Origin of the sequence: Streptomyces iakyrus (assembly GCF_000717055.1) — a bacterium.
GTDB lineage: Bacteria > Actinomycetota > Actinomycetes > Streptomycetales > Streptomycetaceae > Streptomyces > Streptomyces iakyrus.
This window is the reverse complement of sequence record NZ_JNXI01000019.1, coordinates 114,960-215,188: the sequence shown is the minus strand read 5'-3', so window position 1 is coordinate 215,188 and position 100,229 is coordinate 114,960. Positions and strand designations below refer to the sequence as shown.

General features: G+C 71.3%; 92 protein-coding genes, 2 tRNA genes and 1 pseudogene (1 of these 95 only partly in view). 50 read left to right on the top strand and 45 right to left on the bottom strand.

Annotated elements, in window-relative coordinates; all coding sequences use genetic code 11:
* Nucleotides 1-66 precede the first annotated feature (66 nt).
* Together OO68_RS29075 and OO68_RS46345 are read left to right on the top strand one after the other, a co-directional pair.
* The gene (locus OO68_RS29075) at nt 67-2,139 is read left to right on the top strand and encodes a PTS fructose transporter subunit IIABC (RefSeq protein WP_033312138.1); all 2,073 of its coding nucleotides are present in this window, start codon (nt 67-69) and stop codon (nt 2,137-2,139) included.
* A 117-nt stretch (nt 2,140-2,256) separates the two neighbouring features.
* Complete coding sequence (locus OO68_RS46345; RefSeq protein ID WP_157852758.1) at nt 2,257-2,415, top strand: hypothetical protein; 159 nt, start codon at nt 2,257-2,259, stop codon at nt 2,413-2,415.
* 31 nt (nt 2,416-2,446) lie between these two features.
* Here OO68_RS46345 and OO68_RS29070 read toward each other — a convergent pair whose 3' ends face one another.
* The 4 genes from OO68_RS29070 to OO68_RS29055 form a co-directional block, all read right to left on the bottom strand.
* Complete coding sequence (locus tag OO68_RS29070) at nt 2,447-3,193, bottom strand: DUF6227 family protein (RefSeq protein ID WP_033312137.1); 747 nt, start codon at nt 3,191-3,193, stop codon at nt 2,447-2,449.
* A 179-nt stretch (nt 3,194-3,372) separates the two neighbouring features.
* A complete protein-coding gene (locus OO68_RS29065; RefSeq protein WP_209442628.1) occupies nt 3,373-4,590 on the bottom strand; it encodes a L,D-transpeptidase in 1,218 nt (405 codons plus the stop codon).
* Nucleotides 4,591-4,755: 165 nt separating this feature from the next.
* On the bottom strand, nt 4,756-5,784 hold the full coding sequence (locus tag OO68_RS29060; RefSeq protein WP_033312135.1) for a P1 family peptidase: 1,029 nt from the start codon (nt 5,782-5,784) through the stop codon (nt 4,756-4,758).
* Between the two features lie 164 nt (nt 5,785-5,948).
* A complete protein-coding gene (locus OO68_RS29055) occupies nt 5,949-7,181 on the bottom strand; it encodes a low temperature requirement protein A (protein ID WP_033312134.1) in 1,233 nt (410 codons plus the stop codon).
* A gap of 56 nt (nt 7,182-7,237) precedes the next feature.
* Here OO68_RS29055 and OO68_RS29050 point away from each other — a divergent pair, with 56 nt between their 5' ends.
* Nucleotides 7,238-7,417 (top strand): hypothetical protein, encoded by a 180-nt coding sequence (locus OO68_RS29050; protein ID WP_030845027.1) that lies wholly within the window; start codon nt 7,238-7,240, stop codon nt 7,415-7,417.
* Nucleotides 7,418-7,427: 10 nt separating this feature from the next.
* Here OO68_RS29050 and mscL read toward each other — a convergent pair whose 3' ends face one another.
* The 6 genes from mscL to OO68_RS29025 all read right to left on the bottom strand — a co-directional run bounded on the left by mscL (nt 7,428) and on the right by OO68_RS29025 (nt 13,295).
* Nucleotides 7,428-7,886 carry a large conductance mechanosensitive channel protein MscL gene (gene mscL, locus OO68_RS29045; protein WP_209442627.1) on the bottom strand — a complete coding sequence of 153 codons (459 nt, stop codon included), beginning with the start codon at nt 7,884-7,886 and terminating at the stop codon, nt 7,428-7,430.
* Between the two features lie 135 nt (nt 7,887-8,021).
* Complete coding sequence (locus tag OO68_RS29040; RefSeq protein ID WP_078625508.1) at nt 8,022-8,537, bottom strand: hypothetical protein; 516 nt, start codon at nt 8,535-8,537, stop codon at nt 8,022-8,024.
* Nucleotides 8,538-8,883: 346 nt separating this feature from the next.
* Nucleotides 8,884-9,744 (bottom strand): S-methyl-5'-thioadenosine phosphorylase, encoded by an 861-nt coding sequence (locus OO68_RS29035; protein ID WP_051814845.1) that lies wholly within the window; start codon nt 9,742-9,744, stop codon nt 8,884-8,886.
* A 78-nt stretch (nt 9,745-9,822) separates the two neighbouring features.
* The gene (locus tag OO68_RS44460; protein WP_078625507.1) at nt 9,823-10,140 is read right to left on the bottom strand and encodes an FmdB family zinc ribbon protein; all 318 of its coding nucleotides are present in this window, start codon (nt 10,138-10,140) and stop codon (nt 9,823-9,825) included.
* Between the two features lie 67 nt (nt 10,141-10,207).
* The gene (locus tag OO68_RS29030) at nt 10,208-11,500 is read right to left on the bottom strand and encodes an MFS transporter (protein ID WP_033312132.1); all 1,293 of its coding nucleotides are present in this window, start codon (nt 11,498-11,500) and stop codon (nt 10,208-10,210) included.
* 265 nt (nt 11,501-11,765) lie between these two features.
* Entirely contained in the window at nt 11,766-13,295 is a 1,530-nt protein-coding gene (locus OO68_RS29025; protein WP_033312131.1) for a potassium/proton antiporter, read from the bottom strand.
* A 238-nt stretch (nt 13,296-13,533) separates the two neighbouring features.
* On the opposite strand from OO68_RS29025, the gene OO68_RS29020 reads away from it, so the two are divergent.
* Nucleotides 13,534-16,368, top strand: coding sequence for a penicillin acylase family protein (locus tag OO68_RS29020; RefSeq protein WP_033312130.1), 2,835 nt, complete (start codon nt 13,534-13,536; stop codon nt 16,366-16,368).
* 50 nt (nt 16,369-16,418) lie between these two features.
* Here OO68_RS29020 and OO68_RS29015 read toward each other — a convergent pair whose 3' ends face one another.
* On the bottom strand, nt 16,419-16,967 hold the full coding sequence (locus OO68_RS29015) for a 5-formyltetrahydrofolate cyclo-ligase (RefSeq protein WP_033312129.1): 549 nt from the start codon (nt 16,965-16,967) through the stop codon (nt 16,419-16,421).
* A gap of 168 nt (nt 16,968-17,135) precedes the next feature.
* Between OO68_RS29015 and galU the strand changes: the two genes are divergently transcribed.
* The 8 genes from galU (at nt 17,136) to OO68_RS28975 (ending at nt 23,196) form a co-directional block, all read left to right on the top strand.
* Complete coding sequence (galU, locus tag OO68_RS29010; protein ID WP_033312152.1) at nt 17,136-18,038, top strand: UTP--glucose-1-phosphate uridylyltransferase GalU; 903 nt, start codon at nt 17,136-17,138, stop codon at nt 18,036-18,038.
* 4 nt (nt 18,039-18,042) lie between these two features.
* The gene (gene glp / locus OO68_RS29005) at nt 18,043-19,383 is read left to right on the top strand and encodes a molybdotransferase-like divisome protein Glp (RefSeq protein ID WP_033312128.1); all 1,341 of its coding nucleotides are present in this window, start codon (nt 18,043-18,045) and stop codon (nt 19,381-19,383) included.
* Between the two features lie 82 nt (nt 19,384-19,465).
* A complete protein-coding gene (gene moaC, locus OO68_RS29000) occupies nt 19,466-19,975 on the top strand; it encodes a cyclic pyranopterin monophosphate synthase MoaC (RefSeq protein WP_051814844.1) in 510 nt (169 codons plus the stop codon).
* Nucleotides 19,972-20,472: a MogA/MoaB family molybdenum cofactor biosynthesis protein gene (locus OO68_RS28995; RefSeq protein ID WP_033312127.1), complete on the top strand. Its 501-nt coding sequence runs from the start codon at nt 19,972-19,974 to the stop codon at nt 20,470-20,472. Before moaC ends, OO68_RS28995 begins: the two co-directional genes overlap by 4 nt.
* Nucleotides 20,473-20,489: 17 nt before the next feature.
* A complete protein-coding gene (locus tag OO68_RS28990; protein ID WP_033312126.1) occupies nt 20,490-21,116 on the top strand; it encodes a GNAT family N-acetyltransferase in 627 nt (208 codons plus the stop codon).
* Nucleotides 21,117-21,288: 172 nt separating this feature from the next.
* The gene (gene sepX, locus OO68_RS28985; RefSeq protein ID WP_033312125.1) at nt 21,289-22,509 is read left to right on the top strand and encodes a divisome protein SepX/GlpR; all 1,221 of its coding nucleotides are present in this window, start codon (nt 21,289-21,291) and stop codon (nt 22,507-22,509) included.
* An 82-nt stretch (nt 22,510-22,591) separates the two neighbouring features.
* Nucleotides 22,592-22,665: transfer RNA gene (locus OO68_RS28980), tRNA-Ala, on the top strand.
* 153 nt (nt 22,666-22,818) lie between these two features.
* The gene (locus OO68_RS28975; RefSeq protein ID WP_033312124.1) at nt 22,819-23,196 is read left to right on the top strand and encodes a hypothetical protein; all 378 of its coding nucleotides are present in this window, start codon (nt 22,819-22,821) and stop codon (nt 23,194-23,196) included.
* A gap of 66 nt (nt 23,197-23,262) precedes the next feature.
* Here OO68_RS28975 and OO68_RS28970 read toward each other — a convergent pair whose 3' ends face one another.
* Nucleotides 23,263-23,751: a GNAT family N-acetyltransferase gene (locus OO68_RS28970; protein ID WP_033312123.1), complete on the bottom strand. Its 489-nt coding sequence runs from the start codon at nt 23,749-23,751 to the stop codon at nt 23,263-23,265.
* A gap of 60 nt (nt 23,752-23,811) precedes the next feature.
* On the opposite strand from OO68_RS28970, the gene OO68_RS28965 reads away from it, so the two are divergent.
* Nucleotides 23,812-24,615, top strand: coding sequence for an exodeoxyribonuclease III (locus tag OO68_RS28965; RefSeq protein WP_033312122.1), 804 nt, complete (start codon nt 23,812-23,814; stop codon nt 24,613-24,615).
* On the opposite strand, the gene OO68_RS28960 is transcribed toward OO68_RS28965, so the two are convergent.
* Nucleotides 24,612-25,229, bottom strand: coding sequence for a MerR family transcriptional regulator (locus OO68_RS28960; protein WP_051814846.1), 618 nt, complete (start codon nt 25,227-25,229; stop codon nt 24,612-24,614). The genes OO68_RS28965 and OO68_RS28960 overlap by 4 nt on opposite strands.
* Nucleotides 25,230-25,384: 155 nt before the next feature.
* Between OO68_RS28960 and OO68_RS28955 the strand changes: the two genes are divergently transcribed.
* The 4 genes from OO68_RS28955 (at nt 25,385) to OO68_RS28940 (ending at nt 29,004) form a co-directional block, all read left to right on the top strand.
* Nucleotides 25,385-26,908 carry a flavin-containing monooxygenase gene (locus OO68_RS28955; protein ID WP_033312120.1) on the top strand — a complete coding sequence of 508 codons (1,524 nt, stop codon included), beginning with the start codon at nt 25,385-25,387 and terminating at the stop codon, nt 26,906-26,908.
* Nucleotides 26,905-27,828, top strand: coding sequence for an alpha/beta fold hydrolase (locus OO68_RS28950; RefSeq protein WP_033312119.1), 924 nt, complete (start codon nt 26,905-26,907; stop codon nt 27,826-27,828). The genes OO68_RS28955 and OO68_RS28950 overlap by 4 nt, the downstream gene beginning before the upstream one ends.
* Nucleotides 27,825-28,709: an SDR family oxidoreductase gene (locus OO68_RS28945; protein ID WP_033312118.1), complete on the top strand. Its 885-nt coding sequence runs from the start codon at nt 27,825-27,827 to the stop codon at nt 28,707-28,709. The genes OO68_RS28950 and OO68_RS28945 overlap by 4 nt, the downstream gene beginning before the upstream one ends.
* Before the next feature lie 76 nt (nt 28,710-28,785).
* On the top strand, nt 28,786-29,004 hold the full coding sequence (locus OO68_RS28940) for a hypothetical protein (protein WP_031138724.1): 219 nt from the start codon (nt 28,786-28,788) through the stop codon (nt 29,002-29,004).
* 72 nt (nt 29,005-29,076) lie between these two features.
* Here OO68_RS28940 and OO68_RS28935 read toward each other — a convergent pair whose 3' ends face one another.
* On the bottom strand, nt 29,077-32,307 hold the full coding sequence (locus OO68_RS28935; RefSeq protein WP_033312117.1) for a S41 family peptidase: 3,231 nt from the start codon (nt 32,305-32,307) through the stop codon (nt 29,077-29,079).
* A 155-nt stretch (nt 32,308-32,462) separates the two neighbouring features.
* On the opposite strand from OO68_RS28935, the gene OO68_RS28930 reads away from it, so the two are divergent.
* Nucleotides 32,463-33,062, top strand: a complete 600-nt coding sequence (locus tag OO68_RS28930) for a TetR/AcrR family transcriptional regulator (RefSeq protein WP_033312116.1) — start codon at nt 32,463-32,465, stop codon at nt 33,060-33,062.
* 98 nt (nt 33,063-33,160) lie between these two features.
* Nucleotides 33,161-35,362: an MMPL family transporter gene (locus OO68_RS28925; protein ID WP_033312115.1), complete on the top strand. Its 2,202-nt coding sequence runs from the start codon at nt 33,161-33,163 to the stop codon at nt 35,360-35,362.
* A gap of 62 nt (nt 35,363-35,424) precedes the next feature.
* On the opposite strand, the gene OO68_RS28920 is transcribed toward OO68_RS28925, so the two are convergent.
* Nucleotides 35,425-35,826: an ATP-binding protein gene (locus OO68_RS28920; RefSeq protein WP_033312114.1), complete on the bottom strand. Its 402-nt coding sequence runs from the start codon at nt 35,824-35,826 to the stop codon at nt 35,425-35,427.
* Between the two features lie 137 nt (nt 35,827-35,963).
* On the opposite strand from OO68_RS28920, the gene OO68_RS28915 reads away from it, so the two are divergent.
* Together OO68_RS28915 and OO68_RS28910 are read left to right on the top strand one after the other, a co-directional pair.
* The gene (locus tag OO68_RS28915; RefSeq protein WP_033312113.1) at nt 35,964-36,809 is read left to right on the top strand and encodes a helix-turn-helix domain-containing protein; all 846 of its coding nucleotides are present in this window, start codon (nt 35,964-35,966) and stop codon (nt 36,807-36,809) included.
* Nucleotides 36,806-36,991: a DUF397 domain-containing protein gene (locus OO68_RS28910; protein ID WP_033312112.1), complete on the top strand. Its 186-nt coding sequence runs from the start codon at nt 36,806-36,808 to the stop codon at nt 36,989-36,991. The genes OO68_RS28915 and OO68_RS28910 overlap by 4 nt, the downstream gene beginning before the upstream one ends.
* Before the next feature lie 21 nt (nt 36,992-37,012).
* On the opposite strand, the gene OO68_RS28905 is transcribed toward OO68_RS28910, so the two are convergent.
* Nucleotides 37,013-38,155: a glutathione-independent formaldehyde dehydrogenase gene (locus OO68_RS28905; RefSeq protein ID WP_033312111.1), complete on the bottom strand. Its 1,143-nt coding sequence runs from the start codon at nt 38,153-38,155 to the stop codon at nt 37,013-37,015.
* Between the two features lie 90 nt (nt 38,156-38,245).
* Between OO68_RS28905 and OO68_RS28900 the strand changes: the two genes are divergently transcribed.
* A complete protein-coding gene (locus OO68_RS28900) occupies nt 38,246-38,431 on the top strand; it encodes a hypothetical protein (protein WP_033312110.1) in 186 nt (61 codons plus the stop codon).
* Nucleotides 38,432-38,560: 129 nt separating this feature from the next.
* On the opposite strand, the gene tnpA is transcribed toward OO68_RS28900, so the two are convergent.
* The gene (tnpA, locus tag OO68_RS28895; RefSeq protein ID WP_078625504.1) at nt 38,561-38,989 is read right to left on the bottom strand and encodes an IS200/IS605 family transposase; all 429 of its coding nucleotides are present in this window, start codon (nt 38,987-38,989) and stop codon (nt 38,561-38,563) included.
* A 40-nt stretch (nt 38,990-39,029) separates the two neighbouring features.
* On the opposite strand from tnpA, the gene OO68_RS48815 reads away from it, so the two are divergent.
* The 5 genes from OO68_RS48815 to OO68_RS28875 all read left to right on the top strand — a co-directional run bounded on the left by OO68_RS48815 (nt 39,030) and on the right by OO68_RS28875 (nt 41,765).
* Nucleotides 39,030-39,377, top strand: coding sequence for a hypothetical protein (locus tag OO68_RS48815; RefSeq protein ID WP_063739345.1), 348 nt, complete (start codon nt 39,030-39,032; stop codon nt 39,375-39,377).
* The gene (locus OO68_RS42490; protein WP_063739344.1) at nt 39,284-40,063 is read left to right on the top strand and encodes an RNA-guided endonuclease InsQ/TnpB family protein; all 780 of its coding nucleotides are present in this window, start codon (nt 39,284-39,286) and stop codon (nt 40,061-40,063) included. Before OO68_RS48815 ends, OO68_RS42490 begins: the two co-directional genes overlap by 94 nt.
* Complete coding sequence (locus OO68_RS28885) at nt 40,060-40,575, top strand: YbaK/EbsC family protein (protein ID WP_033312150.1); 516 nt, start codon at nt 40,060-40,062, stop codon at nt 40,573-40,575. The genes OO68_RS42490 and OO68_RS28885 overlap by 4 nt, the downstream gene beginning before the upstream one ends.
* On the top strand, nt 40,572-41,417 hold the full coding sequence (locus OO68_RS28880; protein WP_033312108.1) for an EamA family transporter: 846 nt from the start codon (nt 40,572-40,574) through the stop codon (nt 41,415-41,417). Before OO68_RS28885 ends, OO68_RS28880 begins: the two co-directional genes overlap by 4 nt.
* Nucleotides 41,418-41,489: 72 nt before the next feature.
* A complete protein-coding gene (locus OO68_RS28875; protein WP_033312149.1) occupies nt 41,490-41,765 on the top strand; it encodes a DUF1876 domain-containing protein in 276 nt (91 codons plus the stop codon).
* On the opposite strand, the gene OO68_RS28870 is transcribed toward OO68_RS28875, so the two are convergent.
* The 6 genes from OO68_RS28870 to OO68_RS28845 all read right to left on the bottom strand — a co-directional run bounded on the left by OO68_RS28870 (nt 41,762) and on the right by OO68_RS28845 (nt 46,562).
* Entirely contained in the window at nt 41,762-42,925 is a 1,164-nt protein-coding gene (locus tag OO68_RS28870; RefSeq protein WP_033312107.1) for a serine hydrolase domain-containing protein, read from the bottom strand. The two genes, OO68_RS28875 and OO68_RS28870, sit on opposite strands and share 4 nt — an antisense overlap.
* Before the next feature lie 33 nt (nt 42,926-42,958).
* The gene (locus OO68_RS28865; RefSeq protein ID WP_033312106.1) at nt 42,959-43,405 is read right to left on the bottom strand and encodes an organic hydroperoxide resistance protein; all 447 of its coding nucleotides are present in this window, start codon (nt 43,403-43,405) and stop codon (nt 42,959-42,961) included.
* A 102-nt stretch (nt 43,406-43,507) separates the two neighbouring features.
* Nucleotides 43,508-43,969 carry a MarR family winged helix-turn-helix transcriptional regulator gene (locus OO68_RS28860; RefSeq protein WP_033312105.1) on the bottom strand — a complete coding sequence of 154 codons (462 nt, stop codon included), beginning with the start codon at nt 43,967-43,969 and terminating at the stop codon, nt 43,508-43,510.
* Nucleotides 43,970-43,979: 10 nt separating this feature from the next.
* Nucleotides 43,980-44,747, bottom strand: coding sequence for an energy-coupling factor ABC transporter ATP-binding protein (locus OO68_RS28855; RefSeq protein WP_033312104.1), 768 nt, complete (start codon nt 44,745-44,747; stop codon nt 43,980-43,982).
* On the bottom strand, nt 44,735-45,496 hold the full coding sequence (cbiQ, locus tag OO68_RS28850) for a cobalt ECF transporter T component CbiQ (RefSeq protein ID WP_033312103.1): 762 nt from the start codon (nt 45,494-45,496) through the stop codon (nt 44,735-44,737). Before cbiQ ends, OO68_RS28855 begins: the two co-directional genes overlap by 13 nt.
* 1 nt (nt 45,497) lies before the next feature.
* On the bottom strand, nt 45,498-46,562 hold the full coding sequence (locus tag OO68_RS28845; RefSeq protein WP_033312102.1) for an energy-coupling factor ABC transporter permease: 1,065 nt from the start codon (nt 46,560-46,562) through the stop codon (nt 45,498-45,500).
* 168 nt (nt 46,563-46,730) lie between these two features.
* Here OO68_RS28845 and OO68_RS28840 point away from each other — a divergent pair, with 168 nt between their 5' ends.
* Complete coding sequence (locus OO68_RS28840) at nt 46,731-47,096, top strand: SsgA family sporulation/cell division regulator (RefSeq protein ID WP_033312101.1); 366 nt, start codon at nt 46,731-46,733, stop codon at nt 47,094-47,096.
* Nucleotides 47,097-47,136: 40 nt separating this feature from the next.
* Here the strand turns inward: OO68_RS28840 and OO68_RS28835 are convergent, their stop codons facing one another.
* From OO68_RS28835 to OO68_RS28825, 3 genes are all read right to left on the bottom strand, one after another.
* Complete coding sequence (locus OO68_RS28835; protein ID WP_033312100.1) at nt 47,137-48,804, bottom strand: penicillin-binding transpeptidase domain-containing protein; 1,668 nt, start codon at nt 48,802-48,804, stop codon at nt 47,137-47,139.
* 103 nt (nt 48,805-48,907) lie between these two features.
* Nucleotides 48,908-50,542 (bottom strand): penicillin-binding transpeptidase domain-containing protein, encoded by a 1,635-nt coding sequence (locus OO68_RS28830; RefSeq protein ID WP_033312099.1) that lies wholly within the window; start codon nt 50,540-50,542, stop codon nt 48,908-48,910.
* Between the two features lie 897 nt (nt 50,543-51,439).
* Nucleotides 51,440-53,188, bottom strand: coding sequence for a dolichyl-phosphate-mannose--protein mannosyltransferase (locus OO68_RS28825; protein ID WP_033312098.1), 1,749 nt, complete (start codon nt 53,186-53,188; stop codon nt 51,440-51,442).
* A 111-nt stretch (nt 53,189-53,299) separates the two neighbouring features.
* Here OO68_RS28825 and rsmI point away from each other — a divergent pair, with 111 nt between their 5' ends.
* The 11 genes and pseudogenes from rsmI to OO68_RS47830 all read left to right on the top strand — a co-directional run.
* On the top strand, nt 53,300-54,148 hold the full coding sequence (rsmI, locus tag OO68_RS28820; protein ID WP_033312097.1) for a 16S rRNA (cytidine(1402)-2'-O)-methyltransferase: 849 nt from the start codon (nt 53,300-53,302) through the stop codon (nt 54,146-54,148).
* Between the two features lie 284 nt (nt 54,149-54,432).
* Nucleotides 54,433-54,843, top strand: a complete 411-nt coding sequence (locus tag OO68_RS28815) for a hypothetical protein (protein ID WP_033312096.1) — start codon at nt 54,433-54,435, stop codon at nt 54,841-54,843.
* 79 nt (nt 54,844-54,922) lie between these two features.
* Nucleotides 54,923-55,813, top strand: coding sequence for a TatD family hydrolase (locus tag OO68_RS28810; RefSeq protein WP_033312095.1), 891 nt, complete (start codon nt 54,923-54,925; stop codon nt 55,811-55,813).
* Nucleotides 55,814-55,931: 118 nt separating this feature from the next.
* A complete protein-coding gene (locus tag OO68_RS28805; RefSeq protein ID WP_033312094.1) occupies nt 55,932-57,428 on the top strand; it encodes a resuscitation-promoting factor in 1,497 nt (498 codons plus the stop codon).
* A 55-nt stretch (nt 57,429-57,483) separates the two neighbouring features.
* Nucleotides 57,484-58,374, top strand: coding sequence for a 16S rRNA (adenine(1518)-N(6)/adenine(1519)-N(6))-dimethyltransferase RsmA (gene rsmA, locus OO68_RS28800; protein WP_033312093.1), 891 nt, complete (start codon nt 57,484-57,486; stop codon nt 58,372-58,374).
* Entirely contained in the window at nt 58,371-59,270 is a 900-nt protein-coding gene (locus tag OO68_RS28795; RefSeq protein WP_033312092.1) for a 4-(cytidine 5'-diphospho)-2-C-methyl-D-erythritol kinase, read from the top strand. The genes rsmA and OO68_RS28795 overlap by 4 nt, the downstream gene beginning before the upstream one ends.
* 64 nt (nt 59,271-59,334) lie before the next feature.
* The gene (locus OO68_RS28790) at nt 59,335-60,549 is read left to right on the top strand and encodes an ankyrin repeat domain-containing protein (RefSeq protein WP_051814843.1); all 1,215 of its coding nucleotides are present in this window, start codon (nt 59,335-59,337) and stop codon (nt 60,547-60,549) included.
* Nucleotides 60,550-60,619: 70 nt separating this feature from the next.
* Nucleotides 60,620-62,428, top strand: coding sequence for an ABC-F family ATP-binding cassette domain-containing protein (locus OO68_RS28785; protein ID WP_033312091.1), 1,809 nt, complete (start codon nt 60,620-60,622; stop codon nt 62,426-62,428).
* Between the two features lie 191 nt (nt 62,429-62,619).
* Entirely contained in the window at nt 62,620-64,392 is a 1,773-nt protein-coding gene (locus OO68_RS28780; RefSeq protein ID WP_033312090.1) for an outer membrane protein assembly factor BamB family protein, read from the top strand.
* A gap of 70 nt (nt 64,393-64,462) precedes the next feature.
* The gene (locus OO68_RS28775) at nt 64,463-66,355 is read left to right on the top strand and encodes an outer membrane protein assembly factor BamB family protein (RefSeq protein ID WP_033312089.1); all 1,893 of its coding nucleotides are present in this window, start codon (nt 64,463-64,465) and stop codon (nt 66,353-66,355) included.
* Nucleotides 66,356-66,581: 226 nt separating this feature from the next.
* Nucleotides 66,582-67,148, top strand: a pseudogene (locus OO68_RS47830) (response regulator); the annotation flags it as partial.
* A gap of 210 nt (nt 67,149-67,358) precedes the next feature.
* Here the strand turns inward: OO68_RS47830 and OO68_RS28770 are convergent.
* Both OO68_RS28770 and OO68_RS28765 read right to left on the bottom strand, forming a co-directional pair.
* The gene (locus OO68_RS28770; RefSeq protein WP_033312088.1) at nt 67,359-67,676 is read right to left on the bottom strand and encodes a hypothetical protein; all 318 of its coding nucleotides are present in this window, start codon (nt 67,674-67,676) and stop codon (nt 67,359-67,361) included.
* Nucleotides 67,677-67,694: 18 nt separating this feature from the next.
* The gene (locus OO68_RS28765; RefSeq protein ID WP_033312087.1) at nt 67,695-69,374 is read right to left on the bottom strand and encodes a sodium:solute symporter family protein; all 1,680 of its coding nucleotides are present in this window, start codon (nt 69,372-69,374) and stop codon (nt 67,695-67,697) included.
* Nucleotides 69,375-69,538: 164 nt separating this feature from the next.
* Between OO68_RS28765 and galT the strand changes: the two genes are divergently transcribed.
* Genes galT through galK form a run of 3 tightly spaced genes read left to right on the top strand, consistent with a single transcriptional unit; the run spans nt 69,539 to nt 72,749 of the window.
* Entirely contained in the window at nt 69,539-70,600 is a 1,062-nt protein-coding gene (gene galT / locus OO68_RS28760) for a galactose-1-phosphate uridylyltransferase (protein ID WP_033312086.1), read from the top strand.
* Complete coding sequence (galE, locus tag OO68_RS28755; RefSeq protein WP_033312085.1) at nt 70,597-71,559, top strand: UDP-glucose 4-epimerase GalE; 963 nt, start codon at nt 70,597-70,599, stop codon at nt 71,557-71,559. The genes galT and galE overlap by 4 nt, the downstream gene beginning before the upstream one ends.
* A 26-nt stretch (nt 71,560-71,585) precedes the next feature.
* Nucleotides 71,586-72,749 carry a galactokinase gene (gene galK, locus OO68_RS28750; RefSeq protein WP_033312084.1) on the top strand — a complete coding sequence of 388 codons (1,164 nt, stop codon included), beginning with the start codon at nt 71,586-71,588 and terminating at the stop codon, nt 72,747-72,749.
* A gap of 29 nt (nt 72,750-72,778) precedes the next feature.
* Here galK and OO68_RS28745 read toward each other — a convergent pair whose 3' ends face one another.
* Together OO68_RS28745 and OO68_RS28740 are read right to left on the bottom strand one after the other, a co-directional pair.
* A complete protein-coding gene (locus OO68_RS28745; RefSeq protein ID WP_245237199.1) occupies nt 72,779-73,099 on the bottom strand; it encodes a hypothetical protein in 321 nt (106 codons plus the stop codon).
* A gap of 64 nt (nt 73,100-73,163) precedes the next feature.
* Nucleotides 73,164-73,622, bottom strand: coding sequence for a GNAT family N-acetyltransferase (locus tag OO68_RS28740; protein WP_209442626.1), 459 nt, complete (start codon nt 73,620-73,622; stop codon nt 73,164-73,166).
* 307 nt (nt 73,623-73,929) lie between these two features.
* Between OO68_RS28740 and OO68_RS28735 the strand changes: the two genes are divergently transcribed.
* The gene (locus tag OO68_RS28735; RefSeq protein ID WP_033312082.1) at nt 73,930-74,697 is read left to right on the top strand and encodes a LuxR C-terminal-related transcriptional regulator; all 768 of its coding nucleotides are present in this window, start codon (nt 73,930-73,932) and stop codon (nt 74,695-74,697) included.
* On the opposite strand, the gene tamR is transcribed toward OO68_RS28735, so the two are convergent.
* The gene (tamR, locus tag OO68_RS28730) at nt 74,656-75,153 is read right to left on the bottom strand and encodes a MarR family transcriptional regulator TamR (RefSeq protein ID WP_004000571.1); all 498 of its coding nucleotides are present in this window, start codon (nt 75,151-75,153) and stop codon (nt 74,656-74,658) included. The two genes, OO68_RS28735 and tamR, sit on opposite strands and share 42 nt — an antisense overlap.
* 127 nt (nt 75,154-75,280) lie before the next feature.
* Here tamR and OO68_RS28725 point away from each other — a divergent pair, with 127 nt between their 5' ends.
* Complete coding sequence (locus tag OO68_RS28725; RefSeq protein ID WP_033312081.1) at nt 75,281-76,111, top strand: trans-aconitate 2-methyltransferase; 831 nt, start codon at nt 75,281-75,283, stop codon at nt 76,109-76,111.
* Between the two features lie 54 nt (nt 76,112-76,165).
* On the opposite strand, the gene OO68_RS28720 is transcribed toward OO68_RS28725, so the two are convergent.
* Nucleotides 76,166-76,843: a TetR/AcrR family transcriptional regulator gene (locus OO68_RS28720; RefSeq protein WP_033312080.1), complete on the bottom strand. Its 678-nt coding sequence runs from the start codon at nt 76,841-76,843 to the stop codon at nt 76,166-76,168.
* Nucleotides 76,840-77,853, bottom strand: coding sequence for an acyl-CoA desaturase (locus tag OO68_RS28715; protein WP_033312079.1), 1,014 nt, complete (start codon nt 77,851-77,853; stop codon nt 76,840-76,842). Before OO68_RS28715 ends, OO68_RS28720 begins: the two co-directional genes overlap by 4 nt.
* Before the next feature lie 294 nt (nt 77,854-78,147).
* Here OO68_RS28715 and ppc point away from each other — a divergent pair, with 294 nt between their 5' ends.
* Entirely contained in the window at nt 78,148-80,880 is a 2,733-nt protein-coding gene (gene ppc, locus OO68_RS28710) for a phosphoenolpyruvate carboxylase (RefSeq protein WP_033312078.1), read from the top strand.
* A 217-nt stretch (nt 80,881-81,097) separates the two neighbouring features.
* Here the strand turns inward: ppc and OO68_RS28705 are convergent, their stop codons facing one another.
* From OO68_RS28705 to OO68_RS28675, 7 genes are all read right to left on the bottom strand, one after another.
* The gene (locus tag OO68_RS28705) at nt 81,098-81,601 is read right to left on the bottom strand and encodes a hypothetical protein (RefSeq protein ID WP_106974443.1); all 504 of its coding nucleotides are present in this window, start codon (nt 81,599-81,601) and stop codon (nt 81,098-81,100) included.
* 42 nt (nt 81,602-81,643) lie between these two features.
* Nucleotides 81,644-82,246, bottom strand: a complete 603-nt coding sequence (gene pth / locus OO68_RS28700; RefSeq protein ID WP_033312077.1) for an aminoacyl-tRNA hydrolase — start codon at nt 82,244-82,246, stop codon at nt 81,644-81,646.
* A gap of 69 nt (nt 82,247-82,315) precedes the next feature.
* Entirely contained in the window at nt 82,316-82,912 is a 597-nt protein-coding gene (locus tag OO68_RS28695) for a 50S ribosomal protein L25/general stress protein Ctc (protein WP_033312076.1), read from the bottom strand.
* 187 nt (nt 82,913-83,099) lie between these two features.
* The gene (locus OO68_RS28690; RefSeq protein ID WP_033312075.1) at nt 83,100-84,080 is read right to left on the bottom strand and encodes a ribose-phosphate diphosphokinase; all 981 of its coding nucleotides are present in this window, start codon (nt 84,078-84,080) and stop codon (nt 83,100-83,102) included.
* 135 nt (nt 84,081-84,215) lie between these two features.
* Nucleotides 84,216-85,664, bottom strand: coding sequence for a bifunctional UDP-N-acetylglucosamine diphosphorylase/glucosamine-1-phosphate N-acetyltransferase GlmU (glmU, locus tag OO68_RS28685; protein ID WP_078625502.1), 1,449 nt, complete (start codon nt 85,662-85,664; stop codon nt 84,216-84,218).
* Nucleotides 85,665-85,793: 129 nt separating this feature from the next.
* Nucleotides 85,794-85,867, bottom strand: a tRNA-Gln gene (locus OO68_RS28680).
* 11 nt (nt 85,868-85,878) lie between these two features.
* Nucleotides 85,879-86,757 carry a hypothetical protein gene (locus OO68_RS28675; protein WP_033312073.1) on the bottom strand — a complete coding sequence of 293 codons (879 nt, stop codon included), beginning with the start codon at nt 86,755-86,757 and terminating at the stop codon, nt 85,879-85,881.
* A gap of 167 nt (nt 86,758-86,924) precedes the next feature.
* Here OO68_RS28675 and OO68_RS28670 point away from each other — a divergent pair, with 167 nt between their 5' ends.
* On the top strand, nt 86,925-88,223 hold the full coding sequence (locus OO68_RS28670) for a sensor histidine kinase (RefSeq protein ID WP_033312072.1): 1,299 nt from the start codon (nt 86,925-86,927) through the stop codon (nt 88,221-88,223).
* Between the two features lie 15 nt (nt 88,224-88,238).
* Here OO68_RS28670 and OO68_RS28665 read toward each other — a convergent pair whose 3' ends face one another.
* Together OO68_RS28665 and OO68_RS28660 are read right to left on the bottom strand one after the other, a co-directional pair.
* Nucleotides 88,239-88,733, bottom strand: a complete 495-nt coding sequence (locus OO68_RS28665) for an SUKH-3 domain-containing protein (protein ID WP_033312071.1) — start codon at nt 88,731-88,733, stop codon at nt 88,239-88,241.
* 79 nt (nt 88,734-88,812) lie between these two features.
* Complete coding sequence (locus OO68_RS28660) at nt 88,813-89,415, bottom strand: YwqJ-related putative deaminase (RefSeq protein WP_033312070.1); 603 nt, start codon at nt 89,413-89,415, stop codon at nt 88,813-88,815.
* A 398-nt stretch (nt 89,416-89,813) separates the two neighbouring features.
* Here OO68_RS28660 and OO68_RS28655 point away from each other — a divergent pair, with 398 nt between their 5' ends.
* The 4 genes from OO68_RS28655 to OO68_RS28640 all read left to right on the top strand — a co-directional run bounded on the left by OO68_RS28655 (nt 89,814) and on the right by OO68_RS28640 (nt 95,435).
* Complete coding sequence (locus OO68_RS28655) at nt 89,814-90,818, top strand: SMI1/KNR4 family protein (protein WP_033312069.1); 1,005 nt, start codon at nt 89,814-89,816, stop codon at nt 90,816-90,818.
* An 8-nt stretch (nt 90,819-90,826) separates the two neighbouring features.
* Nucleotides 90,827-93,766 carry an SUKH-4 family immunity protein gene (locus tag OO68_RS44450; RefSeq protein WP_078625501.1) on the top strand — a complete coding sequence of 980 codons (2,940 nt, stop codon included), beginning with the start codon at nt 90,827-90,829 and terminating at the stop codon, nt 93,764-93,766.
* A gap of 175 nt (nt 93,767-93,941) precedes the next feature.
* Entirely contained in the window at nt 93,942-94,403 is a 462-nt protein-coding gene (locus OO68_RS28645) for a carboxymuconolactone decarboxylase family protein (RefSeq protein ID WP_033312067.1), read from the top strand.
* 144 nt (nt 94,404-94,547) lie between these two features.
* Complete coding sequence (locus OO68_RS28640) at nt 94,548-95,435, top strand: coiled-coil domain-containing protein (protein WP_033312066.1); 888 nt, start codon at nt 94,548-94,550, stop codon at nt 95,433-95,435.
* 143 nt (nt 95,436-95,578) lie between these two features.
* Here the strand turns inward: OO68_RS28640 and OO68_RS28635 are convergent, their stop codons facing one another.
* From OO68_RS28635 to OO68_RS28625, 3 genes are all read right to left on the bottom strand, one after another.
* Nucleotides 95,579-97,159, bottom strand: a complete 1,581-nt coding sequence (locus OO68_RS28635) for a sodium/solute symporter (RefSeq protein WP_033312145.1) — start codon at nt 97,157-97,159, stop codon at nt 95,579-95,581.
* A gap of 29 nt (nt 97,160-97,188) precedes the next feature.
* Nucleotides 97,189-97,656, bottom strand: coding sequence for a DUF485 domain-containing protein (locus OO68_RS28630; protein ID WP_033312065.1), 468 nt, complete (start codon nt 97,654-97,656; stop codon nt 97,189-97,191).
* A 192-nt stretch (nt 97,657-97,848) separates the two neighbouring features.
* Nucleotides 97,849-100,229, bottom strand: the 3' portion of a protein-coding gene (locus OO68_RS28625; protein ID WP_157852757.1) for a hypothetical protein. Its footprint extends 4 nt past the window's final position; only the last 2,381 of its 2,385 coding nucleotides appear in the window; its start codon lies beyond the right edge, outside the window; the stop codon is at nt 97,849-97,851.

Here is a 100,229-nt window from a genome sequence, read left to right as displayed (position 1 = left end):
CCGCACCCCCGTCCCCCTCCCCGCCCACCCCTCCCACCGGGCGATACGCGTGCTAAGGAGCCCGCGATGAGCGACATGATCACGGCGGACCTGGTCGATCTCGACCTGTCCGCCGAAACCAAGGAAGCGGCGGCGCGAGCCCTCGCCGAGCGCATGGTGGCCCTGGGCCGGGTGACCGACCTGGACGGCTTCCTCGCCGACGTGGCAGCCCGCGAGGCCCAGATGCCGACCGGCCTCGACGGCGGCATCGGCATCCCGCACTGCCGCAGTGCGCACGTCACCGAGCCGACGCTTGCCTTCGGCCGCAGCGCCTCCGGCATCGACTTCGGCGCCCCCGACGGCCCCGCCGACCTGATCTTCCTGATCGCCGCGCCGGCCGGTGCGGACGACGCCCATCTGACGATCCTGTCGTCGCTGGCCCGGCAGCTGATGAACAGCGAGTTCACCGACGCCCTGCGCGCGGTGGGCGATGCGCCGGCCGCGGCGGCCCTGATCCGCGGCGACGAGCCGGACGCACCCGCACCGGCGGGTTCCGAAGACACCGTGGCGTCGGCGGGAGCGGCCTCTCCCGCCGCCGCCACGGTCACCGACGACACCGCCCCTGCCACGGTCACCGACGACACCGCCCCTGCTGAGGAGCGGCCGTTCCGCATCGTCGCCGTCACCTCCTGCCCTACCGGCATCGCCCACACCTACATGGCGGCCGAGTCCCTGGAGAACGCCGGCCGCGAGGCGGGCGTGGAACTCACCGTCGAGCCCCAGGGATCGGCCGGTTTCACCCGGCTCGACCCGCAGGTCATCGCGGCGGCCGACGCCGTGATCTTCGCCCACGACGTGCCCGTGCGGGAGAAGGAGCGGTTCGCCGGAAAGGCCACGGTCGACGTCGGGGTGAAGGCCGGCATCAACCGCCCCGCCGAACTCATCGCCGAGGTCCGCGAGAAGGCCGCGCGCGGCGAGGTCTCCTCCGGTTCCGCCCCGGCCTCCCCGGTGGACCGCGCGGGCGACTCCGGCGAGGGCTACGGCACCAAGCTGCGCAAGTGGCTGATGTCCGGCGTCAGTTACATGGTGCCGTTCGTCGCCGCGGGCGGTCTGCTCATCGCCCTCGGGTTCGCGATCGGCGGCTACAAGATCAACAAGGCTCCGTCGGTGATGGACCACTTCCTGTGGACCCAGGCCGACAGCTGGGCGGCCCTGCTCTTCCAGATCGGCGGCGTCGCTTTCGGCTTCCTCGTCCCGGTCCTGGCCGGCTACATCGCCTACGGCATGGCCGACCGGCCCGGCATCGTACCCGGCTTCGTCGGCGGCATGATCGCGTTCAACATCAACGCCGGCTTCCTCGGCGGCCTGGCGGCCGGTCTGATCGCCGGCGGCGTGGTGATGGCGATCCAGAAGGTGAACGTCCCGGCGGCATTGCGCGGCATCATGCCCGTGGTGGTGATCCCGCTGATCTCCTCGGCGATCGTCGGGTTCCTGATGTTCGTCGTCATCGGCAAGCCCATCGCCGAGGCCCAGAAGGGCATGACCGACTGGCTCAACGGCCTGTCCGGCAGCAACGCGATCCTGCTCGGCACCCTCCTCGGCCTGATGATGTGCTTCGACCTCGGCGGCCCGGTCAACAAGGTCGCCTACACCTTCGCCACGGCCGGTATCGCGGTGGCCAGCCCCAGCGACTCGGCGATGAAGATCATGGCCGCGGTGATGGCGGCTGGCATGGTCCCGCCCCTGGCCATGGCCCTGGCGACGACCGTGCGCGGCAAGCTCTTCACCCAGACCGAGCGTGAGAACGGCAAGGCCGCCTGGGTGCTCGGCGCCTCCTTCATCTCCGAGGGCGCGATCCCGTTCGCCGCGGCCGACCCGCTGCGCGTCATCCCGGCCTCCATGGCCGGCGGCGCGGTCACCGGAGCCCTGTCGATGGCCTTCGGCGCCACGCTGCGCGCCCCGCACGGCGGCATCTTCGTGGTACCGCTGATCGGCAACGCGTTCCTCTACCTGATCGCCATCGCCGCGGGCGTCTGCGTCACGACGGCCCTGGTGATCGTCCTCAAGGGCCTGCGCAAGCCGGTCGAGGGTGCCGCACCGGCCTCCGGCGAGGGCGGCACGGCCCGGACGGCGGAGACGAAGCAGCCCGTCGCGGCGTGAAACGGCCGGAGGTTCGCCCCTTTCGAGGCGTGTGAACCGTTCATGCCACCTGCGAGATAGATCACGAAAGTCACGGCCCGGGACCGAAGTCCCGGGCCGTGGTGTCTACTGGGGCGCATGCCCGAGCACATCTCCCGATGGCCCGAAGGCCACCCGCTCCCCGCCCTCCCGCAACAGCGGCAGACGGGCCCCCGGTCGGAGTCCGTGGAGCTGACCACCGAGGAGAGAGCCGCCTTCGCCGACCTGGTGCGCCGACTCGGCGACACAGGCCTCTAGCGGAAGTCGTCTGCCTTGAGGCCGGTCCGCCTCAGGAGAGTTGCGAAGCCCGCCGCTCCATCGCATCGCGCGCCGCTTCCTCACTGGCGTACACCTCGCACATGTGCCGCCCGTCCGGCGTCGCCGTGTGCTCGACCTCCCAGAGGGAGACCTCCTCGCCGTCACGCAGCAGGAACGCGTGCTCGTAGAGCGAGAAGCCCAGGCCCGCCCGGCCCGCGCGGCACGGGCGGCCGAAGGCCTGGGTGATCTGGTGCCCCGACGCGGTGGCCAGCAGGGCCGCCGTGTCCGCGCCCGGCCGGTCCGCGTTCTCCGCCCGGCGCAGTAAACGGCGAGCGTGGTCCGCGGAGTTCTCCGCGGCGTACGCGTGCCGGGGAGCGGGGACCGGTGACAGCTGGACCGTCACCGGCAGTTCGAAGTCCGGGGTGTCCGGCGGCAGCGGCAGCCGCAGGGTGGCGGCGCGCAGCTCCTCCTCGTCGGCGTACACCTCGTGATGCGGCTCGCTGCCCGGCGCGGTGTTGTGGACGAGCTCCCAGAGCGTGAGCGCCGAACCGTCGGCGAGCAGCCACGTGTGCCGGTACGTCTCCCGGTGCAGGCCCGCGCTGTGGTGCGCGGAGTGCAGCGAACCGTCGTGCACCAGCGCGCAGTCCAGGCGCCTTATCGTCTCGTCCGGTAGCTCGAAGGAGTTCAGGGCGCGGCCGAGGAGTCGCGCGAGGTGCTCCTCCGGAGTCTCGGGCGAGTCGTGGGGTTCGTACGCTGCCGTCTCGTACGGAACGCTCAAGGTTTCTCCCGGCGTTGCTGCATGTCACCTTGTGGGTGCATACGGTAGCCCCTCGGTCGGACATCATGTCCGGGAACCGAGAAAACGTACGTCCGGGAAAACGCGCGGGCCGCGCGAAAAGTTCCCGCGCGGCCCGGTCGGTCCGTCAAAAACCCCAGCTGGGGTGGTCTTTCAGGTGGTCAGGAGGCGCTGCCCGCGACCCACTGGCCCCACGCCATGTTCCAGCCGTTGAGCCCGTTGTCCGGCGCCACCGTCGTGTCGGGGGAGTTCTTCACGATCACCACGTCCCCGATGAGGGAGTTGTCGTAGAACCACTTGGCCGGCGTGCTGCCGCCCGCGCCCTGGACGTCGGCGAGACCGACGCAGCCGTGGCTGGTGCCCTGGCGGCCGAACGGCGGGTTGCCCTTGTTGTACCAGTAGTTGCCGTGGATGAACGTGCCCGACGTCGTCAGACGCATCGCGTGCGGCACGTCCGGGATGTCGTACTCCCCGCCCAGCCCGACCGTCCGGCTGTTCATCCGGGTCTGCACGAACTTCTCGGAGATCACCATCTGCCCGTTGTACGTGGTGTGCTCCGGGCTGCCCGCCGAGATCGGGATCGTCTTGACGGTCCTGCCGTCCCGGACGACCGTCATGGTCTGGGTCTTGGCGTCGACCGTCGAGACCTGCGAACGGCCCACCGTGAAGGTGACCGTCTTCTTCTGCACGCCGTAGACGCCGTTCGCGCCCTCGACCCCGTCCAGGTCGATCTTCATCGTGACCTTGGAGCCGGCCTTCCAGTACTCCTCGGGCCGGAAGTCGAGCCGCTGCCCGTTGAACCAGTGCCCGACGACCTTCTGCCCGCTGCTGGAGGAGACCGTGATGTGCGACTGCACGGCCTTCCGGTCGGTGATGGCCTTGTCGAAGGTGAACGACACCGGCATGCCCACGCCGACCGTCGTGCCGTTGTCCGGCGTGTACGTGCCGATGAAGCTGTTCGACGACGTCACCGTCGTGAAGATGGAGTTGGCCGCGGCCGTCCGCCCGTCCGCGTCCTTGGCGGTCGCGGATATCTGGTACTTCGTCCCGCGCTCCAGCTGCTCCTTCGGCTTCCACACCTTGCCGTCGGCGGAGACCGAACCCGCAACTGCCTGGCCACTGCCCGCCACCGTCATCTTCACGTCGGTCAGCTTCCCGTCGCTGACCTTGACGCCGGTGGCGTTGATGGACGCGCCGGTCGACCCGTCCTTCGCCGAGATGGCGATCTTCGCGACGGACGTCTTCGGGTCGCCCTTGCCGCCCTTCTCGTCGTCCTTGGCGTTGGCGCTGCCACCGCAGGCGGTGAGCGTCAGGGCGCCGACCATCAGGGCGGCACAGGCCCCCAGAGTGCGCCGCGCTGAAATGTTCGGCGTTGTCACGGGCTGCTCCCAGTTCGTGTGATGTCGCGTGATCCGCTCCGGTACGTGAGGGAAGAGGGGCCGGGGAGCCGGTCGGGTTCCGTCCGTTCCCCATGAAGGCCGTCACGTGACAGAACCGCGACAAATTCCGGTTCGGCTGTGGATCCGCTGTGCCCGCAGGCCTGTTCAGCCCCCCGCGTACAGCTCCCCGTACGACGGCCACGCCCCGCCCGGACCATCCACCGGGTGCGCCGCCCGCACGGCCCGGACGATCGCGCGCGTCACCATGTCCGCACCCGCCGCGAGGATCTCGTTCAGAGCGAGCGGGTCCGCCGCGTCCAGCGCCCGGCCACCCGTCGCCAGCGCGAACACCGTGTCCCCGTCGTTGAGGAGATGCACCGGACGCACCGCACGGGCGATGCCGTCGTGCGCCGTGCCGGCCAGCTTCTGGGCCTGCGCCTTGGACAGGTCCGCGTCCGTGGCGACCACCGCGAGCGTCGTGTTGAGCGGGGGCTGCGTATTCCTCGCGGCAGCCTCGGCGAGCCGCCGCCGTGCCCGAGCGTGCACCTCCTCCGCCGGGTACTCAACCCGCCCCTGGAACAACTCCCCGTACAGCACCCCCGTTTCCGGATCCACCGCCGATCCCGCCGCGTTGGCCACGACCAGCGCGGCCACCGTGATCCCCGATCCGAGCACCGTGCTCGCGCTGCCGATGCCGCCCTTCACCACCCCGGCCACCGCTCCCGTGCCCGCCCCCACGCACCCCTGGGGCACCGGCGCGCCGACCTCGCCCGCCGCGGCGGCCTCCACCGCGGCCCGGCCGGTCGCCGCGTCCGGCCGGGCCCGGAAGTCACCGCCCCGCCCCAGGTCGAAGACGCAGGCGGCGGGCACCACGGGCACGACCTCCCCCGCTTCCGGCCCGACGCGGATCCCGCGACCCCGCTCCTCCAGCCAGGCCATGACCCCCGACGCGGCGTCGAGCCCGTACGCGCTGCCGCCGGTCAGCACGACCGCCTCCACCGTCCGTACCACGTTGCGCGGATCCAGCGCGTCCGTCTCCTTGGTGCCGGGCCCGCCGCCCCGCACGTCCACGGCGGCCACGGCCCCGCCCTCCGGGGCGAGCACGACCGTGGTGCCGGTGAGCCAACCGTCGCCGGTGCGCGTCGCGTGTCCCACACGCAGGCCGGAGACATCCGTCAGTGCGTCAACTGTCATGGGGCACAGTCTCGTCCGCGGCCGGCCCCGGCGGGCGTACCGGGCCGGTGGCTGCCGCGTCAGCCGGTTGACCTGGGGCTGCCGCGTCAGCCGGCTGACCTACGCGTGGGCCCGACCGCGGGCTGGATCGTGGACCCGACCGCGAACCGGATCGTGGGGGGGCCTCACCCGGTTCGCATCGCCGGCCCGCCCTCCCGTGCGGTCAGGCGCGTGGCCAGGGTCTCTCCGGCCACCACCGACAGGGCACAGACCACTCCCGCCGAGAACACCGCCCAGTGACCCAGGAAGGTGCAGCAGATCACCAGCAGGGCCGTCGTCGGCAGCACCAGCTGCTGGGTGATGCCCCGCTTGAAGTGGCGCGAGTGCAGGGCCCACACCGTGAGCAGGTACAGGGCCGTCGGCAGTGTCACCGCGGCCGACGCCGCCAGCGTGGAGATGTGGGCCTTGCCGACCGTCTGCTCCACCGCCACCTCCAGCCCGGCCCCGATCGCCGCCGCCGAGGCGAACACGAGGTAGTGGCCGTAGCCCCACAGGAACGCCTGGCGGTTGGTCCGCAGATGGCCGTGGATGGGCACCACGAAGTAGATCCACCACGCGGCGAAGATGACCAGCAGCCCGCCCGCCGCGATGGGGAGGAGCTCGCCCAGCGCGTCGTTCTCGTCGATGCCGGACTTCACGGCGATCGTGGCCGCCGCGATCGTCTCGCCGAGCACGATGATGGTGAACAGTCCGTACCGCTCCGCGATGTGGCGGGGGTGCCAGGACGTGGAGTGGTCCCTCTCCGCGAAGGGCGGCACGCACATCTCCAGCAGCGCCATCACCAGGAACCACCAGGGCCGGGCTCCCCCGGGCAGGAAGAGCAGCCCCAGCCAGCCGACCTGGCACGCCAGCACGCCGCCGGCGTACCGCAGGGCCGTCGTGCGCTCCGGGCCCCGGGCGGCGCGGGCCGCCCGCAGCCACTGTGCCGCCATGGCCACCCGCATGATCGCGTAACCGAGCCAGACCACGAGGTACTCGTGGTCCTCGAACGCCCGCGAGACGCCCGCCGCGAGGACCAGCACACCGGCGATCTGCACCAGCGTGACCACCCGGTAGAGGACGTCGTCGTTGTCGTACGCCGAGGCGAACCAGGTGAAGTTCATCCACGCCCACCACAGGGCGAAGAACACCATCGCGTAGTCGAGGATGCCCTGGCCCGCGTGCCCCTCGGCGACGGAGTGCACCAGCTCGATGCCCGCCTGGGCGACCGCCACGACGAAGCACAGGTCGAAGAAGAGCTCCAGCGGCGAGGCCGTCCGGTGCGCCTCGTCGCGGCCACGGGCCCGGAGCCTGCGCAGCGCCCCCTGGGTGCCGGGCGGGCGCGAGGCGCCGGGCGGGGGAGTGGGGCTGGACGTCATGCGTCCCAGCAGAGCAGAAGGCACGGGGAATTTCTCCGCGACCGTACCCTGGTTGCATGAGTACCGTCCCCGGCCCCGAGCCGCGCGAGCCGAAGCCCGCGCTGGTCTTCGACGACCCGCTCGACCAGCAGTCATCCGACGACACCGACCGCGGCTGGGGCGAGCGCACCGACTCCGGCGGCAGTGCGGCGGACCTCAAGCGCTTCCTCGACGAGAAGCCGCCCCACCACCTCTGAAGCCGTCGCGCTACTCCCGGTCGTGCCCCGAGCCGCGCTGCGCGACCAGGGCGTCCCGGATCTCCTTCAGGACCTCCAGCTCGGTCACCTCGAGAATCTCCTGGGTGCCCTCCTTCGCCTTCCGGCGTGCTTCCTGCCGGGCGAGGTACTTCGCCATGGGCAGGACCATCAGGAAGTAGACGACCGCCGCGGTGATCACGAAACTCAGGGCGGCACCGAGGACGGAACCCCACAGGATCTGGATGCCCTGCTCGCCCTCGCAGGTCGAGCTCAGGCACGAGCTGTAGTGGTCGAGGTTCTTCGTCCCGATGGCGCCGACGACCGGGTTGATGATCCCCTTCACCACGGCGTTGACGATGTTGGTGAAGGCGGCACCGATCACCACCGCCACCGCCAGATCGACGACGTTCCCGCGCATCAGGAAGGCCCTGAAGCCCTCCCAGACACTCGGCTCCTTCTTCTCGCTCACCTGGGGGCCTCTCCTCATACGAGCAGCTTGTAGAGCAGCGTGTGGAACAAAACGCTCCGCAACCTACGTCACCGGTGGGCCGAACCGGGCAACCAGGTCCCTCGAACGAGGACCTTGACGAGATCATGCACGCGATCACCACAGCGTCACTGCCAGCCGCCCGCTGGCGCTCGCGCCGGCCAGCCGGGCGGCGGTGGCCCGCGGCAGCGACAGCACGACCAGCGCACCGGTGTCGCCCGCGCCCTCCAGCGGCTCCGGCACCTTCGTCACCCTGGCGCCGCGCGCGACCACCCGGGCCTCGCCGCCCGGCACCGCCCCCTCGGCGGCGATGACGTCGACCCGGTCGCCCGGCCGCAGCAGCCGTACCGTGGCCGCGTCGGCGATCCGCACCGGGGCCGTCACCGACCCGGCGGTACGGCGCGTGTGCGCGGGATGCTCTCCGGACACCGGGGCCGTCTGCGCGGGAGGCCGGGCCCGGGGATGGCCACGGGCCCCGTCGCTCCCGCGCGGGCCCGCCGCCACGAGGGCCGTGGCGGTGACGGCGAGCCCCACGGCCACGGCCCGCCGCCGGTGCCGGACGAGCCGGCCGGACCGGTGCCCGCCGCGCACCCGTACCGGATCGAACCGCGGCACCTCACGGGTCGCGGGCACCTCCGCCCCGGGCGGGCACGCGGCGAGCGACCAGGAGGGAGACGAGGGAACGACCGAGGGACGAGCGAGGGACACGGGGACCACCACCTGTGACGACGAGGGACCGGCTTGCGCTCCCCACGATGAGGCCTCTCGCCACGGCCCGCTCAGGCCTGTGGACCCACCGCCGGCCTGTGGACAACTCCCTAACCCGAATGGCGACTTCCGCCACCCTCAAGCGCCTACAGCCGACCCCGCGCCTACAGCCGACCCCCCGCCTAGGACCCGCCCCCCTGCCTACAGCCGACCCCCTGGCTAGGACCCGACCCCCCGCCTAGGACCCGACCCCCTGCCTACAGCCGACCCCCTACGGCAGTGCGAACCCCGGATCCATCCCACCCAGCGCACGCACACACAAACAGTCCCGCTCACCCTCCGCGGGCAGCCCGGCCACCGCGTCGAACAGCACCCCCCGCAGCCGGTCCACATTCGCCGCGAACACCCGCAGCACCTCGTCGTGCGAGACGCCCTCGCCCGTCTCGGCGCCCGCGTCGAGGTCGGTGACGAGGGTCAGGGACGTGTAGCAGAGCTCCAGCTCCCGGGCGAGCGCCGCCTCGGGGTGGCCGGTCATGCCGACCACCGACCAGCCCTGCGCCTGGTGCCACAACGATTCCGCACGCGTCGAGAAGCGCGGCCCCTCGACCACGACCAGCGTGCCGCCGTCCACCGGCTCCCAGTCCCGGCCGCGCGCCGCCTTCAGTGCGACGGCCCGCCCCGCGGGGCAGTAGGGGTCGGCCAGCGACACGTGCACCACGTTCGGCACGGAGCCGTCGGGCAGCGGCAGCCCGTCGAAGTAGCTGTTGGCGCGGGACTTCGTGCGGTCCACCAGCTGGTCCGGCACCAGCAGGGTGCCCGGACCGTACTCGGGGCGCAGGCCGCCCACGGCGCACGGGGCCAGGACCTGGCGCACGCCGACCGAGCGCAGCGCCCACAGGTTGGCCCGGTAGTTGATCCGGTGCGGCGGCAGGTGGTGACCGCGCCCGTGCCGCGGCAGGAAGGCGACCCGCCGGCCGGCGACGTCACCGAGGAAGAGGGAGTCGCTGGGCGGCCCGTACGGGGTGTCGACCTGGATCTCGGTCACGTCGTCGAGGAAGGAGTAGAACCCCGAGCCGCCGATGACGCCGATCCCGGCGCCTTCCTGGTCCGCCACGTTCGCCTTGTTCGCCATGCCCGCACCTTAACCGCATGCGGAAACGCCGAGGACCCCGTCGCCCGGAGGGCGACAGGGTCCCGTAAGAATCAGGCCTTACGCGGCGGTGGTGCTGCTGGAGGAGGTGCTGCCGGTGCTCGACGACGAGCTCGAAGCGGAGCTCGACGAGCCGGAGTCGGAGGACGACGAGCCCGAGGAGCTCGACGACTTCGCAGCCGGCGAGCTGCTCGACGAGGAGCCGCGGCTGTCGTTCCGGTAGAAGCCGGAGCCCTTGAAGACAATGCCGACCGCCGAGAACACCTTCTTCAGGCGGCCCTGGCAGCTGGGGCACTCGGTGAGGGCGTCGTCAGTGAACTTCTGCACCGCCTCGAGGCCCTCGCCGCACGCGGTGCACTGGTACTGGTAGGTCGGCACTGTCTTCCTCCTGGCACTCTCACTCGATGAGTGCTAACGACGATCCATAGTGACGTATTCCGGCCGCTCAGTCCACTGCCACCGGCACGCGGTGACCCACGCCACGTGCTACGGTCCGCCCGCCCGCCCGCGCCGCCAGCCGGGAGCGCAGCGCCAGGAGGGTCGCCAGGGCCAGCACCGTGCCGCCCATCGGCACCAGGAAACCGGCTCCCGACCAGAAGCGGTCCTCCAGCTGTCCGGCGACCGTGACGGCGGCTGCCTGGCCCAGCGCGACCGCCCCGGTCAGCCAGGTGAAGGCCTCGGTGCGGGCACCGGCCGGGACCAGGCTGTCGACCAGGGTGTAGCCGGTGATCAGGGCGGGCGCGATGCACATGCCGACCAGCAGACCGAGGCCGGCGAGGACCGGCACGGAGTGGGCGGCCCACAGGCCGGACGCGGCCAGGGCCAGCGCCGCGTAGCCGGTGACCAGGCGCCGCTGCGGGGCGGCCTTCCAGGCGATCGCGCCGCAGACCACGCCGGAGAGCATGTTGCCCGCGGCGAAGACGCCGTAGAGGACGCCGTTCAGGCCCGGTTCGCCGATCGACTCGGTGAACGCGGCCAGGGAGACCTGCATGCCGCCGAAGACCGTGCCGATGCCCAGGAAGGTCACGATCAGCACGCGCACCCCGGGGACGCGCAGCGCCGAAGCGTGCTCCACGCGCGCGTGCCCGCCGGTGGCGACCGAGGGCTGCGTGCTCTTCTGCGCGGCGAACAGCAGGCCGCCGATCAGGGTCAGCGAGGCTTCCGTGACGAGCCCGGCGGCCGGGTCGACGGCCGTGCACAGGGCGGTGGCCAGCAGCGGTCCGACCACGAAGGTCAGTTCGTCCGTGACGGACTCGAAGGCCGCGGCGGTGGTCATCAGCGGCGAGTCCTTGAGCTTCACGCCCCAGCGGGCCCGCACCATCGGGCCGACCTGCGGCACCGAGGCGCCGGTCGGGACGGCCGCCGCGAACACCGCCCACAGGGGCGCGTCCAGCAGCGCGAGCGCGGTCAGCGTCAGACCGGACACCGCGTGCAGCAGCACTCCGGGGACCAGCACGGCGCGCTGCCCGTAGCGATCGGCGAGACGGCCGCTGTAGGGCGCGAACAGGGCCATGGAGACGCCGGTGACGGCCGCGGCGGCGCCCGCCGCTCCGTAGGAACCGGTGGTGTGCTGCACCAGCAGCACGATGGAGATGGTCAGCATCGCGAACGGCTGGCGTGCCGCGAAGCCGGGGAGCAGGAACGTCCAGGTGCCGCGGGTGCGCAGCAGCCGGCCGTATCCCGGTCGGGCGGAAGCCGTCGGGTTCTCCGACGCCTTCGAGGTGACCGTGGACGCCACGGCCCGTGCCTTTCTGCCGCCTGGTAGCGCGGCCCCGTAGCGGGCGGCGCCGAGAGCTGTCCTCTTGCGCGGAACTGCGGTAGATGCCGGGGCCCGGTGAGGAGGGGTGTCCCGACCGCCATACGGTCGCGCCAGCTCTGCGTCAGGCAGAGTTGGTTCGATCTGGGTAACGCCTTCATCGTACAGGGATCAAGGGCTGCGCTCCTGTGAAAGTGAGCACCATGACCCTGCGCACCCTACAAATCCCAAACCGCGCAAAACGCCCTCAACGGGCCGCCCCGTCCGTGCCCAGCCAGCCGGCCAGCTTGCCGCCGTGCCCCACGGCCCGCAGCCGGCTCTCGGTCGCGTCCCGGACGGGGTCGGTGGCGACCACGAGGAGCTCGTCTCCGCGCTGCAAGATCGTCGTCGGCAGCGGGACGAACGATTCGCCCCCGCGCACGATGAGCGTCACGGCCGCACCGTGCGGCAGCCGCAGCTCGGCCACCTCCACACCGTGCATCTTCGATTCGCCGGGGATCGCCACGGACAGCAGATGGCCGCGCAGCCGCTCCAGCGGGGCGGACTCGATGCCGAGGTCGGCGGCCTCCGAGCCGTCCCCCAGGTGCAGCTTGCGGCCCAGCCAGGGCAGCGTCGGGCCCTGGATCAGGGTGTAGACGACGACCAGCACGAAGACGATGTTGAAGATCCGCCGGCTGGCGTCGACGCCCTGGACCATGGGGATGGTCGCCAGGATGATGGGCACGGCCCCGCGCAGCCCCGCCCAGGACATCAGGGCCTGCTCCTGCCACGGCACCCGGAACGGCGACAGGCAGAGCACCACGCTCAGCGGTCGCGCCACCATGGTCAGCACCAGCCCGATGACCAGTGCGGGCACGATGTCGTCGCCCAGCTCGTGCGGGGTGACCAGGAGGCCGAGCAGGACGAACATGCCGATCTGGGCCATCCAGCCGAGCCCGTCGGCGAACCCGCGGGTGGCCGGCCAGTGCGGCAGCCGCGCGTTGCCCATCACCATCGCGGCGAGGTACACCGCGAGGAAGCCGCTCCCGTGCGCGAGCGCCCCGGCCGCGTAGGCCACCACGGCGATCGCCATGACGGCGATCGGGTAGAGGCCGGAGGCGGGCAGCGCCACGTGCCTGAGCCCCCAGGCGCCCAGCCAGCCCACCGCGAGTCCGATGGCCGCGCCGATCGCCAGCTCCAGCAGGATCACGCCCAGCAGCGTGTACCAGTGCTCGACGGGCCCTGCGGTGGACAGGGACACCACGAGGATGACCACCGGCGCGTCGTTGAAGCCGGACTCCGCCTCCAGCGTGCCCGTCACGCGCGCGGGCAGGGGGATCTTGCGCAGCACGGAGAAGACGGCCGCAGCGTCGGTCGAGGAGACGACCGCCCCGATGATGAGGGCCTGCCGCCACTCCAGGCCGATCAGGTAGTGCGCGGCCGACGCCGTGACCCCGACGCTCACCGCGACACCGGCCAGCGCCAGTGCCGTGGCGGCCGGCAGGGCCGGCTTGATCTCCTTCCACTTCGTGCCCAGACCACCTTCGGCCAGGATCACGACCAGGGCCGCGTACCCGATGACCTGAGTCAGTTCGGCGTTGTCGAAGTGGATGTCGCCCACGCCGTCCTGGCCCATGGCGACGCCTATCCCCAGGTACACGAGCAGGCTGGGGAGCCCGCTGCGCGAGGAGATCCGTACCGCTGCGACGGCGACGAGCAGGACGAGCGAGCAGACGAGCAGGAGCTGGTTGAGGTGGTGAACAGTCAGCGGCCGATTCCTTCCCTGGCCCGCACGCACGCGCGCGTGGGCTCACGTACATCGCACATGAAGCTGTGGCGCACCGCGCCAACTACTTCGTTACCTTACCTAACTCTTGACGATTTCTTGACACTTCTTGAGGCAAGATCGAACGTCCGTCCGTGCCGGTTCCCGACTCCGCGTCAAGGGGCGCAAGGCCCTGCGCCTATCGTTGCTCCAGCGCTCAGTTAAAAGCACAGCCGAACCTGCCGCTCGCGTTAGGACAGCAAGGACAGCGATGCCCCCCAACACCACCGCCTCCACGGGTCAGCAGCCCGGCAAGTCCGGCAGGAGAAAGGGGCGCAAAGCCCGACTTATCGTGCTCGTCCTGGTGCTGGCCCTCATCGGGGGCGTGGCCTACGGGTCGTACTGGTCCATCAGTACCGTCCGGGCCTCCTTCCCGCAGACCAAGGGCACCCTCACACTGAAGGGCCTGTCGGGCCCCGTCGAGGTCAAGCGCGACAATTACGGCATCCCGCAGATCTACGCCTCCTCCGACGCGGACCTGTTCATGGCGCAGGGCTACGTCCAGGCGCAGGACCGGTTCTACGAGATGGACGTCCGCCGCCACATGGCCGCCGGGCGGCTGTCGGAGATGTTCGGCAAGAGCCAGGTCGACAACGACGAGTTCCTGCGCACCCTCGGCTGGGACCGGGTCGCCAAGCAGGAGTACGACACCAAGCTGTCGGCCACCACGAAGAAGTACCTCCAGGCCTATGCCGAGGGAGTCAACTCCTACCTCCAGGGCAAGGACGGCGAGGACATCTCCCTGGAGTACGCGGCGCTGGGCTTCACCAACGACTACAAGCCGCAGAAGTGGACCCCGGTCGACTCGATCTCCTGGCTGAAGGCGATGGCCTGGGACCTGCGCGGCAACATGCAGGACGAGATCGACCGCGCCCTGCTCACCAGCCGCCTCGGCCCGAAGCAGATCGCCGACCTGTACCCGCAGTACCCGTACAGCCGCAACAAGGCGATCGTCCAGGAGGGTCAGTACGACGAGCTGACGGGGGCGTTCGAGCAGGGCGGCACGTCCGGTACGAACGGCACGTCCGGCGCGAACGGCACGGCGGGAGCCTCCGCCGGAACCGGAACCGGAACCGCGGGCACCCAGGGCACCGCCCCGGGCGCGTCCGGCGCGGGCGGCACCGCCTCCGGCGCCTCGGGCACCGCGGGCCTGGACAGCCAGCTCGGCGGCCTCACCGACGTCCTGGACGACCTCCCGCCGGCCGTCGGCGTCAACGGCGACGGCATCGGCTCCAACTCCTGGGTCGTCGGCGGGAGGTACACCATCACCGGCAAGCCGCTGCTGGCCAACGACCCGCACCTGTCGCCCTCCCTGCCGTCCGTCTGGTACCAGATGGGCCTGCACTGCCGCAGCGTCTCCAGCGCGTGCCAGTACGACGTCAGCGGCTACACCTTCGCCGGCATGCCGGGCGTGATAATCGGCCACAACCAGAACATCTCCTGGGGCATGACCAACTCCGGCGTGGACGTCACCGACCTCTACCTGGAGAAGATCACCGGCAACGGCTACCTGTACGACGGCAAGGTCAAGCCCTTCACGACGCGCGAGGAGACCATCAAGGTCGCCGGGGGCGCGTCCAAGAAGATCGTCGTCCGCGAGACCAACAACGGGCCCCTGCTGTCCGACCGCGACGAGGAGCTCGTGAAGGTCGGCAGGAAGGCCACCGTCGACACCGCCGCACCCGACAGAGGCGACGGCTACGGCGTCGCGCTGCGCTGGACCGCCCTGCAGCCCGGCACCACCATGGACGCCGTCTTCGCCATGAACAAGGCGAAGAACTGGACCGACTTCCGCAAGGCCGCCGCGCAGTTCGAGGTGCCCTCGCAGAACCTGATCTACGCCGACACCGAGAACCACATCGGCTACACGCTGCCGGGGAAGATCCCGCTGCGCGAGAAGGGCGACGACGGCTCCATCCCGGCGCCCGGCTGGGACCCGAAGTACCGCTGGACCGGCTACATCCCGCAGGACGCGCTGCCCTACGAGTACGACCCGGAGCGCGGCTACATCGTCACCGCCAACCAGGCCGTGATCGACCCGGACAAGTACCCGTACACGCTCACCGCGGACTGGGGCTACGGCGCGCGCAGCCAGCGGATCACCGACCTGATCCAGTCGAAGATCAAGGACGGCGGCAAGATCTCCACGGACGACATGCGCCAGATGCAGCTGGACAACAGCAGCGAGGTCGCCCGGCTGCTGGTGCCCACGCTGCTGAAGATCGACCCCGGGAACAAGGACGTCCGCGAGGCGCAGAAGCTCCTGGAGGGCTGGGACTACACCCAGGACGCCGACTCCGCGGCGGCGGCCTACTTCAACGCGGTGTGGCGCAACATCCTCAAGCTCGCCTTCGGCAACAAGCTGCCCAAGGAGCTGCGTCCCAAGGGCCAGTGCCTGTGGGTCGAGCCGGTCAACACCACCGGTCCCGCCGACGAGGCCGGGAAGGTCCGCGAGTGCGGCCAGCGCGACCGCGACCGGGCGCAGCCGGACGGCGGCGACCGCTGGTTCGAGGTGGTCCGGCGGCTCATGAACCAGCCGGACAGCGACTGGTGGACGACCCCCGAGGTGCGCACCCGCCCCGCCGCCCACAACCGCGACGAGTTGTTCAAGCGGGCCATGATCGACGCTCGCTGGGAGCTGACCGCCAAGCTGGGCAAGGACATCGACTCCTGGAGCTGGGGCCGGCTGCACCGCCTGTTCCTGAAGAACCAGACCCTCGGCACCGCGGGCCCCGGTTTCCTCCAGTACGCCCTCAACCGCGGCCCATGGGAGCTCGGCGGCGGCGAGGCCACCGTCAACGCGTCCGGCTGGAACGCGGCCGGCGGCTACGGGGTGGTGTGGGTGCCGTCCATGCGGATGGTGGTGAACCTCGGCGACCTCGACAAGTCGAAGTGGATCAACCTCACCGGCGCCTCCGGGCACGCCTACAGCGCGCACTACGTCGACCAGACCGACAAGTGGGCCGACGGCGAACTGCTGCCGTGGTCCTTCTCCGATCAGGCGGTCGAGAAGAGCACGGCCGACAAGCTGGTGCTCAGACCATGAGCCGGTGAACGAAGGGCCCTCCACGCGCACGCGTGGGGGGCCCTTCGGCGTCAGGGCGCCGGCCGGAACCGTCGCACGCCCGCCGGCGTCACCACCGCGTCCACCGGCCGGTCGTGCGGCTCGGCGGGGACGAGCCCGACGACCTCGGAGTCGTACAGCAGCACCACCAGGGCGGGATGCGCCGCCGCCCGCTCCAGCCGCGCCAGCACCCGGTCGTAGGAGCCGCCGCCCCGGCCGAGCCGCATCCCGCGCGCGTCCACCGCCAGGCCGGGCAGCAGCACGGCGTCGGCGGTGGTCACGGCGTCGGGTCCGAGGCGCTCGCCCGCGGGTTCGAAGAGGGCCATTCTGCTGCCGTGTTGCACGCGCGCCAGGGAGCCCTCGCCCTCGTACGGGCCCCAGTCCAGGTCGTTGTCGGGCAGCAGGACCGGCAGCAGCACGCGCACGCCCCGGGCGCGCAGCGCGTCCAGGAGGGTGAGCGTCCCGGGTTCGCTCCCCACCGAGACGTACGCCGCCACCGTCCCGGCCCGCGCCAACTCGGGCAGCTCCAGCGCCCGCCCGGCCAGCGCGGCCGACGTTTCCCGCAGGTCATCCGCCGTCAACCTGCTCCTCACCGCGAGGATCTCGCGCCGCAAACTCCGCTTGTCAGGCTCGCCCGGACGTGCGATAGGCCTCAATGGTTGCTCCCGTACCGTCGCAATACGCTCATATGAGCGCCTATGAACCGGAGCCGCAGATTCCATGCCAAGGCACCGGATAGGGTGGCCGACATGACTCAGTTGCACCCTCGGATCAGCAAGGCTGTCATTCCCGCAGCAGGCCTCGGCACCCGGTTCCTGCCGGCCACCAAAGCCACTCCCAAGGAGATGCTGCCGGTCGTGGACAAGCCCGCGATCCAGTACGTGGTCGAGGAGGCCGTCGCCGCGGGTCTCGACGACGTCCTCATGGTGACGGGCCGCAACAAGCGCCCCCTGGAGGACCACTTCGACCGCAACTACGAGCTGGAGTCGGCCCTCCAGAAGAAGGGCGACGCCGGCCGCCTCGCCAAGGTGCAGGAGTCCAGCGACCTCGCGACCATGCACTACGTCCGCCAGGGCGACCCCAAGGGCCTCGGCCACGCCGTCCTGTGCGCCGCCCCGCACGTGGGTGACGAGCCCTTCGCCGTCCTCCTCGGCGACGACCTGATCGACCCCCGCGACCCGCTGCTGCAGCGCATGGTCGAGGTCCAGGAGCAGCGCGGCGGCAGCGTCATCGCGCTCATGGAGGTCGCCCCGGAGCAGATCCACCTCTACGGCTGCGCGGCCGTGGAGACCACCGAGGACAGCGACGTCGTCCAGGTCAGCGGCCTGGTCGAGAAGCCCGACCCGGCCGACGCCCCGTCCAACTACGCCATCATCGGCCGCTACGTCCTCGACCCGCACATCTTCGAGATACTGCGCCGGACGGAGCCGGGCCGCGGCGGCGAGATCCAGCTCACGGACGCCCTTCAGGAGCTCGCGGCCGACGAGAAGATCGGCGGCCCGGTGCACGGCGTGGTCTTCAAGGGCCGCCGCTATGACACCGGCGACCGCGGCGACTACCTGCGTGCCATTGTCCGACTCGCATGCGAACGTGAAGACCTGGGCCCGGACTTCCGGACCTGGCTTCGCAGTTACGTAGCCGAGGAGATGTAGTCCGTTGAGCAGCGCCGCGCCCCACGTCACCGGCCAGGACCACGTCGGCCCCGACCACCTGTGGTCGGTGGACGAACACCTGGAGGACATCCTCGCCACCGTCCGCCCCCTGGAACCCATCGAGCTGCACCTGCTCGACGCCCAGGGCTGCGTCCTCGTCGAGGACATCACGGTGCCGGTGTCCCTGCCGCCCTTCGACAACAGCTCGATGGACGGCTACGCGGTACGGGTCGCGGACATCGCGGGCGCGAGCGAGGAATTCCCGGCGGCCCTGGAGGTCGTCGGGGACGTCGCCGCGGGCCAGGCCGAACTGCTCCACGTGGGCCCCGGCCAGGCCGCCCGCATCATGACCGGCGCCCCGCTGCCGCCCGGCGCCGAGACGGTCGTGCCCGTCGAGTGGACCGACGGCGGGCTCGGCGAGGGCCCGGTGCGCGGCATGCGCGCCCGCAGCCTCGGCCCCGAGGGCGCCACCGGGCACGTACACGTGTACCGCCCGGCCGAGGCCCGCGCGCACGTGCGCGCCAAGGGCAGCGACGTGAAGGCCGGCGACCGCGCCCTGGAGGCCGGCACCGTCCTCGGCCCGCCCCAGATCGCCCTGCTCGCAGCGATCGGCCGCGGCACCGTCCGGGTCCGCCCGCGCCCGCGCGTGGTGGTGCTCTCCACCGGCAGCGAACTCGTCCAGCCGGACACGGAACTGGGCACCGGTCAGATCTACGACTCCAACAGCTTCGCCCTCACGGCCGCCGCCCGCGACGCCGGCGCCATCGCCTACCGCGTGGGCGCCGTCGCCGACGACGCCGAGACCCTGCGCTCCACCATCGAGGACCAGCTGGTCCGCGCCGACCTGATGGTCACCACGGGCGGCGTGAGCGTCGGCGCGTACGACGTGGTGAAGGAAGCCCTGTCCCATGTCGGCGACGAGGACGAGGCCGGCAGCGGCATCGACTTCCGCAAGCTCGCCATGCAGCCCGGAAAGCCCCAGGGCTTCGGCTCCATCGGCCCCGACCACACCCCGCTGCTGGCCCTGCCCGGCAACCCGGTGTCGTCGTACGTCTCCTTCGAACTCTTCGTCCGCCCCGCGATCCGCACCCTGATGGGCCTCCAGGACGTCCACCGCCCCACGACCCGGGCGACCCTGGCCGCCGGGAAGGCGCTGACCTCCCCGAAGGGCCGCCGCCAGTTCCTGCGCGCCGGATACGCCGACGGCAAGGTCACCCCGGTCGGCGGCGCCGGATCCCACCTGGTCGCCGCCCTCGCCCACGCGGACGCCCTGATCGTCGTCCCCGAGGACACCGAGTCCGTCGAGCCGGGCGCCGACGTCGAGGTGGTCCTGCTCGGCCGATAGCCGCTGGTTGGGGGTACCGTGTCGCGCACAAGCGGCCCGTGCGCCGCACCGCGACGGGCCCGGACCGGGAGCGCCACACAGCATGAGCACGCAGGACCCACCCCCGCAGGACGGCCCCACGCAGGACCGGCTGACGCACATCGACGCGGCGGGCGCCGCCCGCATGGTCGACGTGTCGGAGAAGGACGTGACCGCGCGCACCGCCCGCGCCAGCGGACGTGTCCTCGTCTCGCCCCGCGTGATCGAGCTGCTGCGCGGCGAGGGCGTCCCCAAGGGCGACGCCCTCGCGACCGCGCGGATCGCCGGGATCATGGGCGCCAAACGCACCCCCGATCTGATCCCGCTCTGTCACCCGTTGTCGGTGTCCGGTGTGAAACTGGACCTGTCGGTCGCGGACGACGCCGTGGAGATCCTGGCCACCGTGAAGACGACGGACCGCACGGGTGTCGAGATGGAGGCCCTCACCGCGGTCTCCGTCGCCGCGCTCACCGTGATCGACATGGTCAAGGCGGTCGACAAGGGAGCGGTCATCACGGACGTACGGGTGGAGGAGAAGACGGGCGGCAAGTCGGGCGACTGGAGCCGGGCATGACGTATCGCGCTCTGGTGATCACGGCTTCCAACCGGGCCGCCGCCGGGATCTACGAGGACAAGGGCGGCCCGATGGTCTCCGACGGCCTGAAGCGCTTCGGCTTCGAGGTCGACGGCCCTCAGGTCGTCCCCGACGGCGACCCCGTGGAGGCGGCCCTGCGCGCCGGTGTCGACGCCGGCTACGACGTCATCGTCACCACCGGCGGCACGGGCATCTCGCCCACCGACCGCACCCCCGAGGCGACCCGCCGCGTCATCGACCACGAGGTGCCGGGCATCGCCGAGGCCATCCGGGCGTTCGGCCGGGAGAAGGTGCCGGCCGCGGCCCTCTCCCGGGGCCTGGCCGGAGTGGCGGGCGGCACCCTGATCGTCAACCTGCCCGGCTCCAGCGGAGGCGTGAAGGACGGCCTCGCCGTCCTGGAACCGTTGCTCGTCCACGCCGTCGAGCAGCTCCGGGGCGGCGACCACCCCAGACCCGGCAGCGGGGGTGCGAGCTGAACAGCCCATCCTGGCCCGTGGAGCTGGTGGACGGCGACATCGTCCTCAGGCCGATAAAGCTGCGCGACCAGCGGGCATGGCGCGAGGTCAACCGGCGCAACCGCGACTGGCTGCGCCCCTGGGAGGCGACGATCCCGCCCCCCACGCCCGGCGGGCCGATGACGCACCGCCCGACCTTCCGCCAGATGGTCCGCCATCTGCGGTCGGAGGCGAACGCGGGCCGGATGCTGCCCTTCGTCATCGAGTACCAGGGGCGGCTGGTGGGACAGTTGACGGTCGCCGGGATCACCTGGGGCTCGATGTGCTCGGGCCACGTCGGGTACTGGGTGGACGAGGCGGTGGCCGGCCGCGGCGTGATGCCGACGGCGGTGGCGCTCGTCACCGACCACTGTTTCCGCACCGTCGGACTGCACCGCATCGAGGTCTGCATTCGCCCCGAGAACGGGCCCAGCCGCCGGGTCGTGGAGAAACTCGGATTCCGCGAGGAGGGCCTGCGGCCGCGTTATCTCCACATCGACGGGGCCTGGCGCGACCATCTCGTCTTCGCCCTCACCGCGGAAGAGGTGCCGGACGGGTTGCTGAGGCGCTGGCAGCGGGCACGATCGCAGAGTAATCCGGGAATGCGGCACCACCCCGGAAATTGAATAAGTGTTCGAAATTGATCGACCGGTGACCATCTCAGGGCAATGAATTCCCGGCCTGGGCGGTCTGCTGATCGCATCGATCACAAGAAAAGTTCGAAATATCAGCCAGATCGTGCGACACACCGGCTCAATTGGCAGATGGCCTCACGCAAACCCCTCTACGGTGTGAGGCGTGAGCAGCAGCGGCCTCATCTACGCAGTCATTGTCGGGGCCTGGGCCGCCTACTTGGTGCCGATGTGGCTCCGTAGGCAGGACGAGCTGAACGAGGCCCGTCCGACGGAACGCTTCAGCACCGCCATCCGGCTGCTGTCCGGACGGGCGGGGATGGAGCGCCGGTACGCCAAGGACCTGCGGGCGCGCTCCACCGACGAGGGGGGGCAGGACGCCGACGACCTGGACGCCGTCACCGACTCGGTGGACGTCCGGGCCTTCGCCGTGTCCAAGACCCGTCCCCAGACCCAGGCACCCGTACCCTCGCCCGGCCCCGAACAGCCCGCCCGCCCGGCGGCCCCCGAACAGCCCGCCCGTCAGTCGCCCGCACCGCACGCGGAGACGCCCGGACGCCCCCGGGAACGCGTCCCCGCCGCCCGGCGCAGCGCCTCGGCGCAGGCGAACGCGGCGGCCGCGGCACGAGCCCGGCGCTCGAAGGTGCTCGCGCGCCGACGGCGCACCACCACGATGCTGTTCCTCGCCTTCACCCTCGGCGCGATCGTCGCCGCGGTCGGAGGGCTCTCCTTCCTGTGGGCACCCGGCGTGCCCGCGGTCATGCTCAGCGTCTACATCGCTTACCTGCGCTCCCAGGAGCGCCGCCGCTTCGCCTACCAGATGGACCGCCGCATGGCCGAGGCCGCGGCACAGCGCCTGCGCGAGCGGCAGCGCCAGCCCCGCCGGCGCACCCTCGCCGACGAGGAGAGCGACGAACCGGAGGAGGGACCCGAGCAGGCGACCGACCCCGGCCTGTCGGCCCTCGCGGCGGACCGGCGCGCCCTCGTCGAGCAGACCGACCACGCGGAGTGGGTCGACCAGCAGCGCGAGCGGCAGCGGCGGCCCGGGCAGGGCGGCGACAGCTGGGAGCCGGTACCGGTGCCCCTGCCGACGTACGTGACCGCCCCGGTCGCCCCGCGCGCCACCAGTGACGTGGATCTCGGCGCCCCGGACACCTGGAGCTCGGCGCGGTCGAGCGCGGTCACCCCGAACGCGGAGAGCGGGTCCGCCGCCGCGGACCACCCGGGCGAGCCACAGCCCTCCGCCCAGGACGCGGGCGACGACGACGGCGACGGACGCACCGACGCCCGCCGCGCGGCCTCCGCCCGCCGTGCCCGCGAGCGCGGCCGCACCCCGCTCTTCGACCAGTACGAGGACGGGGAGCGCCCCCGGGCCGCCAACGAGTAGGCCGCGAAGCCGCAGGTGACCGCCCCTGGGGAACGGATTTCCAAGCAGGCCGATCGGGGTGCTAAAGTTTCACTCGTTGCAAGGGCCTGTGGCGCAGTCCGGTAGCGCACCTCGTTCGCATCGAGGGGGCCAGGGGTTCAAATCCCCTCAGGTCCACGCAGCTCAGAGCCCCGGTCGGGAAACCGACTGGGGCTCTGACGTGTGTTCAGCGCCACACCGTTGCCCAAGCTTGGCCGGGCCGTGAATCCTCTTCGCGATCTCACCGCGGACACTGGGGCGTCCAGCCGATGCGCCCACCGCGGAGGTGCCGTGGCACACCTCGTTCCCGACGTCGTCGCCGCCGTCTTCGCGGGCGGGATCAACCTGTTCCTCGTCCGGGCGGCGCGGCTGCACTGGACCCGTTCCGACCGTGCGCCCGACATCATGTACGGATACTCGTGGAACCCGTCGGTCGTCAGCGGGCACGAGCGCGGCATCGTCGCCCTCGCCGCCTGGGCGGTCTGCCTCACGGTCGGTGTCGCCGCCGGCACCGCTGCCAAGGGCGCAGCAGGGCCCGCACTGGTGCATGTCGCTGCGATCTTCACCCTCGGCTCACTCCCCTGGACGGCGCTGCATCTGACGATCGCCTATTTCAACTGGCCGAAGGCGCTGGTACCGCCGCACCGGCGGGCGAGACCGGCTCGGTGACCGAGTGGTGGCGGCAGCGCGCGGCGCGCGACAAGGACCGTGGCCCGGGCGGTGGCTGAGCCCTCGTCAGCCGTGTGATCGCAGTCGCTTCGCGAAGCAGCGGCTCGCTTCGTGGAAGCGGTAGTAGCCGAACTTGGCGCACGGCTCGTAGCCACTGGACGTGTACAGGGCTATGGCCTCCGGCTGCTTGGTACCGGTCTCCAGGACCATCCGGACGCGGCCGGCCGCGCGGGCGTCCTCCTCCAGGGCGGCCAGGATGCGCCGGGCCAGGCCCCGGCCCCGCATGCCGTCGACCACGTACATGCGCTTCAGCTCGGCGTCGCCGTCGAGGTTGCCCTCGGCGTTGGTGTCCTGGGCACGCCAGCCGCCCGAGGCGACGGGGGTGCCCTGCTCGTCGTAGGCGATCAGGTAGGTGCCGTTGGGCGGATCGAAGTCCGCGGGGGCCATGGGCGTGGCGTCGCCGTCGTCGCCGTAGCGGACCACGTACTCGGCCTGCACCTGGTCGTTCAGCTTCATGGCGTCGGGGTGGTCGAAGGAGACCCGGCGTATGTGCATGGCCGCTACCGTATTCGATCCGGAACTGGACCCCGTCCAGGGTGCCGGTATCGTGCCGGGGTGCTCACTGTGACCTGTGTGAATGTGAACGGGCTGCGTGCCGCCGCGAAGAAGGGCTTCGTGGAGTGGCTGGCGGAGACCGAAGCCGATGTGCTGTGCCTCCAGGAGGTGCGCGCCGAGCCGGAGCAGCTGCCCGGGCCCGTCCGCGCGCCGGAGGGGTGGCATGTCGTGCACGCGCCGGCCGCCGCCAAGGGGCGGGCCGGGGTGTCCCTGTACAGCCGCCGTGAGCCCGACCGGGTCCGGGTCGGGTTCGGCTCGGAGGAGTTCGACGGCAGCGGCCGGTACGTGGAGATCGACCTGCCGGGCGTCACCGTCGCGTCCCTCTACCTGCCCTCCGGCGAGGTCGGCACCGAGCGGCAGGACGAGAAGGAACGCTTCATGGGTGAGTTCCTCGCCTACCTGAAGGGGCTGCGGGAGCGGTCCGCCGCCGAGGGGCGCGAGGTGCTCGTCTGCGGCGACTGGAACATCGCCCACCAGCCGGCCGACCTCAAGAACTGGCGCGGCAACCAGAAGAACTCCGGGTTCCTCCCCGAGGAGCGGGAGTGGCTGACCCGGGTCCTCGCTCCCGAGGACGGCGGCTACGTCGACGTCGTCCGCGCGCTCCACCCGGACACCGAGGGGCCGTACTCGTGGTGGTCGTACCGGGGGCGGGCCTTCGACAACGACACCGGATGGAGGATCGACTACCACGTGGCCACGCCCGGGCTTGCCGGGCGGGCGGTCAAGGGGTTCGTGGAGCGGGCGGCCAGCCATGAAGAACGGTGGTCGGATCATGCTCCCGTGACCGTCGTCTACGACCGTTAGGGCTTCCTCATCCTGCGGTCCAGCGCCAGTGACAGTTCCGCCTCCACCACGCTGCGGGCCAGTGGGCGCAGGCGGGGCAGGTCTTCCGGGGAGGCGTGGCGGAGGACCAGGGTGGTGAAGAGGTCGGCGAGGGCGTCGGCGTGGGTGCGGACCTCTTGGGCCGCGGCGAGTACCTCCGCGAGGGGGATGCCCTCGTGGACCAGGGCGGAGGAGACGTCCAGGAGGCGGCGGCTGACGTGGACGATCTCGCCGCCGTCGGTGCCGAGGTAGCCGAGTTCCATCGCGGCGGCGAGGTTCTCCGGGGTGGCCTCGCCGGCGAAGTGGTCGGCGAGTTCCTCGGGGGTGAGGTGGACCGGTTCCTCTTCGGTGGGGCCGCCGACGCCGAGCAGGTCGCCGACGTCGCGGCCGTGGTCGAAGGCCTCCGCCAGTTCCGCGATGCCGCTGAGGGTGTGGCCGCGCTCCAAGAGGGCCGTGATCGTGCGCAGCCGGGCCAGGTGCTGGTCGTCGTACCAGGCGATGCGGCCCTCGCGGCGGGGTGGCGGGATCAGTTTGCGTTCGCGGTAGAAGCGCAGGGTGCGCACCGTGATCCCGGCGAGGCGGGCCAGCTCTTCCATGCGGTATTCACGCTTCTCGGCCACCTGGGCACCTTAAGGCGTACCAGGGGTAACTTTCCTCGTCCCGCCCCCTACCCATCGGTACGCCGCTGCCCTACGCTCCCATTGCGCCAGTGTTCACTGGCATGGTTCTCGTGGTGTGTGGAGGTGTCGGCATGGGCGAGCGCGAACACGAGCATGTGCGGGTCGCGGTGGTCGGGTCCGGGTTCGGCGGGCTGGGGGCCGCCGTGCGGCTGCGCCGCGAGGGCGTGACCGACTTCGTCGTCCTGGAGCGGGCGAGCAGTGTCGGCGGGACCTGGCGGGACAACAGCTACCCGGGATGCCGGTGTGACGTGCCGTCCCATCTGTACTCGTTCTCCTTCGCGCCCAACCCCGACTGGCCGCGGGCCTTCTCGGGGCAGGAGCACATCCGCGCCTACCTGGAGCACGTGACGGACGTGTTCCGGCTGCGTCCGCACATCCGCTTCGACTCGGAGGTGAAGCGGATGAGCTGGAACGCCGAACGGCTGTGCTGGGACATCGAGACGAGCAGCGGGAGCCTGTCGGCAGACCTCGTCGTGTCGGCGACCGGGCCGCTGTCGGACCCGAAGATCCCGGACATCCCGGGTCTTGACTCCTTCCCGGGCGAGGTCTTCCACTCGGCCCGCTGGAACCACGACTGCGACCTACGCGGCAAGCGTGTCGCCATGGTGGGGACCGGGGCCTCGGCCGCCCAGATCGTGCCCGCCATCCAGCCCGAGGTCTCGCGCCTGACCCTGTTCCAGCGCACCCCGCCCTGGGTGATGCCCCGCGTCGACCGGAACATCAGCGGCGCCGAGCGGTGGCTGCACCGGCAGCTGCCCTTCACCTCACAGCTCAGGCGCGGACTGCTGTGGGGCATCCGGGAGTTGCAGGTCCAGGCGTTCACCAAGCATCCCAAGCAGCTCGGCCTCGTCGAGGAGCTGGCCCGGCGCAACATGGCCCGTTCCGTCAAGGACCCGGCGCTGCGGGCGAAACTGACCCCGGACTACCGCATCGGCTGCAAGCGGATCCTGCTGTCCAGCGACTACTACCCCGCGCTCGCGCAGCCCAACGTGGACGTGGTGGCGAGCGGGCTCGCCGAGGTCCGCGGATCCACCCTGGTCGCCGCCGACGGCAGCGAGGCCGAGGTGGACGCGATCGTCTTCGGCACCGGCTTCCACGTCACCGACATGCCCATCGCCGAGCGGGTCGTGGGCGCCGACGGGCGGACCCTCGCCGAGACCTGGAAGGGCGGCATGGAGGCCCTGCGCGGCGCCTCAGCGGCCGGCTTCCCCAACTGGATGACGATCATCGGACCCAACACCGGCCTCGGGAACTCCTCGATGATCCTGATGATCGAGTCGCAGCTGAACTACCTGGCCGACTACGTCCGTCAACTCGACGTGCTCGGTGGCCGGGTGGCCCTCGACGCCCGCCCGGACGCGGTGCGCTCCTGGAACCACCGGGTGCAGGAGCGCATGCAGCGCACGGTGTGGAACACCGGCGGCTGCACCAGCTGGTACCTCGACGCCAGCGGCCGCAACACCACCATCTGGCCCGGCACGACCGGCGAGTTCCGGCGGGCCACGCGGCGCGTCGACCTCGCGGAGTACGACGTCCTGCGGGCTCCCGCGGCGAGCAAGGGCACCGCGCAGGAGAAGGCCGGGGTGGAAGCGTGAGCCGCCTCCTGCACGTCGACTCCGGCCCCTACGCCCCGCCCGCCCCGGCGCGTGAACTGACCGCCGTCTCCGCCGACGGCGCCCGGCTGCACGTCGAGGTCCACGGGCCCGACGGCGCGCCCGCCGTCGTCCTTGCCCACGGCTGGACCTGCTCCACCGCCTTCTGGGCGGCGCAGATCCGCGACCTGGCCGCGGACCACCGGGTCATCGCCTACGACCAGCGCGGCCACGGGCGCAGCCCCGCGAGCCCGGCGTGCAGCCCCGACGCGCTCGCCGACGATCTGGAAGCCGTACTGGAGGCCACCCTCGCGCCCGGTGAACAGGCCGTGGTCGCCGGGCACTCGATGGGGGGGATGACCGTCATGGCCGCCTCCGGGAGAGCCGCCTTCCGGGCGCACGCTGCCGCCGTCCTGCTGTGCAGCACGGGCAGTTCGCAGCTGGTCGCGGCCTCCACCGTCGTCCCGCTGCGAGCGGGGCCGGTGCGAACCTGGCTGACCCGGCGGATCCTCGGCAGCCGTGCCCCGCTCGGGCCGGTCACGCCGCTGGCCCGCCGGATCCTCAAGTACGGGACCATGGGCCCCGCTTCGGCCCCGGACATGATCGAGGCGTGCGCCCGGATCGTGCACGCCTGCCCCCGTAAGGTCCGCCACGCCTGGTCGCAGGTGCTGGATCTGCTCGACCTCGACCACGGCGTGCGGGAACTGGACGTGCCCACGGCCGTGATCGTCGGGACGGCGGACCGGCTGACGCCGCCGGTGCAGGCCCGGGCCATGGCCGCCGCGCTGCCGCACTGCACGGGCATCGTCGAACTGCCCGGCATCGGACACATGACGCCCGTCGAGGCGCCCGAGCTGGTCACCGGCACGATCCGGGACCTCGTCCGCACACACATCCAGGTCGTATCCGAGGAGAGCGCATGAGCAGGGTGAGCCTCGAAGGCAAGGTCGCCGTGGTGACCGGGGCGGCGCGCGGTGTCGGGGAGTTGCTGGCCCGCAAGCTCTCCGCGCGCGGGGTGAAGGTGGCGCTGGTCGGTCTGGAGCCGGACGCGCTCAAGCAGGTCTCCGGGCGGCTGCACAGCGACAGCGACCACTGGCACGCCGACGTCACCGACCACGAGGCGATGGCCCGCGTGGCCGGCGAGGTCCGGGAGCGCTTCGGCCGGGTCGACATCGTCGTCGCCAACGCCGGTGTCGCGACCGGCGGGCCGTTCGTCGATTCCGACCCGGAGTCCTGGCGGCGGGTGATCGAGGTCAACCTGATCGGTTCGGCGGTGACCGGCCGGGCCTTTCTGCCTGCGCTGTTGGAGAGCCGGGGGTATCTGCTGCAGATCGCGTCCCTCGCCGCGATCACCCCGGCGCCGATGATGAGCGCGTACTGCGCGTCCAAGTCGGGCGTGGAGGCGTACGCGCACAGCCTGCGGGCCGAGGTCGGGCACCGGGGTGTGAAGGTGGGCGTCGGGTACCTGTCGTGGACCGACACCGACATGGTGCGCGGTGCCGATCAGGACGACGTCATGCGGGAGTTGAGGCAGCGGCTGCCCTGGCCTTCGAACAAGACCTATCCGCTGGGGCCGGCCGTGGACCGGCTCGTGGAGGGGATCGAGCGCCGGTCGGGCCATGTGTACGGGCAGTGGTGGCTGCGCGGGATGCAGGGCGTGCGCGGCTGTCTGCCCGCTGTCATCGGGACGGTGGGCCAGCGCGAGATGCGGCGGTTCGCGGACCGGCTGACGGGGATGCGCACGGGTCTGGTCGGGGCCGGTGGTGCGGCCGATGAGCAGCAGCGCACTACGCTCCGTAAGTGATCGACATGCGCAGCGTCACGGCCCGTGTGAATCTGAACGAGCCAGATCCCCTCACCCCCAACGGGAGTGAACCCACATGGGTATGAAGGACCAGTTCCAGGAGAAGTCCGAGCAGTGGCAGAACCAGGCTCGCCAGAAGGCGGAGCAGGCTCGCGAGCAGGTGCCGGGCCGCAACCGCCGGCGCGACGAGGACATGGACCCCTCGCAGCCGCAGCGCGACCGTGAGCGCACGGAACCGCAGCGCGACCGTGAGCGCGAGCAGGAGGACCGCTTCGACCAGGACTTCGACGCCTGACGTTGCGTGCTGAGCGGAAAAAAGGGGCGTCCCCGTGCGGGGCGCCCCTTTCAGCTGTCCGGGCCCGGGCGTTCACGTCCGGGGCGGCAGCTTCGGACGGGAGCGGTCCGGTACGTCGCTGTAGGTCGGCGGCGTCGCCGGCGGGTTGCTCTGAAGCAGTCCGAGCGCCAGCTCCACCGCGTCGGCCAGCTGGGCGTGCCGTCCCTCGGCCCAGTCCAGCGGGGTGCGCAGGACGTCGATGTCGGGGGAGACGCCCTTGTTCTCCACCGACCAGCCGTAGGCGTCGAACCAGGCCGCGTTCATCGGCACCGTGATCACCGTGCCGTCGCCCAGCTCGTGCCGGCCGGTCATGCCGACCACCCCGCCCCAGGTGCGCTGCCCCACGACCGGGCCGAGCTTCAGCAGCTTGAACGCGGCGGTGATCATGTCGCCGTCGGAGGAGGTCGCCTCGTCGGCCAGGGCCACCACCGGGCCGCGCGGCGCGTTCGAGGTGTACGACACCGGCTGGGCGTCGCGGGTCAGGTCCCAGCCCAGGATCGTCCGGCTCAGCGTCTCGATGACCAGCTCGCTGATGTGACCGCCGGCGTTGCCGCGCACGTCCACGATCAGGGCCGGCCGGGACACCTCCATGCGCAGGTCGCGGTTGAACTGCGCCCAGCCCGAGCCGCCCATGTCGGGGATGTGCAGGTAGCCGCAGCGTCCGCCGCTCAACTCGCGCACCACCGCCCGGCGTTTGGCCACCCAGTCCTGGTAGCGCAGCGGCCGCTCGTCGACGAGCGGGACGACGGCGACCCGCCGGGAGGGGCCCGTGCCCTCCGCCGGGTCGAAGGTCAGCTCCACCGTCGTACCGCCCGCGCCGGCCAGCAGCGGGTAGGGGCCCGCGTCCGGATCGACCGGGCGGCCGTCCACATGGGTGAGGACCGCGCCCTCCCGGATTCCCGAACCGGCCAGCGGGGAGCGGGCCTTGGAGTCGGAGGAGTCGCCGGGCAGGATCCGCTTCACGGCCCAGCCGCCGTTCCTGCGGACGAGGTTGGCGCCCAGCAGGCCCTGCCGGCGCTGGTAGTGCGGCGGGCCCTCGTTGCGCCGGGCCGCGGTGACGTAGGCGTGGGACGTGCCCAGTTCGCCGAGGACCTCACGGAGCAGGTCGGCGAACTCGTCGGGGGAGGCGACCCGTTCGACCAGGGGGCGGTACTGGTCGAGCACCCCGTCCCAGTCGATGCCGCACATGCCCGGATCCCAGAAGTGGGCCCGGATCAGCCGCCCGGCCTCCTCGTAGGACTGCCGCCACTCCGCCGCCGGGTCGACCGTGTGCAGGATGCGGCGGGCGTCGATCCACACGGTGGAGTCGCTGTCGCCCTGCTCATGGGACGGGACCGCGCGCAGCTCGCCCTCGTCGACGATCACCAGCCGGCTGCCGTCGCCGCTGACGGCGAACCAGTCGAGGTGCTGGGCGAGTTCGGTCTTCCTGGCCTTGGTGATGCCGAAGTGCTCCAGGGTCGGCCGGCCGGTGGTGTCGTCGGGGTTGGCGAACGTCTCGCCGAGGGCGCCGGAGATGGGCCAGCGCAGCCAGACCAGCCCGCCGCCCGCCACCGGGTGCAGCGCGGAGTACTTGGAGGCGGCCACCGGGAACGGCGTGACGCGGCTCTCCAGCCCCTCGACCTCGACGGTCACGGCCCCGTTGTCGGCGTTGTCGTCGTCCTCCACCGGGTCCAGGCCCCCGGCGGCCGGGCGGCCCTCCGGGTTCACCGCGAACGGGGAGGGCGTCGCGGAGGACAGCGGCACGAGGTAGGGGCGGCAGCCCAGCGGGAAGGACAGGTCGCCGGTGTGCACGTCGTAGACGGGGTCGAAGCCGCGCCAGGACAGGAAGGCGAGGTAACGGCCGTCGCGGGTGAAGACCGGGTTCTCGTCCTCGAAGCGGCCGTTGGTCACATCGACGATCAGCCGGTCGGCGAGCCGGGCCATCTTGATCTGCCGCAGGGTCCGCCCGATGCCCGGGTGGGACCAGGTCAGCCACGCCCCGTCCGGGGAGAACGCGAGGTCGCGCACGGGCCCGTTGACCGACCGGATCAGTTCGGTGACCTGCCCGTCGGAGTCCTCCGTGACGTCGACGAGGAGGAGCCGGCCGTCGTGCGACGCGACCGCCAGCCGCTCGCCCTCGGGGTCGGAGACCAGTTCGCGCACCCGGCCCAGCGCGCCCGGGGCATGACGCCGGGGTGCCCGCTCACCGCTCGCCCGGGGCAGGGAGGCGATCTCGATGGCGTCCTCGCCCTCCGCGTCCGTCACGTATGCCACCCGTCCGCTCGCGCCGAGCATCTCGGGCAGCCGCACCCGGACGCCGGGGGTGTCGGTGAGGGTGCGGGCGGGGCCGTCCCGGTGGGTCAGCCAGTACAGGCTGCCGCGCACCACGACGGCACTGGCCCGGCCGGTCTCGTCGACGGAGAGCCCGTCGAGGTGCCGGGACGCCGCCACCTGGTAGGGGCGCCGCCCGGCCCGCGGCCCGCTGAGGCGTACGTCCAGGCGGCGCGGTCCGGAGTCCGGGGAGAGGTCGTCGACGATCCACAGGTCGCCCGCGCACTGGTACACCACCCGGGTGCCGTCGCTCGCGGCGTGCCGGGCGTAGAAGGCGTCGTGGTCGGTGTGCCGGCGCAGGTCCGAGCCGTCGTAGGCGATGGAGTAGAGGTTGCCGACGCCCTCGTGGTCGGAGAGGAACGCGATGCGGCCGCCGGTGAACATCGGGGAGTGCAGATGGCCGCCGAGGCCTTCGAGCAGCCGTTCGCCGTGCAGCCAGAGGCGGCCCGTGGCCCCGCCGCGGTAGCGCTTCCAGGAGGCCGGTTCGTGCGGCGGGGTGCCGGTGAGCAGCAGGGATCTGCGCTCGCCGGCCACGTCGGCGACCTGGATGTCGGAGACCGGCCCCCAGGGCAGTTTGCGGCCCGGGTCGCCGTCGGGGGAGATCTTGTAGGCCCAGGTGAAGAAGGAGAAGGGTTCGCCGTGCGAGGCCACGGCCAGGATCTCGCCCTCCGGGGTCCAGCCGCAGACCCGGGTGTCGGCGCTGCCCCAGTGGCTCACCTGGCGGCCCGGGCCTCCGTCCACGGGGACGACGTGGACCTCGGGCACCAGGCTGCGCCAGCTCGTGCAGGCGATGTGGCGGCCGTCGGGCGAGAAGCGGGGGTGGCCCAGCTTGGTGCGGTCGACGGTGATCCGCCAGGCCCGGCCGGGGGCGTCGAGCGGGGCGAGCCAGAGGTCGTCCTCGGCCACGAAGCACAGCAGGTCGTCATGGAGGTGCGGCAGACGCAGATAGGTCACGTCCTCATGCTTTGCCGAGGGACGGACCAGGGCAACTCAAGGCAAAAGCATGTCCGTGACCCAGCACACGTACGAAACGGTTTCGTTTTCATAAGTGGTGCGCTACATTCGTGGCGTACGAAACCGTGTCGTTCGGAGTCAGGAAGGTGAGCGAGATGACTGAGGTCGCCGCCGCGCGTCGCAGTCGGATCACCCCCGAGCGTGAGGCCGAGCTCTACGCGGCCGTGCTCGACCTGCTCCGCGAAGTCGGCTACGACGCCCTCACCATGGACGCCGTCGCCGCGCGCACCCGGTCCAGCAAGGCCACCCTCTACCGCCAGTGGGGCGGCAAGCCCGAGCTGGTGGCGAAGGCGATCCGGCACAACAAGCCGGGCAGCATCGCCGACATCGACACCGGCTCCCTGCGGGGCGACCTGCACGCCCTCACCTCCCGTGAGGACGACTGCACCATGCAGCAGAACGCCGCGCTGATGCGGGGCCTGTTCATGGCGGTGCACGCCAACCCCGACCTCCTCCAGGCGTTCAAGGAACTCCTCGTGGAGCCGGAGATGGCGGAGTTCCGCCGGGTGGTGCAACGGGCCGTCGACAGAGGCGAGGTCCGCGCCGACTGCCCGGCGCTGGACTACGTCGTCCACATACTCATCGGCGCGTTCGCGACGCGCACGCTGATCGACGACCAGCCGCCGACACAACAGTTCCTCATCTCGTACATCGACGCCGTGGTCCTCCCCGCCCTCGGCGTGCCCTCCGAGTAGTCCCCCTCAGCCAAGCCCCTACCTGACGTATCCGCTCACGTCGTCGGGCCGATCACCCCTGCCCTCAACACCCCACGACTGACCGGGAGTACGCCCTCGTGGCCACTTTCCTCTACAAACTCGGCCGGCTCTCGTTCCGGCGGCGGCACTTCGTCGCCCTGATCTGGGTGGCCCTGCTGACCCTCGCCGGTGTCGGCGCGGCCGGCGCCCCCGCCGCGGGCAACAGCTCGTTCTCCATCCCCGGCACCGAGGCCCAGAAGGCCTTCGACCTGCTGGAGCAGCGCTTCCCCGGCACCAGTGCCGACGGAGCCACCGCACGCGTCGTCTTCAAGGCGCCGAGCGGCGAGAAGATGACCGACCCGGGCAACAAGGCGACGGTGAAGGAGACCGTGAAGGAGCTGTCCGACGGCTCCGAGGTCGTCCGCGTCACCGACCCGTACCAGGCGAAGGCCGTCAGCAAGGACGGCACGATCGCCTACGCGCAGGTCTCGTACAAGGTCTCCGGCATGGAGCTGGACGACGCGGCGAAGGACGCCCTCAAGGACAGCGCGCAGGACGCGCGTGAGGCCGGGCTGACCGTCGAGATCGGCGGTGACGCGCTCCAGGCCGTCCCGCACACCGGCTCCAGCGAGATCATCGGCATCGCGGTCGCCGCGGTCGTCCTGGTCATCACCTTCGGCTCGCTGGTCGCGGCCGGGTTGCCGCTGCTGACGGCGCTGATCGGCGTGGGCATCGGCGTCTCCGCGATCACGGGTCTGGCCAGTGTGCTGGACCTCGGCTCGACCACCTCGACCCTCGCGATGATGATCGGCCTGGCCGTCGGCATCGACTACGCCCTGTTCATCGTCTCCCGCTACCGCGCCGAACTGGCCGAGGGCCGCGAGCGCGAGGAGGCGGCGGGCCGGGCCGTCGGCACGGCGGGCTCCGCGGTGGTCTTCGCGGGCCTGACCGTGGTCATCGCGCTGGTGGGCCTGTCCGTCGTCAACATCCCGATGCTGACGAAGATGGGCATCGCGGCGGCGGGCACGGTGGCCATCGCGGTGCTGATCGCCCTGACGATGGTCCCGGCCCTGCTCGGACACGCGGGCCGCAAGGTGAAGCCGATGGGGGAGAAGGGCAAGCTCCTCGGCCGTGCGAAGAAGAAGGACCAGCCGGCCAAGCCGAACCTGGGCGCGCGTTGGGCGAGCTTCGTCGTCCGCCGCCCGGTCGCCGTCCTGCTGCTCGGCGTCATCGGTCTCGGCGCGGCCGCCGTCCCGGCGACCTCCCTCGAACTGGGCCTGCCCGACGACGGCTCCCAGCCCACCTCCACCACCCAGCGCCGCGCCTACGACCTGCTGTCCGAGGGCTTCGGGCCGGGCTTCAACGGCCCCCTGATGGTCGTCGTCGACGCGAAGGACAGCGACGACCCCAAGGCGGTCTTCGCCGAGACCGGCGACGAGATCAAGGGCCTGAAGGACGTCGTCACGGTCACGCCCGCGCAGCCCAACAAGGCCGGTGACACCGCCACCATCACCGTCATCCCCGGCTCCAAGCCGTCCTCCGTCACCACGGAGAACCTGGTGCACGGCATCCGGGACGCGGGCGCGGGCATCAAGGCCGACACCGACGCGAACGTCCTGGTCACCGGCAGCACGGCGATGAACATCGACGTCAGCGAGAAGCTCAACGACGCGCTGGTGCCGTATCTCGTGCTCGTCGTCGGCCTGGCCTTCCTCCTGCTGATCGTGGTGTTCCGCTCGATCCTGGTCCCGCTGAAGGCGGCCCTCGGCTTCCTGCTGTCGGTGATGGCGGCCCTCGGCGCGGTCGTCGCGGTCTTCCAGTGGGGCTGGCTGTCCGGCCTGATGGGCGTGGAGCAGACCGGGCCGGTCATGTCGATGATGCCGATCTTCATGGTCGGAGTGGTCTTCGGCCTGGCGATGGACTACGAGGTGTTCCTCGTGACCCGGATGCGGGAGGCCTACGTTCACGGCGAGAAGCCCGCGCAGGCCGTGGTCACCGGGTTCCGGCACGGCGCGCGGGTCGTCACCGCCGCCGCGGTCATCATGATGGCCGTCTTCGCCGGCTTCATCGGCTCGTCCGAGTCCATGGTCAAGATGATCGGCTTCGGCCTCGCGATCGCGGTGTTCTTCGACGCGTTCGTCGTCCGCATGGCCATCGTCCCGGCCGTCCTGGCCCTCCTCGGCCGCAAGGCCTGGTGGCTGCCGAACTGGCTCGACCGCGCGCTGCCCAACGTGGACGTGGAGGGCGACGGCCTGCGCACCGCCTCCGGCGACGACGACAGGGAACTGGTCCGCGTCTGACGGGCACGTACGAGGACCGGCCGGTGAGGGCACTGTGGGGACGGTGCGCCCTCACCGGCCCTTCACCTGGGCACGTCGACCTCGGCCCACACCGTCTTGCGCGGGTGCGGGCCCGGGGTCACGCCCCAGCGGCCGGCGAGGGCGGCCACGACGAGGAGGCCCCGGCCGGTGGTGGCGTCCGGGGCCGGCCGGGCGGGGTGCGGAAGCCGGTCACCGCGCGTGTCCGTGACCTCGATACGCAGGGTGCCGCCGACGACGTAGAGCGTCAGCCGGAAGTCCCGGCCGGGGACGCGCCCGTGGGTGGCGGCATTGGTCGCGAGCTCGGCCACGATCTGCCCGGCAGGGTCCGACGGCAGTCCCCACGCGCGGAGTTGCTCCGTGGCGAGGAGCCGGGCGAGCCGGGCTCCTCTGGGAGTGGGGGAGAGCAGAAGGCTGAGGTTGCGGATGGCGGTCTCCTGGTTCATGTGACTCAGCGTGGCGGAGTCCGCGCCCGGTGATCAGCGGCAGCGCGTGTGCGTACCGCTACTGTCCGGGACCTGTCTCGTGCTGTCTCGGCTGTCCCGGTCGTTGTACGGGTACGGCTGCGCGATGGAGGTGGGGCATGAACGAGGCTGTCGACGAGGCCGGCTGGGATGTCGAGCCGGGCGACGAGATCGAGCCGCTGGTCCAGGCGGTGGGCAAGCTGCTGAAGGTGTGCCGGGAGGCGGCGGGGATGCGGGTCGCCGAGCTGGGCGAGGTGCTCGGCTACGGCGAGGACATGATCCGCAAGATGGAGCGGGGAGCGCGGATTCCCCGGCCGGAGTACCTGGACAGGGCGGACCAAGTGCTGAACGCCCAGGGGCATCTGAGGGCGTTCACGAAGGAGATGGAGAGGGCTCGGTATCCCAAGCGAGCTCGCGAACTGGCCCAGTTGGAGGAGAGGGCGGTGGAGATGTCGCTCTACAGCACGCATCACATCCACGGCCTGTTGCAGACGCCCCAGTACGCGGGGGCGATGTTCGAGAACCGACTGCCGGCGCTCTCGCCAGACGTGGTGGAACGCGCCATCGCAGCACGGGTCGCTCGGAAGTCCGTCTTCGATCGAGACCCTGTTCCCGCTTTGAGTTTCGTCCAAGAACAGGTGACGCTCGAACGCCCTCTCGGGGGCAAAATGGTGTTGCGTCGACAACTCGAACACCTGCTGGAGGTGGGTGAGTTGCGGACCGTCTCGCTCCAAGTGATGCCAACTGATCGTGAGGAGCATGCCGGTATGCATGGGCTGATCGAAGTGCTGAGGTTCTCGGACGGCACAGGGGTCGGGCGTTCCGACGGTGCGTTCAACGGCCGCCCCGTCTCAAGCCCCCGGGAGCTCAGGGTCCTTGAACTGCGCTATGGGATGATCCGGGCGCAGGCTCTCTCTCCGAGAGAGTCGCTGGCCTTCATTGAGCAAGCGCTGGGGAGACTATGAGCGCCACGGAACTCCACTGGGTCAAGAGCAGCTACAGCAGCGGACCAGACCCCGGCGACTGCGTAGAGGTCGCCCACACCCCCGCCACGATCCACGTCCGGGACTCCAAGACCCCGGGGACCCCCCACGTGACGGTCGCCTCCGCCACGTGGGAGTCGTTCCTCGCGTACGTCACCGAGTGACAGCCGGCCCGGCCGGTCCTCCTACGCTGCCTGCGGGTGGAGGACCACCTTCGTGTAGCCCTCGACGCGCTTGTCGAACTTCTCGTACGCCGACGATGCCTCGTCGAGCGGCAGTTCGTGCGAGACGACGAAGCTGGGCTTCGCGCGGTCCTCGATGATCATGTCCCGCAGGTGGCGGTTGTACCGCTTGACGTTGCACTGCCCGGTGCCCAGGCGGAGCCCCTTCTCGAAGAGGCGTCCGACGGAGACCATGAGCATGCCCTTCTTGGACTGCTCGTCCGGGCCGCCCGGATCGCTCGGGACGTACAGGCCGGGGATGCCGAGCGCACCCGTCGGGCGGACCGTTTCGACCAGGGAGTTCAGAACGATCGCCGGTTCCTCGCGGTCCTCGCCCTGTGCCTGGGCCTGGTAGCCCACCGCGTCGATGCCCTTGTCGGTCCCCTCGCCGCCGGTCTGCTCCTTGATCTGCTCCGCCGGGTTGCCCTGGCTGAAGTCGATCGGGACCGCGCCGATCTCCTCGGCCTTCTGGAGACGTTCCGCCACCCGGTCGACCACGAACACCTTGCTCGCACCGCGCAGCATCGCCGAGTAGGCGGCCATCAGCCCGACCGGACCGGCGCCGTACACGGCGACCGAGTCACCGGGGCGCACGTCGGCCAGTTCGTTGCCGTGGTAGCCCGTCGGGAAGATGTCCGCGAGCAGCACGAAGTCGGTCTCCTTCTCGGTGCCCTCCGGGAGCTTCAGGCAGTTGAAGTCGGCATACGGGACCCGGACGTACTCCGCCTGGCCTCCGGTATAGGGCCCCATCGCCACATAGCCGTAGGCGCCTCCCGCGAAGCCCGGGTTCACCGTCAGGCAGAAGCCCGTGAAGCCCGCCGAACAGTTCTTGCAGAACCCGCAGGCCACATTGAACGGCATGACCACCCGGTCGCCCTTGCTGAGGGTGGTGACCCCCTCTCCTGTCTCCTCGACGACGCCGAGGTTCTCGTGGCCGAACACGATGCCCGGCTCCGCGGCCGTGCGGCCCTCGTACATGTGCAGGTCGGAGCCGCAGATGGCCGTTGATGTGACCCGGACGAGCACATCGTTCGGGTGCTGAATCCGTGGATCCTCCACTTGCTCTATCGCTACCTCGAAGGGCCCCTTGTATACGACAGCCCTCATCGTCAAGCACCTCCGTCTGTGCCGTGGCTCATATACCAGGCTGGTGCATGATGAGACGATTTGCACGCAGAGAAGAAAGGAAGTAGGGCTTTGTCTCGTCGTATCGGCACACTTCTCGTGGCAGTCTCCGGACTGTCCGGCACCACCTACCCGGTCGGGACCCGCGTGGCCATCCAGGGCACCGGCGGATCCGTCGACGGTTTCGTCGACGGCGACTGGCTGCCGCTCGCCTGGTGGGAGTTCGCAGACGTCCGGCCGGAGGACGCCGCCGGCTGAAACGGTCTCGCTTGTCCTCTACCTTTGATCTTGCGCAGTGCTCCCCCGTTCACGGGGAGGTGAAGCGCATCTCAATACTGCTCTGGCCTCGGCTTTGGGCACGGATCTGCGCTGTTGGATGCAGCCAGGTCACACGGGGCGCTGCTGGTTCTCGATGTACTGGCGTACGACGGTCAGTGGTGCCCCGCCGCAGCTTCCGGCGAAGTACGAGCCGGACCAGAAATGTCCGCCCCACAGGTACCGGCGGACATGCGCGTCGTACTCCTTGCGCAGGTAGCGGGAGGAGACGCCCTTGAGGGAGTTGACCAGTCTGGAGAGCTGGACCTTCGGGGGATAGTGCACCAGGAGGTGCACGTGGTCCTCTTCGCCGTTGAACTGTTTCAGCTCGGCCTCGAAGTCCTGGCAGACCTCCCGCATGATCTCCTCGCACCTGGTCAGCATGGCGTCCGTCATGGCCTTGCGCCGGTACTTGGTGACAAACACCAAGTGGACGTGCAGGTTGTAGACAACGTGGCGGCCCGGGCGTACATCGGGATTTGGATTCCACCGTGGTGACATGAGCCAAATGGTATCGTGATCGAGTGACCACGGAGCGTGCATGGGAGAAGCGGCAGTTCGGCATCGTGCCCGACTCGCGCTGACCCCTGCGCAGATCCGGCTCATGGACGAGCAGGCGCACGCGGCCCGCACCCTGTGGAACCTGCTGCACGACTGGTGGACGATGCTGCCCAAGGACAAGCGTTCCCTGGCCGCAGCGGACACGGCGATCCGCCGGGCCCGAGGCGAGATCGACTGGCTCGCCGTCCCGCCAGCCCAGGCCGCGCAAGCGGTACTGAAGACGTACTTCCAGGCATGGAAGAACTGCTGGGACGGCCGCGCCGACGCGCCGAACTTCAACGCCCGCCCCGCCTCCCCGACGGGAGGGCCGACCGGGACAAGTGGCTGAACCCGCGGGAGAAGGCCAAACTGCTTGGCCTGGAACAACGCGCCGCCCGGCGCAAGCAGCACCGCCGGCGCGGGGAGAAGACCTCCCGCCGACTGCGGCACACCTACGACCAGATCAAGCAGCTCCGCGCAACAGCCACGCGCCGCGCCGTTGACTGGCAGCACAAGACCACCACCAGCATTGCCAAGCGGTACGGCACCGTCGTGGTCGAACAGCTCACCATCAAGAACATGGTCAAGTCCGCCAGGGGCACCATCGAGGAACCCGGCAGGAACGTCGCGCAGAAGTCCGGCCTGAACCGCTCCATCAGCCAGGAGGCATGGGGCCGCACCGTGACGATGCTGACGTACAAGACCGCCCGTCACGGCGGCACCCTGCACAAGGTCCCCGCCCCCGGCACCTCCCTGCGCTGCTCAGCCTGTGGTTTCACCACACCGGGCAGCCGGGAGGACCAGGCCACGTTCGTGTGCAAGAACCCCGACTGCGGATGGTCCGGCAACGCCGACTGGAACGCGGCCCGGAACGTCCTGCACCTGTACCGGATGGGCCACGCGCTCATCCCGGCTGCCGGGAGGGCAGTCGTCAGGCGTCCCCGTGGCGTCAAGCCCGCCACCGCAAAAGGTAGGCAGGAATCTCCCTCGACGAGGGAGAGCACTTCAGACGTACCGCTAGCGTGCAGGGCATGACGACGACAGCCGCCACCGACGCCGAGGGCTCCGGAGCCCACCCCCGATTCGCCGAGGCCCTGCGGGAGCTCGGACTCGGGGATCTCGTGGGACAGGTCCGCCGGTTCCCGGACGCCACCCGTACCGCCGCCGAGGCCGCCGCCGCGATCGGGTGCGAGCTGAGCCAGATCTGCAAGTCGTTGATCTTCGCGGCGGACGGCGTTCCCGTGCTGGTGCTGATGGACGGGTCCTCCCTGGTCGACCTCGAACTGGTCCGCAAGGAACTCGGCGCCGACAAGGTCACGCGGGCCAAGGTGGACGTCGTACGGGAGACCACCGGGTACGCCATCGGCGGTGTCCCGCCCTTCGGGCACCGGACCAGGACCCGGGTGCTCGCCGACCGGTCCCTGCTGGAGCACGACGTCGTCTGGGCCGCGGCCGGGACGCCGTACGCCGTGTTCCCCATGGCCCCCGAGGACCTCGTGGCCCACGCCGGCGGCACCCTGGTGGACGTGCGCGAGCGCACCGCGTGACTCCTCTGGTCACGGCCGCCGTCCTGCTCGCCGCCGTCACCCACGCCAGCTGGAACGCCATCGCCCACAAGATCACCGACAAGCTGGCCGGCTTCACGCTGATCTCGGGCGGCGGGGTCCTCATCGGGCTGGCCCTGGCACCCTTCGTGGCGTTCCCGGCGGCCGGGGCGTGGCCGTACCTGCTCGCCTCCGCCGCCGTCCACATCGTCTACTACGCCCTACTGATGAAGTCCTTCCGGCTGGGCGACTTCGGGCAGGCCTACCCCATCGCCCGGGGTACCGCTCCGCTGGTGGTGACCCTGCTCGCCGCCCTGTTCGCGCACGAGGTGCCCGACGGGTGGGCCGCCGCCGGGATCGCCCTGTCCTGCGCGGGGCTGACCGGCGTCGCCCTGTGGGGACTGCGCGGGCGGCGGCCCGACTGGGCGGCGATCGGAGCGGCCCTGGCGACCGGGCTGACCATAGCGGTGTACACCGTCCTCGACGGTCTCGGCGTACGGGCCTCCGGGTCCTCCCTCGGCTACATCGCCTGGCTGATGGCGGTGCAGGGAGTTGTCATCCCCGCCTACGCGGCATGGCGCTGGCGCGGCGACACGGTTGCCCTGCTCCGGCCCTTCGCCGCGGTCGGGCTGCTCGGCGCCGCGCTGTCCGTCGCCGCCTACGCCCTCGTCCTGTGGGCCCAGACCAGGGCCGAGCTCGCGCCCATCGCGGCCCTGCGCGAGTCGTCGATCATCGTCGGAGCGGCGATCGGGGCCGTGTTTTTCAAGGAGAGATTCGGCGCGCCGAGGATCGCGGCGGCCGGGCTGCTGGTCGTCGGCATAGGGCTGATGCTGCACGCCGGATAGGGGCCCGTCAGGCGGGTGCGTCCGGCTCGCGCGAGGAGCACCCTGGAACTAAGCGTTCCGGAGGTGATCGTCATGATGCACACCACTGTGGGGTGGCACGTCGAGATGGAGTTCACGGAGGACGACCAGCACACGCGGGCGGCCGCGATGGTCCGTCTGCCCGACGGCACCGAGGTACGGGCGCACGGCCACGCGAGCCGGCACCGGACCGACGCCAATCAGCCGAGGGTCGGGGAGGAGATCGCCGGCGCGAGGGCGCTCAACGAACTCGCCATGCAGTTGCTGACCAAAGCCCACGAGGAGATTGACCAGGCGTCCGGCAGGACCTCGCATCCCATCCATGTCTAGAGGCTCAGTGCGCGCCGCACGGCCCGCACCAGCCCCTGCGCCCGCGGGTCCGCCGTTACCGTCTTGCGGAAGCCGTTGGTGACGTAGCCGAAGGCGATCCCCGTCTCCGGGTCGGCGAAGCCGAGGGCGCCGCCGCGGCCTGGGTGGCCGAAGGAGCCCGGCGTGAGGAACGGCGACGCGCTGCCGTGCAGCATGTAGCCGAGGCCGAAGCGGGTGCCGACCACCAGGACCCGGTCGGGGCCCGCCGACTCCTCGGTCCGGGCCAGGTCCACCGTCTCCGGGGTGAACAGGCGCGTGGCGCCGGCCGTGTCGCCGATCAGGGTCGCGTAGAAGCGGGCCAGTCCGTCCGCCGTCGCCACGGCGTTCGTCGCGGGGAGGGCCGCCGCGCGGTAGGCGGGGTCGTTCTGGTCCGGGAACGGGGAGATCGCGGCGAACGCCCGGCGGGTGAGGGAGGCCGGGTCCTCGTAGGCCTCGGTGACCGAGCGCTTGGGGCGGGCCCGCAGACCTCCGGTGGGCTCGGCCCCCTCGACGCGGCCCACCCGCCCGGCCCGGCCGGCCTCCGACTCCGGCAGGCCCAGCCAGAGGTCCAGCCCCAGCGGGCCGGTGACCTGGGAGGCGAGCCACTGTCCGGCGCCCTGCCCGGTGACGCGCCGCACGAGTTCGTCGAGCAGCCAGCCGTAGGTGAGGGCGTGGTAGCCGTGGTCGGTGCCGGGCTCCCAGACGGGGGCCTGCGCGGCGACGGCCTCCGGGCCCTTCAGCGGGTCGAGCGCCTCCTGCGGGGTGAGCGGCCGGTCCAGGACCGGCAGCCCGGCCCGGTGGTTCAGCACGTGCCGGACCAGCACCCGTTCCTTGCCCCGCGCCTTGAACTCGGGCCAGTAGTGCCCCACCGGAGCGTCCAGGTCCAGCTGTCCGCGCTGGTGCAGCAGCAGGAGTACGGCGGCGGCGACCCCCTTCGTCGCCGAGCGCACGACCTGGGCGGTGCCGCGCTCCCAGGGAGCCGTGCCGTCGACGTCCTTGGTGCCGCCCCACAGATCGACGACCTTGTGCCCGTCCCGGTAGACGGCGACCGCCGCGCCCCGGTCCCCGAGCGTCGCGAAGTTCCGTACGAACGCTTCCCTGACCGGCTCGAAGCCCTCGGCGACTGTGCCGTTCACGTCCACGTCGGTACCTCTCGTCTTGCGGGCCGTTCCCCTCTAGCCAAGCAGGATGGTCACGTCGATGTTCCCGCGGGTCGCGTTCGAGTACGGGCAGACCTCGTGGGCCGCGTCCACCAGCCTGGTCGCAAGGTCGGCGTCGACGACCGGCAGGGAGACGCTGAGGGCGACCGCGAGGCCGTAGCCGCGCTGCTGGTTGGGGCCGATGCCGACCTTCGCGGAGACCGTGGAGCCGGTCAGGTCGTAGCCCTCGCGGTTGCCGACGAGGATGAGGGCGTTGTGGAAGCAGGAGCTGTAGCCGGCCGCGAAGAGCTGTTCCGGGTTGGTGCCGTTACCGTCGCCGCCGAGCTGCGGGGGCATGGCGACCTTGAGGTCGAGCTGTCCGTCCTGGCTGGTGACATAGCCTTCGCGGCCACCGTGGGCAGTGGCCTCCGCCACGAACATGATCTTCGTCGGGCGGGTGTCGACGGCGGGGCCGTCCGTCATGCTGTCCTCCACCGGAACCAAGTGCGCACAAACACATCGTGCACAAGGTACTGGCCGGTAACTCCCTTGTCATGCCCAGGGGGTGGCAACCGCGGGTAACCTTCAGCGGGCCCGGGCCGCCGCCGACTCAGCCCGCTCGGCCAGCCGCCACAGCTCTGCACGCAACCGCCCGGCCTCCGTGCCGTCGAGCCCCGTCGCCGCGACCAGTGCGCCGGGCACCCGCCCCGCCCGCTCCCGGAGTTCCTCCCCGCGGCCCGTCACGGCCACGAGCACCGACCGCTCGTCCCGCGCCGACCGCTCACGCCGGACCAGACCGGCCGCCTCCAGCCGCTTCAGCAGCGGCGAGACCGTGCCGTAGTCGAGGCGCAGGGCCGCGGCCAGCTCCTTCACCGTCGTCTCGCCGCGCTCCCAGAGGACCAGCAGCACCAGGTACTGGGGGTAGGTGAGGCCCAGCTCGTCGAGGAGCGGGCGGTACGCCGCCGTCACCGCGCGCTGGGCGGCGTACAGCGCGAAGCACAGCTGGTCGTCCAGCAGCGGTGGTCCGGTGCTCTCCTCGTTCGTCACGCGGCCATTGTCACGGACGGGCCGGAGCCGCCGGGACGGAACGCGGATCGAAACCGAACGGCAGCTCCAGACGGTGGGCCCGCATCAGCTCCTCGTCGGAGAGCAGCTCGCCGGTCGGCCCGTCGGCCGCGATCACCCCGTCGCTGAGGATCAGGGAGCGCGGGCACAGCTCCAGGGCGTAGGGCAGGTCGTGCGTGACCATCAGCACGGTCACGTCCAGGGAGCGCAGGATGTCCGCCAGTTCGCGGCGCGAGGCCGGGTCGAGGTTGGAGGAGGGCTCGTCCAGGACGAGGATCTCCGGCTCCATCGCCAGCACGGTCGCGACGGCCACCCGGCGGCGCTGGCCGAAGGAGAGGTGGTGCGGGGGCCGGTCCTTGAACTCCGCCATGCCGACCCGCTCCAGCGCGCGCTGCACACGCTCCTCCAGCTCCGGCCCCTTCAGCCCGGCCGCAGCGGGCCCGAACGCCACGTCCTCCCGGACCGTGGGCATGAACAGCTGGTCGTCCGGGTCCTGGAAGACGATGCCGACCCGGCGCCGGACCTCGGCCATGTTCCGCTTGTCCACGGGCAGCCCGGCGACCCTCACCGTGCCGGCGCCGCCGGTCAGGATGCCGTTGAGGTGCAGGACGAGGGTCGTCTTGCCGGCGCCGTTCGGCCCGAGCAGCGCGACCCGCTCGCCGCGCGCGACCGAGAAGTCGACGCCGAAGAGGGCCTGGTGCCCGTCGGGGTAGGCGAAGGCGAGGCCGGAGACCTCCAGGGAAGCAGTCACAGGGTCCATCCCAGCAGACAGACGAGCAGCGCGGCGCAGGGGAGGGCGAGGGCGTACGACCACTGCGCCCGGGACGCGGTCACCTCGTCGATGACGGGCATGGAGCCGGCGTAGCCGCGGCTGACCATGGCCAGGTGCACCCGCTCGCCGCGTTCGTAGGAGCGGATGAAGAGCGCGCCGGCCGACTTGGCGAGCACGCCCCAGTGCCTGACGCCCTTCGCCTCGAAGCCGCGGGACTCCCGGGCGATCCGCATGCGGCGCATCTCCTCGGTGATGACGTCGCCGTAGCGGATCATGAAGGACGCGATCTGCACGAGCAACGGCGGGAGTTTGAGGCGCTGCAGGCCCAGCAGCAGTTCGCGCAGCTCGGTCGTGGCGGCCAGCAGCACCGAGGCCGCGACGCCGAGCGTGCCCTTGGCGAGCACGTTCCAGGCGCCCCACAGGCCGTTCACGCTCAGGGACAGGCCGAGGACGTCGACCCGCTCGCCCTCCGCCACGAACGGCATGAGCACCGCGAACGCGACGAACGGCACCTCGATCAGCAGCCGCCGGAGCAGGAAGCCGGCGGGCACGCGTGCGACGCACGCGGCGGCCCCGAGCAGCACGGCGTACAGCCCGAACGCCCACATCGCCTCCCGCGGCGTCGACACCACGACGACCACGAAGGCGAACACGGCGGCGAGCTTGGTGTGCGGCGGCAGGCCGTGCACGGGCGAGTGCCCGTGCCGGTACAGCTTGTGCGCGTGCCCGGCTCCCATGTCAGACGCTCGTCGCGCTCGTGGTCTCCGACGGGGACGCGTCGTCCGTCCTGCGGCGGCGCACCGCCCAGAACACGCCGGTGCCCGCGACGACCGTGACGCCCACACCGATGACACCCGCAAGCCCCCCGGACAGACGGGCGTCGTCGACGTCCTTGACGCCGTAGTCGGCGAGCGGGGAGTCGGCCGTGGAGTGCTCCTCGGTCTTCTTGTCGATGCCGTGGTCGGCGGCGACCTTCTCCAGGCCGTCGGGGTTCGCCGAGGCGTAGAAGCTGACGAACCCGGCCAGCACGAGGGAGGCGACCAGGCCGGCCGCCCACACCTTGCGGTGCGAGGTCCGCGCTGCGGCGGGCACGGGCTCGGGCTCGGCGTCGGGGGCGTCGACCAGTTCGCCGTTCACCCGCAGCTTGAGCTTCTGCGTCAGCCCGCGCGCCCCGTACACCAGGTCCGGGCGGACGGCGATGACCGCGCCGACGGTCAGTGCGGTGATCACGGCCTCGCCGATGCCGATCAGGACGTGCACGCCGACCATGGCGGTGGCGACCTTGCCGATCGAGACGTCGGTGGTGCCGCCGATCGCGTACATCAGCGTGAAGGCCAGCGCGGCGGCCGGGACGGAGACCAGGGCCGCGACGAAGGCGGCCGCGGTGACCGACCGGCGGGTGCGGGGCAGCACCTTCACCAGGCCGCGGAAGAGGGCGTAGGCCACGACCGTCGTGACGATCGCCATGTTGGTGATGTTCACGCCCAGCGCGGTCAGACCGCCGTCCGCGAACAGGATGCCCTGCATCAGCAGGACGACGGAGACGCACAGCACCCCGGTGTAGGGGCCGACGAGTATCGCCGCCAGCGCACCGCCCAGGAGATGGCCGCTGGTCCCCGCGGCCACGGGGAAGTTCAGCATCTGCACGGCGAAGATGAACGCTGCCACGAGCCCGGCCAGCGGCGCCGTGCGCTCGTCGAGTTCGCGGCGTGCGCCGCGCAGGCTCACGGCGATGGCGCCCGCGGCGATCACGCCGGTGGCGGCGGAGGTGGGCGCGTTGATGAATCCGTCAGGTACATGCACCGTTCGATGATGTGGCTTGATGCGAACGATTTGCAAGAGCGTGACGCTCGTTTTATCTCACCCGTGATATATCCGGCTCCGGAAGCGCAATCCGGAAAATATGCGACATTGGAGAGGGAGTGGACGCACGGTTTCCACTCGGATTGCGCACGGTGAAGGGGCTGTCCGATGTCCGTAGTCGAGCAGTACGCGCGAGCCCACATCGTCTCGGACGCGGCCGTGCCGCTCGTCGACGAGCTGGAGGCGGTTCCGGTCACCCTGCGGTACGACCCCGACCACGACCCCCGGAAGGTGCGCATGGCGCTGCCGGGCGCCGCGGGACGCGAGTGGGTGTTCAGCCGCGAGCTGCTGGAGGAAGGGCTGCGGGCCCCCGCCGGGAGCGGCGAGGTGCGGGTGTGGCCGTGCGGCCGGGTGCAGGTCGTGGTGGAGTTCCACTCCGCGCAAGGGGTGTCGGTGGTGCAGTTCGAGCGGCAGGCGCTGCTGCGGTTCCTGCGGCGGACGTACATGGCCGCCGCGGAACCCGTGACCCACTGACCTCGTTCCCCGGCGGGTTCAGCCGCCTTCCCCGGCGGGTTCAGCCGCCCGCCTTCAGCAGGGCCGCCACGATCGGACCGGCCGTCGAACCGCCGTGCCCGCCCTGCTGGACCACGCCCGCGGCGGCCAGGTCGCCCCGGTAGGCCGTGAACCAGCCGTTCGGCTTCTTCTGCCCGTCGACCTCGGCGGACCCGGTCTTCGCCCCGACGTCGCCGCCGACCCCGGACATCGCCTCCGCGGCCGTGCCGTACGCGGCGGTGTACGCCATCAGCTCACGCAGCTGGGACAGGGTGCTCGCCGGCATCGTGCGCGCGGCCTTCGCCAGCTTGCGGCCGTCCACGTCCGGGGAGACCAGGTACGGCTGGTGGAAGGTGCCGGACTTGACCGTCGCCGACACCGACGCCATGTTCAGCGGGTTCATGCGGACCCCGCCCTGCCCGATCAGCGAGGCACCCATCTGGGCGGCCGACTGCACCGGCACCGCGCCGTCGAAGGACGGCACACCGATGGCCCAGTTGTTCAGCCCCAGGCCGTAGACCTGCTGGGCCTCCTTGGTCAGGTCGTCGTCCTTCAGCTTGGGGGCCTGGCTGATGAAGGCCGTGTTGCAGGAGCGGGCGAAGCTCGCCTTGAACGTGCCGTTCTTGATCTGGAACTTGTCGTCGTTCTGGAACTTCCAGTGCCCGTACGTGAAGTACTTCGGGCACGGGTGCTTCTTGTCCGCCGAGGCCAGGCCCTTCTCGATCAGCAGCGAGGAGGTGATGACCTTCATCGTGGAGCCGGGGGCCAGGGAGCCCTGGAAGGCGGTGTTGAAACCGGGGGAGGCGTTGGCGGCGGCCAGGATCTCGCCGGTCGACGCCTGCAACAGGACCACGGACGACTTGGCCTTCTTGGCGACCTGCTGCTCGGCGGCCTTCTGGAGGGCCGGGTCCAGCGTGGTCTTCACCGTGCCGGGCGTGCCCTCGCTCAGCTCCAGCAGGGTCTTGTCGGAGAGGTCCTTCGCCTCGGCGGCCTTCCCGCGCACCACCCGCAGTTCGATGCCGGCCTTGCCGCCGGCCTCCTTGCCGTACTTCTCGCGCAGGCCGTCCAGGATCGGGCCGATCGAGGCGTACTTCTGCTTGGTCAGTTCGCCGCCGTCCCGGTCGAGCGCCTTGACCGGGGGCGTGCCCGCCGCGCCGGTGACCAGGGTGTCGCCGTCCCGCAGATCCGGGTGGACGACCGCCGCGTGCCAGTCGACCAGCGGCTTTCCGTCGGCGGCGCGGCGCACGACGGTCAGGGCGCTCTTGTACGCCAGCGGCTTGTCGGTGCCCTTGTAGGACACCGTGCCCTTGACGGAGAAGGGCACCTTGGCGCCGGTGGGCCTGCCCGGGGTGAGGGTGACGTCCTTGATGCGGGCGTCCTTGGTGTAGCCGGTGAGCAACGACCGGGCCGCGGAGGTGTCGTCGGTGGCCGCGGCGGCCCGGTCGACCTTCTGTGACTGCCAGGCGGTGAGGAAGGCGCGGGCGGCGGTGGTGACTTCGGCCGGGGACAGCGGGCCCGTCTTCACCTCGGGCTTCTGGTCCGACGCCCGCGTCCCGTCGTCGGCGGCGGCGCCACCGCCGTACAGCGCGTAGGCACCGGCCCCGGCGCCCACGACGACCACGGCGATCATCCCGCCGATCACGGCGGGTCCGGTCTTCCGTCGCTCGGCGACGCGCCTTCTGTTGCCCACTGCTGTCCGTTCCTCCGAGATTCCCCAGGGTCCCCGTCGCCCTCAGCCGTCCCATGTCCCAACGACGGCCACCACCCTAGAGTCCCGTGCGGCGGAGGTGAGATCAGCCACCTGTTCGTAGCACGGCTGCGACAATCGGCCCGGCCGCGTCGCCGCCGTGGCCGCCCTCCTCCGTCATGGCCGCCGCCGCGACGTCACCCCGGAATCCGGTGAACCAGCTGTTGGACTTGGCGTTGCCGTCGACCTCGGCGGAACCGGTCTTGGCGCCGATGTCGCCGCCGAGACCGGCCATGGCCTGCGCGGCGGTGCCCTGTGTGGCCGTGAGCCGCATCATCTGCTTGAGCTGGGCTGCGGTGCTCGCCCGCAGGCCCTGGGCCCGGGCCAGTTCCCGGCCGTCCAGCTCCGGCGAGACCAGGTAGGGCTGGCGGAAGGCGCCGGTGATGGCGGTCGCGGTGACCGAGGCCATGTTCAGCGGGCTCATCTGCACCTGGCCCTGCCCGATGGCGCCCGCCGCCCGGTCCGGCCCGTCGACGGCGGGGACGCTGCCGTCGAAGGAGGCGATGCCGGTCTTCCAGTTGTCCTGCCCCAGCCCGAAGCGCTCCTCGGCCTCCTGGGTCAGCGAGGCGTCCGTGAGCGGCTTCTCGTCGATCAGCTTGATGAAGGCGGTGTTGCAGGACCGCATGAAGCTGTTGGAGAGCGTCGCGCTCTCGTCGGGCTTCATGCCGGTCAGGTTCTTGAACGTCTGGCTCTGCCACACGGCGGTGTCCGGGCAGGGCGCCGGGCCGTTCATCGAGGTCACGCCGTTGTCGATGAGCATCGCGGCGGTGATGATCTTCATGGTGGAGCCGGGTGCCGCCTCGCCCTGGAAGGCGGCGTTGAAGCCGTCCGTGCGGTGGTTGGCCACGGCCAGCACCTCGCCGGTGCTGGGCTTGACGGCCACCACCGACGACTGGGCGAACCGCTTGACCGCCTTCTCGGCCGCCGCCTGCGCGCCCGGGCTGATCGTGGTGGTGAGCTTGCCCGGCTTGCCCTTGGCGAGGGTGAGCAGCGGCGTGTCGGGAGCACCGTCGCCGGCGTGCCGGATGACCAGCTCGACGCCGGGGGTGCCGCCCGCCTTCTCGCCGTACTTGTCGCGCAGGGCGTCCAGGACCGGTCCGAGGGAGGGGTACTTCTCCTTCGTCAGCTCGGAGCCGTCGCGGCCCACGGCCTCGATGGGCGGCGTGGCCGACTGCTCGGTGACGAGGGTGTCCCCCTTCTTCAGCCCGGGGTGCACGACGGACGGCTGCCAGTCGACCAGCGCCCGCCCGGTGGTCAGTCCGCGCACGACCTTCAGCTCGCTCTTGTAGCCGAGCGGCTTCGACTTCCCGTCGTAGGTCACCTTCGCCTTCACCGTGTACGGCACGGTGTTGCCCCGGGCCGCGCCCGGCGTGATCTTCACGCCGGTGATGTGCGCGTCGTCGCCGAAGGCGGTGAGCAGCTGCTCGGCGGCGCCGTCGTTGTTCGTGTACGAGGCCGCGGTGGCGGCGGCGCCCTTCTCCCAGGCCGAGAAGAACTTGGCCGTGGTCTCCTTGACCTCGTCCTGGTCGGGCGGCCCCGACTTCTTCTCCGAGGCCACCCCGCCCGCGCCGCCCCCGTCACCGTCGAGGGCGCTCACGAGGTTGTAGGCGCCGTACCCGGCCCCGCCCACCATCACCGCGAACACCCCGCCTATGACGGCGGCTTTGACCCCCTTGCCCATGGCCGGACCCCTCCCCGTAGAGCCCCACGCGCTCCTTTGAACGCGTTCAGAAAGCTCGGTGCCGGGGGGCACTCTATGCGTAAGCGGTTACCAGGGGGACGGGTGTTTCGAATTTTGACCGAACACTGGCGCTGTCCGGAGTGATGACTGGCGCGCCCTGGCGAACAGTGGCGTTCGGTCGTGCGGTGCCGTGGCGCGCCGGTAGGTTGCCTTGAGCCGGGTGCTGTCCCTCATCTGAACGCCCGCCGGTAGGCGGCGGGTCCCAACTTGGTTGGGAGGGCAGAGGGATGGGAGACCGGACGGATGGAGCGATCGACGAGGCGAGGGGCCTGCCGTGGGAAACGGCGGTCTGACTGGGTGCAGTTGGCGGCCCTTTTCCTCACAGCGGTCACTGCCATTGCGGGATGCGTCGAGCACTTCCTGTGAGACGTGAAGGGTGAGCCGGACGGCTGGTCAGGGTGAGTGTGCCCGACCGCTGAGTATTCGGCCGGGCACACCCTGCCCCGCGCACTGGCCTGACTTTGGGAGGCACCCCGAAGTCAGGCCTTTTGCGTACGCGGGGAGACACTGGAGCCGACTCGGTCCGTCCGGCACGGCATCACTGGATGAGGTAACCGCACGTCAGCGGTAAAGCTCAAGCATGGCCGCGCGACCCGGAATCAAGATGCCCCGATTTGGGTGGCGAAACGCGGGCTTGCGCAGGGGTGGCGTTCCGGGTGGCGGAGAAGGAAGCGCAGGTCGCCGGCTTGCTGGGGTGGCGAAACCTGGCGTATGGACAGGAGCTCTCTGCGGCCGGGCGACGTTCTCGTCCTGCTCTGCTGGTCCACGGCCGCTGACGACCGGCCACGGTCCATGACGGTCCTGCGGGTTACGGGACCGTCATGCTCACGCGCCCTGCTACACCCACGTATCCAGCCACATCCGCGACCGCCAGTCGTCGATCGGGATGGCGGTGCCGGTGTAGAGCGGCCAGAAATAGATGAAGTTCCAGGTGATCAGGAGGACGAGGACGCCCGCCGCCGTGGCGCCCGCGACGCGGCGGGTGTCGGTGGAGCGGGGTGGGCCGATGATCGCGCCGAGGAGCATCGCGACCGCAAGGCACAGGAACGGCAGGAAAACGACGGCGTAGAAGAAGAAGATCGTGCGCTCCTGGTACATGAACCAGGGCAGGTAGCCGGCCGCGATGCCGCAGGCGATGGCCCCCGCGCGCCAGTCACGGCGGAAGAACCAGCGCCACAGCACGTAGAGGACCGCGAAACAGGCGACCCACCACAGCAGCGGCGTGCCGAGCGCGAGGACCTCGCGGGCGCACTTCTCGCCGGCGTCGGCGGGGCAGCCGTCCTTGCCGGGGGCCGGGGACTCGTAGAAGTACGACACCGGGCGGCCGAGGACGAGCCAGCTCCACGGGTTGGACTGGTACGTGTGCGGCGAGGACAGGCCGACGTGGAACTCGTACACCTGGTGCTCGTAGTGCCACAGGCTGCGAAGCCAGTCGGGCAGGAACGTCCAGCTGCCGCCCTTGCCGCTGGTCGCGGCCCAGTTGCGGTAGTAGCCGCCGGAGCCGTTCGTGGCGGAGAGGATCCAGCCGGTCCAGGACAGCAGGTAGGTGACCAGGGCGACCGGGACCGTGGCGAGGAACGCGAGGCCGGTGTCGCGCCTGAGGACCGCCGCGTACGGGTGCCGGGCACCGGCGACCCGCCGCGAACCGACGTCCCACAACACCGCCATCAGGCAGAACGCGGCCAGGATGTAGAGGCCGTTCCACTTCGTGCCGATGGCCAGGCCCAGCATCAGGCCCGCCGCCCAGCGCCAGGGGCGCCACCCCAGGCGGGCCGTCTCCGCCGTGTGCCGGTCGGGACGGACCCTGCCGTCCTCGGCCGCCGGCAGCGCGGCGGCGAGTTTCGCGCGGGCCCGGTCACGGTCGACGAGCAGGCAGCCGAACGCGGCCAGCACGAAGAACATCAGCACGCCGTCGAGCAGCGCCGTGCGGCTCATCACGAAGTGCAGGCCGTCCACCGCCATCAGCGCGCCCGCCAGACACCCCAGGAAGGTGGAGCGGAACAGGCGGCGGCCGATCCGGCACAGCAGCAGCACGGACAGCGTGCCGAGCACGGCCGTCATGAAACGCCAGCCGAAGGGGTCGAACCCGAACATCAGCTCGCCGAGCCCGATGACGTACTTGCCGACCGGCGGGTGCACCACGTACGCGGCGTCCGCCGGGAGCGGGACGTGCCCGCCCGACGACAGGACCAGGTCGTTGGCCTTCTTGTCCCAGTTGAGCTCGAACCCGCGGTGGATCAGCGCCCACGCGTCCTTGGCGTAGTACGTCTCGTCGAATATCACCGCCCTGGGGCTGCCCAGGTTCCAGAACCGCAGCACCCCCGCCAGCAGCGTGACGAGCAGCGGGCCGATCCAGCCCGACCAGCGCACCAGCCGGCCCGCGAGCTTGTGCGGGACGCCGAGCGCCGCCCACAGGCGCGGGGAGGGCTCGGTGTAGGGCGGCACCAGGCGGTCACGGACGTCGCGGGCGTCGCTTCTGGGCTGCCCCTGGTAGCCGAAACGGCGCAGCCGCTGCTGCCAGGACGGCCGCTGGTCGAGCGGCGCCTGGCCCTGCCGGGTGTCCGTGGAGGACGCGGTACTGGTCACCGCGCCATCGTAGGGAACCGTTCTGTGTGAGTCCCGTGCATGGCCGGTATGCGTCCGCATCCTCCGCCCCTGGGAGGAGTCCGCGTCCGCCGCCCCTGGGAGGATGGAGGCGTGATCGGAACCCTCGTACTCGCAGGCACCCCCATCGGCGACATCGCGGACGCCCCGCCCCGGCTCGCCGAGGAACTGGCCGGAGCCGATGTGATCGCCGCCGAGGACACGCGGCGGCTGCGCCGGCTGACCCAGGCGCTCGGCGTCATGCCCAAGGGGCGGGTCGTGTCGTACTTCGAGGGCAACGAGTCCGCCCGGACGCCGGAGCTGGTCGAGGAGCTGGTGGGCGGGTCGCGGGTGCTGCTGGTCACGGACGCGGGGATGCCGTCCGTGTCCGACCCGGGGTACCGGCTGGTCGCCGCCGCGGTCGAGCGGGACGTGCGGGTCACCGCCGTGCCCGGACCGTCCGCGGTGCTCACCGCGCTCGCGCTGTCCGGACTGCCGGTCGACCGGTTCTGCTTCGAGGGGTTCCTGCCGCGCAAGGCGGGGGAGCGGCTGGGGCGGCTGCGGGAGGTCGCCGGGGAGCGGCGGACGCTCGTCTACTTCGAGGCTCCCCACCGGCTCGACGACACGCTGGCGGCGATGGCCGAGGTGTTCGGGGCGGAGCGGCGGGCCGCGGTGTGCCGTGAGCTGACCAAGACGTACGAGGAGGTGCGGCGTGGCGGGCTCGGGGAGCTGGCCGCGTGGGCCGCGGAGGGGGTGCGCGGGGAGATCACGGTCGTGGTCGAGGGCGCGCCGGAGAAGGGGCCCGAGGAGGTCGGTCCCGAGGAGCTGGTGCGGCGGGTCCGGGTGCGGGAGGAAGCGGGGGAGCGGCGCAAGGAGGCGATCGCCGCGGTGGCGGTGGAGGCGGGTGTGCCGAAGAGGGTTGTTTTTGACGCCGTGGTCGCTGCGAAGAATGCCGCTCCCTGACCGGGTTCGGGGTGGGGCTCCAGGTGCTTCGCGGGGTGCGGGTGGTGTGTGGTCGATCGCGCAGTTCCCCGCGCCCCTAAAGGGGGCGTTGAACACCCTCTGAGCAGGGCGCATGTCGTTTGAGCGTGCGCCCCATGGGTGGGCAAAGCGCAAGGGGTGCAACGGCAAGGGACGCCCAAATCGGGGCCAACAGTCGACAGGTCTGCTGCCATCGGTCCGGCCGAGGAGTCCACTGGGTTGCGGGGACGGAATCGTCCTCACGCCACAGCGGAACAGGAGCTGGCATGAGTGAGATCGCAGGGCAGACCGGGCTCCGCGCCGGTGCGAGCGCAGTCGTCAACGAGTCCTACTCGTTCGCATGCATGCGGTGCGGGCACGGCTGGGAGCAGTCGTACGAGATAGAGCACCATACGGACGCCGCGGGTCACGAGTTCGTCCTCTACGTCGCGGACGGCAAGGTCGTGCCCTCCCCGTTGAGCAAGCCCGAGTGCCACCACTGCGACAGCCACGTCGTGCGGATCATGCGGCCCGGGCGGGTCGCGTCGGCGCGCGACGCGGCGCACCGGCCCTCCCGGGTGCCGCCGCCCGCCGGGCCCGTGGAAGTGCCCGCGCCGCCGGCCGACGGCGAGGGGCGCGAGCACCACCACTGGCACCTGTCCGACCTGCTGCACCCCTTCCAGCGCAAGGCGAGCTGACCCGTCCGGCCGCCTTGTCCGACGCCCTCCCCGGTCCTCCCCCATCGGGGAGGGCGTACCTCTTTCGTAGGATCGGGGCATGCCTTCGAACGACTCCGGCCGCCAGGACAAGAACGCGGCCCCGCCCCTCCCGGAGCCCCTCCGGGTCCCGGTCGCCGACTCCCACACCCACCTGGACATGCAGTCCGGCACGGTCGAGGAGGCACTGGCGAAGGCGGCGTCGGTCGGAGTGACGACGGTCGTGCAGGTCGGCTGCGACCTCAAGGGCTCCCGGTGGGCGGCCGAGACCGCGGCGGCCCACGACGCCGTCCACGCCACGGTCGCCCTGCACCCGAACGAGGCACCCCGGATCGTGCACGGCGACCCCGACGGCTGGTCGCGGCAGGGCGCCCGCGAGGCCGGCGGCCGGGCGGCGCTGGACGAAGCGCTCGCCGAGATCGACCGGCTCGCCGCATTGCCCCAGGTCAAGGGCGTCGGTGAGACCGGCCTCGACTACTTCCGCACCGGGCCCGAGGGCAAGGACGCGCAGGAGCTGTCCTTCCGCGCCCACATCGAGATCGCCAAGCGCCACGGCAAGGCCCTGGTCATCCACGACCGCGAGGCCCACGCCGACGTCCTGCGCGTGCTGAAGGAGGAGGGCGCCCCCGAGCGGACCGTCTTCCACTGCTACTCCGGCGACGCCGAGATGGCGGAGATCTGCGCGAGCGCGGGCTACTTCATGTCCTTCGCCGGCAACGTCACCTTCAAGAACGCCCAGAATCTGCGGGACGCGGTGGCCGTGGCCCCGCTGGAGCTCCTCCTCGTCGAGACGGACGCGCCCTTCCTCACCCCGGCGCCCTACCGCGGGCGGCCCAACGCCCCGTACCTCGTGCCGGTCACCGTGCGCGCCATGGCCGGGGTGCGCGGCATCGACGAGGACACCCTCGCCACGGCGCTCGGCGCCAACACCGCACGCGCCTTCGGGTACTGACACCGGCCGCACTACTGTGCGTAGCCGCGTCGCTTTGGAGAGTGACGAACGCTCCGCTAGGTTCTGGGGGCCCGATCCGGACCCCTCTGGACCCCTCCGGCCCCTGGAGCGTGTCGGCGTGAGCAACTCCCGATACGGAACGTACGACATGTACGGGACTTCTGAGACCTACGAGACGTATGAGACGTGTGGCCCGGCCTATGCCCACCCGGTGTACGGCGACTTCCACGCCCCGCCGGTCGATCTGCACAGCGCCGAGACGCTCGGCTGCGGGACGCCCGCGGCACCCGGGTCACCCGGCGCCTACGCGAACACCTACGCGGACACCTACCGGCCCGCCTACGAGGCGCCGACCCTGCCCGGGCTGCCCCGGCAGGGTGCCCGGGACGACGGGCCGGCGCCCGGGTCCGTCGGGCGGCCGGGCCAGGGCCCGGGTGTGCACGCCGGATCTCGTGCCGTGGCGCGCACCGGCGCGCACCGAAGATCCGCACGCCGGCGCAAGGCGCGCTACGCCGAGCGCCCGGACAGCCCCATGCGGCGGCTCCTCCCGCAGGCCCTGGTCGTCGCCTTCCTGGCCGGCGGCACCACGGCGTTCGTCGCCAAGGACAAGGCGATCGAGCTGAACGTCGACGGCAAGGCGCGCACCCTGCACACCTTCGCCGACGACGTCACCGAGCTGCTCGCGGAGGAGGGCGTCGAGGTGGGCGCCCATGACGTGGTCGCGCCCGGGCCCGGCACGGAGATCAGCAGCGGCGACGAGGTCGCCGTGCACTTCGCCCGTCCCGTGCGGCTCACCCTCGACGGGCACCGGCGCGAGGTCTGGACGACCGCCCACACGGTGGAGGGGGCGCTGCGGCAGCTGGGCGTGCGGCAGGAGGGCGCGTACGTGTCCGCGTCGCGCTCCCGGCGCATCGGGCGTGAAGGGCTCGCCCTGGACGTGCGGACCGAACGCACGGTCACGATCATGGCGGACGGCCGCGCCCGCACCGTGCGCACCAACGCCGCGACCGTACGGGAGGCCGTCGAGGAGGCCGGGATCACCCTGCACGGCCAGGACACCACGTCGGTCCCGCAGGGGAGCTTCCCGCGCGACGGGCAGACCGTGACCGTGCTGCGGATCACCGGCGGCAAGGAGGTCCGCGAGGAGGCGATCCCGTTCCAGGTGCGGCGCACGGAGGACCCGGACCTCTTCCGCGGCACGGAGGTCGTGGAGCGCCCGGGCGAACCGGGCCTGCGCCGGGTCACCTACTCCCTGCGCACGGTCAACGGCGTCAAGCAGAAGCCACGCCGGATCAGGTCCGAGGTGGTGCGCGAGCCGCGCCCGCAGGTGGTCAAGGTCGGCACCAAGCCGCGCCCCGCCTCCGTGCAGGGCGCCGACCACCTCGACTGGCAGGGCCTCGCGGCCTGCGAGTCCGGCGGCCGGCCCGACGCGGTCGACTCCTCGGGCACCTACGGCGGCCTCTACCAGTTCGACACCCGCACCTGGCAGGCCCTCGGCGGCAGTGGCCGCCCCCAGGACGCCCCGGCGGCGGAACAGACGTACCGGGCGAAGAAGCTGTACGTGCGGCAGGGAGCCAGCCCCTGGCCGCACTGCGGGGCACGGCTGGGCGGATGAGCGGGCGGACGAGCAGGCGGACGAGGGGGGAACCGAACCCCCGTACCCTTGTCCCGTGACCAGCAGCCCCACCCCCGACGCCCTCCTGGGCCCCGCCGACGTCCGCGAGCTCGCGGCGGCCCTCGGCGTGCGCCCGACCAAGCAACGCGGACAGAACTTCGTGATCGACGCGAACACCGTCCGCCGTATCGTCCGCACCGCACAGGTCCGCCCCGACGACGTGGTCGTCGAGGTCGGCCCGGGCCTCGGGTCGCTCACCCTCGCGCTGCTGGAGGCCGCCGTCCGGGTCACGGCCGTGGAGATCGACGACGTGCTCGCCGGTGCGCTGCCCGCGACCATCACGGCCCGCATGCCCGAGCGCGCCGACCGGTTCGCCCTGGTCCACTCGGACGCCATGCACGTCACCGAACTGCCGGGCCCCGCGCCCACCGCGCTGGTCGCCAACCTGCCCTACAACGTGGCCGTGCCGGTCCTGCTGCACATGCTGGAGACCTTCCCGACCATCGAGCGCACCCTCGTCATGGTCCAGGCGGAGGTCGCCGACCGGCTCGCCGCGCCGCCCGGCTCGAAGGTCTACGGCGTCCCCTCGGTCAAGGCCAACTGGTATGCCGAGGTCAAGCGCGCCGGTGCCATCGGGCGGAACGTGTTCTGGCCGGCGCCCAACGTCGACAGCGGCCTGGTCTCGCTGGTCCGCCGGAGCGAGCCGCTGAAGACGACGGCCGCCCGGCGCGAGGTGTTCGCCGTCGTCGACGCGGCGTTCGCCCAGCGCCGCAAGACGCTGCGGGCCGCGCTCTCCGGCTGGGCCGGATCCGCCGCCGCGGCCGAGGAGGCCCTCGTCGCCGCCGGGGTCTCGCCGCAGGCCCGGGGCGAGTCGCTGACCGTGGAAGAGTTCGCGCGGATCGCCGAGCACAAGGCGGACCGGCACCAGGAGAAGGAGCCCGCGTGAGCGTCACGGTCCGTGTCCCGGCCAAGGTCAACGTCCAGCTGGCGGTCGGCGCCGCCCGCCCCGACGGCTTCCACGACCTGGCCAACGTCTTCCTCGCGGTCGGCCTCTACGACGAGATCACCGTCACCCCGGCCGACGAGCTCCGCGTCACCTGCGACGGCCCGGACGCCGACCAGGTCCCCCTGGACCGCACGAACCTGGCGGCACGGGCCGCCGTGGCGCTCGCCGAACGGTACGGCCGCAGCCCCGGCGTCCACCTCCACATCGCCAAGGACATCCCCGTCGCCGGCGGCATGGCGGGCGGCAGCGCGGACGGCGCCGGCGCCCTGGTGGCCTGCGACGCGCTGTGGCAGACCGGCGCCTCCCGCGAGGAACTCCTGGAGATCTGCGCCGAGCTGGGCAGCGACGTGCCGTTCAGCCTGGTCGGCGGGGCGGCCCTCGGCATCGGGCGGGGCGAGCAGCTGACGCCCCTGGAGGTCGGCGGCACCTTCCACTGGGTGTTCGCGATGGCCGGGCGGGGCCTGTCCACCCCCGCGGTCTTCCGCGAGTTCGACCGGCTCGGCGAGGGCACGGACATCCCCGAGCCCGTCGCCTCCCAGGAACTCCTCGCCGCCCTCGCCAAGGGCGACCCGGACGCGCTCGCCGCCGCCGTCTCCAACGACCTCCAGCCCGCGGCCCTGTCGCTCCTCCCCGAACTCGCCGGCACCCTGGCCGCGGGGCGGGCCGCCGGTGCCCTCACCGCGCTCGTCTCGGGCTCCGGCCCGACCACCGCGTTCCTGGTACGCGACCCGGAGTCGGCGGCCGCGGTGGCACAGGCCCTGCTCGCGTCCGGGACGTGCCGGACGGTGCGTACGGCCTCGGGCCCGGCGCCCGGGGCGACGATCGCCGGGCGTTAATCACGTGCCGCGGCCGCGGCCGGGCGTCTAGGCTCCCTCAGTTGTTTCACGAGGGGGCGCAGGCGTGCGGGAACTGGTCGCGGCGGTACGGCGCGGGGACGCGGACGAGGTCAGGGCACTGCTGGAGTCCGGGGCCGACCCAGACACCCTCGCCGACGGCCTCCCGGTCCTGTGCCTCGCGGTGGCGGCGTACGACGAACCCGTCGCCGAAGCGCTGCTCCAGGCCGGAGCCGACCCCCTGCGCCCGCTGCCCGACGGGAGCACGCCGCTGCTGCGGGCGGTGGACGGCGGGTCACACCACATGACCTACACGCTCGCCACCAGCCGGATCCCGCTCCCGGCACCGGCGCGCGCCGGACTGCTGGACCGGGCCAGGCGCTGGTCGGAGGCGGGCGCCGAGGCCGGACTGCGCCGCCTCACCGGCCTCACCGGGCCCGTCGAGCGGATCCGGGCCGTGGACGACGAGGTCGGCTGGTGGTGCGAGCAGCTCACGCTCGGCCCCGTGACCGTGCGCGACGAGCACCGGGCCGTCCTCACGTCCATGGAGGCCCTCTACGGCATCCGCACCCCCTTCGACGAACTGGTCGCCCGGGCCCTCGCCCACCCCGACCGGGACCACGTCGTGTGGTGCGACGTCGTCTTCACGCTCGGCCGGCGGACCGACGAGGAGACCTGGCTGTGGAGCCGGGACCTGCTCAACCATCCCGACCGGACCCACCGCCTGCTCGCCGCCGACCTCCTGCTGTCCCTGATCCTCGGAGACTTCGTCAAGGGAAGCCAGCCGTTCTGGGAACGGGGGCGTGAGCTCGTGCCGTGGGCGGAACAGGAGGAGGACGCGCAGGTGCTGGCGGTTCTCCTGCACGCGATGACCCACGACAGCGCCCCGGAGATCGAGGCCGTCGGGCTGTCGTACCTCACCCACCCGGACCCGGGGGTGCGCGCACTGGTGCCGCAGACCGTGCACCGCCCCGAGAGCCTCACCGCCGTGCTCGACCTGGCCCATGACGAGGACCCCGGCGTACGCGAGGCGGTGTGCCACTGGCTCGGGCACCACCGGGGGAGCGAGCCCGAGGTGGGGGATGTGCTGGTCGCTCTCACCCACGACGAGCGGCAGGAGATCCGCATCGGCGCCGTCTCCGGCCTGGCCTACCGCGACGACCCGCGCTGCGTGGAGGCCGAGCACCGGATCGGGCCTGTGGCCGAGGAACTGCGCGACGACGAGCGGCTGCACGACGTGTGGCGCTACCAGCGCCGCCGGGAAGCCGCGGGCGGCGTCTGACCGCCCCGGCCGGAGCACCCCCACGCGCGACTACCCTGGGGGTCGATCCATCCCCCTTGGCAGGAGAGTAATGGCCGTCAACCTGGTCAATGTCGAGAACGTCAGCAAGGTGTACGGCACCCGCGCCCTGCTCGACGGCGTCTCCCTCGGCGTCTCCGAAGGGGACCGCGTCGGTGTCGTGGGCCGCAACGGCGACGGCAAGACCACGCTCATCCGCATGCTCGCCAAGCAGGAGGACGCCGACACCGGGCGCGTCACGCACTCGGGCGGGCTCCGCCTCGGCGTGCTCACGCAGCACGACTCCCTCGACCCCGCGGCCACCGTCCGCCACGAGGTCATCGGCGACATGGCCGACCACGAGTGGGCGGGCGACGCCAAGGTCAGGGACGTCCTGACCGGCCTGTTCGGAGGGCTCGACCTGCCGGGGTTCCCCAAGGGCCTCGACACCGTCATCGGCCCGCTCTCCGGCGGTGAGCGGCGCCGGATCGCCCTGGCCAAGCTGCTCATCGAGGAGCAGGACCTGCTCGTCCTGGACGAGCCCACCAACCACCTCGACGTCGAGGGCATCGCCTGGCTCGCCCGGCATCTGCAGAACCGCAGGTCGGCGCTGGTGTGCGTGACCCACGACCGGTGGTTCCTCGACCAGGTGTGCACGCGTATGTGGGACGTCCAGCGCGGCGCGGTCTACGAGTACGAAGGCGGCTACTCCGACTACGTCTTCGCCAGGGCCGAGCGCGAGCGCATCGCCGCCACCGAGGAGGCCAAGCGGCAGAACCTCGTCCGCAAGGAGCTGGCCTGGCTGCGCCGCGGGGCGCCCGCCCGGACGTCCAAGCCGCGCTTCCGCGTCGAGGCCGCCAACGAGCTCATCGCGGACGTGCCGCCGCCCCGGGACAGCAGCGAGCTGATGAAGTTCGCCTCCACCCGGCTCGGCAAGACCGTGTTCGACCTGGAGGACATCACCGTCCAGGCGGGCCCCAAGGTCCTCCTCAAGCACGTCACCTGGCAGCTCGGGCCCGGCGACCGGATCGGCCTCGTCGGGGTCAACGGCGCCGGAAAGACGTCCCTGCTGCGGGCCATGGCCGAGGCCGCCCGGTCCGACGGCGAGACCCAGCCCGTCGGCGGGCGCGTCCGCGTCGGCAAGACGGTGAAGCTGGCCTACCTCTCCCAGGAGGTCGCCGAACTCGACCCGGCCACGCGGGTGCTGGAGGCCGTGCAGCAGGTGCGCGAGCGCGTCGACCTCGGCAAGGGACGCGAGATGACGGCCGGGCAGCTGTGCGAGACGTTCGGCTTCGGCAAGGAGAAGCAGTGGACGCCCGTCGGTGACCTGTCCGGCGGTGAGCGCCGCAGGCTCCAGCTGCTGCGCCTGCTCATGGACGAGCCCAACGTCCTCTTCCTCGACGAGCCCACCAACGACCTCGACATCGAGACGCTGACCCAGCTGGAGGACGTGCTCGACGGCTGGCCCGGCTCGATGATCGTCATCTCCCACGACCGGTTCTTCATCGAGCGCACCACCGACCGGGTGTTCGCGCTGCTCGGCGACGGGGCCCTGCGGATGCTGCCGCGCGGCATCGACGAGTACCTGGAGCGCAGGCAGCGCATGGAGGAGGCCGCGGCCGCCTCGGCCCCCGCCGCCGCGCAGCAGTCCGCCGCCCCGGAGAAGAGCGCGGCCGACCAGCGCGCCGCCAAGAAGGAGCTCCAGAAGATCGAGCGGCAGCTCGACAAGGTCTCCGAGAAGGAGACGAAGCTCCACGCCCACATCGCCGAAAACGCCACGGACTTCGCGAAGGTGGCCGAACTGGACGCCGAGCTGCGGGAGTTGGCCGGTCAGCGCGAGGAGCTGGAGATGCGCTGGCTGGAACTGGCCGAGGACGCGTGAAGGGTGCGTGAAGGCGCATAACGAGGGCATCACGGGCCGGTCCTCCCTTGGGAACAGGGGGTGATCGGCCCGCTGCGCTGTCGGAACCTGGTGATAGAAAGAGGCGTCTTAGAACTTTATGAAGCGACTCTGAGCCCATCGCGTACCTCAGGGCGTGGCTAAAAATCAGTGATCGAACGGGGGAGCCGCTGATGACTCAGCCGCCCAGTCAGCCACCGCACGGTGGCTTCGGAGCACCGCAGAACCAGCCGCCCCAGGGCGGTGGTTACGGGGCACCGCAGACCCCGCCGCCGCCCCAGGGCCCGCCCCAGACGCCGCCGCCCCCGCAGGGCCCGCCGCAGCCGGGGTACGGCTACCCGCAGCAGCCTCCGCAGCAGCCCGGTCCGTACGGGCAGCCGCAGCAGCCGGGGCCGTACAGCCCCGGCCCCTACGGCCAGCCGCAGCAGCCGGGCCCGTACGGCCAGCCCGGGTACGGCTACCCGCCGCAGCCGCAGTACCCCGGCGGGCCCGGCACCCCGCCCGGGGGCGGCTCGAACAACCCCTTCAAGGGCAAGCCCGCCATGATCATCGGCGCCGCGGTCGCCGCGCTGCTCGTGGTCGGCGGCACCGTGTGGGCCGTCACGAGCGGCGACGACGGCAAGGGCAAGAAGAAGCCCGTCGCCCAGAAGACCGACGACGCCAAGCCCGGCTCCTCCGCCCCGGTCAACCCCGGTGACGGCAGCGGCGACGGCGGCGAGGACCCGGAGAACCTCAACGAGGGCCGCCAGGCCGGCGAGGCCAAGGTCCTCTGGTACAAGGAGGCGCCCGACGCGCCCGGCTCCGGCGCCGACGCCGACGGCATGTGGATCACCGGCAAGACGGCGGTGAAGGCCGCGTACAAGCAGCTCTTCGCCTACAACGTCGGTGACGGCAAACCCTCCTGGGACGCGATCACCTTCCCGCAGAAGATCTGCGCGACGACCCCGCAGAAGACGTCCGACGACAAGATCGTCGTCGCGTACATGAGCGGCAGCAGCGACCGCGCCAAGTGCAACCAGCTCCAGGAGATCGACCTCGTCACCGGCGAGAAGGGCTGGAAGGAAGAGGTCGCCGACGGCGCCCTGTTCGACTCCACGCTCTCCGTCGAACTCTCCATCACGGGCAAGACGCTGATGGTGGGCCGCTCCCAGTCCGGCACGGCCTACGACGTCACCAACGGCGACAAGCTCTTCGACAAGAAGAAGTACGGCAACGCCTGCTTCCCCGCCGCGTTCGCCGGCGGCGAGAAGCTGATCGCCGTCTCCTCCTGCGGCGCCGGGACCGGCAAGGAGCACGACGAGGTCCAGGAGCTCGACCCCAAGACCGGCAAGGCCAGGTGGACCCAGCCGTTCGACAAGGGGTGGCGGGTCGCGCGCACCTACTCGGTCAGCCCGCTGGTCGTCTACAGCACCAACGAGGACAAGAAGGCCTGGAACATCTCCACCTTCACCTCCGGCGGCAAGTTCCGCTCGCAGGTCGGCTTCGACGAAGACTTCGCCCCCGAGTGCGGCTGGGCCATCCTCGAACGCGACCTCACGGGCTGCGAAGGCGTCGCCGTCGACGACACCACGCTGTACCTGCCGACCGAGGCCACTTCCGGCGCCAACGAGATCGTCGCGGTCAACCTCGCCGACGGCAAGGAGAAGTGGCGCGTGAAGTCCCCGTCCGACGAGTCGATGCTGCCGATCAAGACCGAGGGCGGCAAGCTCATCGCCTATGTGCAGCCGTCGTACGACGCGGGCGGGCAGATCGTCTCCATCCCGACCGGCGGCGGCAGCCACAAGCCGTCCAAGCTGCTGCAGAACCCGCAGGGTGCCGCGGACATCGAGGACAGCTTCTTCTCCAAGGACATCGACTGGGCCGACGGGCGCTTCTACATCTCGACAACCCGGCTGAGCGGAAATGACGACACGAAGGAGAAGTTGATGCTCGCCTACGGCAAGTGACTCTTCCCCTTCCGCATCCTCCTTCCGCACTCCGCCAGTCGTCCGTCCCCTTCCCCGAGGTACCCACGCCATGACCCAGCCGCCGCCCCCGCCGCCCCAGCAGCCCCCGCAGGGGGGCGGCTTCGGGCCGCCCCAGGACCAGCCGCCGCAGACCCCGCCGCCCGCGGCCGGGCCGGACCTCGGCAAGTCCCCGCAGCCGGGGTACGGCTACCCCCAGGCACCCCAAGCGCCGCAGGCACCGCAGACGCCTCCGTCGGCCGCCCCGCAGAACCCGCCCCAGCCTCCGGCGGGTTACGGGTATCCGCAGGGGGCTCCGGCGCCCCAGCCTCCGCAGACCCCGCCCGGTTACGGCTATCCCGGTCAGCAGCCGGGGCCGTACGGGCAGCCGCAGCAGGCGCCTTACGGGCAGCCCGGTTACGGCCAGCCGGGCTTCGGGCAGCCGGGGTACGGGCAGCAGCCCGGCTACGGCTATCCGCAGCAGACCATGCCGCACCCGCCGCAGGCCGGACAGCCGGGCGGCGGCAAGAAGCTCAACGCGCAGATGCTGATCATCGTCGCCGCGGTCGTGGCGATCGCCCTGATCATCGGCGGCGGTGTCTGGTACGCCTCGTCCGGCAAGGACGACGGCAAGAAGGACGACACCGCTTCCTCCAGCGGCGGCACCGGCGGCACGGACGACGGCAACGGCGGCACCGCCTCCGGCAAGGAGAAGGCGCCCTCCGACCCCAGCGCCAAGGTCCTCTTCCAGGTCCCGGCGCCCGAGGTGAAGAACGACAGCACGGTCGTCGTCTCCGGCTCGTGGCTCACCGACAAGGCGTACGTCAAGAGCGGCATCGCCCGGATCGTCGGCTACGACCGCGACAAGGGCGGCGAGCTGTGGAAGATCCCGCTGGCCGGCCCGGTCTGCCAGGCCAGCCGCCACGTCACGGACGACAACCTCACGGCGGTCCTCTACCAGCCGGCGATGCCCACCAAGGCCGACCCCTCGCACGGGTGCAGCCAGATCGCCCTCATCGACCTCGACGCCGGCAAGCGGCTGTGGACCAAGACGGTCAAGACCGGTGACCAGCTGATCAACTTCGACAACATCACCCTCAGCGGGAAGACCGTCGCCGTCGGCAGCACCAGCGGCGGCGCCGCCTTCGACGTCTCCGGCAAGCTCCTGTGGAGCCCGAAGCCGGCCGACTCCTGCTACGACGCCGGGTACGGCGGCGGCGACAAGCTGGTCGCGGTGCGCAAGTGCGGCTCCTACGACCAGCGACAGCTGCACATCCAGACCATCGACCCGAAGTCCGGGAAGGTGATCTCGGAGTACAAGATGACCGAGGGCATCGAGTACGCCAGCATCGTGTCGACCAACCCGCTGGTCGTGGCCGCCGACGTCGGCGACTCCGCGGGCGACGGCAGCGGCATCTCCGACTTCTTCTCCATCGACGGCAAGACCGGCAAGCTGCGCACGCGCATCTCCGCGCCGGGCGAGCAGTTCGCGGCCCGCTGCGAGGGCATCACCCGGGTCGAGGCCTGCAACCTGCTGGCCGTCGGCAACGACCGGCTGTACCTGCCGACCGAGGAGCACGACGGCACCGGCAAGTACAGCCAGACCAACGAGATCGTCGCCTTCGACCTCGCCACCGGCAAGCAGACCGGGCAGCGGGCCGACGCGGGCGACGGCTACACGATCTCGCCGCTGCGCATGGACGGCGGCAACCTGATCGCGTACAAGCGCCCCCCGTACGACAAGGGCGGACAGGTCGTGAGCATCTCCGGCACCGGCTTCAAGGAGACGACGCTGCTGCAGAACCCCGCGACGGACGCCGTGCGAGACGTGGAGACCAGCATGTCTCCGGAGTACTCCGAGTTCCTGTACGCCGACGGGCACCTCTTCATGTCCAAGGTGTACGCGAGCAAGCGGTCGACGGTGCGGGACAAGGAGTACCTGGCGGTCGGCTTCGGAACGAGCTGATCGTCTGGTGACCGGCTGATGTCCGCTTCGGTCCCGTCCCTGTTCAGGGGCGGGACCGTTCGCGTTTGGCGCGGTCAACCTGGAATGAGAGGAATTTCGGCGATCCGGGGCGATTCTCGCGGGTAGGGGGAGCGCAACGTCGAACAAGCGTGTAGCTTCCGGGGGCATGAAGGCGGGGGAGCCGGGGGGCTTCCATGGGGGGCTGGGGTGACTGGGGGGTTGCTCGATGGGAGTGCGGCTCATGGTGGTCGACGACCACCGATTGCTGGCCGAGGCGCTGGCTTCGGCGCTGAAGCTGCGGGGGCACCGGGTGCTCGCCGCGGCGGCGCCGGCCGCGGGGGCGGCGGAGCTGGTGATCACGCGGGCGCCGGAGGTGTGCCTGCTGGGGACGGCGGCGCCGGCGGAGCCGGGGATCTTCGACCCGGTGGTGCGGATCAAGCGGGAGCGGCCGCAGGTCGCTGTGCTGGTGCTGGGCCCGGTGCCGAGCCCGCGGGGCATCGCGGCGGCGTTCGCGGCGGGGGCCTCCGGCTACGTCCGGCACGATGAGCGGATAGAGGGTGTCGAGCGGGCGATCATGAAGGCGCGGGCGGGGGAGGCGGCGGTGGCGCCGCAGCTGCTCCAGGGAGCGTTCAGCGAGTTGCTCAACCCGGCGGCCCAACCGGACGACGAGGGCCAGCGGTTGCTGTCCATGCTCACGCCGAGGGAGGTCGAGGTCCTGGTCCGTGTCGCGGACGGCGAGGACACCCGCCTGATCGCGGCGGGCATGGGCATCGCCCCCTCGACGGCGCGTACCGTTGACGCGCCAACCGCTGCGGGCGGACACCCCCCGACACGTCCCCTGCTCGCCGTACGCGGGTGCGGGTCCGCGCCGCCTGCGGGCATGCGTGCCGCTGGGGGCGGCACGGGTGGGCGCTGGGGGTACCCCCTGCTCGAAGAGCTTGGGGGAGGCACCCCGCTTCGCCGGGCTGCGGACCCACCCGCCCTCAGCACCGTCGCGGCCGGGTCACTCCACCCGCTCGTCGTCCTCCGGCTCAACCCCCGGAGGGGCCGGGGCCGCGGGCCTCAGCTTCAGCCACGCCAGGAAGAACAGGCCCAGCAGCAGCATCCCCAACCCGGTCCACAGGTTGATGTTGACGCCTTCGGCCTTGTCGAGGTCGGCGTCGGACGCCGTGAACCCGGCGATCGTGACGATGACGCCGTAGACCACGAACAGTCCGCCGATGATCCGCCGGATGTCGAACAGCCTCGCGGCGGTCGCCGACTTGCCCTCCAGGTCGGTGACTTCGCGCTGCACATCCCTGTCGGAGTAGTGCTCGGACATCTGTCAATCCTCCCTCGGTCAGAACGAGAACGGGATGTAGCAGGCCGCGGCCAGGACGACCGCACCCCATCCCAGCAGCGCCGGCTTGCGATACCACGCCTCGTCCCCGGGCGCCGGCGGCTCCGCCATGCCGGGCGAGGTCGTGCCGTACACCAGCCCCTGCAACTCCTCCGCCGGCTTCGGCGCGGTGAACAGCGACACCGCAACCATCACCACCGCGCCCGCGACGAACCCGGCGATCGCGGAGACGAAGTTGGCCCCCTGGTCGGAGGGGATGTCGATGATGTCCTGCTTGTAGAGGACGAAGTAGTTGACCATCGCCGCAGTGGTGCCCGCGAGCAGTCCCCAGAAGCCGGACTTCATCGACGCCCGCTTCCAGAACATGCCGATGATGAAGACGACGAACATCGGCACGTTGAAGAAGGAGAACAGCGTCTGGAGGTACGCCATGATGTTCGAGAACGACCGTGCGAGGAACGCCGTGCCGATGGAGGCCAGGACACCGATCGCCGTGATGAGCCGGCCGAAGCGCACGTAGTACTCGTCCTCGCGGCCCCTGACGACGTACTTCGCCCAGATGTCCGTCGTGAACACGGTGTTGAAGGACGACACGTTCGCCGCCATGCCCGCCATGAACGCCGCGAGCAGGCCGGTGACGGCGATGCCCAGCACACCGTTCGGCAGCAGCTGCTCCATCAGGTAGGGGATGGCGTCGTTGTACTGGAGGTCGGAGTCGGGCGTGCCGATCTTCGGGACCAGGACCGCGGCGACCAGACCCGGGATCATCACCAGGAACACGATGAAGATCTTCGGGAACGCGGCGATCAGCGGGGTGCGCTGGGCCGCCGAGAGGTTCTTCGCGGACAGCGCGCGCTGCACCTCGGCGAAGTTCGTCGTCCAGTAGCCGAAGGAGAGGACGAACCCGAGGCCCAGCACGATCGTCAGCCAGTTCGCGCCCAGCGGGTTGTCGCTGCCGATGCCCGTGCCGCCCCAGGACGTCATGAAGTCGGCACCGCGGCTCTCGGTGAGGGAGTCGGACAGGCCGTCCCAGCCGCCGACCTTCTTCAGGCCGAGGACGGAGATGGGGATGAGCGCCGCCAGGATGACGAAGAACTGGAGGACCTCGTTGTAGATGGCCGAGGACAGGCCGCCGAGGGTGATGTAGGCGAGGACGAAGAAGCCGGCGACCACGATCGCCACCCACTCCGGCCAGCCAAGCAGCGCCTCGACGACGATGGCCAGGGCGTAGAGGTTGACGCCGGCGATGAGGATCGCGGCGAAGGCGAAGAGGACCGAGCTGAGCAGGTGCGCCGCCCTGTCGAAGCGCAGCAGCAGGAACTCGGGGACCGAGCGCACCTTGGAGCCGTAGTAGAAGGGCATCATCACCAGGCCGAGGAAGACCATGGCCGGGATGGCGCCGATCCAGTACCAGTGCGTGGTGTAGACGCCGTACTGGGCGCTGTTGGCGGCCATGCCGAGGATCTCGGTGGCCCCGAGGTTGGCCGCGATGAACGCGAGACCGGTGACCCAGGCGGGCAGGGAACGGCCGGAAAGGAAGAAGTCGAGGCTGGTCTTCACCGAGCGGCGGGCGGCGAAGCCGATGCCGAGGACGACGACGAAGTAGATGCCGAGGATCGTGTAGTCGAGCCAGTTCGTGGGGAGTCGCAGCTCGGCTGACAGGTAGGTGGGGGTTTGCATGAGCCCTCGCTTTGTCGCGGGAACTGACACCTCGCGGAATCCACTTCTCCGCATTCAGTCATTGAACACGCCCGCTGATGTTCTTTGTTTGATTGTGATGTTGACGATTGTGGTGAGTTGTGTTTTGATATGTTGGGTTCTGTTTGAAGGACAAGGAGTCCGGCGTGAAGAAGACCTCGACCCGGCTGGCCGACGGTCGCGAGCTCATCTACTACGACCTGCGTGACGACAGCGTGCGCGACGCCGCCGACCGACGCCCGCTGGACCGCACCGTCACCACGTCGGAGATCCGCCGCGACCCCCTCCTCGGCGACGCCGTCGCCATCGCCTCGCACCGCCAGGGCCGCACCTACCACCCCCCGGCCGACGAGTGCCCCCTGTGCCCCTCCGAGGGCGATCGCCTGAGCGAGATCCCGGACTCGTCGTACGACGTCGTCGTCTTCGAGAACCGCTTCCCCTCGCTCGCCGGCGACTCGGGCCGCTGCGAGGTCGTCTGCTTCACCTCCGACCACAACGCGTCCTTCGCCGACCTCACCGAGCAGCAGGCCGGGCTGGTCCTGGAGGCATGGACGGACCGCACCTCGGAGCTGTCCCATCTCCCCGCCGTCGAGCAGGTGTTCTGCTTCGAGAACCGGGGCGCCGAGATCGGCGTCACCCTCGGCCACCCGCACGGCCAGATCTACGCCTACCCCTTCACCACCCCCCGCACGGCCCTGATGCTCCGCTCGGCCGCGACGCACAAGGAGATGACCGGCGGGGAGAACCTCTTCGACGCCGTCCTGGAGCGTGAACTCGCCGGTGAGCGCGTCGTCCTGGAGGGTGAACACTGGGTCGCCTTCGTGCCGTACGCCGCGCACTGGCCGTACGAGGTCCACCTGTACCCCAAGCGCCGTGTGCCCGACCTGCTCGGGCTGGACGAGGGCGCGCGCACAGAGTTCCCCAAGGTCTATCTGGAACTCTTGAGGCGCTTCGACCGGATCTTCGGTGAGAACGAGCCTCCGACGCCGTACATCGCGGCCTGGCACCAGGCCCCGTTCGGCGCGCTGGAGGAGTTCGACGGTGTCGTGCGGGAGGACTTCGCGCTCCACCTCGAGCTTTTCACCATCCGCCGCACTTCCGGCAAGCTGAAGTTCCTCGCGGGTTCCGAGTCCGGCATGAACGTGTTCATCAACGACGTGCCGCCGGAGCGCGCGGCCGAGCGACTTCGAGAGGTAGCGAGTTCATGAGCGGGAAGTACCTGGTGACAGGCGGCGCGGGATACGTCGGCAGCGTGGTCGCGCAGCATCTCCTGGAGGCCGGTCACGAGGTCGTCGTCCTCGACAACCTTTCCACGGGCTTCCGCGAGGGCGTTCCCGCGGGTGCGACGTTCGTCGAGGGCGACATCCGCGACGCCGCCAAATGGCTGGACTTCTCCTTCGACGGCGTCCTCCACTTCGCCGCCTCCTCCCAGGTCGGCGAATCGGTCGTGAAGCCGGAGAAGTACTGGGACAACAACGTCGGCGGCACCATGGCCCTGCTGGCCGCGATGCGTGAGGCGGGCGTCCGCAAGCTCGTCTTCTCCTCGACCGCGGCGACGTACGGCGAGCCGGAGCAGGTCCCCATCGTCGAGTCGGCGCCCACGTCCCCGACCAACCCCTACGGCGCCTCCAAGCTCGCGGTCGACCACATGATCACGGGCGAGGCAGCGGCGCACGGCCTGGGCGCGGTCTCCCTGCGCTACTTCAACGTCGCGGGCGCCTACGGCGCGTACGGCGAGCGCCACGACCCCGAGTCCCACCTGATCCCGCTGGTCCTCCAGGTCGCGCAGGGCAGGCGCGAGGCGATCTCCGTCTTCGGCGACGACTACGCGACGCCGGACGGCACCTGCGTGCGCGACTACATCCACGTCGCGGACCTGGCCGAGGCCCACCTGCTGGCCCTGACGGCCGCCGCCCCCGGAGAGCACCTGATCTGCAACCTCGGCAACGGCAACGGCTTCTCGGTCCGCGAGGTCATCGAAACGGTCCGCACGGTCACCGGCCACCCCATCCCGGAGGTGGTCGCCCCGCGCCGGGGCGGTGACCCGGCGGTCCTGGTGGCCTCGGCCGCCACGGCCCGCGAGAAGCTGGGCTGGAACCCGTCCCGCGCGGACCTCGCGGGAATCGTCGCGGACGCGTGGGACTTCGCGCAGCGGCGCGGCAACTGAAACGTACGGAAGGTCAGGGGTCAGGCATGAGCGAGGCTGTGGCGGAGACGGTCGCCGCACGGTTCGGCGAGCTGTACGGGGCCGAGCCGGAGGGTGTGTGGGCGGCGCCGGGCCGCGTCAACCTCATCGGCGAGCACACGGACTACAACGACGGCTTCGTCATGCCGTTCGCCCTGCCGCACACGGCGGTGGCGGCGGTGGCACGCCGTGCGGACGGCGTGCTGCGCCTGCACTCGCAGGACGTGGAGGGAGGAGTGACCGAACTCCGCCTCGACGAGCTGTCCCCCGAGTCGGACAAGAACTGGACGGCGTACCCGGCGGGCGTGGTCTGGGCCCTGCGCGAGGCCGGCCACGCCGTCACGGGCGCGGACATCCACCTCGCCTCCACGGTCCCCTCGGGCGCGGGCCTGTCGTCGTCGGCGGCCCTGGAGGTCGTCGTCGCCCTGGCCCTGAACGACCTGTTCTCCCTCGGCCTGCGCGGCTGGCAGCTGGCCCGCCTGTGCCAGCGCGCGGAGAACGTCTACGTCGGCGCCCCCGTCGGCATCATGGACCAGACGGCGTCGGCCTGCTGCGAGGCCGGCCACGCCCTGTTCCTCGACACGCGTGACCTCTCCCAGAAGCAGATCCCCTTCGACCTGGCGGCCGAGGGCATGCGCCTCCTGGTCGTCGACACCCAGGTCAAGCACTCCCACAGCGAGGGCGAGTACGGCAAGCGCCGGGCCGGCTGCGAGAAGGGCGCGGACCTGCTGGGCGTCAACGCGCTCCGGGACGTCCCCTTCGCCGGCCTGGACGCGGCGCTGGCCCGCCTGGGCGACGAGGAGGAGGTCCGCCGCCTGGTCCGCCACATCGTCACGGAGAACGAACGCGTCGAACGGGTCGTCTCCCTCCTGGAGGCGGGCGAGACCCGCGCGATCGGGCCGGTCCTCGTCGAGGGCCACGCCTCCCTCCGCGACGACTTCCGCATCTCCTGCCCGGAACTGGACCTGGTCGTCGACACGGCCCTGGCCTCCGGCGCCCTGGGCTCGCGCATGACGGGCGGCGGCTTCGGCGGCTCGGCGATCATCCTCGCGGAGGAGCCGGACGTCGACGCCATCACCAAGGCGGTGACCGAGGCGTTCGCGGCGGCGGGCTTCACGACGCCGCGCGTCTTCGAAGCGGTCCCGTCGGCGGGAGCCCGCCGCCTTAGCTGACGACCCCGATTCGAAGCGGCGCCCTCGCCCTACGAGGGCGCCGCGGTCGGCTTCGCCGTCGTCGTCGCCCACAGCCCGGTGCCGGGCAGACTTGCCGTGACGGAGACGGGCTTGAGGGCGCCCTTGTCCAGCCAGACCCAGGTGGGCGCGTTCACCGTCGACCGGGCGTTCGGTGCCAGGGAGACTCTGGTCGGCGGCACGACGGTGCGCTGGTGAGCGAGCCCGGCGAGGGTCTCGGTGTCGATGGCCTGGGGGACGCCGGGGTTCTCACCGTTGTCGACGCAGAAGGGGTCGCGCGTACAGGCGTTGGCCGCCGGGTCGTCCTTCATCTCGGGGTTCTTGACGGCCACCCACCACACGATCCTTGAGGTCTGCTGTGGCGCGGCGCGTCAGCGAGGGCTTGTGCCCGGCAGATCAGGCGAGCCTCTTCGTCAACGCATACTCCGTGATCCCCGGCGGATAGTCCGGGATCACGCTCACCACCTCGTACCCCTGCTTCTCGTAGAACCGCGGCGCCTGGAAGTCCCAGGTTTCCAGGCGGGCCGCGCGGCAGCCGCGGGACGTCGTCGCGATGTGTTCCGCCTGCGCGAGCAACTGAGCGCCGAGGCCCCTGCCGCGGTGGCGTTCGTCGACCCAGAGGTACGTCACGTGCAGCCAGGTCGCCCAGGTGTGGCCGACCAGGCCGCCGGCGAGGTCGTCGTCGCCGTCGTTCACAGCCCACACATGCAAGGGGGCGTCCCTTTCGTCCGGAGTCCCGCGCAGGGCGCGCAGGACCGGAGAGGCGGCTGTGTTCGTGTCCCGCAGGCGTGTGCGGAGCAGATCACGTCGGGCCTTGTCGACTTCTGTCTCAAGACGGAACATGCGGCACACCATAAACGCGTCGGACAGTCAGTTCTGCAAATAACCTTCCGCTCCGGGCCCCCGTCCGTACCCTGATGAACAGCACCGGTGGGGGCCGGTGCCGATCAGGGGGCGAGACAGCCGGGTACGACGCCCGGGGTGGGGGTAGCGGTTACTGCACGGCGGCGGCCGTGCGGCTGCGGCGACCCGAACAGGCTGCTGCGGCAACGACGGACGGTCGGCGCGGCGGTTGCGGACACTCCGGCGTCGTACCCGCGCGGTGTCATCCTCCGGTGATGGGGTAGCCCCTGCTCTTCGGGAGCTCGGGGAAGGGGGTTTCGTGGTTCGCATCCGAGTCCTGGTCGTCGACGACCATCGCATCTTCGCGGAGTCACTCGCGGCGGCTCTGGCCGCCGAGCCCGATGTCGACGTCTCGGCGGCCGGCAGCGGTCCGGCCGCGCTGCGCAGCCTGGAGCGCGCGGTCGCCGAGGGACGGCGGTTCGACGTGCTGCTCGTGGACGCCGATCTGGGCGGCAAGGTGCCGGGCGCCCGCCCGGCCGTACCCGTGCAGGAGGGCAACGAGGACGGGCTCGTCGACGGGATCTCCCTCGTCACGGGCGTGCGCTCGGCGCAGCCGAACGTACGGATCGTCGTGCTCGCGGAGAAGGACGATCCGCGGCGGGCCGCGCTCGCCCTGCAGGCCGGCGCCTCGGGATGGGTCGCCAAGGACTGTTCCCTGTCCCGGCTGCTCACCGTCATCCGCGGGGTGCTGCGGGAGGAGACGCATCTGCCTCCCGCCCTGCTGACGGGTGTGCTGCGGGAGCTCACCGCCGCGCGCAAGCACCGCACCGAGAGCGAGCGGCTCGTCGAGTCCCTCACTCCGCGTGAGCGGGAAGTGCTGCGGTGCATGGTGGCGGGGCTGGGGCGCAAGGCCGTCGCCGAGCGCCTGTACCTGTCGCCGCACACCGTGCGCACCCACATGCAGAACGTCCTCGGCAAGCTCGGCGTGCATTCCACCCTCGCCGCCGTCGCCCTGGCGCGGCGGGCCGGGGTCGGGCCCGTGGACCTAGCCGGGGATGTTGTCGAACGGGGCGGTCAGCTGGCGTAGCAGCCCCGCCAGTTCGCCGCGCTGGGCTCGGGACAGCTCCGCGAGGATCGCGCGCTCCTGGTCCAGCAGACCCGCCAGGGCCTGGTCCGCGCGGTCCCGGCCCTCGTCCGTCAGCCGGACCAGGACGCCCCGGCGGTCACTGGGGTCGGGGAGCCGCTCCACCAGGCCCTTCTTGGCCAGGCGGTCGATGCGGTTCGTCATCGTGCCCGAGGTGACCAGGGTCTGGGTGAGGAGCTGTCCCGGCGAGAGCTGGTACGGCGTGCCCGCACGGCGCAGCGCCGTCAGGACGTCGAACTCCCACGGCTCCAGGTTGTGCTCGGAGAACGCCAGCCGCCGGGCCCGGTCCAGATGCCGGGCCAGTCGGCTCACACGGCTGAGTACCTCGAGCGGTTCCACGTCGAGGTCCGGGCGCTCCCGGCGCCACGCTGCGACCAGCCGATCGACCTCGTCCTCCATGACGATCAGTGTAGTGGTTGTGTCGACGTAGAGTCTCTTGATGTCTAGTTTCTTGACATCGAGATAGATGCTCGATCACGCTGGGTGTGCGTCCCGTACGGTCACCACCAGGACACCAGGAGGACCCATGCCCGCAGCCGCCCCCACCTGGGACCCCGGCCAGTACCTCCGGCACGCCGGCCACCGCGCTCGCCCCTTCGCCGACCTCCTCGCCCGCCTCCCCGACCCGCCGGCGCAGCCGCCCGCAGGCCGTCCCCGCATCGCCGACCTCGGCTGCGGCCCCGGCAACGTCACCGCGCTGCTCGCCGCCCGTTGGCCCACCGCCCTGATCACCGGCTACGACAACTCGCCCGAGATGCTCGACAAGGCCCACGTCGACCACGAGGGGCCGACCCCGGGCGGCGGGCGTCTCGACTTCGGCCACGCCGACGTACGGACGTGGGCGCCAAAGGAGCCGTTCGACCTGATCGTCAGCAACGCCACGCTCCAGTGGGTGCCCGGGCACGCCGAACGGTTCGCCGACTGGACGGCCGGTCTGAAACCCGGCGGCACCCTTGCCTTCCAGGTGCCGGGAAACTTCGACGCCCCCAGCCACCGGCTCATGCGCGACATCGCCGCCCTGCCGCGCTGGCGCGACCGGCTCGACGGCGTCCTGCGCCACGCCGACGCCGTCCTCGATCCCGAGGCCTACCTGGAGCGGCTGACGTCCCTCGGCTGCGCGGCCGACGTGTGGGAGACGACGTACATCCACCTGCTCCAGGGCGAGGACCCGGTGCTCGACTGGGTGAAGGGGACCGGCCTGCGGCCCGTGCTGACCGCCCTCGCCGACGAGCCCGAGGCGCGGGAGGACTTCGTCGCCGAGTACCGGGCGGCCCTGCGCGAGGCGTATCCGGCCGGCCCGCACGGCACGCCGTTCCCGTTCCGCCGGGTCTTCGCCGTCGCCCGGAAGCCGGGCTGACGACCACCACCCCCGCTCGCGTCGGCGGGGGAGGTGCGACAACGCCAGGGAGGGTCAGGCCTTGCGGCGCCCTATCAGGTGCGGCTTGGCCTCTATCCCGTCCAGGCCGTGCCAGGCCAGGTTCACCAGATGCGCGGCCACCTCGGCCTTCTTCGGCCTGCGCACGTCCAGCCACCACTGGCCGGTCAGCGCGACCATGCCGACCAGCGCCTGGGCGTACAGCGGCGCCAGCTTCGGGTCGAAGCCGCGGCTCTTGAACTCGCGGCCCAGGATGTCCTCCACCTGGGTGGCGATGTCCGAGATCAGCGAGGCGAAGGTACCCGTCGACTGGGGGATGGGGGAGTCGCGGACGAGGATGCGGAACCCGTCCGTGTACTCCTCGATGTAGTCCAGCAGGGCGAACGCCGCCTGTTCGCACAGTTCGCGAGGGTGACCGGCCGTGAGCGAACTGGTCACCATGTCCAGCAGACGCCGCATCTCACGGTCCACGACGACCGCGTACAGCCCTTCCTTGCCGCCGAAGTGCTCGTACACCACCGGCTTCGAGACGCCGGCCTTCGCCGCGATCTCCTCCACCGACGTGCCCTCGAAGCCCTTCGCCGCGAAGAGCGTGCGACCGATCTCCAGCAGTTGCTGACGGCGCTCGGCACCGGTCATCCGGGTGCGACGCGCTCGCCGCGGCTTGTCGTTGCCTGGGGTGCTGCTCGAGTCGGTCGCCACAGCGACCATCATGCCGCCTCGACGGGCTCCTTCCCGCTCGGGGAGCCGCCTTCCCCGGTGTTACGGCGCGAATCGATACGGGAGCGTGACGGCCAGCGCACGTCGTACGCCCAGCCCGCCATCTCGAACCAGCGGATCAGCCGGGCGGACGAATCCAGCTGGCCGCGCATCACGCCGTGCCGCGCCGAGGTCGGGTCGGCGTGGTGCAGGTTGTGCCAGGACTCACCGCAGGACAGGACCGCCAGCCACCACACGTTGCCCGAACGGTCGCGCGACTTGAAGGGCCGCTTGCCCACCGCGTGGCAGATCGAGTTGATCGACCAGGTCACGTGGTGCAGCAGGGCCACCCGGACGAGCGAACCCCAGAAGAAGCCGGTGAACGCGCCCCACCAGGACATCATGACCAGACCGCCGATCAGCGGCGGCAGCGCCAGCGACACCACCGTCCACAGCACGAACTGGCGGGAGATGTTCCGGAGCGTCTTGTCCTTGATCAGGTCCGGGGCGTACTTCTCCTGCGACGTCTGCTCCTCGTCGAACATCCATCCGATGTGCGCCCACCACAGGCCCTTCATCAGCGCCGGAAGGGTCTCCCCGAACCGCCACGGCGAATGCGGGTCACCCTCCGCGTCGGAGAACTTGTGATGCTTGCGGTGATCGGCCACCCAGCGCACCAGCGGACCCTCGACCGCCATCGACCCCGCGATCGCCAGCGCGATCTTCAGCGGCCGCTTGGCCTTGAAGGACCCGTGGGTGAAGTGACGGTGGAAACCGATCGTGATGCCGTGGCACCCCAGGTAATAGAAGAAGACCAGCAGACCGAGGTCCAGCCAGCTCACCCCCCAGCCCCACGCCAGCGGAACCGCCGCCAGCAGCGCGACGAACGGGACGGTGATGAAGAGGAGCAGGGCGATCTGCTCGATGGACCGCTTCTTCTCGCCGCCCAGCGTGGCGGATGCGGCGTCGGTGGCCTGACCGGGCACCTCTGGGGCGGTGTCGATCACGTCGGAGCTACTGGTCATACGCGTCCCCTGGGGGGTATGTGAACGGAGAGGGAGTGGCCGGGGCACGGCAGCCGTGACGTGCTTCCTACGGTTCCGTAACCTACGGCATCGTAAGTATGGCAGTGCGTCGCCCGGCGGCAAGAGCCCGCGAGCCTGCGCGTCCCGGCCGACACCTATCCTGGAGTCGGTCGGACAGCGCGGTCCGCTCTGATTTCCTCCCGGATGTCCGATCCACATGCGGCGCCCCGCCGCGCGAGACGGCGTCCGGGTTCCCCTCCCAGACGAGCTTCAACACTGCAAGGAGCCGCACCTGTGAGCAGTGCCGACGACCAGACCATGACGACGAGCAGCGAGCTGCGTGCCGACATCCGCCGTTTGGGCGACCTCCTCGGCGAGACCCTCGTCCGCCAAGAGGGCCCCGAGCTGCTGGAACTCGTCGAAAAGGTCCGCCGCCTCACCCGAGAGGACGGCGAGGCCGCCGCCGAGCTGCTGCGCGGCACCGAACTCGACACCGCGGCCAAGCTGGTCCGCGCCTTCTCCACCTACTTCCACCTCGCCAACGTCACCGAGCAGGTCCACCGCGGCCGCGAGCTGCGCGCCCGCCGCGCCGCCGAGGGCGGACTCCTCGCCCGTACGGCCGACCGGCTCAAGGACGCCGACCCCGAGCACCTGCGCGAGACGGTCACCAACCTCAACGTCCGCCCCGTCTTCACGGCCCACCCCACCGAGGCCGCCCGCCGCTCCGTCCTCAACAAGCTCCGGCGCATCGCCGCGCTCCTGGAGACCCCGGTCATCGCATCCGACCGGCGCCGCCTGGACACCCGCCTCGCCGAGAACATCGACCTCGTCTGGCAGACCGACGAACTGCGCGTGGTGCGCCCCGAGCCCGCCGACGAGGCCCGCAACGCCATCTACTACCTCGACGAGCTGCACGCGGGCGCCGTCGGCGACGTCCTGGAAGACCTCACCGCCGAACTGGAGCGGGCCGGAGTCAAGCTCCCCGACGACACCCGACCCCTCACCTTCGGCACCTGGATCGGCGGCGACCGCGACGGCAACCCCAACGTCACCCCCCAGGTCACCTGGGACGTCCTGATCCTCCAGCACGAACACGGCATCAACGACGCCCTGGAGACCATCGACGAACTCCGCGGCTTCCTCTCCAACTCCATCCGCTACGCCGGCGCCACCGAGGAACTGCTGACCTCCCTCCAGACCGACCTGGAGAACCTCCCCGAGATCAGCCCCCGCTACAAGCGCCTCAACGCCGAAGAGCCCTACCGGCTCAAGGCCACCTGCATCCGGCAGAAGCTGGAGAACACCAAGAAGCGCCTCGCCAAGGGCACCGCCCACCGCGACGGCCACGACTACCTCGGCACCAGTGAGCTCCTCGCCGACCTGCGGATCATCCAGCGCTCCCTGCGCGAGCACCGCGGCGGCCTCTTCGCCGACGGCCGCCTCGCCCGCACCATCCGCACCCTCGCCGCCTTCGGCCTCCAGCTCGCCACCATGGACGTCCGCGAACACGCCGACGCCCACCACCACGCCCTCGGCCAGCTCTTCGACCGGCTCGGCGAGGAGTCCTGGCGCTACGCCGACATGCCCCGCGACTACCGCGCCAAGCTCCTCGCCAAGGAACTCCGCTCCCGCAGGCCGCTCGCCCCCACCCCGGCCCCCGTCGACGCGCCCGGCGAGAAGACCCTCGGCGTCTTCGGCACCGTCAAGCGTGCCCTGGAGGTGTTCGGACCCGAGGTCATCGAGTCCTACATCATCTCCATGTGCCAGGGCGCCGACGACGTCTTCGCCGCCGCCGTCCTCGCCCGCGAAGCCGGCCTCATCGACCTGCACGCCGGCTGGGCCAAGATCGGCATCGTCCCGCTGCTGGAGACGACGGACGAGCTCAAGGCCGCCGACACCATCCTCGAAGACATGCTCTCCGACCCGTCCTACCGGCGCCTCGTCGCGCTCCGGGGCGACGTCCAGGAGGTCATGCTCGGCTACTCCGACTCCTCCAAGTTCGGCGGCATCACCACCAGCCAGTGGGAGATCCACCGCGCCCAGCGCCGCCTGCGCGACGTCGCCCACCGCTACGGCGTACGCCTGCGCCTCTTCCACGGCCGCGGCGGCACCGTCGGCCGTGGCGGCGGCCCCACCCACGACGCCATCCTCGCCCAGCCCTGGGGCACCCTCGAAGGCGAGATCAAGGTCACCGAGCAGGGCGAGGTCATCTCCGACAAGTACCTCATCCCGTCCCTCGCCCGGGAGAACCTCGAACTCACCGTCGCGGCCACCCTCCAGGCGTCCGCCCTGCACACCGCCCCGCGCCAGTCGGACGAGGCCCTCGCCCGGTGGGACGCCGCGATGGACGTCGTCTCCGACGCCGCCCACGCCGCCTACCGCCGCCTCGTCGAGGACCCCGACCTGCCGACGTACTTCCTCGCGTCGACGCCCGTGGACCAGCTCGCCGACCTGCACCTGGGCTCCCGGCCCTCCCGCCGCCCCGGCTCCGGCGTCTCCCTCGACGGACTGCGCGCCATCCCCTGGGTGTTCGGCTGGACCCAGTCCCGGCAGATCGTCCCCGGCTGGTTCGGCGTCGGCTCCGGCCTCAAGGCCCTGCGCGAAGCCGGCCTCGACACCGTCCTCGACGAGATGCACCAGCAGTGGCACTTCTTCCGCAACTTCATCTCCAACGTCGAGATGACCCTGGCCAAGACCGACCTGCGGATCGCCCAGCACTACGTCGACACCCTCGTCCCCGACGAGCTCAAGCACGTCTTCGACACCATCAAGGCCGAACACGAACTGACCATCCGCGAAGTCCTGCGCGTCACCGGCGAAACCGAACTCCTCGACGCCGCACCCGTCCTGAAGCAGACCTTCGCCATCCGCGACGCCTACCTCGACCCCATCTCCTACCTCCAGGTCGCCCTGCTCAAGCGGCAGCGCGACGCGGCCGCCGCCGGCGAACAGCCCGACCCGCTCCTCGCCCGCGCCCTGCTCCTCACCGTCAACGGCGTGGCAGCCGGCCTGCGCAACACCGGCTGAACCCGCGGCCCCGCACACGACCGTGCCCCCGAACCTCGCACAGGTTCGGGGGCACGCTCACGCCGTACGTCAGCCGCGGCCGGCCCGCCGACGCCGGGCCACCAGGACCGGGAAGATGTGGAGGGGGCGGCTCAGCTTCTGGCGTCGTCCGCAGACGCGTCAATCACGAACACACAACGCTCGTCCCCCCACAGAAGGGAGAGAACGCCCCAACCCCTCAGACGGTCACGAACGCCGCCGTCAACAACGCCACCCCCGACAGCGCCAGCACCCACGCCGCCCGCGTCCGCAACAGACCACCCGCCACCACGATGGACGCCAGCAACAGGGCACCACCCAGCGGAACCCAGGCGTACAACACCCCCGCCGGGCCCGAACGCACCGCGTCCTCACCGCCCGGCTTCACGACCACCGTGTAGGTCCGGCCCCTCTCCACCGCGACCGACTTCTCCAGCACCACCCGCGACCTCGGCTGCGCACCCGCCGACGACGGCGTGAACCGCCCCCAGCACGCATCGGATGCGCACCGCACCACCTCGACCGTGCCCCGCTCCCGGCCCTTCGTCAGCATCACGTGCTGCGCCGTACCCCACGACGCCCACACACCCGCGATCAGGATCAGCACCGCGACCGCACCCATCGCCGCGAACCGCCCGAACCGCAACACGACGGCCGAGGCCGGAGACGAAGGGGTGGCATGGGCAGGCATGGCCGGGATCATTGGCCATGCCTGAACGGCCCGTCAACCTCGCCGGGGGACAAGTCAGGAGTTGTACGTGCTTTGCGCCCGCTCCAGCCCCTCGATCACCAGACACTCCACCGCGTCCGCAGCCCGGTCCACGAAGTAGTCCAGCTCCTTGCGCTCCGCCGACGAGAAATCCTTCAGCACGAAATCCGCCACCGGCATCCGCCCCGGCGGCCGCCCGATCCCGAACCGCACCCGGTGATAATCCGCCCCGAACGCCTTCGTCATCGACTTCAACCCGTTGTGCCCGTTGTCGCCACCACCGAGCTTCAGCCGCAGCACCCCGTAATCGATGTCCAACTCATCATGAATCGCCACCACATGAGCCACCGGCACCTTGTAGAAATCCCGCAGCGCGTTCACCGGCCCACCCGACAGATTCATGAACGACATCGGCTTCGCCAGCACCACCCGCCGGTTCAACGGCCCCGGCGGCCCGATCCGGCCCTCAACGACCTGCGCCTGCGCCCGCCCGGCCCGCTTGAACCTCCCCCCGACCCGGTCCGCCAGCAGATCGGCCACCATGAAACCCACGTTGTGCCGGTTCCCCGCGTACTCCGGCCCCGGATTGCCCAGCCCCACGATCAACCAGGGAGCGGCGGCATCGGTCGTCACGTCCATGTCTCCTTCATACGCGTCGGCCGCTGCCCCGCACGGGAACAGCGGCCGACGAAACGACGACGCAGAGGATCAGGCCTCGGCGGCCTCTTCCTCAGCGGCCTCCTCGCCCTCCGGGGCCTCCTCGGCCTGCGCGGCCAGGACCTGCAGAACGACGGCGTCCTCCTCGACGTTCAGCTTCGTGCCCTTCGGCAGCGTGATGTCCTTGGCCAGGATCGAGTCACCCGCGGCCAGACCCTCGACGGAGACCGTCACCGACTCCGGGATGTGGGTCGCCTCGGCCTCCACCGGCAGCGCGTTCAGCACGTGCTCCAGCAGGAAGCCACCCGGGGCCAGCTCGCCCTCGGTGTGCACCGGGATCTCGACCGTGACCTGCTCGCCGCGCTTCACCAGCAGCAGGTCCACGTGCTCCAGGAAGCCCTTCAGCGGGTCACGCTGCACCGACTTCGGAATCGCCAGCTCGTTCGACTTGCCGTCGATGTCCAGCGCGATCAGCACGTTCGGCGTACGCAGCGCCATCAGCAGGTCGTGACCCGGCAGGGTCAGGTGCAGCGGGTCCGAACCGTGCCCGTACAGGACACCCGGAACCTTGTCTTCACGACGGATACGGCGCGCGGCACCCTTGCCGAACTCGGTGCGCGTCGCGGCGGAGATCTTCACCTCGGACATAGTCACTCCTCGAAGTCAGAAACGGACGTGGTCACCCGGCCACGAACGGCCTGCTACGAAGAGCGCGTCGATAACGGACAACCGCATCCCCACACGGGAACGGCCTCCCTCGCCGAGCAACTTCAGCAGTCTACTCGGAAGGGGAGGCCGCACCCAAAAGGATCTACGCAAGCACCACCACAGGTGCCTACTGCTCGTCGAACAGGCTCGTCACCGAACCGTCCTCGAACACCTCACGCACCGCACTCGCGATCGTCGGAGCGATCGACAGCACCGAGATCTTCTCCAGGTCCCGGCTCAGCTCACCCGGCGTCGGCAGCGTGTCCGTGAACACGAACTCGCTCACCCGCGAGTTCTTCAGCCGGTCCGCGGCCGGACCCGACAGCACACCGTGCGTCGCCGTCACGATCACGTCCTCCGCGCCATGCGCGAACAACGCGTCCGCCGCGGCACAGATCGTCCCACCCGTGTCGATCATGTCGTCCACCAGGACACACACGCGACCCTTCACCTCACCCACGACCTCGTGGACGGTGACCTGGTTCGCAACGTCCTTGTCACGCCGCTTGTGCACGATCGCCAGCGGCGCACCCAGCCGGTCACACCAGCGGTCCGCGACCCGCACCCGGCCCGCGTCCGGCGACACGACCGTCAGCTTCTCCCGGTCCACCTTCCGGCCCACGTAGTCCGCCAGCAGCGGCAACGCGAACAGGTGATCCACCGGACCGTCGAAGAAACCCTGGATCTGGTCCGTGTGCAGATCCACGGTCAGGATCCGGTCCGCACCCGCGGTCTTCATCATGTCCGCGATCAGACGCGCCGAAATCGGTTCACGCCCACGGTGCTTCTTGTCCTGCCGCGCGTAACCGTAGAACGGCACGATGACCGTGATGGAGCGGGCCGACGCACGCTTCAGCGCGTCGATCATGATCAACTGCTCCATGATCCACTTGTTGATCGGAGCCGTGTGGCTCTGGATCAGGAAACAGTCGGCACCACGCGCCGACTCCTGATAACGCACATAGATCTCACCATTGGCGAAGTCGAAGGCCTTCGTCGGGACGACCCCGACACCCAGCTGTTGGGCGACCTCCTCCGCAAGCTCGGGGTGGGCGCGGCCGGAGAAGAACATCAACTTCTTCTCGCCGGTCGTCTTGATCCCGGTCACAGCACTGTCTCCTCAGAGGTGTCGCAGCTGGGTGGCGAGAGACCTCGCAGCCGGCTTGCCGGAGGCCGTCTCAGCTGGTGGGGGTGCGGGTGTGCACTTATCACCGTACGCCGTGTTTGAGGCATCGGTTTCCGGTCAGCCCTCGCCGGCCGACTCCCGGGAAGCCGCCTCCGCCGCCTTCGCGGCAGCGCTCCCCGGACGCTTACGAGCCACCCAACCCTCGATATTCCGCTGCTGACCACGGGCCACGGCCAGCGAACCGGGCGGCACATCCTTCGTGATCACCGACCCCGCAGCGGTGTACGCACCGTCCCCCACCGTGACAGGCGCCACAAACATGTTGTCCGAGCCCGTCCGGCAATGCGAACCGATCGTCGTGTGGTGCTTGTCCTGCCCGTCGTAGTTCACGAACACGCTCGCCGCACCGATGTTGGTCTGCTCACCGATCGTCGCGTCACCCACGTACGACAGGTGCGGCACCTTCGTCCCGTCACCGATCGACGCGTTCTTCGTCTCCACGTACGTACCGATCTTGCCCTTCGCGCCCAGCCGCGTCCCCGGACGCAGATACGCGTACGGCCCCACCGTCGCCTCCACGCCCACCTCGGCACCCATCGCCACGGTGTTGTCGACCCGCGCACCCGCACCCACACGCGTGTCGGTCAGCCGGCAGTTGGGCCCGACCTCCGCACCCTCCGCCAGATGCGTCGCGCCCAGCAGCTGGGTGCCCGGGTGAACGACGGCGTCCTGCCCGAACGTGACGGTGACGTCCACGAACGTCGTCGCGGGATCGATGACGGTCACACCGGCGAGCATCGCCTCGGTCAGCAGCCGGTCGTTGAGGATCCGCCGGGCCTCGGAGAGCTGCACACGATTGTTGATCCCGGCGATCTCACGATGGTCGCCGGCCACCGACGCCCCCACCCGGTGCCCCGCCTCACGCAGGATCCCGAGCACATCCGTCAGGTACTCCTCGCCCTGACTGTTGTCCGTCCGCACCTTCTTCAGCGCGTCGGCGAGCAGCTGACCGTCGAACGCGAACACACCCGAGTTGATCTCACGGATCGACCGCTGGGCGTCGGTGGCGTCCTTGTGCTCCACGATGGCCGTCACGGCCCCGGTGGCCTCGTCCCGCACGATCCGCCCGTACCCCGTCGCGTCCGGCACCTCGGCGGTCAGCACGGTGACCGCGTTGCCGTCGGCGGAATGGGTGTCGGCGAGGGCCCGCAGGGTGGCACCGGTCAGCAGCGGAGTGTCCCCGCACACGACCACGACGGTCCCGTCGACGGACCCGCCGAGCTCCTCCAGGCCCATCCGCACGGCGTGCCCGGTGCCGTTCTGCTCCGCCTGCACGGCGGTACGGACGTCGGGGGCGATCTCGCCGAGGTGGGCGGTGACCTTCTCACGGGCGTGGCCGACCACGACGACCAGGTGCTCGGGCTGGAGCTCGCCGGCGGAGGCGAGCACATGACCCACGAGACTGCGGCCGCAGAGCTCGTGCAGGACCTTGGGTGTGGCCGACTTCATACGGGTGCCCTCACCCGCTGCGAGAACGACGACGGCTGCCGGGCGGTTGGCGCTCACGGGATGCCCTTCGGCTGTGGATGGGGTGGGGTGACATCCGCAGGATACCGGGGGGTTTTGTGGGGGGCATGGGTGCGGGTCCTGACCGAGGGATGTGAGTCAGGACCCGAACTGAGATCGTGCCTTATGTGGCTCCCGGGGAAGGAATCGAACCCTCATTCAAGAGACCAAAACTCTTTGTCCTACCATTAGACGACCCGGGATGGTTCGCCCGCTATGTCCGATTCTCTAGATCGGCCGCAGGTGCAGCGCCTACTATGCCGTACCAGGCGCCTTCCATGCGACGGTACAACTCGGCGCTCTTGGTGACGTAGATGGCCAAGCAGCCTCGATAGGAGTCGCCGACGTTCTTCCGAACGGTTTTCGGATTGTGCTTCTTGAGCGTTGTGCGTTGGAAGGCTGAGGCGTCCACGCCGACAAGCTCGGCCCAGTAGAGCTCGGCTTCCGTCACGTCTGCCGACTCGTGGATGTACACGCGGAATCGGAGGCGCTCGCGCTCGACGCCCTGCGAGTCGAGCCAGCGCAGGTAGAAGCCGATGACGTTCGGGTCGCTGTTGATGAACTGGAGGTTCTCGCGGCGTTGCCGGCTGTGCGCCTTGTCCTTGGCGCCCTCAGCCCAGTACAGGACGACTCCCGCCAGGAACAGTTCTCGCTGAGAGAGCTCGCCGATCGCCTGCTTGGCGGCAGCCTTGGTCTGCTGCCGTTCCTCGTCACGCACGGCCAGCTCGTGCTCCCACCTCCGTTGCGCTGCCAGCTTCGCTTGCTCTGTCGGGTCGCGACGCTCCGGCTTCGGCAGATCCCGCACCCACAGCGAGATCGAGCTCTTCGAGCACCCCAGCTCGACCTGGATCTGGTCGTACGTGCAACCCTGGAGCCGAAGCTCCCTCGCCTGCTCCCTCAGGTCGTCCTTTGCGTTCGGGCGCTTCGTCCAGGCCGGGGGCGGTTCTCCCTTCACCAGTCGGTTGAGGATGTCGTTGTTGAAGATCTTCAGCTCGTCGCGGATCTGGCGGAGGCTGAGGCCCTCTCGGCGTAGCGCCACCGCCCTCTCCCGCAGTCCCTCCAAGTCCGCGTACTTGCCAGGTGCATGTGTCATACGCATACCGTCCGGGCGGAATGACGGGTTCAGGGTCGAACGGTGAGCGATTCAGCAGTTCGAGGGATATCGGGTGGTTTCGCAGCCGAACGGTCACCCTGTGTGGTGTAGGCCAGTCCGGGAAACTCACCGGAAAACCGGCGGGGGCCGCCCGTAGGCTGGGAGGCATGACCGCGACGGGGGAAGACCATGTGACGGCCCGGGGAGGGCCTTGGTGGTGGGCCAGGCGGCGTAGTGCCGTGTTCGATGTGAGCCTGGCCGTGGTGTCCGCGCTGGAGTGCGCGCTGGAGGGGATCCCGTTCGCGCGGGACGCCGGGATCCCGGTGGCGGCGGGGGTCGTGTTCGGGTTGCTGGCCGGTTCCGTGCTGGTCGTGCGGCGGCGGTGGCCGATCGCGGTCGTGCTGGTGTCGATCGCCATCACGCCCGCCGAGATGGGCTTCCTGATGGGCGTCGTCGGCCTGTACACGCTGGCCGCGGCCGAGCTGCCCCGGCGGATCATCGCCTCGCTGGCGGGGATGTCGCTGGTGGGGACGCTGATCGTGACGTTCGTGAAGACGCGGCAGGACATGTCGCGGGGCGACCTGGACATAGGGGACTGGTTCGTGCCCTTCGCCGCGATCACGATGTCGCTGGGCTTCACGGCGCCTCCGGTGCTGCTCGGGCTGTACGTGGGGGCGCGGCGGCGGTTGATGGAGAGCCTGCGGGAGCGGGCGGACAGTCTGGAGCGGGAGCTTCAGTTGCTCGCGGAGCGGGCGGAGGAGCGGGCGGAGTGGGCCCGGAACGAGGAGCGGACGCGGATCGCGCGGGAGATGCACGACGTGGTCGCGCATCGGGTGAGTCTGATGGTGGTGCATGCGGCGGCGCTGCAGGCGGTGGCCCGGAAGGATCCGGAGAAGGCGGTGAGGAATGCCGCGCTGGTGGGGGACATGGGGCGGCAGGCGCTGACGGAGCTGCGGGAGATGCTCGGGGTGCTGCGCAGTGGCGGGGAGGGGCGGCGGGAGTCTGCCGCGTCGGTGCCGTTGGTGGCGGTGGGGGTGGCTGCCGCGGCGGCGGCTTCGCGGGCGGCGGATGACGAGGGGCCGTGTCTGGCGGAGATCGAGGAGCTGGTGGGGCAGTCGGCTGCCGCGGGGATGGTGGTGGCGTTGTCGGTGGAGGGGGATGTCCGGTCGTATGCGCCGTTGGTGGAGCAGACGGCGTATCGGGTGGTGCAGGAGGCGTTGACGAACGTCCACAAGCACGCGGCCGGGGCGAAGACGTATGTGCGGTTGGCGCATCGGGTGTCGGAGATCGCGATGCAGGTGGAGAACGAGCCGCCGGAGGCGGCGGCGTCGTCGGCGCGGTTGCCGTCCGGGGGGAACGGGCTGGTGGGGATGAAGGAGCGGGTGTCGGCGCTGGGTGGGGTGTTCGTGTCGGGGCCGACGGATGCGGGGGGTTTCCGGGTGTCGGCGGTGATTCCGGCGTCGTAGGCCGCCTCGGGGTGGTCAGGCGGTGGTGAGGCGTGCGGGTTCGGTGCCGGTGATGAGGGTGGCCAGGGCGTGGTCGATGTCGGGGCCGAGGTACCAGTCGCCGGTGTGGTCGAGGGTGTAGGCGCGGCCGTCGGTGTCGATGGCGAGGAGGGCCTGGCTGTCGGTTTCGGTGCCGAGGGGGCAGACGTCGGTGCCGAGGGCGCGGCCGAGGTCGGCGAGGGTGCGGGCCATGTGGAGGCCGTGCAGCGGGTCGAGGTGGAGGTTGGCGGGGGCGACTTGGCGGCCGGGGCCGGTGGGGGTGATGTGGAGTCCGCCGAATTCGGCCCAGGCTTCGACGGCGGCGGGGAAGACGGTGTGGCGGTGGCCTGCGGGTGAGGCGTGGTCGCGCAGGGTGTCGGCCCAGATTTCGGCTTGTTTGATGTCCCAGCGTCCGGGTTGCCAGCCGGCGGCGCGCAGGGCGGCGTCGACGGGTACGGCGAAGCGGGTGGTGGAGGTGCGGTCGGTGTGCATCTGCCCTTCGTCTCGTCGAGGTCATGGGGCGCGCGTGAGGGGGCGCCGTGCTGCGTGGTGCTGGGGTGGGGGGTGGACGTCAGCCGTTCTGGGACGCCGGGTCGACTATGCGGACCCCGAAGTGGGCGCTGAGCGCGGTGCAGGCGCGGCAGGGGGTGGCGAAGCTGCCGTGGAGGGGGTCGCCGTCCTCGCGGATGCGTCGGGCCGTGAGTTTGGCCTGCTTGAGGGCTTTGCGTGCCTCGCCGTTGGTCATGGGTTTGCGCGCGGCGCGTTTGCTGCGGGCGGTGTCGGCGGCGGCGATGTGGCGGGAGATGAGGATGGTTTCGGCGCAGCGGCCGGTGAAGCGGTCGCGTTGGGCGCTGGTGAGTGTGTCGAGGAAGTCCTGGACGAGGGGGTGCAGGGCGGGGGGTGTGTCGCCGCGGGCGGCGGTGCCGGTGAGGGTGGCGCCGCGGACGGAGAGGGCGGCGGCGACGGTGGGGAGGATGCCGTCGCGGCGGTGCCGGAGGGCGGGGGCGTGGGCTGATTCGGTGGTGCTCCAGCCGATGCGGGGGTCGCCGCCCCGGGGGTCGGTGGCCCGTGGGTCGCCGTCCTGGGGGCCGGTGTCGCGGGTTGCGCCTCTGGGGTCGCTGTTTCGTGGGTCGGCGGACCGGCCGGTGTGTGGTCCCGTCTGCGTGGCGTTCATGATCGTCTTCCCCTCCGTGCATCCCCCCGGGGGTCACAGACTGCCAAATGCCGTGGCTGGTGCGGAAGCTGGGGCGCGGCGACACGCCCGGAGCGGGGTGTGCCGTCACGGTGGGGTGACGGCTGGTCACGGAAGCGGAGGGGGGTGCCGGCCGGTGCCGGTGACCGGTGTCGTCGTACCGCATAGGCTGTCGGCACCGCGGGCGATGCGGTGATCCGTTCGGGGTTCGATGTCGTGAACCGGAGGGTGATCCGCGGGGCCGGGGCGTGCAGTGAGGTGCGGTGAACTGCGCCGAGGTGCAGTGGAGTCGAGAAACAAGACGTGACAGTCGATACGGGTCGTAGTGTGCCAAGGGTGGTCAATACGGGTCGTACAGAGTGCCGCAGGGGGCAACCGCCATGACGACAGGTCGGCTCGGGCAGCAAGCCGCGCCGCCGAACGCGGCCTACGCCGGGCAGGTCGTGCATTTCCCGGATCCGGTCCGCGCGGCCCGTCACCCGAGAGGGGTACGGGTCGACGAGCATGGTTACCCCGACTTCTCGGCTTACGCGCGTGCGGCCGCGGAGATCGCGGAGCCGCCGGAGGGTTTCGGTGTCGACGAGTTGCGGCTGACGGACTACGTGTCGGCGAACACGGCGCTGTCGGCGTCCGGGCACGAGTTGTGGGACACGGTGCCGGCGGTGGCGACGCCGCACGGCTGGACGTGGCACCACGTGGTGGGGTCGCGGCGGCTGGAGCTGGTGCCGGTCGAGGTGAAGGCGCTGCTGCGGCATCACGGGGGTGTGGCGACGTCGGGTGTCGACCACTCCAAGCGGGGGACGCGGCCGTTGCAGGAGACGCGTCCGGCGCACTTCGGGCTGCCGAAGTCGGGTGTGGCGGTGACGGAGTCGCAGGTGCAGGGGGTCGAGGAGGACCTCGGCTACCGGCTGCCGGGTGCGTACCGGTCGTTCCTGAAGGCGGCGGGCGGCTGTGCGCCGGTGGGTGCCGCGCTGGACGCGGAGCTGGGGCTGCTCGTGGACCAGCCGTTCTTCACGGTGCGGGACGAGGCCGCGGTCAATGACCTGGTGTACGTCAACAAGTGTCTGCGTGACCATCTGACCAAGGACTATCTGGGGGTCGCCTTCGTCCAGGGCGGGCTGCTGGCCGTGAAGGTGAAGGGCGAGCGCATCGGGTCCGTGTGGTTCTGCGCGTACGACGACGCGCGGGACGTGGATCCCTCGGTTCCGCCGGCGGAGCGCGTGGAGCGGCTGCTGCTGCCGTGCGGGGACGACTTCGATGTCTTCCTGTCGCGGCTGGCGGGCGACCCGCCGGAGTTGGAGACGGTGGCGAACCTGATGGTGGACGGCGGGTTCGCGCGTGTGGTGCCGGTGGTCGCGGTGTCGTCCTCGGCCGTGGGGGAGTGAGGTCGGCGATGGTGACCTTCGCGCAGGCGCAGGAGCGCGCGGAAGAGTGGATCAACGGGGATCTCCCGGCGTACCAGCATCGTGAGGTGCGGGTGCGGGAGTTCGACCTCGGGTTCGTGGTGTGGGCCGAGGACCGGGCGGACGGGCCGCGGTCGGACGGCGGCGCGCAGCGGCTGGTGATCGCGCGGGACAGCGGTGAGGCGACGTTGTGGCCCGGGCTGCCGGTGGGTGAGGTGATCCGCCGGTACGAGGAGGAGTACGGCCGTCCGGATGTGGCGGAGGAGCCGGCTCCGGCGGCGCCTGCCGCGCGGGTGGATCTGAATCAGACGTCGTTCCTGCTGACTCCGCCGGAGTGGTTGCAGGATGCGGCGGACAAGCTGGGGATTCCGGATCGGCGGGGTGCGGGGGCCGGTGAGACGGGTTCGGTTCCTGCGGCGCCTTCGGCTACCGCGGCCCCTTCGGTTCCTGCGGCTCCCGCGGGTTCTGCGGGTGCCGGCGGTGGTCCGGCTTCTTCCGGTGGGTCGGCTTCCGGTTCCGGTTCCGCCTCCGGTGCCTCGGCCGGGGGCGGTGCGACTCCCGCTCACGGGGCGCCCGTCGCGCCCGGGAGCGGTACGGCGTGGCCGGCCGCCGGGGGGAGTGATGCTGAGGCGGGCCACGGCTCGGCCGCCGGTCCGGGTGGTTCCGCCGCGCCGGGCGTGCCGGAGGGGGCGACGCCCTGGGCCGGTACGGACACCAACGGCGACGCGGGTGACGACCGTTCCGTACCGCTGCCCGCGACGGTCTTCGCGCCGCCGCTGAGCGAGGCCGACGGTGCCACGCCGCCACCGCCGTCGTCGACGCCCGACGCGCACACGGCCCTGATGTCGGGCGGCAGTCAGCTTCCGCCGACCGCGGTGACGCCGGCGGTGGACGGTCCGAACGCCCCGGGCTCCGGTCCCGCGGGCGGCCCGGGATACGGCTATCCCCCGGGCCCGGCCGGCGCGCCCGGTGTACCGGGGACGCCGCCCGGCGGGGTGCCGCAGGGCAGTACGCCTCCGCCGGTGCCGGGTGGGCAGCCGTACGGCTATCCGCAGGGAGTGGGTGCCGGTCCTGCCGGGCCGGGTGCGCCGGAGCGGCCGCTCGCGCCCAACGCCGGGGACATCGCCGACGCCGCGACCAGCAAGGCGGCTCCGCCGCCGGGCCGTGGGCGGGGCACGGGTCCGACCACGCCGCCTCCGCCGGGTGCTCCGGGTGCTCCGGGTGCGCCGGGAGCGCGGCCGGGCAGCACGCCCCCGCCGTCGGGGCCCGGGGCTCCGGGTACTCCGGCGGGCGGTTACGTGCCGACGCAGCTCGTGTCGGCGCTGGGTCCTGACGGGCCGGGAGGGCCCGGTTCCCAGGGTCCCGGTGCGCCGAGCGGGCCGAGCGGCTCGGGCAGTTCTGCGGGGGCCGGGTCTCCGCAGGGGCCGGGCGCGCCGCAGCCGCCTGGTCCCCCCGGCGCGCCGCAGCCGCCCGGCGCCCCTGGTGGTACGCCTCCTGGGGGCGTCCACCATGCCGCCACGATGTTCGCCGACCCCGGCCGGCCGGGCCCGGGCGCGCCGCAGCCTCCGCAGCCGCCCGGTCCTCCGGGAGCCCCCGGCGCTCCTCACCCGCCGGGCGCGCCGCAGCCGCCCGGTGCTCCGGGTGCTCCGGGCGGCCCGGGTCCCGTGCATCACGCGGAGACCATGCTGGCCACGCCTCCGGCGGGCGGCCCGGGCGTGCCTCCGCCGCCGCAGGCACCCGGCGCGCCGCCCGCTGCCCCGGGAGCCCCGGGAGCACCTGGCGCACCTGGTGGCCCGCCGCCCGTGCCGCACGGCGGGGTGCCCGGGGCGATGCCTCCGGGTATGCCGCCCGGCGCGATGCCTCCGGGTGCCATGCCTCCGGGTGCGATGCCGCCGCCCGGCCAGCCCGCCCCCGGGCAGCCGCCGGCGTACGGCTATCCGCAGCAGCCCACCGGGCAGCCGACCGTGGGCCCCGGCTACCAGGCCGTGCTGCGCTACCGCGCGCAGGACGGTTCCGAGCAGCAGCTGATCCGGCGTTCGGCGCCGGGCACGCCGCACCCGGAGTGGCAGATCTTCCACGAGCTGCGGGCCATGAACGTGCCCCCGGACCAGGTGCTTGAGCTGCACACCGAGCTGGAGTCGTGCGAGCTGCCGGGCGCGTACTGCGCGCGGATGATCCGGGAGCAGTGGCCGCAGGCGCGCATCACGAGCATCGCCCCGTACGGCACCGACCACGCGAGCCGGCAGCAGGGCATGCAGCAGCTGCTGGCCCACCAGGGCGAGTTGCACCAGGTGGCGGACGGCCCGGCGCGTCCGGCTCCGGTGCGCGCGCCGCTGCCGCCGGTGCAGCCGGCGCCGCCGATCCCGCCGGAGGCCATCGGGCAGGAGCTGGGTGCCGCGTTCGGGCCGGGGGTGTTCCGGTTCGAGCAAGCGGCCGTGTCGCGGCAGGGCGTGCCGCCGGTGGTGGCGCACACGCTGGTGGCGGCCGGGCTGCCGATGGACATGGGCCCGTTCTTCTGGGCGCAGGCCCAGCCGGGGCGGCCCGTTCCGACGCTGGCGGAGCTGGCGGCCGAGCGCGGTGTGCAGCCGGCCTCGGACGCGGGTTCCTACCTGGTGATGGGCAGCGACTTCGGCAAGGCGATCTGCGTGCAGTACGGCACGGCGAACATCGTCGCCGTGCCGGTGGAGGCGGGTCCGGGCGGGGCGCCCGTGCCGCCCCAGTTCGTGAACACCGGGCTGCCGGAGTTCGCCCGCTGTCTGGCGCTGCTCGGGCGGATGTGGCGGCTGCGGTTCGGGCTGAACCAGGAGCAGGCGGGCCGCTGGACCGTCGACTTCCAGGCCCAGCTGGCCGCGCTCGACCCGGCGGCGCTGGGCTCGCCGGAGAGCTGGTGGTCGGTGCTGCTGGAGCAGATGTGGGACGGCCTGCTGTGAGCCGTCGCCGCTGAGGTGCCGCACGGAGCCGGGTCCGGTCGTTCGTACGACCGGGCCCGGCTTTTTCATGCCCGTGCCGAAATTCTTCGCGCCGGGCTGTCACACCTGCCTGCGCCGCTCCGTCAGTGCAGTGACAGCGACGCACGACGCACCGCCGACACAGGAGGCAGAGATCATGCAGGCACGGATGACGAACCCGGCGTACGTCCTTTCCGGCGCGATGAAGGGCATCGGCACCCTCTTCCAGGCGATCGGGGAAGGCGGCCTGGCGCAGGACGTGGCGGAGATCGTCGGGCTGCGCGCCAGCCAGATCAACGGCTGCGGTGCCTGCGTGCACGGGCACGTGGCCAACCTCCGCAAGGCCGGGGTGAGCGAGGAGCGCATCGCGGGCGTCGCCGCCTGGCGGCACGCGCCCTTCTTCTCGGACGCCGAGCGCGCGGCTCTGAAGCTGACGGAGGCGATAACGCGGCTTTCCGACCTCTCGGGGGAGTCGGTGCCGGACGCGCTGTGGGACGAGGTGGCCGACCACTTCGACGAGAAGGAGCTCTCCGCGCTGATCCTCACCGTCTCGGTCACGAACATGTTCAACCGCATCAACACGACCATCCAGGAGCCCGCGGGCACCACCTGGGGCTGATGGCCGCCGCCCGTGCGGCCGCGGAGCCCCGTGCTCCGAGCGGAGTGTCGCGTTGTGAACACTTCCGTCTGATCCACCAAGATGTGCGCTGAATCATCCCATTTCTGGCGCGACTTTACGTCGATGTGGTGGAGAGGGGTCCGGATGAGCAGCGCGACGGCGTCCCCGCACGGCTTCACGGCCGTGCGGGGACGCGGCTACCGTCCCGAGCAGGTCGACGCGTACGCCGAGGCCCTCTCCGCGGACCGGGACGCGGGCTGGGAGCGAGCAGCCCGCCTGACGGTGCTCGCCCGGCGGATGGACGAGGAACTGGCCCGGCTGCGCGAGGCCGTGGCCCGGCTGGCCCCGCAGAACTACGCCACGCTCGGCGACCGGGCACACCGGCTCTTCGAACTCGGCGAGCAGGAGGCCGCGGCCGTACGGGAGGGGGCGCGAGAAGAGGCGCGCCAACTCGTGGACGAGGCGCGGGCCTCCGCAGCCGGCGTGCGCGAATCCGCACGGGCGCATGCCGAGACCGTACGCGCCGAGGCCGACGAGCGCGCCCGGCAGCGGCTTCTCGCCGCGCACGCCGAGGCCGACGAGACCCTGGCCGCGGCCCGGCGCGAGGCCCAGGAGCATCGGGACGAGGCCCTGGCCGCCTTGCGGGAGATGCGGCAGCGCACCTCCGGGATGCTGGCCGAGCAGGACAAGGAACGCGCCGAGCGGTGGGCGGAGACGGAACGGGAGGAGACCGCCCGCGAAGCGGCCCTCGACGCGCACCACGACGAGGCGGTGACGAGCGCCGAGGCAGAACTGTCCGAGGCCGAGCAGGCCTTCGCCGACGCCGAGGACTCCGCCCGCGACCTGGAGGAAGAGGCGCACGCCCGTGCGGCGGAGCTGGTCGCCCGGGCCCGGGAGCACGCGGAGGCCGTGGAGGCGGAGACGGACCGGGTCCTCCGCGCGCACGCCGGGCAGCGGGACGACGCCCTCGCCCACATCGACCGCGTCCACACCAGCCTGACGGCGTGGGCGGGACGGGCGGCGGCGGAGTGACACCGCCGGCGGCCTGCGGCCCGTCACCGGTGCCGCCCCCTCGGTTGCCCGTGACGGGGCGGCACTCGGCGTGCGTGCGTGCAGGCATGCATGTGTGCGTGCACGCATGCGTGGCGTGTGGGCCGGTCGGCCCGGATTCCCCGTCAGTTGTCCCTGCGTACCGCGCCCGCCAGGATCCAGCCCTCCACCGCTTCGTACTGGTGGCGCTGCTCCTCCGACTTCCGGCGGCCGGAGGCGATCGTGCCCAGCCAGCCGCAGGCGAAGCCCAGGGGTATCGAGAGCAGGCCCGTCGTGGTGAACGGGAACCAGTTGAAGTCGGCTTCGGGGAAAGCTGATACCGGTGAGCCGGAGACCAGGTTGGTGCCCGGCATCAGCACCAGGACGGCGAGAGAGCCGCCGATGAGGGTGCTGAGCAGGCCCGTTCGCGTGTAGCGGCGCCAGAAGAGGCTGTAGACCAGCGCGGGCGCGATGGCCGAGGCGCCCAGGCAGAAGGACAGCGTGACCAGCGGTTGCAGGCTGCGGTGCTGGACCTGGGTGGCCAGGAGGATCGCGGGGACGCCCACGGCCAGGGCCGACAGCCGGGCCACGGTCATCTCGCGCCGTGGCGACATCTCCTGCACCCGGGCCGCGAACACGTCGTGCGCGAGGGAGTTGGCGCAGGCCAGGATCATGCCGGCGACGGAGGCGAGCAGTGTGAGGAAGACCGCCGTGGTGACGGTGGTGAACAGGAACGTCTCCGCCGACGACACGTCCCGCCCGAACGCGGCCTGCGACCCCAGCAGATAGGCCGTGTTGCCCTGCGGGTCGACCTGCGCGATCAGCTTCCGCCCGATCAGCGCGGTCGCGCCGAAGCCGACGACCGTGATGACCAGCACGAACAGTGCCACACCCGACACCGCCCAGGACATCGAGCGCCGCACCTGCCGGGCACTGGAGGCCGTGTACATGCGCATGGTGACGTGCGGCAGGACGCCGCCGCCGAGGACCACCGTCAGCTGCGCGGTGATCATGTCCAGGTCGGGGCTGGGGCCGCCCGCGAACTGCAGGCCCGAGGAGAGGAACGCCGATCCCACTCCGCTGTTCTGGGCGGCCGCGTCGAACAGGGCGCCCGGGTCCCAGTCGAACCGGTTAAGGATCAGTACCGCGACCACCATGCCGGAGCCGAGCAGCATCACGATCTTCAGGATCTGGATGAGGGCGGTGCCCTTCATCCCGCCGATCGCCGCGTAGCTGATCATCAGCGCACCCACGCCGATGATGCAGCCGGTCTGGAGTGACTCGCCCGAGAAGCCGAGGATGAACGCCATCAGCTGCCCGGTCCCCGCCAGCTGGACGAGCATCAGCGGCACCAGCGCCGCCAGGGTCACCGCACAGGCGGCGATACGGACCGCGCGTCCCGGCATCCGGCGGGTCAGGGCGTCGCCCATGGTGAACCGGCCCGCGTTGCGCAGCGGTTCGGCCAGCAGGAACATCAGCAGCATCAGGGACAGGGCCGTGCTCAGCGCCAGCACGATCCCGTCGTAGCCGAACAGGGCGATGACCCCGCCGGTGCCGAGGACGGTCGCGGCGGAGATGTAGTCACCGGCGATCGCCAGGCCGTTGCGCATGGGGGACAGGGAGCTGTAGCCGGTGTAGAACTCGTCCAGGTCGTCCCGGTCCGGGCCGGTCATCACGCACAGCAGCAGCGTGATCGTGGCGACGGCGGAGAAGCCGACGAGGGACATCGCCTGGGCGTTGCCGCTGAAGACGGTGTTCACCGTGTTCCCTCCCGCTTCGCGTCCAGCTCGGCGTGCTTGCGTATCCGGTCCGCGATCGGGTCGACGCGGCGGCGGGCCGTCTGCTCGTACAGGGCGACCGCGAGCCAGGTCACGGGGACCTGGACGAGCGCCAGCAGCAGGCCGGTGGGCAGGCCGTCGGTGACGGTGCTCGTCATGAACGAGGGCGCGAACGCCGACAGGATCAGGAACAGGACGAAGTAGCCGAGCGCGGTGAGCGTGGCCACGCGCCGCTGCCAGCGGTAGGCGCTGCGCAACACCCGCAGGTCGCTGTGGTGTCCGAGCGCGGCGTGGCGCTGGGGACGCCGTCCGGCGGGCTCGGGAGCCTCCTGCGGCGCCCAGGGATAGGTGTCGTACGTGTACGGGTCGTAGGACGGGGACGGTGACGGGTACTTGGGTGGGTCGGGTGGTCGGTACGGGTAGGAAGGGGACGGGTCGTAGGACATCCCGGTACTCCTTGCGAGGGTTGGATCCGGTGCGGCGGGCCGCAGGGAGGTGGGGGGCGGGAGCCACGCACGCTACTTCGGAGTAGGGGTCCTGCGCGAGGGTTTCTGCAAACTGATCGGTCGGTATGCGCTTACCTTCCCGACCTCGGGTGTTACCGGCGTTAACCCGGCTTCTCGGGGTTCCGCGGTGCGTCAGCCGCGGTGGATCAGGGCCACGGTCGCGGGTACTTCGGCGTGATCGTCAACCGTCGCCCGGAAGGCCAGCCGCCGGTCGATCCGGCGCGGGACCGAACTGCCCGCGAGGAGCGTGAAGTTGACGCCGGCCCTCCCTCCGGCCGGTACACGTATGGACGTCTCGCGCTGTCCTTGGCCGGCCCGCACAATCCATCCGCCGCCCACCGGTCGTGCCGAGACGGTCACGCGGTGTGCGGTGTCGTCGAAGTTGTAGACGTCGACGGTCATGCGGGTGCGGCGGCCGAGGCGGTAGCCGTGCGGCGGGGGCGCGTCACCGTCCTGCTTGCCGGGGGCGGCGTTGCGGGCGGGGAAGCGCTGGGCGAGGACGATGTGTTCGGCGGGGGAGAGCCGGGCCCTCGGCCGCGCGAGGGCCCGAGGGGAGGCCGCCGGGGGCGCGGCGGAGGTGAAGTAGAGCGGATCGCGCGAGGCGGTCACCGGCTGCCCGGCGGGAAGACGGCGGCCCATGATGTCGTAGGCGGTCCTCGCCGGGCACCGGTCCAGGCGGACGGGCCGCTCCGACCACACCACCGTGACCTGTTCGCCCCGCCCGCTGTCGAACACGAACCCCTGGACGCCGTCCGGCAGCAGGGGCGCGGGGCCGGTGAAGTGGGCCGCACCTAGCAGCGAGGTGAGGGCCGCGAACGCGCTGTAGGCGGGCAGCGGCAGGAAGTCGCGGTCGAGCAGCCCGAAGTAGACGCCGTCGTCGTGCAGCGGCGGGCCGGCGAACCAGAACTGCCGGTCGTTCCCCGCCGCCAGCCCCTCCACCATGGAACGCACCACATACCGCGCCTGCTCGATCTCCTGCGCGGGTGTCAGGTCCGCACCCGGGCGCGCCTTCTGGAACGCGCCGCACTCCGTCATCCACAGCGGTATGTCCGCCTCGTGCCGGCGGGCCAGCTCGTGCTGTTCGTCGGCGGCACCCGGGAAGCGCGGCTCGCCCGGCTCGGTGGGATCGGGGTAGCCGTGGAACGCCCACCCATCGGCGTACCGCACGATGTCGTTCGCGAGCATCAGGTCCTGGAAGGGGCCGGTCTGGGCGATGCCCGGGAGCACGACGAGGCACGGTTCGCGCGCCGCGTCCTTGATGCCGAGCGCGGCGGCCTTCACGAACGCGGCGTGGGCGTCGCCGGTGCTGCGCGTGGTGTCGACGTCCGGTTCGTTCGACAGCTGGAGCGCCTCGGGGGCGGCGGCCGCGAGGCGCCGGGCGTAGCGGTAGGCGTGCCTGAGGTCCGCCGGGAGGGGGAGCGAGGCGTCGGTCATCGCCCACTCGGGGGCGGGGGACAGCACGTCGAGGACGGCCAGGCCGTGGGCGCGCAGGGTGCGGGTGCGGCGGTCGTGGTGGCCGGTGTCGTGGACGCCCGGCAATGGCTCGACCGCGGGCCAGGACTGGCCGTCCCGTACCCAGCCGGCTCCCATGTCCCGCAGGGCGGAGGCGAAGTCCGCCAGACGCGAGGGCGGGACGAGGGAGGACGCCCAGACGTTGACCCCGAAGCGGGCGGCGGGGCCGGTGACGGCGAGCCGTGCCGGCAGACGGGCGAACCGGCCCGTCACGCCGTCCGCCTCCACGCGGTAGTGCCCCGGGGGCAGCGCGGGCAGCGGGACCGTCGCGCTCAGGTCGCCCGCGGCGAGGGCGGCGTGGCCTGCGGTGACGCGCCGGCCGTGGTGGTCGCTCACCACGTACCGCACGCGGTGGGCACGCGTGGCGTGTCCGTCGAGGGTCAGACGCAGCCGGGCCGGTTCGCCCTCGCGGTGCCGGGGGACCGACAGTTCGCGCAGGGCCGGGTGCCCGTCCAGGTGGCGCAGGGTGAAGCGGTCCAGGGACAGGACGTACGCCGTCGTCGTGTCCAGGACGGTCGGTTCGGTGACGCGGAAGGTGAGCGTGTTGGTGCCGTCCCGCAGCTCGACCGTCCCCAGGTCCAGCCGGGACAGGTCGCCCCAGGCGGGCGGTGATTCGTACCAGTGCGGTTGCGAGCGCGCGATCTCGCAGAAGGGGCCGTCGTTCACGGACAGGTGCAGGTAGGAGGCGACGGCCTCGGTGTGCGGCGTCTCGACCGGCGCCGTGGCCACGGCCGTCAGCGCGTACACCCCGGCCCGCGGGGCGCGCACGGAGTACGTCGCGTACCAGCCGGTCCGCGCAGGGGGTTTCCCCTCCGTCCGTAACCTCAGGTACCGGCCGCCGGCCGCCCGACGGTCCCTCACCACCGGGATGTTCGTCCGCACCGCGGACTCGCCCTGCACCGTCACCGTCACCGTCATGGGCGCGGCCGCCCGTGCCGTGCTGCCGCCGCCCGCGACCATCGCCCCGAGTCCCGCTGCCATCGCCGTGCGCCTGTTGAAGT

Excerpts from the sequence above, each read along its gene's own strand:
- galK (WP_033312084.1), top strand. The coding sequence starts at position 71,586 with ATGAGCGAGGCTGTGGCGGAGACGGTCGCCGCACGGTTCGGCGAGCTG.
- OO68_RS28765 (WP_033312087.1), bottom strand. The coding sequence starts at position 69,374 with ATGCAAACCCCCACCTACCTGTCAGCCGAGCTGCGACTCCCCACGAAC.
- OO68_RS29035 (WP_051814845.1), bottom strand. The coding sequence starts at position 9,744 with ATGGCGAACAAGGCGAACGTGGCGGACCAGGAAGGCGCCGGGATCGGC.
- OO68_RS28885 (WP_033312150.1), top strand. The coding sequence starts at position 40,060 with ATGACGACGACAGCCGCCACCGACGCCGAGGGCTCCGGAGCCCACCCC.
- OO68_RS28655 (WP_033312069.1), top strand. The coding sequence starts at position 89,814 with ATGACGACAGGTCGGCTCGGGCAGCAAGCCGCGCCGCCGAACGCGGCC.
- moaC (WP_051814844.1), top strand. The coding sequence starts at position 19,466 with ATGAGCACGCAGGACCCACCCCCGCAGGACGGCCCCACGCAGGACCGG.
- OO68_RS48815 (WP_063739345.1), top strand. The coding sequence starts at position 39,030 with ATGGGAGAAGCGGCAGTTCGGCATCGTGCCCGACTCGCGCTGACCCCT.
- OO68_RS28780 (WP_033312090.1), top strand. The coding sequence starts at position 62,620 with ATGACTCAGCCGCCCAGTCAGCCACCGCACGGTGGCTTCGGAGCACCG.
- OO68_RS29075 (WP_033312138.1), top strand. The coding sequence starts at position 67 with ATGAGCGACATGATCACGGCGGACCTGGTCGATCTCGACCTGTCCGCC.
- OO68_RS28905 (WP_033312111.1), bottom strand. The coding sequence starts at position 38,155 with ATGAGGGCTGTCGTATACAAGGGGCCCTTCGAGGTAGCGATAGAGCAA.
- OO68_RS29060 (WP_033312135.1), bottom strand. The coding sequence starts at position 5,784 with ATGACAGTTGACGCACTGACGGATGTCTCCGGCCTGCGTGTGGGACAC.
- OO68_RS28940 (WP_031138724.1), top strand. The coding sequence starts at position 28,786 with ATGGGTATGAAGGACCAGTTCCAGGAGAAGTCCGAGCAGTGGCAGAAC.
- OO68_RS29055 (WP_033312134.1), bottom strand. The coding sequence starts at position 7,181 with ATGACGTCCAGCCCCACTCCCCCGCCCGGCGCCTCGCGCCCGCCCGGC.
- OO68_RS28910 (WP_033312112.1), top strand. The coding sequence starts at position 36,806 with ATGAGCGCCACGGAACTCCACTGGGTCAAGAGCAGCTACAGCAGCGGA.
- OO68_RS28830 (WP_033312099.1), bottom strand. The coding sequence starts at position 50,542 with ATGGGCAAGGGGGTCAAAGCCGCCGTCATAGGCGGGGTGTTCGCGGTG.
- OO68_RS28740 (WP_209442626.1), bottom strand. The coding sequence starts at position 73,622 with ATGGTGTGCCGCATGTTCCGTCTTGAGACAGAAGTCGACAAGGCCCGA.
- OO68_RS28810 (WP_033312095.1), top strand. The coding sequence starts at position 54,923 with ATGCCTTCGAACGACTCCGGCCGCCAGGACAAGAACGCGGCCCCGCCC.
- OO68_RS28915 (WP_033312113.1), top strand. The coding sequence starts at position 35,964 with ATGAACGAGGCTGTCGACGAGGCCGGCTGGGATGTCGAGCCGGGCGAC.
- OO68_RS28920 (WP_033312114.1), bottom strand. The coding sequence starts at position 35,826 with ATGAACCAGGAGACCGCCATCCGCAACCTCAGCCTTCTGCTCTCCCCC.
- pth (WP_033312077.1), bottom strand. The coding sequence starts at position 82,246 with ATGGACGTGACGACCGATGCCGCCGCTCCCTGGTTGATCGTGGGGCTG.
- OO68_RS28770 (WP_033312088.1), bottom strand. The coding sequence starts at position 67,676 with ATGTCCGAGCACTACTCCGACAGGGATGTGCAGCGCGAAGTCACCGAC.
- OO68_RS28675 (WP_033312073.1), bottom strand. The coding sequence starts at position 86,757 with ATGACACATGCACCTGGCAAGTACGCGGACTTGGAGGGACTGCGGGAG.
- OO68_RS28840 (WP_033312101.1), top strand. The coding sequence starts at position 46,731 with ATGTCCGTAGTCGAGCAGTACGCGCGAGCCCACATCGTCTCGGACGCG.
- tamR (WP_004000571.1), bottom strand. The coding sequence starts at position 75,153 with ATGGAGGACGAGGTCGATCGGCTGGTCGCAGCGTGGCGCCGGGAGCGC.
- OO68_RS28720 (WP_033312080.1), bottom strand. The coding sequence starts at position 76,843 with ATGATGGTCGCTGTGGCGACCGACTCGAGCAGCACCCCAGGCAACGAC.
- OO68_RS28955 (WP_033312120.1), top strand. The coding sequence starts at position 25,385 with ATGGGCGAGCGCGAACACGAGCATGTGCGGGTCGCGGTGGTCGGGTCC.
- OO68_RS44450 (WP_078625501.1), top strand. The coding sequence starts at position 90,827 with ATGGTGACCTTCGCGCAGGCGCAGGAGCGCGCGGAAGAGTGGATCAAC.
- OO68_RS28725 (WP_033312081.1), top strand. The coding sequence starts at position 75,281 with ATGCCCGCAGCCGCCCCCACCTGGGACCCCGGCCAGTACCTCCGGCAC.
- galU (WP_033312152.1), top strand. The coding sequence starts at position 17,136 with ATGACTCAGTTGCACCCTCGGATCAGCAAGGCTGTCATTCCCGCAGCA.
- OO68_RS28705 (WP_106974443.1), bottom strand. The coding sequence starts at position 81,601 with ATGATCCCGGCCATGCCTGCCCATGCCACCCCTTCGTCTCCGGCCTCG.
- OO68_RS28665 (WP_033312071.1), bottom strand. The coding sequence starts at position 88,733 with ATGCACACCGACCGCACCTCCACCACCCGCTTCGCCGTACCCGTCGAC.
- OO68_RS28715 (WP_033312079.1), bottom strand. The coding sequence starts at position 77,853 with ATGACCAGTAGCTCCGACGTGATCGACACCGCCCCAGAGGTGCCCGGT.
- galE (WP_033312085.1), top strand. The coding sequence starts at position 70,597 with ATGAGCGGGAAGTACCTGGTGACAGGCGGCGCGGGATACGTCGGCAGC.
- OO68_RS28995 (WP_033312127.1), top strand. The coding sequence starts at position 19,972 with ATGACGTATCGCGCTCTGGTGATCACGGCTTCCAACCGGGCCGCCGCC.
- OO68_RS28660 (WP_033312070.1), bottom strand. The coding sequence starts at position 89,415 with ATGAACGCCACGCAGACGGGACCACACACCGGCCGGTCCGCCGACCCA.
- OO68_RS29020 (WP_033312130.1), top strand. The coding sequence starts at position 13,534 with ATGCCCCCCAACACCACCGCCTCCACGGGTCAGCAGCCCGGCAAGTCC.
- OO68_RS28945 (WP_033312118.1), top strand. The coding sequence starts at position 27,825 with ATGAGCAGGGTGAGCCTCGAAGGCAAGGTCGCCGTGGTGACCGGGGCG.
- OO68_RS28630 (WP_033312065.1), bottom strand. The coding sequence starts at position 97,656 with ATGTCCTACGACCCGTCCCCTTCCTACCCGTACCGACCACCCGACCCA.
- OO68_RS42490 (WP_063739344.1), top strand. The coding sequence starts at position 39,284 with ATGGAAGAACTGCTGGGACGGCCGCGCCGACGCGCCGAACTTCAACGC.
- OO68_RS28815 (WP_033312096.1), top strand. The coding sequence starts at position 54,433 with ATGAGTGAGATCGCAGGGCAGACCGGGCTCCGCGCCGGTGCGAGCGCA.
- OO68_RS28695 (WP_033312076.1), bottom strand. The coding sequence starts at position 82,912 with ATGTCCGAGGTGAAGATCTCCGCCGCGACGCGCACCGAGTTCGGCAAG.
- OO68_RS28645 (WP_033312067.1), top strand. The coding sequence starts at position 93,942 with ATGCAGGCACGGATGACGAACCCGGCGTACGTCCTTTCCGGCGCGATG.
- OO68_RS46345 (WP_157852758.1), top strand. The coding sequence starts at position 2,257 with ATGCCCGAGCACATCTCCCGATGGCCCGAAGGCCACCCGCTCCCCGCC.
- OO68_RS28670 (WP_033312072.1), top strand. The coding sequence starts at position 86,925 with ATGACCGCGACGGGGGAAGACCATGTGACGGCCCGGGGAGGGCCTTGG.
- cbiQ (WP_033312103.1), bottom strand. The coding sequence starts at position 45,496 with ATGGGAGCCGGGCACGCGCACAAGCTGTACCGGCACGGGCACTCGCCC.
- OO68_RS28640 (WP_033312066.1), top strand. The coding sequence starts at position 94,548 with ATGAGCAGCGCGACGGCGTCCCCGCACGGCTTCACGGCCGTGCGGGGA.
- OO68_RS28960 (WP_051814846.1), bottom strand. The coding sequence starts at position 25,229 with ATGGAAGAGCTGGCCCGCCTCGCCGGGATCACGGTGCGCACCCTGCGC.
- OO68_RS28855 (WP_033312104.1), bottom strand. The coding sequence starts at position 44,747 with ATGGACCCTGTGACTGCTTCCCTGGAGGTCTCCGGCCTCGCCTTCGCC.
- tnpA (WP_078625504.1), bottom strand. The coding sequence starts at position 38,989 with ATGTCACCACGGTGGAATCCAAATCCCGATGTACGCCCGGGCCGCCAC.
- OO68_RS28970 (WP_033312123.1), bottom strand. The coding sequence starts at position 23,751 with ATGCACATACGCCGGGTCTCCTTCGACCACCCCGACGCCATGAAGCTG.
- OO68_RS29050 (WP_030845027.1), top strand. The coding sequence starts at position 7,238 with ATGAGTACCGTCCCCGGCCCCGAGCCGCGCGAGCCGAAGCCCGCGCTG.
- OO68_RS28930 (WP_033312116.1), top strand. The coding sequence starts at position 32,463 with ATGACTGAGGTCGCCGCCGCGCGTCGCAGTCGGATCACCCCCGAGCGT.
- OO68_RS28865 (WP_033312106.1), bottom strand. The coding sequence starts at position 43,405 with ATGACGGACGGCCCCGCCGTCGACACCCGCCCGACGAAGATCATGTTC.
- OO68_RS28635 (WP_033312145.1), bottom strand. The coding sequence starts at position 97,159 with ATGTCCCTCGTCGGCTTCTCCGCCGTCGCCACGATCACGCTGCTGCTG.
- OO68_RS28875 (WP_033312149.1), top strand. The coding sequence starts at position 41,490 with ATGATGCACACCACTGTGGGGTGGCACGTCGAGATGGAGTTCACGGAG.
- OO68_RS28785 (WP_033312091.1), top strand. The coding sequence starts at position 60,620 with ATGGCCGTCAACCTGGTCAATGTCGAGAACGTCAGCAAGGTGTACGGC.
- OO68_RS28775 (WP_033312089.1), top strand. The coding sequence starts at position 64,463 with ATGACCCAGCCGCCGCCCCCGCCGCCCCAGCAGCCCCCGCAGGGGGGC.